Source organism: Pseudomonas tensinigenes (assembly GCF_014268445.2).
Classification (GTDB): domain Bacteria; phylum Pseudomonadota; class Gammaproteobacteria; order Pseudomonadales; family Pseudomonadaceae; genus Aquipseudomonas; species Aquipseudomonas tensinigenes.
Genome location: NZ_CP077089.1, coordinates 3,511,712 through 3,627,054 on the forward strand (window position 1 = coordinate 3,511,712; position 115,343 = coordinate 3,627,054).

Annotated in this window: 96 protein-coding genes (1 of these 96 cut by a window edge); 53 read left to right on the plus strand and 43 right to left on the minus strand. The window is 59.1% G+C overall.

Annotation, left to right across the window (positions count from 1 at the left end):
• Nucleotides 1–407: the final stretch of a ZIP family metal transporter gene (locus HU718_RS15425; protein ID WP_186615117.1), read on the plus strand. Its footprint begins 523 nt before the window's first position; only the last 407 of its 930 coding nucleotides appear in the window; its start codon lies off the left edge, out of view; its stop codon occupies nucleotides 405–407.
• A gap of 29 nt (nucleotides 408–436) precedes the next feature.
• On the opposite strand, the gene HU718_RS15430 is transcribed toward HU718_RS15425, so the two are convergent.
• From HU718_RS15430 to HU718_RS15450, 5 genes are all read right to left on the minus strand, one after another.
• Nucleotides 437–1,396 (minus strand): EamA family transporter, encoded by a 960-nt coding sequence (locus HU718_RS15430; RefSeq protein ID WP_186615115.1) that lies wholly within the window; start codon nucleotides 1,394–1,396, stop codon nucleotides 437–439.
• 227 nt (nucleotides 1,397–1,623) lie between these two features.
• The gene (locus HU718_RS15435; RefSeq protein WP_186615113.1) at nucleotides 1,624–2,736 is read right to left on the minus strand and encodes an alkene reductase; all 1,113 of its coding nucleotides are present in this window, start codon (nucleotides 2,734–2,736) and stop codon (nucleotides 1,624–1,626) included.
• Between the two features lie 170 nt (nucleotides 2,737–2,906).
• A complete protein-coding gene (locus HU718_RS15440; RefSeq protein ID WP_186615112.1) occupies nucleotides 2,907–5,141 on the minus strand; it encodes a xanthine dehydrogenase family protein molybdopterin-binding subunit in 2,235 nt (744 codons plus the stop codon).
• Nucleotides 5,138–5,611, minus strand: coding sequence for a (2Fe-2S)-binding protein (locus HU718_RS15445; protein ID WP_186615111.1), 474 nt, complete (start codon nucleotides 5,609–5,611; stop codon nucleotides 5,138–5,140). The genes HU718_RS15440 and HU718_RS15445 overlap by 4 nt, the downstream gene beginning before the upstream one ends.
• Complete coding sequence (locus HU718_RS15450; protein ID WP_437180881.1) at nucleotides 5,608–6,873, minus strand: c-type cytochrome; 1,266 nt, start codon at nucleotides 6,871–6,873, stop codon at nucleotides 5,608–5,610. The genes HU718_RS15445 and HU718_RS15450 overlap by 4 nt, the downstream gene beginning before the upstream one ends.
• 310 nt (nucleotides 6,874–7,183) lie before the next feature.
• On the opposite strand from HU718_RS15450, the gene HU718_RS15455 reads away from it, so the two are divergent.
• Entirely contained in the window at nucleotides 7,184–8,383 is a 1,200-nt protein-coding gene (locus HU718_RS15455) for an MFS transporter (protein WP_186615109.1), read from the plus strand.
• Between the two features lie 94 nt (nucleotides 8,384–8,477).
• Nucleotides 8,478–9,401 carry a LysR family transcriptional regulator gene (locus HU718_RS15460; RefSeq protein WP_150706709.1) on the plus strand — a complete coding sequence of 308 codons (924 nt, stop codon included), beginning with the start codon at nucleotides 8,478–8,480 and terminating at the stop codon, nucleotides 9,399–9,401.
• A gap of 10 nt (nucleotides 9,402–9,411) precedes the next feature.
• On the opposite strand, the gene HU718_RS15465 is transcribed toward HU718_RS15460, so the two are convergent.
• The 4 genes from HU718_RS15465 to xylA form a co-directional block, all read right to left on the minus strand.
• Nucleotides 9,412–10,548, minus strand: a complete 1,137-nt coding sequence (locus tag HU718_RS15465) for a sugar ABC transporter permease (protein ID WP_110718360.1) — start codon at nucleotides 10,546–10,548, stop codon at nucleotides 9,412–9,414.
• Nucleotides 10,549–12,105, minus strand: a complete 1,557-nt coding sequence (gene xylG / locus HU718_RS15470; protein ID WP_186615107.1) for a D-xylose ABC transporter ATP-binding protein — start codon at nucleotides 12,103–12,105, stop codon at nucleotides 10,549–10,551. It abuts the gene before it with no gap.
• Between the two features lie 166 nt (nucleotides 12,106–12,271).
• Nucleotides 12,272–13,273 carry a D-xylose ABC transporter substrate-binding protein gene (gene xylF, locus HU718_RS15475; protein ID WP_102899781.1) on the minus strand — a complete coding sequence of 334 codons (1,002 nt, stop codon included), beginning with the start codon at nucleotides 13,271–13,273 and terminating at the stop codon, nucleotides 12,272–12,274.
• A gap of 149 nt (nucleotides 13,274–13,422) precedes the next feature.
• Nucleotides 13,423–14,739, minus strand: a complete 1,317-nt coding sequence (xylA, locus tag HU718_RS15480; protein WP_186615105.1) for a xylose isomerase — start codon at nucleotides 14,737–14,739, stop codon at nucleotides 13,423–13,425.
• 175 nt (nucleotides 14,740–14,914) lie between these two features.
• Between xylA and HU718_RS15485 the strand changes: the two genes are divergently transcribed.
• Nucleotides 14,915–16,096 (plus strand): XylR family transcriptional regulator, encoded by a 1,182-nt coding sequence (locus HU718_RS15485; RefSeq protein WP_186615103.1) that lies wholly within the window; start codon nucleotides 14,915–14,917, stop codon nucleotides 16,094–16,096.
• A gap of 57 nt (nucleotides 16,097–16,153) precedes the next feature.
• On the plus strand, nucleotides 16,154–16,810 hold the full coding sequence (locus HU718_RS15490) for a dTMP kinase (RefSeq protein ID WP_186615101.1): 657 nt from the start codon (nucleotides 16,154–16,156) through the stop codon (nucleotides 16,808–16,810).
• Nucleotides 16,811–16,978: 168 nt separating this feature from the next.
• Here the strand turns inward: HU718_RS15490 and HU718_RS15495 are convergent, their stop codons facing one another.
• Entirely contained in the window at nucleotides 16,979–17,905 is a 927-nt protein-coding gene (locus tag HU718_RS15495; protein ID WP_186615099.1) for an alpha/beta hydrolase, read from the minus strand.
• Between the two features lie 121 nt (nucleotides 17,906–18,026).
• On the opposite strand from HU718_RS15495, the gene HU718_RS15500 reads away from it, so the two are divergent.
• Both HU718_RS15500 and HU718_RS15505 read left to right on the plus strand, forming a co-directional pair.
• The gene (locus HU718_RS15500) at nucleotides 18,027–18,965 is read left to right on the plus strand and encodes a LysR family transcriptional regulator (RefSeq protein ID WP_095048962.1); all 939 of its coding nucleotides are present in this window, start codon (nucleotides 18,027–18,029) and stop codon (nucleotides 18,963–18,965) included.
• Between the two features lie 254 nt (nucleotides 18,966–19,219).
• Nucleotides 19,220–19,996 (plus strand): SDR family NAD(P)-dependent oxidoreductase, encoded by a 777-nt coding sequence (locus tag HU718_RS15505; protein ID WP_186615257.1) that lies wholly within the window; start codon nucleotides 19,220–19,222, stop codon nucleotides 19,994–19,996.
• A 187-nt stretch (nucleotides 19,997–20,183) separates the two neighbouring features.
• Here the strand turns inward: HU718_RS15505 and HU718_RS15510 are convergent, their stop codons facing one another.
• The 7 genes from HU718_RS15510 to HU718_RS15540 form a co-directional block, all read right to left on the minus strand.
• On the minus strand, nucleotides 20,184–21,242 hold the full coding sequence (locus tag HU718_RS15510; protein ID WP_186615097.1) for an ArsO family NAD(P)H-dependent flavin-containing monooxygenase: 1,059 nt from the start codon (nucleotides 21,240–21,242) through the stop codon (nucleotides 20,184–20,186).
• A 227-nt stretch (nucleotides 21,243–21,469) separates the two neighbouring features.
• Complete coding sequence (locus HU718_RS15515) at nucleotides 21,470–21,955, minus strand: cupin domain-containing protein (protein ID WP_186615095.1); 486 nt, start codon at nucleotides 21,953–21,955, stop codon at nucleotides 21,470–21,472.
• A gap of 150 nt (nucleotides 21,956–22,105) precedes the next feature.
• On the minus strand, nucleotides 22,106–25,303 hold the full coding sequence (locus tag HU718_RS15520) for a hypothetical protein (protein WP_186615093.1): 3,198 nt from the start codon (nucleotides 25,301–25,303) through the stop codon (nucleotides 22,106–22,108).
• Nucleotides 25,300–27,387 (minus strand): trypsin-like serine peptidase, encoded by a 2,088-nt coding sequence (locus HU718_RS15525; RefSeq protein WP_186615091.1) that lies wholly within the window; start codon nucleotides 27,385–27,387, stop codon nucleotides 25,300–25,302. Before HU718_RS15525 ends, HU718_RS15520 begins: the two co-directional genes overlap by 4 nt.
• A gap of 5 nt (nucleotides 27,388–27,392) precedes the next feature.
• A complete protein-coding gene (locus HU718_RS15530; RefSeq protein ID WP_038361353.1) occupies nucleotides 27,393–28,496 on the minus strand; it encodes a trypsin-like serine peptidase in 1,104 nt (367 codons plus the stop codon).
• On the minus strand, nucleotides 28,486–31,395 hold the full coding sequence (locus HU718_RS15535) for a S8 family serine peptidase (protein WP_186615089.1): 2,910 nt from the start codon (nucleotides 31,393–31,395) through the stop codon (nucleotides 28,486–28,488). The genes HU718_RS15530 and HU718_RS15535 overlap by 11 nt, the downstream gene beginning before the upstream one ends.
• Nucleotides 31,396–31,597: 202 nt before the next feature.
• The gene (locus tag HU718_RS15540) at nucleotides 31,598–32,527 is read right to left on the minus strand and encodes a hypothetical protein (protein WP_186615087.1); all 930 of its coding nucleotides are present in this window, start codon (nucleotides 32,525–32,527) and stop codon (nucleotides 31,598–31,600) included.
• Nucleotides 32,528–32,886: 359 nt separating this feature from the next.
• Here HU718_RS15540 and HU718_RS15545 point away from each other — a divergent pair, with 359 nt between their 5' ends.
• The gene (locus HU718_RS15545) at nucleotides 32,887–33,924 is read left to right on the plus strand and encodes a hypothetical protein (protein ID WP_186615085.1); all 1,038 of its coding nucleotides are present in this window, start codon (nucleotides 32,887–32,889) and stop codon (nucleotides 33,922–33,924) included.
• Between the two features lie 145 nt (nucleotides 33,925–34,069).
• Here HU718_RS15545 and HU718_RS15550 read toward each other — a convergent pair whose 3' ends face one another.
• The 4 genes from HU718_RS15550 to HU718_RS15565 all read right to left on the minus strand — a co-directional run bounded on the left by HU718_RS15550 (nucleotide 34,070) and on the right by HU718_RS15565 (nucleotide 38,986).
• Nucleotides 34,070–36,472: a TonB-dependent receptor gene (locus HU718_RS15550; protein WP_186615083.1), complete on the minus strand. Its 2,403-nt coding sequence runs from the start codon at nucleotides 36,470–36,472 to the stop codon at nucleotides 34,070–34,072.
• Nucleotides 36,473–36,539: 67 nt separating this feature from the next.
• Nucleotides 36,540–37,487: a FecR domain-containing protein gene (locus tag HU718_RS15555; protein WP_186615081.1), complete on the minus strand. Its 948-nt coding sequence runs from the start codon at nucleotides 37,485–37,487 to the stop codon at nucleotides 36,540–36,542.
• Nucleotides 37,487–37,996, minus strand: a complete 510-nt coding sequence (locus tag HU718_RS15560; protein ID WP_038361341.1) for a sigma-70 family RNA polymerase sigma factor — start codon at nucleotides 37,994–37,996, stop codon at nucleotides 37,487–37,489. The genes HU718_RS15555 and HU718_RS15560 overlap by 1 nt, the downstream gene beginning before the upstream one ends.
• Before the next feature lie 90 nt (nucleotides 37,997–38,086).
• Nucleotides 38,087–38,986, minus strand: a complete 900-nt coding sequence (locus tag HU718_RS15565; RefSeq protein ID WP_186615079.1) for a helix-turn-helix domain-containing protein — start codon at nucleotides 38,984–38,986, stop codon at nucleotides 38,087–38,089.
• 162 nt (nucleotides 38,987–39,148) lie between these two features.
• Between HU718_RS15565 and HU718_RS15570 the strand changes: the two genes are divergently transcribed.
• The 5 genes from HU718_RS15570 to HU718_RS15590 all read left to right on the plus strand — a co-directional run bounded on the left by HU718_RS15570 (nucleotide 39,149) and on the right by HU718_RS15590 (nucleotide 45,621).
• Entirely contained in the window at nucleotides 39,149–40,507 is a 1,359-nt protein-coding gene (locus tag HU718_RS15570) for a glutamine synthetase family protein (RefSeq protein WP_186615077.1), read from the plus strand.
• A 277-nt stretch (nucleotides 40,508–40,784) separates the two neighbouring features.
• Nucleotides 40,785–41,873 (plus strand): polyamine ABC transporter substrate-binding protein, encoded by a 1,089-nt coding sequence (locus HU718_RS15575; RefSeq protein ID WP_186615075.1) that lies wholly within the window; start codon nucleotides 40,785–40,787, stop codon nucleotides 41,871–41,873.
• A complete protein-coding gene (locus HU718_RS15580) occupies nucleotides 41,870–43,171 on the plus strand; it encodes an NAD(P)/FAD-dependent oxidoreductase (RefSeq protein WP_186615072.1) in 1,302 nt (433 codons plus the stop codon). Before HU718_RS15575 ends, HU718_RS15580 begins: the two co-directional genes overlap by 4 nt.
• Nucleotides 43,172–43,394: 223 nt before the next feature.
• Entirely contained in the window at nucleotides 43,395–45,050 is a 1,656-nt protein-coding gene (locus tag HU718_RS15585) for a PqiB family protein (protein WP_150729156.1), read from the plus strand.
• Between the two features lie 16 nt (nucleotides 45,051–45,066).
• Nucleotides 45,067–45,621 carry a PqiC family protein gene (locus HU718_RS15590; protein WP_186615070.1) on the plus strand — a complete coding sequence of 185 codons (555 nt, stop codon included), beginning with the start codon at nucleotides 45,067–45,069 and terminating at the stop codon, nucleotides 45,619–45,621.
• A gap of 6 nt (nucleotides 45,622–45,627) precedes the next feature.
• On the opposite strand, the gene HU718_RS15595 is transcribed toward HU718_RS15590, so the two are convergent.
• On the minus strand, nucleotides 45,628–46,473 hold the full coding sequence (locus HU718_RS15595; RefSeq protein WP_224793216.1) for a site-specific integrase: 846 nt from the start codon (nucleotides 46,471–46,473) through the stop codon (nucleotides 45,628–45,630).
• 446 nt (nucleotides 46,474–46,919) lie between these two features.
• Here HU718_RS15595 and arnB point away from each other — a divergent pair, with 446 nt between their 5' ends.
• The 11 genes from arnB (at nucleotide 46,920) to HU718_RS15650 (ending at nucleotide 58,574) form a co-directional block, all read left to right on the plus strand.
• Entirely contained in the window at nucleotides 46,920–48,068 is a 1,149-nt protein-coding gene (arnB, locus tag HU718_RS15600; RefSeq protein ID WP_186615068.1) for a UDP-4-amino-4-deoxy-L-arabinose aminotransferase, read from the plus strand.
• A complete protein-coding gene (arnC, locus tag HU718_RS15605) occupies nucleotides 48,065–49,081 on the plus strand; it encodes an undecaprenyl-phosphate 4-deoxy-4-formamido-L-arabinose transferase (protein ID WP_186615066.1) in 1,017 nt (338 codons plus the stop codon). Before arnB ends, arnC begins: the two co-directional genes overlap by 4 nt.
• Nucleotides 49,078–51,069: a bifunctional UDP-4-amino-4-deoxy-L-arabinose formyltransferase/UDP-glucuronic acid oxidase ArnA gene (gene arnA, locus HU718_RS15610; protein ID WP_186615064.1), complete on the plus strand. Its 1,992-nt coding sequence runs from the start codon at nucleotides 49,078–49,080 to the stop codon at nucleotides 51,067–51,069. The genes arnC and arnA overlap by 4 nt, the downstream gene beginning before the upstream one ends.
• Nucleotides 51,069–51,953, plus strand: coding sequence for a 4-deoxy-4-formamido-L-arabinose-phosphoundecaprenol deformylase (arnD, locus tag HU718_RS15615; RefSeq protein WP_186615062.1), 885 nt, complete (start codon nucleotides 51,069–51,071; stop codon nucleotides 51,951–51,953). Before arnA ends, arnD begins: the two co-directional genes overlap by 1 nt.
• A complete protein-coding gene (gene arnT, locus HU718_RS15620) occupies nucleotides 51,950–53,602 on the plus strand; it encodes a lipid IV(A) 4-amino-4-deoxy-L-arabinosyltransferase (protein ID WP_186615060.1) in 1,653 nt (550 codons plus the stop codon). Before arnD ends, arnT begins: the two co-directional genes overlap by 4 nt.
• Complete coding sequence (arnE, locus tag HU718_RS15625; protein WP_186615058.1) at nucleotides 53,599–53,943, plus strand: 4-amino-4-deoxy-L-arabinose-phosphoundecaprenol flippase subunit ArnE; 345 nt, start codon at nucleotides 53,599–53,601, stop codon at nucleotides 53,941–53,943. Before arnT ends, arnE begins: the two co-directional genes overlap by 4 nt.
• A complete protein-coding gene (gene arnF / locus HU718_RS15630; protein ID WP_186615056.1) occupies nucleotides 53,940–54,344 on the plus strand; it encodes a 4-amino-4-deoxy-L-arabinose-phosphoundecaprenol flippase subunit ArnF in 405 nt (134 codons plus the stop codon). The genes arnE and arnF overlap by 4 nt, the downstream gene beginning before the upstream one ends.
• Complete coding sequence (locus HU718_RS15635; RefSeq protein WP_186615054.1) at nucleotides 54,341–55,720, plus strand: UDP-glucose dehydrogenase family protein; 1,380 nt, start codon at nucleotides 54,341–54,343, stop codon at nucleotides 55,718–55,720. The genes arnF and HU718_RS15635 overlap by 4 nt, the downstream gene beginning before the upstream one ends.
• A 114-nt stretch (nucleotides 55,721–55,834) precedes the next feature.
• Entirely contained in the window at nucleotides 55,835–56,347 is a 513-nt protein-coding gene (locus HU718_RS15640) for a GNAT family N-acetyltransferase (protein ID WP_186615052.1), read from the plus strand.
• Nucleotides 56,348–56,545: 198 nt separating this feature from the next.
• Nucleotides 56,546–57,724 carry an MFS transporter gene (locus HU718_RS15645; protein WP_186615050.1) on the plus strand — a complete coding sequence of 393 codons (1,179 nt, stop codon included), beginning with the start codon at nucleotides 56,546–56,548 and terminating at the stop codon, nucleotides 57,722–57,724.
• 157 nt (nucleotides 57,725–57,881) lie between these two features.
• Nucleotides 57,882–58,574, plus strand: coding sequence for an HPP family protein (locus HU718_RS15650; protein ID WP_186615048.1), 693 nt, complete (start codon nucleotides 57,882–57,884; stop codon nucleotides 58,572–58,574).
• 24 nt (nucleotides 58,575–58,598) lie between these two features.
• Here the strand turns inward: HU718_RS15650 and HU718_RS15655 are convergent, their stop codons facing one another.
• Nucleotides 58,599–59,624, minus strand: a complete 1,026-nt coding sequence (locus HU718_RS15655; RefSeq protein ID WP_186615046.1) for a hypothetical protein — start codon at nucleotides 59,622–59,624, stop codon at nucleotides 58,599–58,601.
• 255 nt (nucleotides 59,625–59,879) lie between these two features.
• Here HU718_RS15655 and HU718_RS15660 point away from each other — a divergent pair, with 255 nt between their 5' ends.
• Together HU718_RS15660 and HU718_RS15665 are read left to right on the plus strand one after the other, a co-directional pair.
• A complete protein-coding gene (locus HU718_RS15660; protein ID WP_186615044.1) occupies nucleotides 59,880–60,986 on the plus strand; it encodes an enoyl-CoA hydratase/isomerase family protein in 1,107 nt (368 codons plus the stop codon).
• Nucleotides 60,987–60,989: 3 nt separating this feature from the next.
• Entirely contained in the window at nucleotides 60,990–62,141 is a 1,152-nt protein-coding gene (locus HU718_RS15665) for an acyl-CoA dehydrogenase family protein (protein ID WP_064390160.1), read from the plus strand.
• Between the two features lie 382 nt (nucleotides 62,142–62,523).
• Here the strand turns inward: HU718_RS15665 and HU718_RS15670 are convergent, their stop codons facing one another.
• The 5 genes from HU718_RS15670 to HU718_RS15690 all read right to left on the minus strand — a co-directional run bounded on the left by HU718_RS15670 (nucleotide 62,524) and on the right by HU718_RS15690 (nucleotide 68,233).
• Nucleotides 62,524–63,297: an enoyl-CoA hydratase gene (locus HU718_RS15670; RefSeq protein ID WP_110718550.1), complete on the minus strand. Its 774-nt coding sequence runs from the start codon at nucleotides 63,295–63,297 to the stop codon at nucleotides 62,524–62,526.
• Nucleotides 63,298–63,313: 16 nt separating this feature from the next.
• Complete coding sequence (locus tag HU718_RS15675; RefSeq protein WP_186615042.1) at nucleotides 63,314–64,441, minus strand: acyl-CoA dehydrogenase; 1,128 nt, start codon at nucleotides 64,439–64,441, stop codon at nucleotides 63,314–63,316.
• 141 nt (nucleotides 64,442–64,582) lie between these two features.
• Entirely contained in the window at nucleotides 64,583–65,776 is a 1,194-nt protein-coding gene (locus HU718_RS15680; protein ID WP_186615040.1) for an acetyl-CoA C-acyltransferase, read from the minus strand.
• 12 nt (nucleotides 65,777–65,788) lie between these two features.
• Nucleotides 65,789–66,550, minus strand: coding sequence for an SDR family NAD(P)-dependent oxidoreductase (locus tag HU718_RS15685; RefSeq protein WP_102899817.1), 762 nt, complete (start codon nucleotides 66,548–66,550; stop codon nucleotides 65,789–65,791).
• Nucleotides 66,551–66,568: 18 nt separating this feature from the next.
• Nucleotides 66,569–68,233, minus strand: a complete 1,665-nt coding sequence (locus HU718_RS15690) for an AMP-binding protein (RefSeq protein WP_186615038.1) — start codon at nucleotides 68,231–68,233, stop codon at nucleotides 66,569–66,571.
• A gap of 245 nt (nucleotides 68,234–68,478) precedes the next feature.
• Between HU718_RS15690 and HU718_RS15695 the strand changes: the two genes are divergently transcribed.
• On the plus strand, nucleotides 68,479–71,676 hold the full coding sequence (locus tag HU718_RS15695) for a dermonecrotic toxin domain-containing protein (protein ID WP_186615036.1): 3,198 nt from the start codon (nucleotides 68,479–68,481) through the stop codon (nucleotides 71,674–71,676).
• Here HU718_RS15695 and HU718_RS15700 read toward each other — a convergent pair.
• Nucleotides 71,657–72,715: an AraC family transcriptional regulator gene (locus HU718_RS15700; protein WP_186615034.1), complete on the minus strand. Its 1,059-nt coding sequence runs from the start codon at nucleotides 72,713–72,715 to the stop codon at nucleotides 71,657–71,659. The genes HU718_RS15695 and HU718_RS15700 overlap by 20 nt on opposite strands.
• A gap of 286 nt (nucleotides 72,716–73,001) precedes the next feature.
• Between HU718_RS15700 and efeU the strand changes: the two genes are divergently transcribed.
• Genes efeU through efeO (HU718_RS15720) form a run of 4 tightly spaced genes read left to right on the plus strand, consistent with a single transcriptional unit; the run spans nucleotide 73,002 to nucleotide 77,220 of the window.
• Entirely contained in the window at nucleotides 73,002–73,841 is an 840-nt protein-coding gene (gene efeU, locus HU718_RS15705) for an iron uptake transporter permease EfeU (RefSeq protein WP_150708560.1), read from the plus strand.
• A gap of 8 nt (nucleotides 73,842–73,849) precedes the next feature.
• On the plus strand, nucleotides 73,850–75,049 hold the full coding sequence (efeO, locus tag HU718_RS15710) for an iron uptake system protein EfeO (protein ID WP_186615032.1): 1,200 nt from the start codon (nucleotides 73,850–73,852) through the stop codon (nucleotides 75,047–75,049).
• 18 nt (nucleotides 75,050–75,067) lie between these two features.
• Complete coding sequence (efeB, locus tag HU718_RS15715) at nucleotides 75,068–76,366, plus strand: iron uptake transporter deferrochelatase/peroxidase subunit (RefSeq protein ID WP_150708562.1); 1,299 nt, start codon at nucleotides 75,068–75,070, stop codon at nucleotides 76,364–76,366.
• A 29-nt stretch (nucleotides 76,367–76,395) separates the two neighbouring features.
• A complete protein-coding gene (gene efeO / locus HU718_RS15720; protein ID WP_150708563.1) occupies nucleotides 76,396–77,220 on the plus strand; it encodes an iron uptake system protein EfeO in 825 nt (274 codons plus the stop codon).
• 168 nt (nucleotides 77,221–77,388) lie between these two features.
• Here efeO (HU718_RS15720) and pssA read toward each other — a convergent pair whose 3' ends face one another.
• Entirely contained in the window at nucleotides 77,389–78,732 is a 1,344-nt protein-coding gene (pssA, locus tag HU718_RS15725) for a CDP-diacylglycerol--serine O-phosphatidyltransferase (protein WP_186615030.1), read from the minus strand.
• Nucleotides 78,733–78,948: 216 nt separating this feature from the next.
• Here pssA and HU718_RS15730 point away from each other — a divergent pair, with 216 nt between their 5' ends.
• Both HU718_RS15730 and HU718_RS15735 read left to right on the plus strand, forming a co-directional pair.
• Nucleotides 78,949–79,512 carry a TetR/AcrR family transcriptional regulator gene (locus tag HU718_RS15730; RefSeq protein WP_150730869.1) on the plus strand — a complete coding sequence of 188 codons (564 nt, stop codon included), beginning with the start codon at nucleotides 78,949–78,951 and terminating at the stop codon, nucleotides 79,510–79,512.
• Nucleotides 79,513–79,567: 55 nt separating this feature from the next.
• Complete coding sequence (locus HU718_RS15735) at nucleotides 79,568–80,047, plus strand: nuclear transport factor 2 family protein (RefSeq protein ID WP_186615028.1); 480 nt, start codon at nucleotides 79,568–79,570, stop codon at nucleotides 80,045–80,047.
• A 122-nt stretch (nucleotides 80,048–80,169) separates the two neighbouring features.
• On the opposite strand, the gene sfnG is transcribed toward HU718_RS15735, so the two are convergent.
• A complete protein-coding gene (gene sfnG, locus HU718_RS15740) occupies nucleotides 80,170–81,252 on the minus strand; it encodes a dimethylsulfone monooxygenase SfnG (RefSeq protein WP_186615026.1) in 1,083 nt (360 codons plus the stop codon).
• Nucleotides 81,253–81,589: 337 nt separating this feature from the next.
• Between sfnG and HU718_RS15745 the strand changes: the two genes are divergently transcribed.
• The gene (locus HU718_RS15745; protein ID WP_095118808.1) at nucleotides 81,590–82,369 is read left to right on the plus strand and encodes a TSUP family transporter; all 780 of its coding nucleotides are present in this window, start codon (nucleotides 81,590–81,592) and stop codon (nucleotides 82,367–82,369) included.
• Here HU718_RS15745 and nudC read toward each other — a convergent pair.
• The 4 genes from nudC to HU718_RS15765 form a co-directional block, all read right to left on the minus strand.
• A complete protein-coding gene (nudC, locus tag HU718_RS15750) occupies nucleotides 82,337–83,167 on the minus strand; it encodes an NAD(+) diphosphatase (protein WP_150708569.1) in 831 nt (276 codons plus the stop codon). The genes HU718_RS15745 and nudC overlap by 33 nt on opposite strands.
• Nucleotides 83,168–83,173: 6 nt before the next feature.
• Nucleotides 83,174–83,986, minus strand: a complete 813-nt coding sequence (locus HU718_RS15755) for a crotonase/enoyl-CoA hydratase family protein (RefSeq protein ID WP_150730871.1) — start codon at nucleotides 83,984–83,986, stop codon at nucleotides 83,174–83,176.
• Nucleotides 83,987–84,192: 206 nt separating this feature from the next.
• Nucleotides 84,193–85,116 (minus strand): magnesium transporter CorA family protein, encoded by a 924-nt coding sequence (locus HU718_RS15760; protein ID WP_150730872.1) that lies wholly within the window; start codon nucleotides 85,114–85,116, stop codon nucleotides 84,193–84,195.
• A 7-nt stretch (nucleotides 85,117–85,123) separates the two neighbouring features.
• Nucleotides 85,124–86,698 (minus strand): RimK family ATP-grasp domain-containing protein, encoded by a 1,575-nt coding sequence (locus HU718_RS15765; protein ID WP_225936798.1) that lies wholly within the window; start codon nucleotides 86,696–86,698, stop codon nucleotides 85,124–85,126.
• A 92-nt stretch (nucleotides 86,699–86,790) separates the two neighbouring features.
• On the opposite strand from HU718_RS15765, the gene HU718_RS15770 reads away from it, so the two are divergent.
• Entirely contained in the window at nucleotides 86,791–87,891 is a 1,101-nt protein-coding gene (locus tag HU718_RS15770) for a peptidase C39 family protein (protein ID WP_186615024.1), read from the plus strand.
• A gap of 108 nt (nucleotides 87,892–87,999) precedes the next feature.
• Here the strand turns inward: HU718_RS15770 and HU718_RS15775 are convergent, their stop codons facing one another.
• Entirely contained in the window at nucleotides 88,000–89,154 is a 1,155-nt protein-coding gene (locus tag HU718_RS15775) for a PQQ-dependent sugar dehydrogenase (RefSeq protein WP_186615022.1), read from the minus strand.
• A 52-nt stretch (nucleotides 89,155–89,206) separates the two neighbouring features.
• Nucleotides 89,207–89,527 carry a hypothetical protein gene (locus tag HU718_RS15780; RefSeq protein ID WP_186615020.1) on the minus strand — a complete coding sequence of 107 codons (321 nt, stop codon included), beginning with the start codon at nucleotides 89,525–89,527 and terminating at the stop codon, nucleotides 89,207–89,209.
• Between the two features lie 190 nt (nucleotides 89,528–89,717).
• Here HU718_RS15780 and ku point away from each other — a divergent pair, with 190 nt between their 5' ends.
• On the plus strand, nucleotides 89,718–90,584 hold the full coding sequence (gene ku / locus HU718_RS15785; protein ID WP_186615018.1) for a non-homologous end joining protein Ku: 867 nt from the start codon (nucleotides 89,718–89,720) through the stop codon (nucleotides 90,582–90,584).
• A 164-nt stretch (nucleotides 90,585–90,748) separates the two neighbouring features.
• Here ku and lpxO read toward each other — a convergent pair whose 3' ends face one another.
• Nucleotides 90,749–91,648: a lipid A hydroxylase LpxO gene (lpxO, locus tag HU718_RS15790; protein ID WP_110718571.1), complete on the minus strand. Its 900-nt coding sequence runs from the start codon at nucleotides 91,646–91,648 to the stop codon at nucleotides 90,749–90,751.
• A gap of 377 nt (nucleotides 91,649–92,025) precedes the next feature.
• On the opposite strand from lpxO, the gene HU718_RS15795 reads away from it, so the two are divergent.
• Nucleotides 92,026–93,612 carry an ABC-F family ATPase gene (locus HU718_RS15795; protein WP_077572769.1) on the plus strand — a complete coding sequence of 529 codons (1,587 nt, stop codon included), beginning with the start codon at nucleotides 92,026–92,028 and terminating at the stop codon, nucleotides 93,610–93,612.
• Between the two features lie 288 nt (nucleotides 93,613–93,900).
• The gene (locus HU718_RS15800; protein WP_150730875.1) at nucleotides 93,901–95,088 is read left to right on the plus strand and encodes an MFS transporter; all 1,188 of its coding nucleotides are present in this window, start codon (nucleotides 93,901–93,903) and stop codon (nucleotides 95,086–95,088) included.
• A gap of 120 nt (nucleotides 95,089–95,208) precedes the next feature.
• On the opposite strand, the gene HU718_RS15805 is transcribed toward HU718_RS15800, so the two are convergent.
• Together HU718_RS15805 and HU718_RS15810 are read right to left on the minus strand one after the other, a co-directional pair.
• Nucleotides 95,209–96,246 (minus strand): alpha/beta hydrolase family protein, encoded by a 1,038-nt coding sequence (locus HU718_RS15805; RefSeq protein ID WP_186615015.1) that lies wholly within the window; start codon nucleotides 96,244–96,246, stop codon nucleotides 95,209–95,211.
• 236 nt (nucleotides 96,247–96,482) lie between these two features.
• The gene (locus HU718_RS15810) at nucleotides 96,483–97,094 is read right to left on the minus strand and encodes an FMN-dependent NADH-azoreductase (RefSeq protein ID WP_186615014.1); all 612 of its coding nucleotides are present in this window, start codon (nucleotides 97,092–97,094) and stop codon (nucleotides 96,483–96,485) included.
• A gap of 126 nt (nucleotides 97,095–97,220) precedes the next feature.
• Between HU718_RS15810 and HU718_RS15815 the strand changes: the two genes are divergently transcribed.
• Together HU718_RS15815 and HU718_RS15820 are read left to right on the plus strand one after the other, a co-directional pair.
• A complete protein-coding gene (locus tag HU718_RS15815) occupies nucleotides 97,221–98,129 on the plus strand; it encodes a LysR substrate-binding domain-containing protein (RefSeq protein WP_150792665.1) in 909 nt (302 codons plus the stop codon).
• Nucleotides 98,126–98,485: an MmcQ/YjbR family DNA-binding protein gene (locus HU718_RS15820; RefSeq protein ID WP_093432792.1), complete on the plus strand. Its 360-nt coding sequence runs from the start codon at nucleotides 98,126–98,128 to the stop codon at nucleotides 98,483–98,485. Before HU718_RS15815 ends, HU718_RS15820 begins: the two co-directional genes overlap by 4 nt.
• A gap of 118 nt (nucleotides 98,486–98,603) precedes the next feature.
• Here the strand turns inward: HU718_RS15820 and HU718_RS15825 are convergent, their stop codons facing one another.
• Nucleotides 98,604–99,035 (minus strand): DUF1294 domain-containing protein, encoded by a 432-nt coding sequence (locus HU718_RS15825; RefSeq protein WP_186615012.1) that lies wholly within the window; start codon nucleotides 99,033–99,035, stop codon nucleotides 98,604–98,606.
• On the minus strand, nucleotides 99,032–99,862 hold the full coding sequence (locus HU718_RS15830; protein ID WP_095118793.1) for an undecaprenyl-diphosphate phosphatase: 831 nt from the start codon (nucleotides 99,860–99,862) through the stop codon (nucleotides 99,032–99,034). The genes HU718_RS15825 and HU718_RS15830 overlap by 4 nt, the downstream gene beginning before the upstream one ends.
• Nucleotides 99,863–100,166: 304 nt before the next feature.
• On the opposite strand from HU718_RS15830, the gene HU718_RS15835 reads away from it, so the two are divergent.
• From HU718_RS15835 to fapF, 9 genes are all read left to right on the plus strand, one after another.
• Nucleotides 100,167–101,801, plus strand: coding sequence for a methyl-accepting chemotaxis protein (locus HU718_RS15835; protein ID WP_186615010.1), 1,635 nt, complete (start codon nucleotides 100,167–100,169; stop codon nucleotides 101,799–101,801).
• Nucleotides 101,802–102,071: 270 nt separating this feature from the next.
• Complete coding sequence (pnuC, locus tag HU718_RS15840; protein ID WP_186615008.1) at nucleotides 102,072–102,635, plus strand: nicotinamide riboside transporter PnuC; 564 nt, start codon at nucleotides 102,072–102,074, stop codon at nucleotides 102,633–102,635.
• Nucleotides 102,632–103,156 (plus strand): AAA family ATPase, encoded by a 525-nt coding sequence (locus HU718_RS15845; RefSeq protein ID WP_186615006.1) that lies wholly within the window; start codon nucleotides 102,632–102,634, stop codon nucleotides 103,154–103,156. The genes pnuC and HU718_RS15845 overlap by 4 nt, the downstream gene beginning before the upstream one ends.
• Before the next feature lie 357 nt (nucleotides 103,157–103,513).
• The gene (gene fapA / locus HU718_RS15850; protein ID WP_102900996.1) at nucleotides 103,514–103,966 is read left to right on the plus strand and encodes a functional amyloid chaperone FapA; all 453 of its coding nucleotides are present in this window, start codon (nucleotides 103,514–103,516) and stop codon (nucleotides 103,964–103,966) included.
• 1 nt (nucleotide 103,967) lies between these two features.
• Nucleotides 103,968–104,543, plus strand: a complete 576-nt coding sequence (fapB, locus tag HU718_RS15855; protein ID WP_102900995.1) for a fibril amyloid subunit FapB — start codon at nucleotides 103,968–103,970, stop codon at nucleotides 104,541–104,543.
• A 73-nt stretch (nucleotides 104,544–104,616) separates the two neighbouring features.
• A complete protein-coding gene (fapC, locus tag HU718_RS15860) occupies nucleotides 104,617–105,621 on the plus strand; it encodes an amyloid-like fimbrin subunit FapC (protein WP_102900993.1) in 1,005 nt (334 codons plus the stop codon).
• A gap of 63 nt (nucleotides 105,622–105,684) precedes the next feature.
• The gene (gene fapD, locus HU718_RS15865) at nucleotides 105,685–106,365 is read left to right on the plus strand and encodes a fibril amyloid maturation endopeptidase FapD (protein ID WP_102900992.1); all 681 of its coding nucleotides are present in this window, start codon (nucleotides 105,685–105,687) and stop codon (nucleotides 106,363–106,365) included.
• A gap of 44 nt (nucleotides 106,366–106,409) precedes the next feature.
• On the plus strand, nucleotides 106,410–107,159 hold the full coding sequence (fapE, locus tag HU718_RS15870; RefSeq protein ID WP_102900991.1) for a fibril amyloid subunit FapE: 750 nt from the start codon (nucleotides 106,410–106,412) through the stop codon (nucleotides 107,157–107,159).
• 45 nt (nucleotides 107,160–107,204) lie between these two features.
• Nucleotides 107,205–108,509 (plus strand): fibril amyloid transporter FapF, encoded by a 1,305-nt coding sequence (gene fapF, locus HU718_RS15875; protein ID WP_150708582.1) that lies wholly within the window; start codon nucleotides 107,205–107,207, stop codon nucleotides 108,507–108,509.
• A gap of 99 nt (nucleotides 108,510–108,608) precedes the next feature.
• Here fapF and HU718_RS15880 read toward each other — a convergent pair whose 3' ends face one another.
• Nucleotides 108,609–109,934, minus strand: a complete 1,326-nt coding sequence (locus tag HU718_RS15880) for a sigma-54 dependent transcriptional regulator (RefSeq protein ID WP_016983762.1) — start codon at nucleotides 109,932–109,934, stop codon at nucleotides 108,609–108,611.
• Nucleotides 109,935–110,288: 354 nt separating this feature from the next.
• Here HU718_RS15880 and HU718_RS15885 point away from each other — a divergent pair, with 354 nt between their 5' ends.
• The 4 genes from HU718_RS15885 to nhaB all read left to right on the plus strand — a co-directional run bounded on the left by HU718_RS15885 (nucleotide 110,289) and on the right by nhaB (nucleotide 114,896).
• Nucleotides 110,289–110,555, plus strand: a complete 267-nt coding sequence (locus HU718_RS15885; protein WP_150730879.1) for a hypothetical protein — start codon at nucleotides 110,289–110,291, stop codon at nucleotides 110,553–110,555.
• A gap of 278 nt (nucleotides 110,556–110,833) precedes the next feature.
• Nucleotides 110,834–112,135 (plus strand): NHL repeat-containing protein, encoded by a 1,302-nt coding sequence (locus tag HU718_RS15890; RefSeq protein WP_186615003.1) that lies wholly within the window; start codon nucleotides 110,834–110,836, stop codon nucleotides 112,133–112,135.
• A gap of 143 nt (nucleotides 112,136–112,278) precedes the next feature.
• A complete protein-coding gene (locus tag HU718_RS15895; protein ID WP_095118781.1) occupies nucleotides 112,279–113,214 on the plus strand; it encodes a hypothetical protein in 936 nt (311 codons plus the stop codon).
• Between the two features lie 179 nt (nucleotides 113,215–113,393).
• The gene (nhaB, locus tag HU718_RS15900) at nucleotides 113,394–114,896 is read left to right on the plus strand and encodes a sodium/proton antiporter NhaB (RefSeq protein WP_150708585.1); all 1,503 of its coding nucleotides are present in this window, start codon (nucleotides 113,394–113,396) and stop codon (nucleotides 114,894–114,896) included.
• Nucleotides 114,897–115,343 lie beyond the last annotated feature (447 nt).

The following is a 115,343-nucleotide window of genomic DNA, read 5'->3' on the forward strand; positions in this document are numbered from 1 at the left end:
CACTGCATAACCTGCCGGAAGGCATGGCGATTGGCGTGAGCTTTGCCAACGGCGATATGAAGGTGGGACTGCCGCTGACGACTGCCATCGCCATTCAGGACATTCCCGAAGGTCTGGCAGTCGCCCTGGCATTACGCGTAACCGGTATCTCCGCACTGCGCGCAGCACTGATTGCGGTGGGTTCTGGGTTGATGGAACCGATTGGCGCCATTGTCGGACTGGGTATTTCCAGCAGCTTTGCGTTGGGATATCCCATTGCGCTCGGTCTAGCAGCCGGTGCGATGATTTTTGTGGTGTCCCACGAGGTCATTCCCGAAACCCATCGTAACGGGCATGAGACCCCGGCGACCTTGGGACTGATGCTCGGCTTCGGAGTGATGATGTTCCTCGATACTGCTTTGGGTTAATCGCGAACCTGACCAATGGCGAGAACCCCTCACGCGCTGGCTTTAACCTCAGCCTTGACCACTGATTTACGATAAGTCAGCAGAACGATGCCCGTGACCACGATCACCCCGCCGAGAATCTGTCCTTTACTGAGCATCTGGTCCAGCACAATCCAGCCCATCAGCAGCGTTGCCAATGGCTCGATGTTCATGACCGGCGCGTTGCGCGGCATGTCGAGGCGAGGCACCGAAATGAACAGGACGATAAAACCTGTGCCGTACAGCACCACCAGAGTGGCGAGGGCCAGCCATCCGGTCGAGGTCGCGGGCAGGTTCAATCCGCCGGGAAGGGCGCCCGTCAGCCCTGCCAGGTTGACGCTGCTGAACACGATGAAAATGGTCAGCAGACTGCGTACCGAGCCACGTACCTGAGACAACTTGTGGTCGGTGATCCACAGCGCGCAGGCGAACACGCTGGCGGCGCAGAATGCGAGCGCGACACCGGTCAGCCATTGCGCACTGACGTCTGTCGTGGTCGAGAGGCGCCCGGGGACATCCAGCACAAACACCAGACCCAATAGAATCAAACCCATCAATATCGCGGTGCGTGCGCTCGGTCGCGGGCCACCCAGCGCCCAGGTGAGCAATGCCAGCAGAATGGGGAATACATTCGCCACCAGCAGGGCCAGCGCCACCGGCACCCGCGCGACAGCGGAATACAGACACAGACTCTGCGCAGTGATCAGCAACCCCAGCAACAGTTGCCAGCGCCAGGCACCCGCCGGCAAGCGCAGGCTTTGTCTCTGCCACAGCACCAGGATGGCGAGCACCAGCAAAGTCCCGCCGGAACGCATCAAGATCGCCAGCAGCACACCCGCACCATCATCAAAGGCGACTCGCGCCGCCACATGATTGCCGGCAAACGCACAGCCCATGCACAACAGAATGATCACGGCGAGAGAGCGAGGGAAGGGTGGCGGTACGGTTTGCGCAGCGGTAGGGCGAGGCATGGCAGATCTCAGGATTGTTAGCCGTTCGAACGACTTGGTTTTTATTCGTTGTCGTACAACTAGCCCGTTTTATCGCATTCGGCGACGTCGGGCAATAGACCTGAAAGCTCACAGCTACGCATATGCTTGACGTTACGGTGGATTTCCCACGCCTTTGATTAGGCACAGAGATCGTATGACCTAATAAAAAAGGGGCGAGTCCGCCCCTCCCATAGGTCTGCATTTGTTCAGGCATGAAATGGATAATCGATGTACCCACGCTGATCCCCGCCGAAAAAGCTGCTCGGATCCGGCGTGTTGAGCGTCAGACCATCGTGCAGCCGACGCGGCAAGTCCGGGTTGGCCAGGAACGGGCGGCCAAACGCGATGATGTCGGCACGATCGGCAATCAGCGCCTGTTCGGCAGATTGCGCATCGTAGCCGCCCGCCAGAATCAGCACGCCGTTCCAGGTTTTGCGCAACTGGGCAATGATCACGTCCCAGCGCGGGTCGAAGTTCTCGTCTTTGACTGTGCCGACCATCGCCGGCTCGACCAGGTGCAGGTAGGCCAGATTCCATTGGTTGAGCGCTTCGACGAGGTGGCCGAAGGTGGCCTCCGGGGTGTCATCGCCCATGCCCATGAAGCGCCCCATCGGCGTCAGGCGTACGCCGACCCGTTCGGCACCGACTTCTTCAGCGACGGCCGCAACCACTTCCAGCAGAAACCGCGCGCGATTTTCCACGCTGCCGCCATAGGCATCGTCACGCTGGTTGCTGTTGCTGTTTAGAAACTGGTCGAGCAGGTAACCGTTGCCGGCATGGATTTCCACTCCGTCCATGCCGGCCTGCAATGCGTTGCGCGCGGCCACGCGGTAGTCCTCGACGATGCCGGCGATTTCCGCGGTTTCCAGCGCGCGCGGCACCGGCACATCACCCCAGACACCGTTACCGTTTTCGTCGACGATAAACGTCTTGCCCGGCACCGGCAGCGCGCTGGGCGCAACGGGCAGGCCGGCATCAGGTTGAAAGCTGGGGTGGGACACCCGACCGACGTGCCACAGCTGCATGAAGATCAGGCCGCCGGCTTCATGCACCGCGGCGCTGACGTCACGCCACGCCTCAACTTGCTCAGGACTGTAGATGCCCGGCGTCCAGGCGTAACCCTGAGCCTGCCGGGAGATTTGCGTGGCTTCGGTGATGATCAGCGCGGCACTGGCCCGTTGGCGGTAGTACTCGGCGTTCATCGGCGTCGGCACATCGCCCGGTTGGCCGGCACGTGAGCGCGTCAACGGCGCCATCGCCACGCGATGGGCGAGGGTGTAAGGACCGAGTGCAAGGGGTTGGAACAGACGACGGGTCATGGGTAGCTCCAGATTTCAATAATGGGAATTCAAGCGCGGCAGCGGCGCCGCGAACCAGTGCCCCTAACTTAACCGCGCTCAGCGGGGCTGATAATCGGTGACCGGCGCTACGCTGTTTTGCGCGCAACGCAACGGCGCCCGTGCTTATCAGCGATGAACACGGGCGTGGTTCAGGCGGGTTGGTTTGAGCGCGTCAGCGGCAGGTTCAGCCAGCGCCGGCCCGTAGCGTTGGCGACGGCGTTGCCAAGAGCGGCGGCCATTGGCCCTTGAACGATTTCAGCGGCACCGAGGAAAGGTTGTCCCGGCTGGTCGAGCAAATGCACATCGACTTTTTTCGGCAGTTGTGTGAAACGCAGAATCGGATAACCGCTCCAGTCGTAACTGCGAATGCCCCCGGCGTCGTAGGCGACTTTTTCGTACAGGGTCCAGCTCGCGGATTGCACGATGCCGCCCTCGACCTGATTGCGCAGGCCGTCGGGGCTGACGATCTGGCCGACATCCACCGCCGTCACCACGTGATCGATGCGGATCTCGCCGGTCTGCGGATGCACGCGAAGTTTCACCGCGATGGCGCAGTAACCCATGATGTTTTTGTAGCGGGCAAAGGCGAAACCGATACCGGCGCCGGGCTCGTTGCTTTTTTGCGGCCAACCGATCTCATCACGCACACGCTCTACCACCGCGCGAGCACGCGGGTCGCTGAGATGGTCCAGACGCAAGGCGACCGCGTCGATGCCGGCCCGGATCGCCAGCTCGTCGATACTCGCCTCGATGGCGAAGATGTTGATGTGCGCACCCAGCGAACGCATGGCCGAGGTACGAAAGGGCATTTCGGTGATGAAGGTCATGTTGATGCGCGTTGAGTTCAACTCGTACAGCGGCACCGCGTTGCGATCACCATCGCCTTCGGGCTGGGCGATCGGCACGGAGGGCGCCGAGGCGAAGGGCCGCGCGAGCAAGCGTGTCGGCAACAGGCGCCCGGCGTTGACGATGCGTTCGTTGTGCGGCGTGGTCCATAGTTCGTAGGCCCAGTCCTGCAGGCGGCCCTGGCTGAGGCCGGCGTCGACCTCGGTGACCATCGCCGAGCTATACGGCTCCCAAAGATTTTCCTGTTCGCGCATCCACTGCACGCGCACCGGCATACCGGGCACGCGCAGCGCGATCAATGCCGCATCGGCGGCGGCATCATCGGCGCCGTTATGCCCGTAGCACCCTGAGCCTTCGGTATGAATACAGCGCACCCGCTCAGGTGGCAGGCCGAGCATTTCGGCAATGCCGGCGCGCAGCGGGTAAACACCTTGGGTGTGAGTCCAGACGGTGAGATTGCCGTCCTTGAACCAGGCCACCGCGCAAGACGGGCCGATCGAGCCGTGCATCAAATACTGCTTGGTGACCCGCGCCTGAAAACGCGTGTCAGCCGCGCCGCTCGGCGTGCCGTCGTGGCGGATCGGATAGCGCCGTGAGGGCAGGCGTTTGAGCAGGCCATGAATCTCGGCCGCCTCGGGAATCGCTTCGCCCTCGCTCCATTGCGTCACCTCGCTGGCACGGCGCATGGCTTTGATCGCTTGCCACTCGTCACGGGCGAGCACCGCCAGGTAGTTGCCGTCGCGGATCACCTTGACCACGCCATCCAACGCCTCGATGGACGCCGCATCGAATGCCTGCAACGTGCAGCCCGGACGGGGCGGGCGGATCACCCGCGCATGCAGCATCCCCGGCAGGCGCATGTCCTGGACGAATGCTGCGCCACCGCTGACCTTCGCCGGGATGTCGAGGCGCGGCAACGAATGGCCGATCAGTTTGAAATAAGCGGCGGCCATCGCCGGTGACTCAGCCTTGGCATATTGATGCACATCGACATGTTTGACCGCGTCGGCGTAACTCATCCGCTGACCAGCCGGGCCTTCGATCACACCGTCGCGGGTGCTCAGCAACGCTGCATCAACCTGCCAACTGCGCGCGGCGGCTTCAACGAGCATTTCGCGCACCTGCGCGGCGGCGTTATACAACGCGGTACCGCTGTCGAAAATGCTGTGGCTGCCGGCGGTGTAGCCTTCGTTGGGCGTCAGCGCGGTGTCGGCGGTGAGCAGGTCGATGGAAGTAGCCGGCACCTGCAAACGCTCGGCGGCGATTTGCAGCAGCGCGGTTTTCACTCCGGTGCCCAGTTCGACCTTGCCGGTGTAGACGGTAATGCCGTCGGCGCCGATGCGGATCCAGGCGTCGAGAAACGGATTGGTGCGCAGGCTTCCGGGCAGGTCAGGCGCGAGGACCACGGTGCCGAGCGTATCGACTTCCGTATCCGCCAACACACGCCGCGCGACCGGCAGCAGGGTGAATGCCATCAGCAACGCACCACCGCGCAGAAAGGCGCGTCGGCTCGGCTGCAAACCATTCGACTCACTCATGTCAGGCTCCCATTGTCCCCGGCCACCTGTTTGATCGCCTCGATGATCCGCAAGTGCGTACCGCAGCGGCACAGGTTGCCGGCCATGTGCTCGCGAATGGTCGCCTCATCCGGGTGGCGATTACGCTCAAGCAACGCCTGCGCGCGCATCAGCATCCCGGCAATGCAGTAGCCGCATTGCGCAGCCTGTTTCTCGATGAACGCAGCTTGCAGAGCGCCGGGTTTTTCCGCGCTGCCGAGGCTTTCCACGGTGCGGATTTTTTTGCCTTCGAGACCGGCGCAGGGCGTCAGGCAGGCGAACACCGGTCGATCATCGACGATCACCGTGCAGGAGCCGCATTGACCGAGACCGCAACCGTATTTGGCGCCGTTGAGGTTCAAGTGATTGCGCAGCGCATACAACAGCGGCATGTCCGGCTCCAGCTCAAGCGGTTGTGCGGCTCCGTTGACGTTGAGGGTGATCTGGCTCATTTCGTCTCCTGACGTAATGCTTCAATAGTGGAAGAGAGGTCGGCCCACGGCTGATCGGGGCTGGCTTGCTGACGCAGATACGCGGCCAGTGCGCCGAGTTGCGCGTTGTCGAGGCTGGCGGCGAACGCCGGCATCAGCGGGCCGGGTGATCCGGGGGTGGCGGGCAGCCCTTCAAGCACGGTTTTGAGGAAGTTGCGCGAGCTGGCCGCTTGTAGCGCCGAGGTGTTTTGCAGGCCCGGGCGACCATCGATGGTGCGCATTGGCGCCGCCGGGCCATGGCAGCCGGCGCAGGCGCTGCTGAAGAGCAGGGCGCCGGTCGAGTGGTCTGCCGTTTCACTGGCAGGCGTCTTTGGCGGCGGTTGCGTCAGTGGGTGCGGGTTTTCCAGGCTGAGCAAATACTCGGCAATCGCCTCGGCTTCACTGGCGGGCAAGCGGGCCAGACTCAAGCTGACCGGACGCATCGGCCCGGCGGGTGTGCCGTGTCCATCGACGATCTCGGCGCGCAGATAGCCGACAAGTTGCGCGCGACTCCACGGGTTGGCGCGCTGGCCCATACCGACCAACGCGGACGCTTGCCAGCCATCGACGCTGCCGCCCTGCAAATATTCCGAGGATTTTTCCGCGCCGATCAGGTTCAGCGGCGAATGGCAGCCAGCGCAATGGCCCGGACCGTCGACCAGATAACGCCCTCGATTCCATGCCTCGGTACGTCCCGCCAGCGGCGTCAGTGGCTCACCGTGCAGGAACAGCAGGTTCCAGAACGCCACCAGCGGGCGAATGTTCATCGGGAAATTCATCCGGTTCTGCGCGGCCGGCGCGTGTACGGCAGGGCCGCTCATCAAGTAGGCATAAGCGTCGGCGATGTCTGCTGCGCTCATGCGCCGGTAGTGCACGTAGGGGAACGCCGGATAGAGCAAGTGACCATCGCGAGCAATGCCCTGACGCATCGCCCGCTCGAAGGCCGGCAGCGACCATTGGCCGATACCGGTCTCTACGTCCGGGGTGATGTTGGTGCTGTACAGCGTGCCGAACGGTGTCACCAGCGGCAGCCCGCCGGCCAGATATTCACCGCCGGGACGGGTATGGCAGACCGCGCAATCGCCAGCCTCGACCACCCGCGCCCCGCGTTGCAACTGCGCAGTATCGAACAGCGTTGGGCGCTCGATCGGTGTAATTGCCGGGCGCCACATCAGCCAAATGGCGCCGATCAGGCCGAGCACGGCGACGACGGCGACGCTGATCCAAAGCGTTCTGGACTTCAGAAAAGAGCTGTTCATGGGACGGAGAAAAACGCGGCAGGCGATGACAGGACGGATGGGCTGCGGGTCATGGAAACGCTCCTTGTGATAGCCGGGGAAGGGCGCCGATGGGGACGACAGCGCCAGAGGCCAAAGCGTAGAGAAACCACCAGCGCCGGAGAATCAGCGGCTCACGCAACAGCGCGTTGCGCGAGAAGCAACGCCTGCGCCGTTGCGCCGGACGCATCACTGCGTTGCCCGCCGTGTGGATTCTGTGCATCGCCACAGGGCCGTAGCCTTGGCAGCACTTTCCTGAACTCAATGAGGTGTCATCATGCTCACGGGCAATCCGGCCGTTGCGGCGAATGCCGAACAGTCAACTTCACTTTCCGGCCTGATGGTCGCGTTCCTGGCATTCTGCTGTGGCGCGGTTGTGGCCAATCTTTATTACGCACAGCCGATCGTCGAGCTGATTGCACCGCAGATCGGTCTGTCCAGCGCCAATGCCAGCCTGATCGTTTCGCTGACGCAGTTTGGTTACGCGCTGGGCCTGTTGCTGCTGGTGCCACTGGCCGACCTGATGGAAAACCGCCGGCTGGTGGTCGGTTTCACCCTGGCGGCGAGCGTCACGCTGTTGTGCGCCGGCCTGACCCATTCGCCGTCAATGTTCCTGGTGTTGTCTTTGCTCATCGGCCTGACGTCGGTGGCCGTGCAGATCCTGGTGCCGCTGGCGGCGCACCTGGCGCCCGAGGCCAGCCGTGGCCGCGTTGTCGGCAATATCATGAGCGGTCTGCTGCTAGGCATTCTGTTATCGCGGCCACTGTCGAGCCTGCTGGTTGAAGTGTTCGGCTGGCGAGGGGTGTTTTACAGCGCATCAGCCCTGATGGCCGTCATCGCTCTGATTACCGCTGTAGCACTGCCGCGTCGGCTGCCGACACATAAAGCCACCTATGCGGCGCTGATCGGTTCGGTGTTTGCCTTGGCCCGGCGCTATCCGCTGTTGCGTCAGCGCTCGCTGTATCAAGGGCTGCTGTTTGCCAGTTTCAGCCTGTTCTGGACCCTCGCACCCATTGAACTGATGCGTCACCACGGCTTTACTCAGACGCAAGTCGCGATCTTTGCACTGGTCGGTGCGGTGGGTGCCATTGCCGCACCGATTGCCGGACGTCTGGCCGATGCCGGGCATGGTCGTCGCGGCACGCTGGTCGCATTGTTGCTGGCGCCGGTTTCGCTGTTGATCGCCGCACTCCCAGGCAGCGGCTATGTCTGGCTGGTGGTGTGCGCGGTGCTGCTGGATTTCGCCGTGCAATTGAACATGGTGCTCGGTCAGCGTGAGGTGTACGCCCTCGATCCCCACAGCCGTGCGCGCCTGAATGCGGTGTACATGACCAGCATTTTCGTCGGCGGCGCCGTGGGTTCGCTGGTCGCCAGTCCGCTGTACGAGCACTTCGGCTGGTACCTGTCCGCCGTCGCGGTGGCGCTGCTGCCAGCGCTGGCGCTCGGGTTGTTCCTGAGCCGCAAGGCCGATGTCTGAACAGCCAACAGGTGCGGGCGAGCACGGCGGCACAAGACGAAGGGCGAACAGTGATGCACAATCATCCGCGTTCCCTCTCGACCGGACCCCGCTTATGGACAAGTTGCTGGCACTGAAGATGTTTGTGGAAACCGTGCGCTGCGGGGGCTATTCCTCGGCAGCGCGCAAACTCGGGATATCCACGTCGTCAGTGACACGGCAAGTGGCCGGGCTGGAACACGAGTTGGGCGCGAGCCTGCTCAATCGCACCACGCGCAACACCAGCGTGACCGTTGCCGGCCAGACTTATTTCGAAAAAGCCGTGGCGATTCTCGACGCGATCGACGAAGCCGATGCTGTCGTCGCCGATCGTGGCGCCGAAGCGCAAGGCCGTCTGCGCATCAGCGTGCCGGTGGAGTTCGGCCGACGCCTGATCGCGCCGCACCTGAGCCGTTTGCTTGAACGGCATCCGGGCCTGGAGATCAGTCTGTCGCTGAGCGATCAGGTCAGCGACCTGCTCAGCGAGCAGATCGACGTTTCGGTACGGCTGGGATCGTCGGTGGTCAGTGACGATATCGTCAGCAAACGCGTGGGGCAGTTTGAACGCTGGGTGGTGGCCAGTCCGGCGTATCTGGCGCGTAGCGCGGCGCTTGGTCATCCACGGGATTTGCTGGAGCATCAGTGCCTGCGTTTCGATTACGGCGGCACCCACCAGCACTGGACCTTTCAGAATGAAGACGCGCCCATTCAGCTCAACGTCCACGGGCGCCTGCAAAGCAACAACGCCGACATTCTGCGCGAAGCCGCCATCGGCGGCGGCGGGGTGACGCTGTTGGCTGACTGGCTGGTCCGCGACGACGTCGCAGCCGGCCGGCTGACCCGCTTGCTTGAACAGTACGAGGTAAATCCCGGCAGTGCCAGCACCTGCATCAACGCGTTGTATTTACCCAATCACCGTGGCTCCAGCCGGATCAATGTGTTTATCGATTTCCTGATGGAAATTCTCGGCCCGGCGCCCGCGACCACGCCCGCAGCGTAATCCCTGCGGCTCAACGGCGCCCGGTTCGCGTACTCACGTCCACCCAAACCGCCAACACCAGAATGCTGCCCTTGACGATCATCTGCCAGTAACTGTCGACGTCGAGCATGGACATGCCGTTGTCCAGGCTGGTGATGACCAGCGCGCCGAGGAGGGCGCCGTACACCGTGCCGGAACCGCCGCGCATGGAGGTGCCGCCGATAAAGCACGCGGCGATGGCGTCGAGTTCGCCCATGCTGCCGGCCGAAGGCGAACCGGCGGCGAGGCGCGCGGTATTGACCACACCGGCGAGGGCGCACATCACGCCCATGATCCCGAAGATCCACAGCTTCACCGCCTGCACATTGATCCCGGACAGGCGCGTCGCTTCCATGTTGCTTCCGACGGCATAAACGCGCCGGCCGAACACAGTCTGACTGGTCACGTAGCTGAACACGCCGAGCAGAATCAGCAGCAACAAGACCGGCACGGGAATGCCGTCGTAACTGTTCAGCGTCTGCACGAAGCCGGCGAGCACGGCGCCGATCACCAACACGCGGATGACATCACGCACCAACGAATGCGCCGCGAGGCCGTGAAGAGCGCGATTACGCCGTTGTTTCCAAGTCAGAAACACTGTCAGCGCAAACAGCAAAACGCCGAGGCCAGTGCCGATCGCGTGGGGCAGGTAACCCTGGCCGATGTAGACCAGCTCCGGCGATACCGGCGCGATGGTCGTGCCGCCGGTAATCCCCAGCAGAATCCCGCGAAAAGCCAGCATGCCGCCCAGACCGACAATGAATGATGGGATGCGCAGGTAAGCCGTCATGTAGCCGTTGGCGAGGCCGATCATCAGGCCGCATAAGGCGACCAGACTCAGGTTCGCCAGCAGCGGAATGTGGTAGACCACATCGAGAATCGCCGCGAGGCCACCGAGCAGGCCGAGCAATGAACCGACCGATAAATCGATCTCGCCGCTGATGATCACCAGCACCATGCCGCAGGCAAGAATCCCGGTAATCGACATCTGCCGCAGCAGATTGGACAGGTTGCGCGGGGTCAGAAAACCGCCCTCGGTCTGCCAGCTGAAGAACAGCCAGATCAGCACCACGGCAAACACCAGCGCGAGCATTTTGTAGCGAGTGAACAGTTGTTTGACCTGATTCATTTACGCGGATTTCCGATCATTATTGTTATGGCTGCCAGGCTGGCTGAGTGCGGCGGCGAGCACTTGTTCCTGCGTCAATTCATGGTTGACGAAGTCGCCGCGTAACTGACCTTCGCCGATCACCAGCACGCGGTCGGAAACGCCGAGCACTTCGGCCAGTTCCGACGAGACCATGATGATCGACACACCTGCTGCGGCCAGCGCACCCATCAACTTGTAGATTTCGTATTTGGCGCCGACGTCCACGCCTCGGGTCGGCTCATCGAGAATCAGCACCCGGGGTTTGGCCAGCAGCATCTTCGCCAGCACGGCTTTTTGTTGATTGCCGCCCGACAGGCTGGTGATCGGCAGAAGAGGGCTGGCGGTCTTGAGGTGCAGGCGCGAGATTTCCCGATCGATGGAGCCCAGTTCAGCTTCGGCATCGATGCGGGTCAGTTTCGAGTAGTTGTCCAGCACGGCGAGGGTGATGTTCTGGCCGACGCCCAGGTCTGGAATGATGCCTTGGCGCTTGCGGTCTTCCGGCACCAGGCACAAGCCGGCGCGGATGGATTTGAGCGGCGTGCGGGTGTCGATGGCTTGCCCGTCGAGCCACACTTCGCCTTCGTAGCGGCCGGGGTAAGCGCCAAACAGCGCGGTCACCAGTTCGGTACGGCCAGCACCGACCAGCCCGGCAATGCCAAGGATTTCCCCGCGCTTGAGGACGAAGGAAATATCGTCGACCCGTTTGCGCTTGGGATTGTCGACGTCGTAGCAGGTGATGTGCCGGGCCTCGAAAATCACTTCGCCGACGTCGTGCGGCTCGGTGGGATAGAGGTTGCTCATCTCCCGCCCGACCATCTGCGTGATGATCTGCGCAATGTCCATGTCGGCCATGGCGGTGGTGGCGATGTGTTTGCCGTCGCGGATCACCGAAATGGTGTCGCACACGGCGGCCACTTCATCGAGTTTGTGCGAGATGTAGACGCAGGCCACGCCTTTGGCTTTGAGGTCGCGGATGATGTCCAGCAACACCTCGATTTCCGAACGGCTCAAGGCCGAGGAGGGCTCGTCGAGGATCAGCAGCCGGGCTTTCTTGTTCAGGGCTTTGGCGATTTCCACCAGTTGCTGATAGCCGCCGCCGTACTGCGAAACCGGCAGCGAAACGTTCATGTCGGGGACTTTCAATTCGCGCATCAGGGCTTCGGCGCGGTGGATCATCGCCGGATAATTCATGCGTCCGCCGGGCAGCGTCAATTCATGGCCCATGAAAATGTTTTCGGCCACCGACAGGTCAGGCACCAGCGTCAGTTCCTGGTGAATGATGACGATGCCGGCGGCTTCCGTTTCGCTGATCGACTGCGCCCTGAGCGGTTGCCCGTCCCAGAGGATTTCACCGTCCCAGGTGCCGTGGGGGTAGACCGCCGAAAGGATTTTCATCAGCGTGGATTTGCCGGCGCCATTCTCGCCGCACAGGCCAACGCACTCGCCGGGTCTGACCTTGATGTCGATGCCGTTGAGCGCTTTGACACCGCCGAAGGTTTTGACGATGCCGTTCATTTGCAGCAGATAGTCGGACATGGACAGGGCTCGTATATCAAAGACTCACACACCACTGAACCTGTGTGGGAGCGAGCCTGCTCGCGAAAGCGTCAGTTCAGACAATGCTTCGTTGACTGACACAGCGCATTCGCGAGCAAGCTCGCTCCCACAAGGGTTTTCGTATCACCGGAGATTTGTGATGTGATCACTTCCCGGCAATTTGCGCCTTGGTGTAGAAGCCGTCCTGTTCGAGCAGGTCGATGTTGTCCTTGGTCAGCGGGGTTGGCGTGAGCAGGATGGTGTCGACCTTTTTGCTGCCGTTGTCGTACTGCGAGCTGAAGGCGGGTTTTTCGTTGCGCGCCAGTTGTACCGAGAGCTTGGCGGCTTCGCTGGCGATGAGTTTCAGCGGTTTGTACACGGTCATGGTTTGCGTGCCAGCGATCACGCGTTTGACCGCGGCAAGGTCAGCGTCCTGCCCGGAAATCGGCACTTTTCCGGCCAGTTGCTGTGCCGCCAGTGCCTGAATCGCTCCGCCTGCCGTGGCGTCGTTGGAGGCGACGATGCCGTCGATTTTGTTGTCGTTACGGGTCAGGGCGTTTTCAACAATGCTCAGCGCTTCGGTCGGGTTCCATTCCTTCACCCACTGTTGGCCGACGATCTTGATATCGCCCTTGTCGATGGCCGGTTGCAGCACTTTCATCTGGCCTTCGCGGAGGATTTTGGCGTTGTTGTCGGTGGGCGCACCACCGAGCAAAAAGTAATTACCCTTGGGCGCCGCTTTCAGCACACCGCTGGCCTGCATTTCGCCGACTTTTTCGTTATCGAAGGAAATGTAGGCGTCGACATCGGCGTTGAGGATCAGCCGATCGTAGGAGACGACTTTGATCCCGGCTTTCTTCGCTTCGGCCACCGCGTTGGTCAGCACCGTGGCGTTGAACGGGACGATGACGATGACATCGACGCCCCGGGAGATGAGGTTTTCGATCTGGGAAATCTGCTTCTGTTCGTTGGCATCGGCCGACTGCACGAAGACCTTGGCGTCCATTTTTTCGGCCGCCGCGACGAAGTAGTCACGGTCACGCGACCAGCGTTCCAGGCGCAGGTCATCAATGGAGAAACCGATTTTCGGGTGGGCAGCATCAGCCATCACCGGCAGTGACAGCAGCGCCAGGGCAGTGGCCAATAGCGTGCGTTTTACGTTCTTCATAGTGGGGCGTCCTTTTATTGTTGTTGGAAAGACACGGCCTGACGATGAGTATCGGGCTGGTAAAACTGTAGAGAATCCGCAGACGCCGCAGGCACAGATTTGTCGTAGAAATGTCACCGCGTGGATGCGCCCGCAGACTCCCAGTGTGATCAGCGATAGATAAAGCGGTTGACGATGTTCTCGAGCATTTCTTGGCGGCCGCTGACGGCTTGCGGGTTCAACTCGTTGGTGAAGGCGTGCTCGGCCAACGATTCAAGGTTGAAGTCGCCGGCCATCACCGCTTGCCCGAACGGCTGCTGCCAGCCGGCGTAGCGTTGATCCTTGAGCCGTTGCAGTTCGTCGTTCTGCACCATGGCCGCTGCGCGCTCCAGCGACAGGGCAAGAACATCCATCGCGCCGACGTGGCCATGGAACAGATCAATCTGATCAAGGCTTTGCCGGCGCACCTTGGAATCGAAGTTGAAGCCGCCATTCTTGAAGCCGCCGGCCTTGAGAATTTCATAGGTGGCCAGGGTCATTTCTTCGACGCTGTTGGGGAACTGATCGGTGTCCCAGCCGTTTTGCGGATCGCCACGGTTGGCGTCGATGCTGCCGAAAATCCCCAGCGAGACGGCCGTGGCAATCTCGTGATGGAAGCTGTGCCCAGCCAGCGTCGCGTGGTTGGCCTCGATGTTGACTTTGATTTCGTGTTCCAGCCCGAACTGCTGGAGAAAGCCGAATACGGTGGCGCTGTCGTAATCGTATTGGTGCTTGGTCGGCTCCTGCGGTTTCGGTTCGATAAGCAGGTCACCGGTAAAACCGATCTTGTGCTTGTGCTCGACCACCATGCGCATGAAGCGGCCGAGCTGTTCGCGCTCACGTTTCAAGTCCGTGTTGAGCAGGGTTTCGTAGCCTTCGCGACCGCCCCATAACACGTAGTTGGCGCCTTTCAGGCGATGGGTCGCGTTCATGGCGCTGAACACCTGGGCAGCGGCGCAGGCGAACACTTCGGGATCGGGATTGCTCGCGGCGCCGGCAGCGAAACGCGGGTTGCTGAAGCAATTGGCGGTGCCCCACAGCAGCTTGATGCCGCTGGCTTCCTGGTGTTGCTCGAGGTGATCAACCATTTGTGCGAAGTGGTTGCGGTACTCCTTCAGAGAGCTGCCTTCGGGGGCGACATCGGTGTCATGGAAGCAGTAATAGTCGATGCCCAGTTTGGAGAAGAATTCGAAAGCGGCGGCGGCTTTGCCGATGGCCATTTCCATCGGGTCGCCGGCGTGTTGCCAAGGGCGCTTGAACGTCCCCGCACCGAACACATCGGAACCCGGCCAGACGAACGTGTGCCAGTAACAGGCGGCCATGCGCAGGTGTTCGCGCATGGGTTTGCCGAGGATGAGTTTGTCGGCGTCGTAGTGACGAAAGGAGAGGGGAGAATCGCTGTCTGGGCCTTCGTAGCGAATCGCATCGACATCGGGGAAATACTGCATGGACCTTGTCCTTGTTGTTCTTGGCGGTGTCTCGATACTAGCAACGGCCCTGTGCCCGCTGATTATGAAAAACATCAACACGGGGTGCGATTTTGCGTATTGAGCTTCTTCGGCCAGGCGCCTAGTCTGTGCCAATCGCCTCCGTGACAAGAGGCCCCGGACAAGCATAAAAACAATGAAAACCGTACCGCCTGTTCACCGCATCGCCCTGTTGTTCAACGGCAGCAAGATCTACGACCGCGGCATCATCAGCGGCATCGGCAACTACCTGAGCAGCACCCGCGCCTCCTGGGACTTGTTCCTGGAAGAGGATTTTCTCTGTCGCTTGAAAGGCATCGAGCGCTGGCAGGGTGACGGGATCATTGCCGACTTCGACGATCCGCTGATTGGCGAGGCGCTGGCCGATATCCAGATGCCAGTGGTAGCGGTAGGGGGCTCGTACGAGGACAAGCGGGCATATCCGAAAGCGATTCCCTACGTCGCCACCGATAACAACGCGCTGATGACGCTGGCCTATACGCACTTGATCGAGGCGGGACTGCAGCGCTTTGCCTGCTTCAGCCTGCCGGAAGCGCAAGCCAATCGTTGGGCACAGGAGCGGGAAAAAGCCTTTCGCAAACTAATGAAACGCGACGGCCTGCACGGCGAAATCTATCGCGGCATGGGCACCAGCGCGCCGCTCTGGGACAGCGCCGTCGAACAACTGATCGCCTGGCTGCAAAGCCTGCCCAAACCCATCGGCATCATCGCCGTCAGCGACGCCCGCGCGCGCCAGTTACTGCAAGCCTGCCTGACCGCCGGCATTGCCGTGCCGGAGCAGGTGGCACTGATTGGCATCGACAACGACCCGCTGACCCGCAGCCTGACTCGAGTGCCGCTGAGCTCGGTTATTCAGGGCACGGAAACCATGGGCCGTACCGCCGCGCAATTACTCCACCAGATGCTGCACGGCATGCCGTCGACCGGCACGCAGATTCTGATTCCTCCTGATGCGGTCAACGTGCAGGTGTCGAGTTTGCACCAGCCATTGGGCAATCCTTACGTCATGCAAGCGCTGCTGTTCATCCGCCAATACGCTTGCCAAGGCATTAAAACGGCGCAGGTGGCAGCTTATGTCGGTGTGTCGCGTTCATCACTTGAAGCGCATTTTCGTGCTGAGCGTGGTTGTAGCGTGCATGACGAGATTCTGCGTTTCAAACTGGCAGCGGCGACCAAGGGCCTGACAATTACCGACTCGGTGATTGCTGACGTTGCGCGCAGTTGTGGCTTTAAATCTGCGCAGTATCTGCACACGGTGTTTCGCCGGGAGTTTGGTTGTACGCCGCGGGAGTATCAGCAAGGGGCAGGGATGCGCTGATGGAATGGCGGAAATGAGGTTAGAGTGGGCATCAATGTCTTGATTGTTGCGTGAACAATGAATCGTCCGCTGTTCGTTTCTCTGGATGGGCCCAAAGGTACCGGCAAAACCACACTGTTGGAGGCCGTTACGCAAGTACTGAGGGCGGGCAACCAGAAAGTCATCCGGCTTTGCAAGAGAAAAAGCGATCCGTTCAGGGGGGAAACCATGGCCTTGGTCAACACTCTGGCGAGAAATCCTTGCCGGGATCTGGATTGGGCTGTGTGTCAGCGCCTTGCGGATAGCCGTCGCTGGATCTCCCAGAACGTTCTGACGAAACAGCCGCTGGACAGCATCATCTTGATCGAGCGCTGGTATCCATCGGATGCCGCGTTTCGCCAAACCATCCCGTTTGCCGAGATTCTTCAATTGAATATCGAGCGAGACGTGCAGGTGCCAGATCTGCATGTCGGCGTCGTCACAGATCCGGATATTTCATGGGCCAGAGCTGCCAACCGATCACGAGGACTGGGCGGCACTGTGATCCAGAAGCACGCAGAGCATGTGGCGTGTACGGAAATGTTCGAGCAAGCGGTCAAGGATCACGGTTGGATGTTGTGCCGTAATGAAGGAACGGTTGAGGAGGCGACGATGCTGGTGGCTTCTCGGATCCATGAGGTGCTTGGGTTGAACGTCGAAGTGGATGCCAGTCTTGGCGCTCAGGGTATCGCGTAGACCTTGAAGTTCAGTGGACACGGCCCTGCCAGGAAGGCCGTTTGGTTAGATTTTCTGGGGTTGGGCAGGGCGTTTGCTCAGGCTCTCTGAATAGCCTGATGAAGGTTTTATAGAAACAGGATGAGCAAAACCGCGACAGCCACAAAGCCATCGCGGTTGTTCTGCGTTTTAGCGGTTAGCGTTGGCCAAGCCAGCCTCGATGAAGCGAACGGAACTTTCCATAGCCTGCTGACCTTCTGGCAGCATGGTGGCGTAGAAGTGCCAGGCGTGGAACATCGCAGGCCATACTTCCAGGTTCACGCGAACTCGGTTATCAGCCAGGTGAGTTGCAAGGCGCATTGCATCACTCAACATCAGCTCGTTCTCGCCGATCTGCACCAAGATTGGTGGAAGACCGGTGACGTCCGCGAACACAGGTGAGGCCAGAGGATGATTAGCCAATGTGTCGCCTAGGAATGCTCTGGCGAGGATGTCCAAGACAGGCTTGGAGTTCAGAGGATCCAGACCTTCGCGGTTGCTCATGGAAGCACCGGTGTGTTCAAGGTTCGCCCATGGTGAGATGGAGGAGCCAACCGCAGGCAATGGAAGCCCCTTCGATTTAGCCGCGACCATGACGCTGACAACCATTGCGCCGCCAGCCGACTCGCCAGAGATCGCAATTTTGTTAGCCGGGATTTTCTGCTCAAGCAACCATTCGTAAGCGCGCAATGTGTCGTCAATAGATGCTGGGAACTTGTGCTCAGGGGCAAGGCGATAGTCCGGCATGTACACACGAGCACCGAGCATCTTCGCGTAGTTGCCGCCGATACCGTGGTAGCCGTCTGGACGTCCTACAATGTAGGCGCCGCCGTGGATGTACATCACGACCGCGTCGGTTTTGATCTCGTCCGGAGTAACCAGTGTGCCGGGTACGCCACCCATGTCGACTGCTTCGAATTTAACGCCAGCTGGCGCTGGATTTTGCGCGAGCATTTTTGCGTAAGAGTCGCGGATGTCGCTCATTTTTGTGGTGGTATCGATTCCCTTAAGAACGGGTACCAGATCGCTAAGGCTATTGGCCCAGGTTTGGACGGCTGCTTGGACTTTAGTGTTCATAATGACCTCAATTGATCGTTGGGAGTGGATTAGCTAATTGAGATACTATGCTTAGTATTGGGGAATAGGGTTCCCCATAACAGGTGCTAAGCCGCCCGAACGTTGAGACCACCGAGGCCGTATGGAACTCCATAACCTGAATGACATTGCCGCGTTTGTGAGCTCGGTAAACGCTGGAAGCTTCACTGCGGCGGCAAAACAGCTTGGCCTTACGCGCTCTGCAGTGGGGAAGTCGATAGTCAGGCTTGAGGCTCGTTTACAGGTACGTTTACTGAATCGCACTACGCGAAGTTTAAGCATGACGGATGACGGCCAGGTTCTGTATGAGCGCTGTGTGGGCGTTCTTCAGGATCTGGACGACGTGGAGGATGCCCTTGCGTTTCGTCGTTCGACACCCAGTGGGCGACTGCGGATGAGTCTGCCGGTTGCGCTGGGCAGACTTCATGTCCTTCAGCACATTGAGTGCTGTCTTAAAGATTGGCCCTCCCTGAGCGTGGATATCACCTTTTCTGACAGGCTGGTCGATCTGATCGATGAGGGATTTGATTTGGCCATGCGCATCGGGCCACCGAAGGAAGATTCTCGGTTGTTAACGCGCACTGTGGCCTACCAACAAATGATTACCTGCGCTTCCCCCAAATATTTGGCTGAGCATGCCGAGCCTAAAACGCCGGAGGATTTATCCGAGCACCAGTGCCTGCATTTCGTGAGCGGTGGGAGATTGCTTCCTTGGAATTTTCGCGTGAATGGTAGCTCTGTGTCCGTTACTCATGGTGGAAGGCTACAGATGGACAGTGCTGAGTCATTACACCAGTCAGCTGTAGCTGGCCTGGGCATCGCGACTCTTCCTTCCTACGTGGTGAACGACGATTTGAGGAGCGGCAAGCTTGTTCAATTGCTCGCTGGGTATGCAGAGGCCGCAGAGCCTATTCGGGTGATCTACCCTAGCAAGCGGCACCTCTCTCCAAAAATTCGACTCTTCATCGATAAGCTCGTGGAGGCTTGGTCACCATGCCCACCATGGGAGCATCACCTAGGGGAAGGCGCTCATTCAGGTTGATCAGTGAGCGAGGTGCGTAATTGCAATTTACAAGTCGACTTCGTGCTAAGCGACTCACGCGCCGATTTGATGACTGATCGCATCGATATAGCGTTTCCGGCAACACCTACCGCTAGCTGTATCTGCTTTCATTGGTCTGGTTATGGAGAAATTAGAGGGGCAAGAATTCCCTGCGACGACTCTTTCCTGATCCATGCATTGTCGAAATATCGACGATTCGGTCGCGCTGCAAACCTTCAACAGAGGCAACGATGATGAATTCAACTTGGGCAGATCAAGTGGCACTTGTGAGTGGCGCGGGCAGTGAGCTTGGAATCGGTATGGCCATTGCCCGTCGCCTTGGCGCTCAAGGAGCCAAGTTGATCGTCACGGCAAGCAGCGCCCGCATCAATGAGCGGGTTGCGGAGTTACGTGGCGCCGGCTTCGAAGCAGTGGGTCGACCGGTCGACTTGACTCAGGAAACTCAGGTGAGTGAATTCGTCGCTTGGGCTGAGGCCGTCTGGGGCCGCATCGATATTCTTGTAAATAATGCCGGTATGGCGATGCAAGGGAGTCCAGAACAGTTCTCCGAATTCACGAGTACGAGCCTCGAAAGCTGGAATCTTTCCATCGCTAGAAATCTGACAACTGCGTTTCTGTTAACCCAAGGGGTGTTGCCCGGGATGCGAGCGAGAGGCTATGGCCGCATAGTGAACATCAGCTCAACTACCGGCACACGGGCGAGTAATCCAGGGGAGGCTGCTTACAGTGCTGCAAAGGCGGGAATGGTTGGAATGAACATGAGTCTAGCCCTTGAGGTTGCTCATCAAGGTATCACTGTGAATTCAGTTGCCCCTGGTTGGATCGCTACAGGGTCGAGCACGCCTGATGAAGTCAAAGCCGCACGTTCTACGCCTCTCGGGAGAGCGGGGCGACCAGACGAAGTGGCCGCAGCCGTTGTATTCCTGGCTTCACCTGAAGCGAGTTACATCACAGGGGAATTGCTCGTGGTGGATGGAGGCAATTGCCTTGTTGAGAACAAAGCGGGTTAAGACATTTTAATTCCTGAGAGGGACCTCTACGAGCTTGAGGGATTGCGCTTGCGTCACTCGCTTTCAGGGATATCGCCCGATCAGGTCGTGCGTCGACGCTCATTTTGCGTCTCCTGCATAGAAGTGCTGATAAAGGGCGTTGATTTTTTGATGTCAATCAGCGTTGCCTTAGCTGCGGTGCGCCGACTCACTGGTCCAGCAAAAAACGCTCAATTTCCTCAACGGTACTGCGCGCCGTTCGGGTCACGCCGATCAGTGTCGCGGAAGCGGCGCCTGTCCAGTCGCCATAACCCACCAACCACAAACGCGGTTCCTGAATCGAATGCGTACCTTTGACGGCCACGCGCCCGTCGGCGGAGCACACGCCCAGTGATTCCAGATAGCCGAGGGCAGGGCGGAAGCCGGTGCACCAGATCACCGCGTCGACCGGCGTTTGTGAGCCATCAGCCCAAGTCACGCCGGTCTCGGTGAAGCGCAGGAACGGCCGAACCGCGTGCAACACGCCGCGCTCCCGTGCCTCAACGACTGGCGGCACCATCACGATATCGCCCAGGCCGCCAACCGGCTGTTCAATGACGATACCGGCCAGTTGCGCTTTCCAGCGCTCGGTGGCGCGTTCGAAGAGCACGCGTCCATCAACGTCATCGGCAAGAAACTCTGGCGGCTGCGGAGTGACCCAGGTGGCATCGGCCACTTGCGAGACTTCAGCGAGGATCTGTGCACCGGAATTGCCACCACCTACCACCAGGACTTTTTTTCCGGCAAACGGTTTGGCGTTAACGTAGTGGGCCGAATGCAATTTCTGGCCGGTAAAGGTTTCGCTGCCGGGGTAATGCGGCAGGTAAGGATGGCGCCAGGTGCCGGTCGCGCTGACCACGGTGCGGGCCAGCCAACTGCGACCTTGGGCTTTTACGTTGAGGTGATTGCCCCGACGTTCAATAGCGTTGACCCAGTAGGGCCGTTCGACAGGAAATTGGTAGCGTTGCTCATACTGACGCAGGTAATCGACTACGTTGTCGCGACTGGGGTAACCGTCAGTGACCGGAGGCATCATCCAACCGGCGATGGAGCTCCAGGTCGACGGTGAAAACAGTCGCAGGGAATCCCAGCCATGTCGCCACGCGCCACCCGGTGCTGCTTCGGCATCAATAATCACAAAGGAACGCCCGGTACGGCGCAGGAAGTAAGCCACGGCGAGTGCGGACTGGCCACCGCCAATAATCGCGACATCCACTTCGGCAGGCATGAGGAATCCTTGGGTCAGCGAGGTTCAGGTTAAGTTAATCCATTTGAAGCGGACGTTTGTTGATGTTGCTCAATCGGCGGCGTTGTAATGGATGTGATTTAACATAATATACATTACACGTAACAAGATGTTTCGAGATTAGCCTCGTTGCCCACGGGATTTCATTCTCCTGCACAGCGCCAAAAAGGCTTTCTCTTGAATTTGATAAACCTTTGAATCTGCATCGCTCAATCCTCACCCCGCGTCAGCTTTTCAATTAGCGCTCGATGCTGTGGATAAGCAGCGATTAGTTTCTTGCGATTCCCCATCTCCATGTCCGCAAAATCAAATCCTGGAGAAACGGCTTCGCTGATCAATCCGAATCCGTACTCGCCGTCGAGTAACCGTGAAGCTTTCCAGACTCCACCCGGTACGTGTAATTGCAAAAGGTGTCCTGAAAGAATGTCGCTGCCCATTACCAGTGTGTGCAGCGAACCGTTCGCGTGAATCAAGCTGTATTCGATGGCGTCACCCAGATGGAAATAATGCAGGATGTCCGATCGATTGAAATGAAACTGGCCCACAGGTGATTGCTGATCCAGCAGGTAGTAAATCGAGGTCATCAGATACCGTGGACCGCTGAGGGTTTCGAGCAGCTCGCGGTGATCGGCCTGATAGGTTCTACGGAAATAACCACCTTCAAAATGAGGCTCCAGACCCAGTGTTCCAATCACGTCCTGCGTGCTGGCTTTAAGCTAAATCATGGTGCCTTCTCCGTCGAACAGGCAGCTAATTTCGTGTTAACTCAACTAAACGGTCATTTAGTGTAGTTATATCTTTTTTGCTCGAGCAGCACCTGCGCCCTGCTTTATCCGAGTCAATTTCTACGGTAACTGGTCGCGATTAAAGTGTTCGCTCAAGCCGAAGTGCCAGCCGTCACACACGGTTTCCATTAGTTCAAGATTATCCCTGAGCAACGGTTCTGCGATTCCATGTTGTGCACCGTAGAGTAAGCCGTGCAGTTCTCGCTCTTGTTCTGCGTTTCTACATAGTTGAATAAAATCAAGGGATGTCTTTCGTGCATTCAGCTTCGGCATATGCTTTAGCAGTTCCTTGGGAGGACGCGTCGAAAGCGACAGCAAGTACCCCGCCGGACCTGCCAGATCGGCAAAGCCTGCGAGAGCGAAACTTCGAATATCCTGTCTCGCCTCATTCGCGTACCCACTGCCATGTTCAATGGCAGTCACAGCCCTCTCAAGAACATTAAGTGCTGCGTTGTTCGACTCACGATCAGCATCCTTGCCAAGAAGCAGCCCTCCCAGCAGACTGCCCCTGAGCTTGATCCTGTGCCCTTCGAGTGCGCGACTGCGCTGCAGAATTTCCAGTTCAGCATTTGAGAACAACGGCCCCATCGAACTGCGGTCGTCCTGATATCTCGAAAGCAACTCGACGGTCCGCCTTAACGACTTGGTGCTGAATGCCAACGCAACGCGCAAACCTGGCAACCATCGATGCCTGAGTACTCCCTTGCGCGGCATCGTCACGGCAAGTTGAGCATCTATTTGATGATACAAATCGCGAGACATTACGTAGGAAGGCAGCAACATATAAACAAGTGTCAACCAGTCCAGCCCTTCAGGATTAACAGAGGCAAGGAATCTGGCATATCCAGTATTCCAGCGGCTATCCATCCAGGAAACCGAATAAAAGAAGTTGCCCAGGAATACCACGGCTCGCAGATCTTCAAGATCCTGAGGCGGAACAAAGTCGCGCTCCCTGACCTCTGCCCAGCGCCCGGTCTTGATCAGTATGCTTTGCTCAGCCGCATTGCATTTGCGCTCGGAGGAAGCTTCGAACGTGCGGCTCAGCATGACTACCCGAGGATCGACGCGTCGGTCGCCCATGGCCTTCAGTGCTTTTCCGGATTGGTTGAAGTGGCTCCAGGCCAGACTCTTGGAAAGCGTCTGGAACTCTGTCCAAGGCAATAATTGGCTGGCCTGTCGTACGCTTAACTCCTGAGCAACCATGGAGTTGCTGGTGAAATCCTCCAGTCGTGTCAGCAGGAGCTGGCGCAGACGCCCGCTGTCATCCGCGTCGAGTATCCGGGCAGCCTCACGATCATCCGCGAGCAGATGGTAATAAGTCGCCTCCAATGGTTCAGCGGGCTTTTTATCAAGATGGTGAGCGCTCATCAGCGCGCAGATTTTGTTGAACAACGCGCCGTTATGCCGTCGCATCAACGGCAGTGTGCGGGCGCGCAGGTCCGGTCGATGACGCAGCACGCCACCCTCCTCCGTAACGATCCACACTTCCCGCCGCAGGCGCTCGAATGCGATGTCCGCCTGTTCCGCGCTCAGGCCACATTCGGGAGCGAGTACGTCCCGGGCCAATTCCCGCGAGATGCTCCGCGCGACCAGCCCCGGCCACGCCAACTGACGCGCATAGGGATCGCCGATATGTTCGAGGATGCGCTTCTGATAAAGACGTCCGACGAAATCCACGCTCTGCGGGTCGCAGTCCTCCCCCATGCTAGCGATTTCGTCAACCAGGTCGTCACGCTTGCCTGGCTCGGCATTGCGCACTGCTTCGACGGCGATACGCAGGGAGAGTGGCTCACGGGCAGCGCTACTGTGAGCGCCGCCAATCATCCTGCCGGACCAGTCCGGCTGCCAGTGCTGCGGCAACAATTGTTCGCCCAGGCGCTGGACCATTCGCTGGGCATCGGCTTGGTTGAACGCTTCCAGCTCCATTTCGCTGAGGTTCCAGTTGCGCTCCTGATGATCCCAGAGCTCCGGCACTTCTGCGCGACCGGAAGCCACTACGATCAGTTCGGGAAAATCGTCGTCGGTCAATCCGCGGAGGAACTGCTGGAGGCCGTCGATTGCCCGTGGATCGCTTTGTACCAGTTCAAGCGTGTCCAGGATCAGCAAGAAGGCCTTGGTCTTGCGCTCAGCGATGAAGGTGCGCAGCCATGCACGGAATCCCAGGAAATACGCGGCATTGTCTCCGAGTCCGATCCCCTCGCTTTTAGTGACCACCTGTTCCTGGCCGGATATGCGGACTTCCTTGTGCAGTTCCTGGATAAAGTTCTCGAGATACTCGCTATAAGGGAAAAACAACGAAATCTGCCGGATTACTTCAGCCAGCAGCAGCAACGGGTTTTGCGGTTGCAACACGGCGCTGTCGAAATCCAGATAAGCGAAAGGCATGGTTCGGCCCACGGCATGGTCGTAGGCGAACTTGCTGATCAATGTGGATTTGCCCAGTCCGCCACGTGCGCTGATCATCATCAGCCGGGGCTTGTTCGAGAACATTCGGCCTGTCCGCGAAACCAGGCGCCCGAATGATTCCATTGCGCCTTGTGAATCGAGCTCATCGACGAACGACCGCAATTCACGAAGTTCCTTCCCTCGTCCGGCAAATCGGTCTTTTTCCAGAGTGATGCCTGGCCGGCGCAGCGGTGCGCCGATCATCAGGCGCATTGGCTCCAACAGTTCGAGCCACTGCATCTGCCGTCGGATCTCTGTCAGAGACGGTTGGCTTTGCAACAAAGCCTCGCATTCGCACAGCGCCAGGCGTGAACGATAGGCTGCGCTGATCTGCGCTTGCGAATAACGCTCAAGATCTACCGGCTCGCTGCGTAGCAGACGACGCAGCCAGGCTGACTCCGGGTCGATCGCGTTCGTTGCAGGCTGTGCCAGCACCAGCCGATCCTGCTTTTCGGTCATTTGCAGCGCTGGCTCCAGGTCGCCACGCTGTTGTGCATGGAGCAGCACCTTGCCGCGAAACCCGTCGTTTAGCCGCAAGCAGGACAGACCATTGCTGATCTGCACGCTGGCCTCGTTCAGCACCACCTCGATCTGCTCGGGCGTGCCGTCGATGTCGTCGAGGCTGAAGGTGATGCACAGGGCTGCCTGCAACGTGACAGGGTTTGAGACATCAGGCAGCGCCTGCTCGACCTCGGCCTGGACCGCGAGGCTATCGAGCAGTTGCTCTTCGCCTAGCTCGCGCAGGCGTCGAACGAAGTGCTCATCGGATCTGAGCAGGTCCAGCAGGCCCTGGTTCGACTTCTCGGATTTCATGTATTCGTCCAGATCGGCATTTTCTTGGTGAGCGTGACGCTGACCACGTTTTGTAGCAGCGCAAGGCGCTTGGCCGGACTGTCGGTCGCCCCTGCGGATAGCCTCATCATGTCCTTGATGGTGTCGATCACCGACTCGATAACTACAGCCTGAGCATAAGGCGCCGCCGACATGATGTCGTGCTTCAGCTTCTCTATGCCGTCCAGATAAGTCTGCTCGCCGATACTTTCCACGCACATCAGCGCGGGGTCGAGGAAAGCCGGGCAGTTGCCCAGAAACACCCAGCGCAGACGGCGAAGCACTTCGAAGGTGCCGTTATCGCTGTTTCCCATCTGCGCGATAGCAGCGACGAAGTCCTGGATCTCCTGGCTCAAGGTCAGGATGTGTAGGTCATCGAAAACCAGCCATGCGCGGGTCCAGCGCTCCACGGTCCAGAAATCCGGCTCGGTCTGGTTGGCTAGCGCCTGTATATCAGGGTCTGTTGCCCGCCCCATCACCCGATTGTCCTCAACCATCCGCTGGGCCCGTGCGCGGCGGTCTTCAGTGTATGCCCGCGTCGCTTCCAATTGTGCACAGAACCACTGTGGTACCAACTGCGAAGCCCAACGTCTTAGCTTGTCGTTGTCGTCTTCGGTACGGGCCGGCATCGGAGTACCTTCGCCGGGGGGTATCATGAACTCGTCTGTCAGTGTCGCTACGAAGTCTTCAAGGGTCGCAGGCATTATGTTGCGGTCCTTGTCGAAAAGCATCGTCAAGTGTTGGTGATCACTCTTGACGCAATGCTCCAGCACCTCCCAACTGAACGATTTCCCGCCCTGCCCCGCCTCCGGCACCATTGCGAAGTAACGCTCACGGGGATTGGCATCGGCGTGCTTGGAGTCTTCGATCCATTTCAACAGCACACTCCGGCCGATCACCGGTCGGCAGTGCATACGGTCCTTGTCGAGATTCCACAGGCGTGCTGGCGCCGGTAGCTCGATATGCTTGATATGAGGTGCGATAAAGGCCTGAATGCTGTCGAAGCGGATCGCCTGGTTGGACTTGGCGACTGGATGGCCGGCAGGCTGAAACTTGGCGTTATGCATCCCGACCAGCTCGAACTGCTGGTTGAAGCAGGGTGCCCCAGAGGAGCCAGGAGCAGTAGAGGCGCTGTAGAAAATCCGTGTATTGGACGGGCACACCCGCTCGAAACGCCCGAAATCCAGGCACTGTGGCGCCCCTCCCGGGTGCTGGGTGATGACCAGCCGTTCATCCCGGGCCAGCTTGCCGGGCAGATGAATATCCGGCAAACGGACCCACGATCGTATCCGTCCGCCCGAGGGGCTTACGGGCTGCAAGCCAACCTCGTCATTCAGGCGAACCAGCACGAAGTCCAATTGCTTGCGCATCGCTTCCTGCTGCTGCGGGTCCGGCAGGTCGATCTTGCCATCCTGCTCGAACGATTGTGCGCCGGTGACCCGCCAGTCCTGCGCCAGCCGCACGCAACGCACTGGTGCCGGCACCGGCCCGTTCAGGCTAAGGGGAGCGCTGGCATGGTGGTCGAAGAATACCTTGAAGCTCTCCGGCACGCGCGCAGGCTCTCGATCCAGCGGCTCGAATACATGCATGGCCGTCAGCAGCAGATCCGGCCCGACCAGGAAACCCGTACCCTGCGTATCGTGCTGCTTGCCTCCTAATTCGTAGCTGCCGACTATGCAACAGACCTTCGGCTCGAACTCCGCCAGATTGCTGTGTAAGTTCCGGGACAGGAAGAAATTGTCGCGCTTGGCGAGCATCGCCTCGCGCCGATCCCCGTCGGGCATCCCGGGCTCCAGCAGGCGGCGCAACTCGTCGCTGGCGGGGATGCCGTGGCTGAGTTCGTAGAGCCCTTCGCATAGCAGTGTCAGCGACCGCTGCAAGCTGTACTGTTCGAGGACCCGCTCGACCACAGCCAACGCACGCGTCTCTATGGGGCCCGCGTAGGTCTTGACCAAGTGGTCAAACTGCGCCACCACAGGATGCTGTTCGACGAGCCCGCGCAGGGATCCCAACGGAACCACCTCAGCGATGCAACGCCCTAGCGCTGCAAGCTGTTCTGACGTCATTGCACTCAACCCCGTTCCGCCTGTCTCAACAACTTGCCAAGGTACTCATGCCGCTGTAACGCCGTCGCACTGATCGCCCGGTTCCCTACCCGCGGATCCCCCCAATAATGCAGGGCCTTGACCCGTAGTTCATCGAAACCGAACACCGGCCCACCCGAGTAGCCGCCGTAGGTCGAAGCGTCATGTACCAGCTCCGGCGGGTCGAAGCCGTCAAGTGCGAACTTGCGTCCGAAACTCAGGCGCTTGCAATCATCCAGCGTGCCGAAGACGGCGTTGACCTTGTCGTCAACCGCCAGTACGCGGCCGGGATGGCCAATTACATAGAGGTAGTCCAGTTGCTCGACCGAGTCCCGGGAGATCACCAGTGGCGTACTGTCCGCAACCGCTTCGATGCGCAACAACGCGGCGTCGACCGGGTCGTCCGGCGCGGCGAGAAACGGCACATCGAGCACCCGGTAACAGCGCTGCCCCTGCCGTGTGCGCTCGAAGGCGAAGTCGATGGTCAGGTTGAATCCGTCCTTCAACTGCGCTTTGGTGGTTCCGGGCAGCCGCTGCACCAGAGGCTGGCCGTTCCCTGGTGGAATCAGCACATGACGATTGGTCAGCACCAGGTCCGGCCCAACCAGGAACGCGGTGCCCTGCCCCCAGGCGTTGCCCCAGGCATCACGCACCCGAATCGCGCCTGTCGCACCGTTGGCCTGCTTCAGATGTTTGCGGTGCAAATCAACATGGGTGGCCCAAAACTCTGATCCGGGGTGCCCGTCCAGATCCTCCAGATCGTCCTGTTCCACTCTCAGCGCCGGCCGCCCGCGAACCTGGATAACCGCTTCAAAGGCACTGAGTTCCTGGTCGCTCAGTTGCCAGTCCAACGCCCCTCCGTCCAGGCGTTTCATGCCGGTATTGGCAATGGCGACTAGGTCTTCAGCCAACGCCCGGGCTTCTAGCTCGGAGATTTGCGGGTGCTGGCTCAGACGTCGCGTGATGGCGTCCGCATCGGCCGCACCTGGCAGACCTACGGTAGGGAAACTGGCCTCATGAAAGGTGTTTTCACGGGTGTCACCGAGCAGCATCCGCATGCGCGGCGCAGTCTTTTCCAGCTCAAGAGGCATCACTAACTCCCACCTGGGCGATCTTAAAGGCGCCCTGCCCCAGCGTCCGGCGCAAGCCCGCAGACAGCGCCAGTGGCGGCAGGCTTTCCAGTTGCACGCGCTGGCTACGCCGGGTACGTAACTGGTCCAGGGCAACGCAGGACAACTCGAGCAGGCTTTGCGGGTCGCCGGTCGCCGGCGCCGCAGCCTCCAGCCCCGATGCGCCCAGCGCTTCGTTCAGTAGCGCGACTACCTGGCTGCGCAGATGGGTGGCCGGGGTGCGGAACAGCGTTTCCTGGCTGAAGGCGTGACGCGGGTCAAGCTTGAGCAGCGCCTCGGCATCAATGATCCCAGCGCCGTAATCGTCCTTCTCGGATTTCTCGAAATCCCCGGGTTGGGCGCTGGCAGCCAGCAGCGTGCGAAACAGTTGCTGCAGCGCAACGCCTTGCGGCAACCCGCGAATCAGTTCGTCGCGTCCGTGGTGGGCCAGCCACAAGGCCGCAACACCGGCCAGATGGGCGGTGGCGAACGAGGTACCCTGCCCGCCGGCTACCTGGGACGGCGCGTTGCGGTCACTGGCACTTGCGCGCAACACGAACTCCGCTGGACCACTGATAGCGACCGACGAACCGTTGCACGAGCCGCGCCAGGGCTTGAACTTCTCGTTGACCCCGGCAACCGCGATGGCCTCGTCGTAACGCGCAGGCCAGACCACGGTGCTGGCGCAGTTGCCCGCCGCCGAGACAACAATAATGTTCGCCTCCACCGCCTTGCGCAGGGCAGTGTGCAAGGCATCGCTGAACAGTCCGCCGAGACTCATGCTGATCACATGGGCGCCATTGCGCCGGGCATGGTCGATGGCCTGGGCCACCCGGCTCTGGTTGAACACCACTACACTCTCCAGGCAACGGATCGGCACCAGGGTCGCCTTCGGCGCTGAACCGCGCATCTTGCCGTCCTCCGGGCTGACCACTACCGACGAGGTCCCGGTGCCGTGCCCGGGATTGCTGCCGCCGCTCATCTGGTCGATGGGTGGGCGTCCGGGTTCCACCAGGTTGAAGGCACCGGGGTTGTTGTACAAACCTTCGGGCAGTTCGGTGTGCCAAGCGACCACCCCGGTATCGGGCTGGAACACCCGAATGCCCTCGCCGCGGCTTGGCCGGCCCTGCTTCTCAGAGAACGCCCAGGCCTGTGGGGTGCGGGTCTTTACGATGGCCCAGTCGGGATCCTTGGGCAGCTCGTCATCGCCGGCCCAGCACCAGAAGGTCAGGTTGAAAGCTTCGGTTCCCGGATCCGGGAGCGTTGGCTGGTCGTGGAAGTAGTCGCTGCCCAGATCCGGATCCACCGTTTCGGCCCCGGTCACTTCGCGCAACAAGCGCGCCAAGTCGAACAGTTCATCGCGCGGCAAGGTGGTCAGCCCCGGCAATTCCAGCAGGCGGTGGGCGTCGAGTTCGGGATCGGCCGGGAACAACTGGCCGAGCTGCCCATACAGGCCGGTCGCCGTGGTGATGGCCTGGCTCAGCGAGGCGTCGTCGCGACCAGGCTGGCCTGTGAAGTTCAGCACGAAACGCTGCGCCTGGGTGTCGCTCCCACGCTGGTGAGCTTGGTAGAGCAGCAGTAACTGCTGATAGTCGCTAGTCACCTGAGCCGCAACGGGCGCCGTGGTAATGGCCGGCGTCGGTTTGGCAGCGAATACCGGCTGCGCGCTGACGTTCACCTGGGCCTCGCCCAGGCGAATGCTGATCTGTAGAGGTATGGTAATGGTCTGCTCGCAGGCCTGGGTCACCGGTACGCTGACCGCCGATGCAGGAGCCGGGGAAACCACCGGTGCAGGCGCCGCCACTACCGCAGCCGGCGTTGGTGCCGGGACCGGAACCTCGAGCCCTTTCCATACCCCGTCCAGCCCCGACCAGGCGGGCGGTACCGGCCTGGCGAAACTTACCCCGGCATCCACCACGCGGCTATCGCGTGCCAGTTCGAAGGCCGGTACGGCATAGTTGCTTTGCAGATAGCGCCCGCCGAAATGCAGGCCGAGAATCCGCCCGCCAAAGGGATCGAATACCGCTGAGCCGGAGGCGCCGCCCAGGGTCGAGCTGTCATGGCCAACGGCGCTGACCATCCCGCCGAAGCTCTCCACCTCCAGGCGCGGCCCGAGCAACCCCGGCATCAACCGCTTGACCCCGTAAACGCCATCGAAGAGCTGATTCTGCACGGCGGCGTCATTGCGCGGATCGAAGGCTGGATAGCCGATAACTGCCACTTCCTTGCCCAGGTGCTCGGCCGGGTCGACGGTATCGAGCAGCAACGGCCGTTGATTGTCGCGCAGACCTTCGACCTGCAGCAGGGCCATGTCCCAGTAAGGGTGGATCATCACAGTCTTCACCACTCGCAGGAACTGCGAGGCCGTCCTGTCGCGTTCGCGCAGGAAGTCCACCCCGGCGCTCACCCCCGGAATGAACACCAGGCCGCGCAAGCCGAGACCGCTGCAGAACAGTTGGGCAACGTGACGGTTGGTCATGAGCAGCCCGTCACCGACCACGAAGCCGGTGCCGCCATAGGGATACGACGGATGCCCAGGCAGCTCGATGCGGCCCACGGACGGCAGCGCGGCGCGCAAGGGCGCCCGGAAGCGTTCTTCATTCCAGGCAAGCCAGCGATGATGAGTGATCGTCACGTAATCGCCGTCGACGATGTCGATGGCGGGCCGCTCCTGGGGGATGATCAGGGCTTCGATGTAGAACTGTTCCTTGGGCGCCAGTGGCTTGCCGAGGGTCAGTTTCTCCAGGGTCCGCGTCAGCTTCGCCTCGGGCAGCGGGCCGATATTCAGCGGCCTGGAAGACTCCACAAAGCCTTCCAGACCGCTGTCCGGCGTCAGTCGCGCCAGATAGTTGCGCAGCAGATCATCCTTGATTGAGCTCATCGTCCTGCACTCGCTTGGTTGAGATGGCGTTCACTATAGATCAGGATGCCACTATGGCTGAGCGAAAAATGGCAATTCGGCATCATTGGGTGATTTCGTGATTGCGCCGCAGTCGCCCGGCAATGCCGGTCGCGCGCCCCCCCCCGTCAAGAATCGCCGCCAACCCTTCCAAAAAGCACTCCACGGCAAACTGAGCGGTGAATCAGTTGCCGGCCTCTTTATCTAATTTTTTCTTCCAGGCGTCTAATGCAACCGGCCCCATCGCATCTGTCCATGCCTTGAGTTCAGATTTGGCTTTAGTGTTCAAGCCTGCCATCGAACCGCTCTCGACGACTGCGAACTTCAGATAGATGCTCGAGTTATCGTCTTTTGAGAAAAACTGCAGGGGGTCCGAATATTGATCATCGCCCACCAACTTACTGTTAAGCGGAACGTTTTCTCCGGGCGAAGAAACAGTAATGCCGCTTACGCTGACAGGATCAGTCGCTCTGACCGTGAACTCACCATCCTTGAAGGATTTCGCCGCCACCGACAGCGACAGGCCAATGGTCCCCTCGGTACCTTCTTTCCTGGTAAGCGCCAAACTGGTCCGCGAACCCACCAGTAATGGTGCCCACTGGAGCGCTGGGGCCTCTGGTTTACCGGTAATGGCAACTTTTGTGTGGAACAAGATCGCCATCTGCGTTTGCGGAACCTTATCGCCACTGAGTCGTACTACAGCGAAGCATTGAGCGCGCTGAATACTGTTCTTGTTCCCTGACCATGTTGCCGTCCACGACTTAACCGATCGTTCCTGAATTTCGTCAATTTTTGAGTTTGCCGCATCAACTGCCAGATTCCACACGACACCGCCAGCCGCTGTTAATGCAGCGGCGGCCAACTGGGGCACTTCCTCGGTTTGTGCGTCTAATAGAACATTGCATCTTTTCGCCCATTGACCTTGATTGGTTGCACCAAATAGCTGTTCCCACTGCGAACCAGTTCCTTCGAATGTACTTTTTGCAATAGGAATAACCTGGGTTTTCTCTCCATCCCCTGTGGCAGGTTCAAGGGTACTTGTCGTGAGAATTTTTATTGACTGACAGCCACCTAGCGCCAACAACGAAATAACGATCAACAGTTGGTTTCGCATCTAAACGCTCCATGCTTGGGCCTGATCCGGTTATGGCATTGCGCCACGCCGCCTTGAGGTATAGTCGATTCGCCAATCCGCTGCTGGCTTTCGAGTGATCTGGCCACAACCGCTCCAACGAAAGATCGGACATGCCCCAGTCTCTCCAACCTTCTCGCCTGAAGTTTTCTCCTCGGGTTGTTCTCAGGGCCGTTCCTCGCTGCGCGATACCGGATCACGCGCGCAAGGTCAGACGCCAATGAAAGTTTCAGACGGGTCGCCCCACCTAAACGATCTTTAACTACACTGCTGTTCTGATCGCCCCCCAACGACGATCCAGACCAGTGGGACGCAGCGGACCTTTATCGGAGACGGACCTCATGGCACTTTATCAATGTCTACCTTGTGTAAAAGTATTCGAAGAAGAAGCTGCGTCCGTTTCACTTTGCCCGTTTTGTCGCGGCCAGGTCATACCCTATCCAGGCCCTAAACCGTCCACCCTTTGCGCCACACCGTTGACCACACCACTGGCACCTATTCTGCCATTGCCGGAAGTCTCGCCGATCTCATTCAACTTCATCAGTCTTACTGCCGAGAATATGAATTTCTGGAGAAAATACGCAAAACTCATGCGATTCATCGCCTCCAACCTTTTCTCTGGTGCCACTTTGTATGGTTACCAACAGGCCATAAAAGGCTTTATGGATGCGTTGGATTGTTGCGAAAAAACACCTGACAGCCAGGTATGGGTGGCCATCGCCACGTTCGGATCAATCAAGAGCACCCCCACTGCCAAGTCCTTTGCCAACATTGAGATGTGCATGACTGTTACAACACATCCGGACATCCCGATAACCACACACATGGGGATTTTTCGCTCTCCCTTACGCTTGGTGCAAACTCCCGGGCTGGAAAAGGTTCGCGGCTTGCATGCCGGAGGCGTCAGCGTGGGTGACATCATTGCCGTTCTGGAAAAGAAGCGAACCCTGGCACACCCCGTCCGCCGACTTTCAACCCAACTTCATGCCTTTGCTGCCAAGCGTTGTCTTCAAGAAAGTCGTGGGCTTGCAAAGATCCTCATGATTACCGCGCCGCTGGCGAAAATGCTGGAGATCCTGAATAAAGATTGCGCCGCCTATTCGACTGAAAAAATCAAATCAGAGAAAACAGGCAGCAGACTGCTCACTCAGGTGGGCGATGCTCAAGCACTTAAAAGTCACCAGCTTGTAATCACTAACATTCAAAACTACCCGTGGCTCACTGAACTGGCCGACCTGGATGGATCTCGCCCAAAGATCGCCATCGAGCTGCAGCCCTTGGCGAGTGCCATGGATGAGAGCACGCGTGTCGAATCAGTTCTGGACTGGCTTGATAGTCGGCACAGGGTGTATCTCGCCGCGTCCTCAAGTTCAATGTGAATCAAGTGCCGTCAGCTGTTCAATCTGGCTCCGATGCGTAGGCAACTCTTCGCTACCCATCAACAGCGTCTGCAAGGACCCGTCAGCCAGGATCAGGCTCTACTCGATAGCGCGGCCCAAATGGAAATAATGCAGGATGAGAATTTCAGAAATCTACAGTGGCTGAAAGCAGATAGGTTCTCGGTGTCGACAGCGTCAACCCAGGCTCGCTGTCATCCGAAGCTCCAGCCGAACTCCAGTAGCGTTTATCCAATACGTTTTCCACATTGGCGCGCAGCGTGATGGTCTTCTCGTCGACTTTAAACGCGTACCGCGTGCCGACATCGAAGCGCTCCCAGGAATCGATTTCCTTCTCATTGGACTGATCCAGGTACTGCGAACTCGAATAAATACCCCGCGTTGTCAGCGTCAACCCCTGCACAGTCGGCACGTCCCACTCGGCGCCCAGATTGACGTTGTATTTCGGCGTCGCCGGCGCCCGGTTGCCATCGAAAGTGCCATTGGTGGTCTTGGTCAATTCGCTGTCGATGTACATCACGCCGCCAAGCAAACGGAAGCCTTTGAGCGGTTCGCCGAACACGCTCAGCTCCACGCCATTGTTATCGCGCTTGCCATTGGGCCCGAAGACTCGCGTGGTGGCGTTGGTTTCGTACGCCGGTTGCTTGATGCGAAACACCGCAGCGGTCAACGCGTAGGCGCCGGCGTCGTACTTGGCACCGACCTCGACCTGACGGCTGATAAACGGTGGGAAGATTTCATCTTCGTTCACCGAGGTCGACGGCGCGATCTTGCCCTGGCTCAGGCCTTCCATGTAGTTGGCGTACAACGACAGTTTGTCGGTCGCCTTGAACAGAATGCCGCCCGAGGGCGAAACCTTTTCTTCGTCGTAAGCGGTGTCGCCTTTGATGTCATCGCTCCAGTCATCAACTTTCACCCGCTGCCAGCGAGCGCCGAGGGTCAGCAGCAATCGATCGTCGAAAAAGCCCAGGGTGTCGGACAGCGCTACGCCGCTGAAGCGGTTTTCCGTGTAGACCTTGGCGTCATTACGTGTCGGCGTACCGGGTTTGGCGGTCTCCACCGGGTCATACAGGTTGCTGCGCCCTGCCGCGTAACGCGCGCCGCCGTTCTCGAAATCCATGTAGAAGTAGCTGGCCGCGAGGTTGACCTCATGGCTCACCGGCCCGGTATGGAACCAGTTGCGCACGCCGGCCGTGGCCGTGCGCACGTTTTCGTCTCGGGTGAAGTCGCGCGGCAGTACGCTGAAATCACCGGCATCGTTGGTGACGGAAACGGCGTGGCGCAAGAAGTCATGATTACTTTTGCGCGCGCCGACGCCGCCGTACAGCATCACCGAATCATTGACGTCGAACTCAGCGTTGAGCGTGCCGAAGGTGTCCTCGGTTTTCGCCTGAGTCCACGGTTGCGCGTAGTTGCGATGTACCTTGTTCGCGCTCGGAACCTTGGCATTGGCCGCGACCTGCACGCGCTCCTGTGGCGCATCGGTGTCGCGTTCGGTGTGGCCGATATCGGTCGAAAGCCGTAGTCGCTCACCGCGAAAATCCAGGCCGAGCACGGCCATGTCACGGTCGACACTTTGATGATCCCACTCGGTATCACCGGCCTGTTTGACGCCGTTGAAGCGCAGGCCGAACTGATTGTCCTCACCGAACCGCCGGCCGACATCCACCGCGCCGCCGACCTGATTGTTCGACGCATAATTGGCCGTCAGCGAGGTGATCGGTTTGTCGGTGGCTCGCTTGGGCACCACGTTGATCCCCCCGCCTACGCTACCCCGCGGCGAAATGCCGTTGATGAGCTGGCTCGGGCCTTTGATGATATCCACACGATCGGCCATTTCCATATCAATGGTGTACGTCGGCAACACACCATAGAGCCCGTTGTACGCCACGTCGCTGTTGAACAGGCTGAAACCACGGATGGTGAACTGCTCGTAGCGACCACCGGCCGGGTTGGTCGCGCGAACCGACGGGTCGCTGGAAATCAGATCGCCCAAGGTGCGCGCCTGCTGATTCTTCACCGCCTCGCTGGTGTAGGTGGTCATGCTGAACGGGGTTTCCATGAAGTCTTTCGACCCCAGCAAACCCTGCGAGCCACGCCGCGCGACTTGGCCGCCGGCAAACACATCGGCATCGCTGGAACCGGTGGCACCGAGAATCGACGTCGGCGCCAGTTGCAGGCTGCTGCCCTCGGCGGCTGGAATCAGTGTGTAGGCCTGCTCGCCCAGCGGTTGCAGTTGCAGGCCGGAACCCAGCAACAAGCGAGCGAACCCCTCCTCCACAGCGAATTCGCCGGACAAACCGTTGCTGTTGCGGCCACTCACCAGTGCCGGATCGACCGACAGATTGACCCCGGCCAAACCGGCAAATCTTGTCAACGCGGCACTGAGGCTGCCGGCCGGCACCTGATAACTGCGCCGAGCGGCGTCTTCGGCCCAACTGGACTGGATCAACACAGGGCTGGCACTCAGGCTCAGCAGGAGGCTCAACTGCAACAACGGACGCAAACGACTTGGGAATACTGCGGGCATTGGAAGAAGCTCTCGATTTTGTTCACTTACCTGCAATGACCGGTGAGGCGAAAAAAAGGGACAGGCTTCAGACGATATTTTTTCGCGGCGTCAGCGTTACCCAGAAACGCGTGCGCGAATGCACCTCCAACGGCAGGCTCGCCGCCAGCAGGGCCAGGACTTTATCGGTGTCGTCGAGACGGAAACTGCCGGTGACACGCAGACCTTCCAGTGCCGGCTCCCAGCGCAAAAGGCCCGAGCGATAACGGCTCAACTCGCGCAGGAAATCCCCCAACGGCTGGTTTTGCGCCACCAACACACCGTCACGCCAGCCAGGCATGTTTGCGTCGAACTGCGCGATCGGTCCGGCGCCGGAGGCCTGCAAACTGAGCTGTTGTCCGGCGTTCAACTGCAGCGCCGGCCCGTGCAACGGCTGCAATTGCACCGAGCCGCTGACCACCGACACGTTGCAGTCACGCTCGTTGAGGCGCACGCAGACTTCGCTGCGGCTGACAATGATCCGACCGTACGGTGCGTTGACCGTCAATGCCGTGCTACCCGGAACGTTGAGCGCCATTTCGCCGCGCACCAACGTCAACTGACGGCTGGCCAGATCGACGTTCACCGCACTGGCGGTGTTCAGTTGCAAGGTGCTGCCGTCGGCCAGCCGTGTACGCGTGTGCTCTCCGGTGGAAGTCTGCAAATCTGCGCGCCAGACGTCGAGCGGCAACTGGCGACTGATCAGCCACGCCGTCGGCACCAAGGCCGCCAGCCCCAGCGCCCTTTTCAATGCTGCCCGCCGCGCCAGATCCGGACGATCGAGTGTGGCCATGGCCAACTCTGTCGGCAGACTGGCAAAGCGCTGACGCAGCAATTGAATCTTCTGCCAAGCGTTTTCATGGCGGCTATCGCTGTCGCGCCAGTGCTTCAGTCGCACGTGATCGGCTTCACTGGCCTCGCCGGATTCGAGCAATGCCAACCACTGTGCGGCGGCACGCGCCACTTCACGCGCTTCCGTGTTGGGTGCGACGCGCATCATAGATCCAGCATCAAACAATGCTCGTAAGCCATTGCCATGTAACGTTTTATACTGCGCTCGGAAACCTGCAAACGTTCGGCAATTTCACGGTAACCGAGGCCTTCGAGCTGACTCAGGAGAAAGGCCCGACGCACCGCTCGCGGCAAACCATCGAGCAGCTCATCCAGCGCTTGCAGGGTTTCCAGCAGCAGCCAACGTTGCTCGGGCGACGGCACGCATTCTTCGGGCAATTGCGCGAGGGCTTCGAGATAGGCCTTTTCCAGACTGCGGCGGGTGTAGAAATTGCTCAGCAGGCGTTTGCCGACTGTCAGCAAATACGCCCGCGGCTCACGCATATCGGCAATCGGCTGAGCGCTGCACAGCACGCGCAAGAAGGTATCCTGGCTCAGGTCCGCCGCGTCCCAGGCATTGCCCATGCGCCGCCGCAACCAGGTTTCCAGCCATCCTCGGTGATCGCGATACAGTTCGTGCAGGTGCTGCGGCGATGGCGTCGCTGCTTCAGTCATCTCAAGAGTCCTGCGCGAAGTCAGTTTCAAATGAGAGTGATTCTATTTAACTTCAGCGCCGAGACAAAGCCTTTTTAACCGCCGAGGCTTTCATGAGCGCTTCAAGGTCTCGCTCGGCAATTCCTTGAACAACGCCCGGTAACTGCTGGAAAACCTTCCCAAATGCCAGAACGACCACTGCATCGCCACCTCGGCCACAGTGGTTTCCGTGGGCCGGCGCTTAATCAATTCACGGTGTGCGCTGTTCAACCGGCGCAGGCGCAGCCAGTGACTCGGGGTCATCCCGGTGTAGGCCTTGAACGCCTGTTGCAATTGCCGCAACGGCACCCCGGCCACTTGGGAAAGCTCCAGCAGATTGACCGTGTCTTCCGGCGAATCCGCCGCCCACTCTCCAACCCGTTTCATGATCATTCGTTCTTCGGTACGACGCTGTAGGCCACCGCGATCGAGGCTGGTATGGGCGTTGTCGAGGATGAACAGACAGTCTTCCAGCAGCTGCTGGGTCAGCGCATTTTTATCAAGTGGATCAACAGCTTGCGACAACTTGGTGAGAATCGAGCTTAACCAGCGACTAAACAAGGCGTTCTGCCCGCAATTGAGTTGCGTCATGAACAAGCCTTCAAGTTTCGCCACATTCAGACCGTGCTGACGGACAAACTCCGGACCGAACACCACGGCGATTTCCTGGTAGTTCTCCGGGGTGATCCAGATGTTGCAGCTCTCTTCATTGAGCAGGTACAGCGCGTTGTCGCTGCGATCAAAACAGAACGCCAAGGCACCCGACGGCGCGCTGAAATTCTGCTCGACCCGGGTGTTCATCTGCTCTTCATAGACCTCGACACCCTGCAGATCCAGATAGCGGATCTGCCCGGCGAAATGGCCCGGCGACATCTGTTGGTAATGCTGGACCCAGCCTGGTGTCGCGCGGACTTGTTCGGCGACATCGGCGGTGTTGAACGCTTGGACTTGTAGCGGATTGCACGTCGTCATAGGGTGACCTTGCGCACTCTTTTGGTGCGCTTTGGTGCTGCTTAAAGTGGATAGATGGAACTGCAAGGCTCGCCCAAGATAGTCGTCAACGCGCCACAGGGGAAGGGGCGGAAGATGAAACCCGCCCTCCCCGGCGTCTATAAAACCAATAACGAGGTCTTTATGAATGCCCCTTTCGATCAGCTGTTCACGTGGCTGAAAGATCACAAGATTACCGAAGTCGAATGTGTGGTCAGCGACCTGACCGGCATTGCCCGCGGCAAGATCGCACCGACCAACAAGTTCCTGCATGAGCGAGGCATGCGCCTGCCGGAAAGTGTGCTGCTGCAAACGGTAACCGGGGATTTTGTCGACGACGACGTCTACTACGACCTGCTCGATCCTGCCGACATCGACATGGTCTGCAAGCCCGTGGCTGACGCGGTCTACGTGATTCCGTGGGCGATCGAACCGACCGCCATCGTTATCCACGACACCTTCGACAAGTTCGGCAACCCGATCGAACTGTCGCCGCGCAACGTACTGAAGAAAGTCTTGCAGCTGTACACCGACAAGGGCTGGAAGCCGATTGTGGCGCCGGAAATGGAGTTCTACCTGACCCAACGCTGCGAAGACCCGGACTTGCCGCTGAAGGCACCACTGGGCCGCTCGGGCCGTGCTGAAAGCGGTCGGCAGTCGTTCTCCATCGATGCCGCCAACGAATTCGACCCGTTGTTCGAAGACGTTTATGACTGGTGCGAACTGCAAGGCCTGGACCTCGACACGCTGATCCACGAAGACGGCCCGGCGCAGATGGAAATCAACTTCCGTCACGGCGACGCCCTCGATCTGGCCGACCAGATCACCGTGTTCAAACGCACCATGCGTGAGGCAGCGCTCAAGCACAACGTTGCGGCGACGTTCATGGCCAAGCCGATCGGTGATGAGCCGGGCAGCGCCATGCACATCCACCAGAGCGTGGTCGACATCGCCACCGGCAAGCCGGTCTTCGCCAATGAAGACGGGCAGATGAGCGAGCTGTTCCTGCATTACATCGGCGGTTTGCAGAAGTACATTCCGAAAGTGCTGCCGATGTTTGCGCCCAACGTGAACTCGTTCCGCCGCTTCCTGCCGGACACCTCAGCACCGGTCAACGTCGAATGGGGCGAAGAAAACCGCACCGTCGGCCTGCGTGTACCGACCTCAAGCCCGGAAGCCATGCGCGTCGAGAACCGTCTGCCGGGCGCCGACGCCAACCCGTATCTGGCGATTGCCGCCAGTTTGCTCTGCGGTTACATCGGCATGGTTGAAGGTATCGAGCCAAGTGCCGGGGTACAGGGCCGCGCCTACGAACGCCGCAACCTGCGCCTGCCGATCACCATCGAAGAAGCGCTGACGCAGATGGAAGAATGCGAAACCGTGGCGCAATACCTCGGCGACAAGTTCGTCCGTGGCTATGTCGCGGTGAAGCGCGCCGAGCATGAAAATTTCAAACGCGTGATCAGCTCGTGGGAGCGTGAGTTCCTGATGCTGAGCGTTTAACCCAAACCTGCACAAATCCCTGTGGGAGCGAGCCTGCTCGCGAATGTGTCAGCACAGTCACCATTGATGTTGCCTGACCCACCGCTTTCGCGAGCAGGCTCGCTCCCACAAGGGATTAGCGAACCACCTGAGAAATCCAACAATCGATCGTTCCCACGCTCTGCGTGGGAATGCAGCCCGGGACGCTCCGCGTCCCATCCAAAGCCGAACGCGGAGCGTCCGTTGAGGCATTCCCACGCAGAGCGTGGGAACGATCATTATAAGAAGAGGTGTCGAAATGCGTCTGTTGAAATCCGTACTCCCGGTCGCCCTGAGCGTGCTGTTCAGCGCCGTAGCGCACGCCCAACCCCAGGTCAGCGTCTACAACTGGACCGACTACATCGGTGAAACCACCCTCGCCGATTTCCAGAGCCAAAGCGGGATCAAGGTGATCTACGACGTTTTCGATTCCAACGAAACCCTGGAAGGCAAGCTCCTCGCCGGCCGGACCGGTTACGACGTGGTGGTGCCGTCCAACCACTTCCTCGCGCGTCAAGTAAAGGCCGGCGCGTTCCTCAAACTTGATCGCTCGCAGTTGCCGAACTTCAAGAACCTCGACCCGAAACTGCTCGAACTGCTGGAGAAAAACGACCCGGGCAACGAGCACTCGGTGCCGTACCTGTGGGGCACTAACGGCATCGGTTACAACGTCGACAAGGTCAAGCAAGTGCTGGGCATCGATCACATCGATTCCTGGGCCGTGCTGTTCGAGCCTGAGAACCTGAAAAAACTCACACAGTGCGGCGTGTCGATGATGGACTCCGCCGACGAAGTCTTCCCTGCCGTGCTCAACTACATGGGCATGGATCCGCGCAGCGAAAACCCGGAAGACTACAAAAAGGCTGAAGCCAAACTGCTGAGCATCCGCCCGTACATCACCTATTTCCATTCCTCGAAATACGTCTCGGATCTGGCCAACGGCGATATCTGCGTAGCCTTCGGTTATTCCGGCGACGTGTTCCAGGCCGCCAACCGCGCCAAGGAAGCCAAGAACGGCGTGAACATCGCCTACGCGATTCCAAAGGAAGGCGCCAACCTCTGGTTCGACCTGCTGGCCATCCCTGCAGACGCCAGCAACACCAAAGAAGCCCTTGCCTTCATCAATTACCTGCTCGATCCGCAAGTGATCGCCAAAGTCAGCGCCTCGGTCGGTTACGCCAACCCGAACCCGGCCGCCAAGCAATACATGGATCCGGAGCTGGTCAACAATCCTGAGGTCTATCCGCCTCAAGAAGTCCTCGACAAGCTCTACATCTCTACCACCCCGCCCCAGGCGATCATGCGTCTGATGACCCGGTCCTGGAGCAAAGTGAAGTCGAACAAATGAATCAGTACACCCAGGAACACGCCCGCTCTTACTACGCCGCTTCGGCCCGGGCGAGCACACCTTATCCGCTTTTGGACGGTGACTTGACCGCTGATGTCTGCGTGATCGGCGGCGGGTTCACCGGGGTCAACACCGCCATCGAACTGGCCCAGCGCGGGTTGTCGGTGGTGTTGATCGAGGCCCGGCGTATCGGCTGGGGCGCCAGCGGGCGCAATGGCGGTCAGTTGATTCGCGGCATCGGTCATGAAGTTGAAGGCTTCGCCAAATATGTCGGTCAGGAAGGCGTGCGTTATTTGCAGCGCGCCGGCATCGATTCGGTGGATCTGGTTCGGCAGCGCATTGCTGACAACGGTATCGAGTGCGACGTGCGCTGGGGCTTCTGCGATCTGGCCAATACCCCCGCGCAATTCGCTGCCTTCAAGGATGAATTGGTCGACCTCGCCGAACTCGGTTACGCCCACGAAACCCGACTGATCGGCCCGGAGCAGATCCGCCAGCAAGTGGTCAACTCCGACATCTATGCCGGTGGGCTGGTGGATATGGGTTCCGGTCATCTGCACCCGCTGGATCTGGTGCAAGGCGAAGCGCGATTGGCAGCGTCGTTGGGCGTGCGGATTTTCGAGCAGAGTGAAGTGCTGGAAATCATCCATGGCCCGACCGTGCAGGTGCGCTGCGCAAACGGCACGGTGCGCGCCGGCAGTCTGGTGCTCGGTTGCAATGCGCATCTGGACGAGCTCGAACAACAACTCAGTGGCAAAGTGCTGCCGGCCGGCAGTTACATCATCGCCACTGAGCCGTTGTCGGAGGCACGCGCCGCGCAACTGATTCCGCAGAATCTGGCGGTTTGCGACCAGAAAGTCGGCCTCGATTACTACCGGCTCTCGGCGGACCGACGCTTGCTGTTCGGCGGTGCCTGCCACTATTCCGGCCGTGATCCGGCGGACATCGCCGCTTATATGCGGCCGAAGATGCTCAAAGTGTTCCCGCAACTGGCCGACGTGCGCATCGACTACCAATGGGGCGGCAAGATTGGCATCACCGCCAACCGCTTTCCGCAGGTCGGCCGGCTTAAGCAACACCCGAACGTGTTCTATGCGCAGGGCTATTCCGGCCATGGCCTGAACGTCACGCACTGGTGCGCGAAACTGCTCGGCGAGGCGATTCATGCCGGTCACAGTCAGGGCATGGACGTGTTCAGCGGCGTGCCGCACATGACCTTCCCCGGCGGCCCGGCCCTGCGTTCGCCACTGCTGGCACTGGGCATGTTCTGGTATCGCCTGCGGGAAATGCTCTGCTGACAGCGCGGTTTGATCGTTCCCACGCTCTGCGTGGGAATGTAGCCCGTGACGCTCCGCGTCACTGGACGCAGAGCGTCCCATGAGGCATTCCCACGCAGAGCGTGGGAACGATCATCAAGCACAGGCGAGCTATACACATTTGCTCTATCGCCAAGCACTTCTATATTGATGAGGTGCTTTTGCGTTCCTGACGCTCAGTGCCCATTCAATCGAGGAGACATGGATGAAGTCGTCAGCCACCGACGAGCCGCGAGCGCCAGGCCAAGCCCCCGTCAAAACCCACCGTTTCGGCATTTCACTCGTCTGGATCGTACCGATCGTGGCGGTGCTGGTGGGCATTTCGCTGGTGGTGCACAACGTGATGCAGGAAGGGCCGACGATCATTGTCAACTTCAAGACAGGCAGCGGCCTGACGGCGAACAAGACCGAGGTCAAATACCGCAACGTGGTCATCGGTCAGGTCACGGACGTCGAGTTGAGTGGCGACCAGAAAAGCGTCGACGCCACCATCAAGCTGTCCAAACAGGCGGAAACCTTCACGCGCGAAGATTCACAGTTCTGGGTGGTGCGCCCGCGCATTGGCGCCGGCGGCGTTTCGGGCATCGACACCCTGCTTTCCGGAGACTACATCGGCGCCGACGTCGGCCAGTCCGATAGCCGCGCAAAGAACTTCAAGGGTCTGGAGAATCCGCCGCCGATCACCTATGGCGAACCCGGCAAGCGTTTCATGCTGCACGCGCCGGACCTCGGTTCACTGGACATCGGTTCACCTGTCTATTACCGCAAGATTCCGGTCGGCCAGGTCGTCACTTACGCCCTCAACCCGGAAGGTAAAGGAGTGGATATCGAAGTGTTCATTCACGCGCCGAACGACGCGTTCGTCACCGAAAACACCCGTTTCTGGAATGCCAGCGGCATCGACATCAATGTCGGTGCCAACGGCTTTGCCGTGAAGACCGAATCGCTATCGACCATGCTGGTGGGCGGTATTGCGTTCCGTGCTCCGGATTACAGTCCCAATGATGTGGCCGCCGCCGACGACAAGGATTTCGAACTGTTCGCCGACCAGCAGAGCGCCCTCGCCCCGCCGAATGGCAAGGCGCAATACATGGTGCTGCGTTTCGAACAGTCACTGCGCGGACTCAAGGTCGATGCGCCGGTCGAGTTCCTCGGTATGGAGATCGGCCGGGTCGTGGGCATCAACCTGGATTTCGACGCAAAAAAACGCACCTTCCCGCTTAACGTCGGCATCGTCATTTACCCGCAGCGTCTCGGTCAGGCCTACAAAAAGATGCTCACCGAATTCAAGCACGACCCCAACGACGAAGCCGCTGGCATCCGCCTGCTGGGTACCTTCGTCGATAATGGCCTGCGTGCTCAGGCGCGCAGTGGCAACCTGCTGACCGGCCAGTTGTACGTGGCGCTGGACTTCTTCCCGAAAGCGGAGAAAGTCGCGTTCGACCCGACTGCTCGCCCGGTCGTTCTACCGACCGTTCCCGGCAGCCTCGAACAGTTGCAGGAAAAACTCGAAGCCGTGGTCGACAAACTCAACAAGCTGCCGGTTGATCGCATCGCCAACAACCTCGACAGCAATCTGATCGAGCTGCGCAAAGGCCTGACGCAGTTTAACGCCAAGACCCTGCCGGGCGTGCAGAGCACCCTCGCTGATGTCAGCAAGACCTTGCAGTCGGCCAGCTCGACCCTGGCCGAAGATTCGCCGCAACGCGAAAAACTCACGGAAACCCTCGACGAACTCGGGCGCATGTCGCGTTCGCTGCGTGAGCTGTCGGATTACCTCGGCCGGCATCCGGAATCGCTGATTCGTGGTCGCCCCGATAACGCCGCGCCTATCGACCTGAAAGGTCCGCCACGCAACTGAGCACAGGAGCTGAACCATGGCTGTACCGCTGAAAATCACCGTGCTCGCTGCGTTCATGCTGCTGGGCGCCTGTCGCAGCGACCCGATCAGTTTTCACACCCTGACCCCGGTGCAGGTTGCCAATACACGGAGCGGCGCGCAGATTCCGATTGAAGCGCTGAGCGTGCCGCCGCAGGTCGACCGGGCGCAAATCGTTATCCGCCAGGGCAACAGCGGCCTGGCGATTCTGGAAACCGATTGGTGGGGGGCGACATTGGCGGATGAGTTGCGCGGTGCGTTGGCCGATCAATTGAGCAATACCAGTGGCCAAGGCAACGTTTCGGTGCGCATCGAAGTGCAACGCTTCGACTCGATCCCCGGTCAGTACGGCCTGATCGACGCCAAATGGCGCTTGCGTCCCGACGGCGCCACTGACAATGGTTTGCTGACGTGCCGTTCGACCCTGCAAACACCGGCCGGCCCGACCATCGATGATCTGGTGGGCGCCCAGCAGCACAACGTCAAACGTCTGGCCGAGCAGATCAGTCGGGCGGCAACCGGCAATGCGCGCACCTGCCCTTCCCCGTCCTGACGAGGCCTACAGATCGAAGCGATCCACCGCGCGCCGACGCTCGTTGTCATCCCGCACATCGTAGTTGGCGGTGGTCTGGATGTTGCTGTGGTGCGCCAGTTTCTGCGCGATCGACAGATCGTGTTCCTCGATCACCCGCGTGATGAACGAGCGGCGGAAGTCGTGAGGCATGATCTTCACACCGACCTGCGTGCCTCGCTGACGGGCGATGTAGTAAATCGCGTGTTTGGTGATGCGTTCGCGAGTGATATGGCTGCCGCGACGGATACGGTTGAACAGAAAGGCATCGTCGCTCTCACCCTCCTTCAGCTCTGAACGGCGCAGCTCCAGCCAGGCATCGAGTTTGGCGAACGCCCATGCCGGCGCGTACTTGATCAGTTGTTTGTTGCCTTTGCCGGTGACGGTCAGGCTGCGTTCAGTGAAGTCGACCTGATTCAAATCCAGGTCCACCGACTCCGATTTACGCATGCCGGTGCCGTACAACAGCGCAATCACCGCCGCATCGCGCAGCCCTTGAGGGCGCGGATCGGCGGCGCAGACTTCCATCAATTCGTGGATCAAGGTGCGCTTCAAGTTGCGCCCCTGAGATAACCGCGTGCCGGCAATGCCCTTTACCGAGCGCATCTTCAGCAAATGGTCCTGACTGATCAGGCTCATGCGCCACGCTTCATTCATCACCCCGCGTACGGCATTCACATACAGCGACGAGGTATTCGGCGCATAACCGTCGGCGCGCAAAGCGGCGACCAGCGCCACGACGTCTTCGGGTTGCAACCCGTGCCAGGGGATTTCTTCGATATCCACGTCTTCGAAACCGAGGCGGTCCGCAGCATCCTGCAAGACATAGCGCATGGTCAGTTGGCTGGAGGGCGCCAGTCGCGCCAGATAAATCGTCAGCGGATTAGTGTTGGACGGGGTGGATTCAGTACTCGACAAGTCAATCAAACGAAACGGCCTTGAATAGAAAACAGTTCAACAAAACAACTTAAAAGTGCAAACAAACTTATATAAATAGCGACTCTTTCGTAAGACTTTTCGACTAAAACAGCCGATGAACGGAAGAAGTCTGAACGGTGGCTGTATGGCTTACAGATAGACGAATCGCCGACCGTTTTTTCATGTCCTTTGACAAAAACACGCATAACCTTAGTTACAACAGGTTGCCCCGAAAGGCCTGCAACCCTGCCGGCCGCGGACTGGAAAGTCAATCAGGTATTCCCCGACCGGTAACTCAACCCTTTGAAATTCCGTGTTTTTCAAACAATCGGCTGAAGGATGGCTGTCGCCCCGAGGTTCTTATGAGTCAAGCGTTTCTGCCGTTTTCCCGGCCGAGTATCGGCGATGAAGAAATAGCCGCGGTTGAACAAGTATTGCGTTCGGGCTGGATTACTACCGGCCCTAAAAGCCAGGCACTGGAAGAACAGTTTGCCGACTATGTCGGCTGCAAGCATGCAGTGGCACTTTCCTCGGCAACCGGTGGTATGCACATCACGTTACTGGCCTTGGGCATCGGCCCCGGTGATGAGGTGATTACGCCCTCGCAGACCTGGGTCTCAACCGCCAACATGATCTCGCTGCTCGGCGCCAAACCGGTGTTCGTCGATGTTGACCGCGACACCTTGATGACCGACGCCGCGCGCATCGAAGCCGCCATCACCCCACGCACCAAAGCAATCATTCCCGTGCATTACGCCGGCGCCGCGTTTGATCTCGATCCGCTGTATGCGCTGGCCGACAAGCACGGCATCGCGGTGATCGAAGACGCCGCGCACGCTGCCGGCACCCGCTACAAGGGGCGTCACGTCGGCGCGCAGGGCACGGCGATTTTCTCCTTCCATGCGATCAAGAACATGACCTGTGCCGAAGGCGCGATGTTCGTCACCGACGACGAAGCCTTGGCCAGCCGCGTGCGCATGCTCAAGTTCCATGGTCTGGGCGTCGACGCCTACGATCGCCTGACCGGTGGCCGCAAGCCGCAGGCTCAAGTGATGGAGCCGGGGTTCAAATACAACCTCGCCGACATCAACGCCGCAATTGCCCTGGTGCAACTGGAGCGTCTGGACGCGATCAACGCCCGTCGCACTGAATTGGCCGCCGCCTACCGGCAAAAACTCGAAGGCCTGCCGGTGCAACCGCTGGCCCTGCCCGCCTACGCCCAGACCCACGCCTGGCACCTGTTCATCCTGCGTATCGACCGCGAGCGCTGCGGCATGGATCGCGATGCCTTTATGAAAGGTTTGCAGGAACAGGGCATCGGCACCGGTATCCATTTCATCGCCACCCACCTGCACGCCTGGTATCGCCAGCGTGACCCCGACCTGTACCTGCCCAACACCGAATGGAACTCGGCGCGGCTGTGCTCGATTCCGTTGTTTCCCGACATGACCGATCAGGACCTTGATCGCGTGGTCGGCGCCATCGCCTCCCTAATGGACAAACGCCCGTGAAACCTTATCCGATCCGCTGTGTGTCGATCGTTATTCCGGTCTACAACGAACAGTACAGCCTGCCGCAACTGCTACGCCGCACTGAAGCCGCCTGCCGGATGTTGCGTCACGACTATGAAATCGTCCTTGTGGACGACGGCAGCCGTGACGATTCCGCCCATCTTCTGGAGGAAGCCGCGACCCGCGAAGACAGCCCGTTCGTGGCGGTCATCCTCAACCGCAACTACGGCCAGCACGCAGCAATCATGGCCGGGTTCGAACAATGCAAAGGCGATGTCGTCATCACCCTCGATGCCGACTTGCAGAACCCGCCGGAGGAGATTCCGCGCTTGGTTGCCGAAGCCGAGAAAGGTTACGACGTCGTCGGCACCGTACGCGGCAACCGTCAGGATTCGGCCCTGCGCCGCTATCCGTCGAAGCTGATCAACCTTGCCGTGCAGCGCTCCACCGGCGTCGCCATGAGCGACTACGGCTGCATGCTGCGCGCTTACCGCCGAACGATCATCGACGCCATGCTCGCCTGCCGCGAGCGCAGCACGTTCATTCCGATTCTGGCCAACAGCTTCGCTCGCCACACCACCGAAATCGTCGTCGCCCACGCCGAGCGTGAACACGGCGATTCGAAGTACAGCCCGATGCGTTTGATCAACCTGATGTTCGACTTGATCACCTGCATGACCACCACGCCGTTGCGCCTGCTGAGCATCGTCGGTTTCGCCATGGCTGGCCTCGGCGTGTTGTTTGCCGCCGCACTGATCGTGTTGCGTCTGGTGTTCGGTGCCGGCTGGGCCGGTGACGGCATGTTCGTGCTGTTCGCGGTGTTGTTCGTGTTCACCGGTGGCCAGTTCATCGGCATGGGTCTGCTTGGCGAATATCTGGGGCGCATGTACAGCGACGTCCGCGCCCGCCCGCGTTTCTTCGTGGAAAAAGTCTTGCGCGGCCAACCCGCCATGCCGCCGCGCGCCATCACCGTCGACGGTCTCTCCTCCTCCAATGATCAGGTTCTCTCATGAGCGCAAAAACGGTTGTCTTCGCTTATCACGATATCGGCTGCGCCGGCATTCAAACCCTGCTCGACAGCGGCTATGAGATTGCGGCGGTATTCACTCACGCCGATGATCCGAAAGAGAACGCGTTCTACGGATCGGTTGCGCGACTGTGCGCCGCCAAGGGCATCCCGGTGCACGCCCCGGAAGACGTCAATCACCCACTGTGGATCGAGCGGATTGCCAAGCTCAATCCGGACTACCTGTTTTCGTTCTACTACCGCCACCTGCTGAGCGAATCGTTGCTGGCCACCGCAAAAAAAGGCGCGTTCAACCTGCACGGATCTCTGTTGCCGAGCTACCGTGGCCGTGCCCCGGCCAACTGGGTGCTGGTTAACGGTGAGACCGAAACCGGCGTGACCCTGCACCGCATGGTCAAACGTGCCGATGCCGGCGCCATCGTTGCCCAGCAGCGCGTAGCCATAGAGCGCAGCGACACCGCGCTGAGCCTGCACGGCAAATTGCGCGTGGCAGCCGTTGACCTGCTGCGCGACACCTTGCCAGCGATGCTGCAAGGCAAGATCAGCGAAACCGCGCAGGACGAATCGAAAGCTACGGTATTCGGTCGTCGCACCCCCGCGGACGGCAAACTGCTCTGGGCCAAACCCGCCGAGCAACTGTTCAATCTGGTGCGCGCCGTGACCCAACCGTATCCGGGCGCTTTCTGCGCCGTGGGCGACCACAAACTCATCGTCTGGAGCGCCGAAGTCGTCAAAGGCAACGACGGTCAGGCGCCGGGCCGGGTGATCAGCGTCGATCCGTTGCGCATTGCCTGCGGCGAAGATTCGCTGGTGATCCTCTCCGGTCAACGCAACGACAACGGTCTGTTCCTCAGCGGCCCGCAACTGGCCAGTGAACTCGGTCTGGTCGACGGCTCGCTGCTGCGCGGCGCTGAATCCGGCCGTGCACCGCGCCGCACTCGCGTGCTGATCCTCGGCGTCAACGGTTTTATCGGCAATCACCTGTCCGAGCGTCTGCTGCGTGACGACCGCTACGAAGTCTATGGCCTGGACATCGGCTCCGACGCCATCGAGCGTCTGCGCAGCCATCCGCACTTCCACTACGTCGAAGGCGACATCAGCATTCACTCCGAGTGGATCGAGTACCACATCAAGAAGTGCGACGTGGTCCTGCCGCTGGTGGCCATCGCCACGCCGATCGAATACACCCGCAACCCGCTGCGTGTGTTCGAACTCGACTTCGAAGAAAACCTGAAACTGGTGCGCTACTGCGTCAAGTACAACAAGCGCGTGATCTTCCCGTCGACCTCGGAAGTCTATGGCATGTGCCAGGACAAGCACTTCGACGAAGACACCTCGAACCTGGTGGTCGGCCCGATCAACAAGCAGCGCTGGATCTACTCAGTGTCCAAACAACTGCTGGACCGGGTGATCTGGGCGTACGGCGCCAAGGGTTTGAATTTCACCCTGTTCCGCCCGTTCAACTGGATGGGGCCGCGCCTTGACCGTCTGGATTCGGCGCGCATCGGCAGTTCGCGCGCCATCACTCAACTGATCCTCAATCTGGTCGAAGGCACGCCGATTCGCCTGTTCGACGGCGGCGAGCAGAAACGTTGCTTCACCGACATCGCTGACGGCGTTGAGGCCTTGGCGCGGATCATCGATAACGACAACGACGTCTGCAACGGCCAGATCATCAACATCGGCAACCCGGACAACGAAGCCAGTATTCGTCAGTTGGGCGAAGAGCTGCTGCGTCAGTTCGAAGCGCATCCGCTGCGCGACAACTTCCCGCCGTTCGCCGGTTTTCGCGACGTGGAAAGCAAGGCGTTCTACGGTGCGGGTTACCAGGACGTCGAACACCGCAAACCAAGCATCGCCAACGCCAAGCGCCTGCTCGACTGGACGCCGACCGTGGAGATGCGCGAGACCATTGGCAACACACTGGATTTCTTCTTGCGTGAAGCCATGCTCGAACAAGCGGACAAGCGCTAATGCAGGCAGGCCTTCGTATCGACGTCGATACCTATCGCGGCACCCGTGAAGGTGTGCCGCGCTTGCTGGAAATGCTCGATGAAGCGCAGATCAAGGCGACGTTCTTCTTCAGTGTCGGCCCCGACAACATGGGCCGGCATCTGTGGCGCCTGATCCGCCCGCAGTTCCTCTGGAAAATGCTCCGTTCCAATGCTGCCGGCCTGTACGGCTGGGACATTCTGCTGGCCGGCACCGCGTGGCCGGGCAAACCGATTGGCCGCGATCTCGGGCACCTGATGCGTCAGGCCCGCGATGCCGGTCATGAAGTGGGTTTGCATGCCTGGGATCACCATGGCTGGCAGGCCAACGCCGGGCGCTGGAGCAACGCGCAACTGATCGAGCAGATTCGTCAGGGCGTCGACACCTTGAGCGACATTCTCGGTGAGAAAGTCGAGTGTTCCGCCGCTGCCGGTTGGCGTGCGGACGAGCGCGTGATCGAGGCCAAGCAAGCCTTCGGCTTTCGCTACAACAGCGATTGCCGAGGCAACCGCCTGTTTCGTCCGCTGCTGGCCGATGGCACGCCGGGTACGCCGCAGATTCCGGTGGACCTGCCGACCTTCGACGAAGTCGTCGGCCCGATCGTTGCCGCGCGGGACTACAACGCGTTCCTCCTCGATCACTTTCGCCCGCAACAGCTCAACGTCTACACCATTCACGCCGAAGTAGAAGGGATTCTCATGGCCGAGGACTTTCGCCAACTGCTCGCCGACGCGCGACAGCGCAACATTGACTTCACACCGCTGGGTGACTTGCTGCCCGAGTTCTTCAACACCTTGCCCGTGGGTCGCGTGCAGCGCGGCGCCCTCGACGGCCGTGAAGGCTGGCTGGGAGTGCAAGGCGCATGATCAAACGCTGGACGCTGCCACTGCTGTTGCTGGGCATTTGTCTGCTGGCCTATCTGCTGCCGCTGGGCACGCACGGTTTGTGGATTCCTGATGAGACCCGTTACGCGCAGATCAGCCAGGACATGCTGCTGAGCGGCAACTGGGTGTCGCCGCGCTTCATGAGCCTGCGTTATTTCGAGAAGCCGATTGCCGGTTACTGGATGATCGCGCTGGGTCAGCAACTGTTCGGGCAGAACCTGTTCGGTGTGCGCTTTGTGTCGGCGCTGAGCACCGGCCTGAGCGTGCTGCTGTGCTATCTGCTCGCCCGACGTTTATGGAACGAGCCGCGCAAAAGCTTCGTCTGCGCCCTGCTCTACATGAGTTTCACCATCGTCGCCGGTCAGGCGGGCTACGCCAACCTCGATCCGCAGTTCACTTTTTGGGTCAACCTGAGTCTGCTGGCGCTGTGGTTTGCCTTCGACAGCCACACCAGCGGCAAGCGCATGGCCGCGTGGGCCGTGTTGGGCCTGGCCTGTGGCATGGGCTTCATGACCAAGGGATTTCTCGCCTGGCTGCTGCCGGTGTTGATCGCCCTGCCGTGGCTGCTCTGGCAAAAACGCTGGCGTGAACTGCTGATGTTCGGCCCGGTGGCGATTGCCGTGGCGATCCTCATCAGCCTGCCGTGGGTGCTGTCGGTGCATGCGCAGGAGCCGGACTACTGGCGGTTCTTCTTCTGGCACGAGCACATTCGCCGCTTTGCCGGGGATGACGCGCAACACGATGCGCCGTGGTGGTTCTATCTGCCATTGCTGGTGGCGTTCAGTTTGCCGTGGGCGGGATTGTTGCCGACGGCGTTCAAGCAAGCCTGGCAAAGCCGCGCTCAGCCCAAAATCGTGTTCCTGCTGCTGTGGCTGCTGCTGCCGTTGCTGTTCTTCAGCCTGAGCAACGGCAAATTGCCGACTTACATCCTGCCGTGCCTGCTGCCGCTGGCGTTGTTGCTGGGTAATGCGCTGGCTGACCGCTTGCGTCTTGAGCAAGGTCGCGCGCTGAGCATCAATGGTCTGCTCAATCTGTTGCTGGGCGTCGTCACGCTGATCGCGCTGGTGTATCTGCAACTGACCAAACCGGTGTACGACCACGAACTGCACAGTCTGGTGCTGGTGTTTATCGCGCTGATCGGCTGGATCATCGCCAACCTGCTGCAAGCCTTTCTGCCGCTGCAATGCTGGGCGGCTCCGGCGCTGGGCAGCCTGTTGCTGATCGCCGTGTTGCCGGCGGCGCTGCCGAAGTCGGTGGTCGCCAACAAGATGCCGGACCAGTTCATCAAGCATCACGTCACCGAACTTTCGCAAACCACCCACCTGCTGAGCAACGATCTGGGCGCAGCTTCGGCACTGGCCTGGCGCCTGAAAACGCCACAAGTGGCGTTGTACAACACGATAGGCGAATTGAAATATGGCCTTGCCTATCCTGACGGCATTCAACAGCGGGTCGATCCCGAACACGTACAACAATGGATGCGCGAGGCGCGCCGCAGCGGTTCAGTCGGCGTGGTGATGCGCGTCAAGGGGCAGGACGAACTGGACGAAATCGACAGATTGCCGAAGGACGGCGTCCGTTATGAGCAGGGCAACCTGGTGATCATGATTCTGCCCAAGGAGGCGTCATGAGCCTTTTGTTGCTGTTGGCCGCGTGCCTGCTGACCTGCCTCGGCCAGATCGCGCAGAAGTACGCCGTGGAGAGCTGGCGCGAGAGCGATTCTTCGCTGACCGGCAAACTGCGCTCGCCGTGGTTATGGCTGGCCCTGTTCGCCCTCGGTTCCGGTCTGTTGGTCTGGTTGCTGGTGTTGCAGCGTCTGGAAGTCGGCATCGCCTACCCGATGCTCAGCCTCAATTTCGTGCTGATCACCCTGATCGCGCGCTTCGTCTTCCGTGAACCCATCGACAGCCGGCATTGGATTGGCGTGGCGTTGGTGATCGGCGGCGTGGTTTTGCTGGGGCAACAGTCATGAATCAACGTCGCGGCATCACCTTCGCACTGGGCAGCGTATTCCTCGTCAGCGCTGCGCAACTGGGCATGCGCTGGAGCATGATCCGCCTGCCCGTGCCGGAACAATGGCTGCACATCGACAGCCTTGATTGGCGCGCCTTGGCCGTGGTCATCGCGGCGATTTTTGCCTACGCGCTGTCGATGCTCTGCTGGCTCGCCGCCCTGCGCGATCTGCCGCTGGGCCGCGCTTACTCGCTGCTGAGCATCAGCTATGCGCTGGTTTATCTGCTGGCGGCCAGTCTGCCGCTGTTCAACGAATCCTTCAGTTTCACTCAATCACTGGGCGTGGCGCTGGTCATGCTCGGGGTCATCACCATCAACACTCGTCCGGCTCGTGCGCCCGAATTCAGGAGTGCTCCATGAAAATCACAGTATTTGGCAGCGGTTACGTCGGTCTGGTGCAAGCGGCTGTGTTGGCCGAAGTCGGCCATGATGTCGTGTGCATGGACGTCGACCAGAAGAAGGTCGACCTGTTGCGCCAGGGTCACGTGAGCATTTTCGAACCGGGGCTGGCCAGCCTGGTACGTGAAGGTCTGGATTCGAAACGCCTGCAATTCACCACCGATGAAAAACTCGCTGTGCAGCACGCGCGGGTGGCGTTTATTGCCGTGGGTACGCCGTCGCGTGAGGACGGTTCGGCAGATCTGCGTTACGTGCTATCGGTCGGCGATGCGATTGCCCGGCATCGTGAGCAACCGTTGATCATCGTCGAGAAATCCACGGTGCCGGTGGGCACGGGCGACACCCTGCGCACGCACATTGAAAAAGCCTTGATCAAGGTGGGCCGCCTGCTGCAATTCGATATCGTCTCCAACCCGGAATTTCTCAAGGAAGGCTCGGCGGTTGCCGACTGCCGCCGCCCGGATCGCATCGTCATCGGCTGTGAAGGCGATGAGGTACGCGACGTGATGCGTGATCTGTACTCGCCGTTCAACCGCAACCATGACCGCATCATGTTCATGGACCTGCGCAGCGCCGAGCTGACCAAGTACGCCGCCAACTGCATGCTGGCGACCAAGATCAGCTTCATCAACCAGATCGCCGAGCTAGCCGAGCACTTGGGCGCCGATATTGAATCGGTGCGTCAGGGCATCGGTGCCGACACGCGCATCGGTTACCACTTTATCTACCCGGGCTGCGGTTATGGCGGCTCGTGCTTTCCGAAAGACATGCGCGCGCTCATCCACAGCGCCGAAGAGGCGCACTGCTCCAGTGATTTGCTGCAAGCGGTCGAGGCGATCAACCAGCGGCAGAAACACAAGTTGTTCGAGCGCATCAACGCGTTTTATCGCGGAGACCTGCGTGGCAAGACATTCGCCTTGTGGGGCTTGGCGTTCAAACCGAATACCGACGACATGCGTGACGCGCCGAGCCGCGTGCTGCTGGAAGAATTGTGGGCCGCCGGTGCCAGTGTGCGCGCCTTCGACCCGGAAGCCATGCAGGAAACCCAGAACCTCTACCCGGACGAACCGAAACTGATGCTGATGGGCACGCCGGAATCGGTGCTGCCCGGCGCCGATGCGTTGATCATCTGCACCGAATGGCAGCAATTCAAGGCACCGGATTTCGACCTGATCAAGCAGCGCCTCAACACGCCGGTGATCTTCGACGGGCGCAACCTGTACGACGCCGAGCGTCTGGCGCGCAACGGTTTCCATTACTTCCCGATGGGTCGTGGCGAGTCGCGCAAACTGCCGATCCCGCTGCAACAGTGGCCGAACGCGTCCGACGTCGCTTGATGACGCCGTCGCTCTGTACGCCGCCGCCCTTGTAGGAGCTGCCGAAGGCTGCGATCTTCTGATCTTGTTTTTTACAATCCAGATCAAAAGATCGCAGCCTGCGGCAGCTCCTACATGAACATGATCATTCGCCTTGCAAGGCCCGCTGACGCGGTGACCCTCCCTGCCATCGAACGCTCGGCGGCCGAGCTGTTTCGTCTTGACCCGCAATTGGCCTGGCTGGCGGATGCCGAGGTGGCGGAGGTTGCGCAACATGTGCGAGCTATCGAGGAGGCGTATGTATGGGTCGCTGAAAGTACCGAACTGGCAGGATTTCTCCGCGCAGTCGAAATCGACCAGCACCTGCACATCGAAGAGTTGTCCGTCAGTCAGGCCTTTCAGGGCCAGGGCATCGGTCGACGGCTGGTTTCGGCGGCGATTGAACACGCGCGCGCATTGCGGTTGAAAGCAGTGACATTGACCACGTTTCGCGACCTGCCGTGGAATGCGCCGTTCTATCAGCGCATGGGGTTTATCGAGTTGACGTCCGCACCTACCGCTGGCTATTTGCACGACGCCGTACAGGCCGAAATCGCACTGGGTTTTCCCGCGAACCGCCGCTGCGCCATGCACCTGCCCCTGATTTGAAAGCAACGGAAGTCCCCTGTGGGAGCGAGCCTGCTCGCGAAGGCGGAGTGTCAGTCAACACTGATGTATCTGACAGAACGCTTTCGCGAGCAGGCTCGCTCCCACAGGGATGGTGTTATGGCGGCTTGACCGGTGATGATTGCCCGGTGAGGATGACCCACGCCTGCCAAGCATTTGAAATAAGGACATTGCCCCTCCGTGGCCACCTACTCGCGCCTCATCCGCCGGTTGATGATCAGCTCGCTGACCGTCGTCATCAGCCGCGCCCTGATCAGCCCGCTGCTGACGCTGTTCCTCAGCAACAAGCTCGGCCTCAATCCGCAAGACGTCGGTCTGCTGTTGGGCATCGCGGTGTTCAGCGCCACGTTATTGTCGTTGTACGGCGGCTACATCATCGATCGGCTCGACAAGCGCCGGTTGCTGATCCTGACGATGCTCTCCAGTGGTATCGGTCTGATCCTGCTGACCTTCGCGCAGAATCTTTATCTGGTCACGCTGGTGCTGATCATCAGCGAAACGGCGTCGGCGCTGTTCCTGATCTGCTCCAAAGCCATCCTCAGTGAAAACCTGCCAATCGGCCAACGGGTCAAGGCGTTTTCCCTCAACTACACATTGACCAACATCGGCTATGCCGTCGGCCCGATGATCGGCGTGGTGATTGCCGGGGTGCAGCCCTCTGCGCCCTTTATCGTGGCCGGTGCGATTGCCATCGGCAGCATCTTTCTGCTGCTCGGCGCCGGCCGGGAAGCCAGCCCGATTGCTCCAGTCGCCGCACCGCCGAGTTTTCTGAAAACCCTGATCATCCTGAAAAACGACCGCACGATGATCCTGTTTACCCTGGGTTGCCTGCTCAGCACGCTGGTGCACGGGCGTTTCACCCTGTACCTGTCGCAATACCTGCTGGTGACCCACACCCAGCAACAGACGTTGGACACCATGGCCGCCCTGCTCGCCTGCAACGCGATCACGGTGATTGTGCTGCAGTACCAGATCGGCCGTTTACTCACCCGCGAACACCTGCGCCACTGGATTGCCGGCGGCACCGCATTGTTCATCGTCGGGCTGATCGGCTTCAGTCTGGCCGACAGCCTGGTCGGCTGGTGCGTGGCGATGTTCATCTTCACCTTGGGCGAGATGATCATTTACCCGGCCGACTTTCTGTTCGTCGACACATTGGCCCCGGAAGACCTGCGCGGCAGTTACTACGGCGCGCAGAATCTGGCGGCGCTGGGTGGTGCGGCCAGTCCGGTCATGTGCGGATTTCTGCTGATGCACACACCGGCGCCCAGCATGTTCTATGCCTTGAGCGCATTGGCCGCTGTGGGTGGCTATTTGTGTTTCATGAGTGGCCGCCGTGTCGCTTCAATTCAAAATTAATGCACTAAATCTTCATTAATATGAATTTGTCAGCATCGAGTTTGATCGGCAAACTGTGCACGTTCCTCCCCCAATGTTGGAACGCTTCGAGGGCTTTCCGGATATGCCGGACAAGTCCTTTTTTTTGCCTCGAATTTGCTGCAAGGATTGGATTTACATGCTCGCTCGCTGGTTGCCCGCCGCCATCAACACCCGCCCGACCGAATGGAGCCGCGCCGCCATCGGCATGGCGCTGGGCACATTATTCAGCGTGTGGTTGTGCGCGCAGGTGTTCGGCCATGAAGTCGCCTATCACTTGATCGGGCCGCTGGGCGCATCGGCGGTGTTGCTGTTCGCCGTGTCCTCCGGCGCCCTCGCCCAGCCGTGGTCGATTCTCGGTGGGTATTTGTGTGCCGGCGTCGTCGCACTGCTGGTCGCCCATGTGCTCGGCCGGACTTTGGGCAGCGCCTGTCTGGCGGCGGGCATGGCGTTGATTCTGATGTGCTGGCTGCGCTGTCTGCATCCGCCGGCCGGGGCGTTGGCACTGACGCTGGTGCTGGCCGATCCGGCGACCATCGCCATGGACTGGAAAGCCATGGAACCGGTGATGCTCGGTGCGGCGTGCATGCTGCTCAGTGCACTCGCCTACAACAACCTGACACGCATTCGTTATCCGAAACGTCCGGCTGAACCGGCGCCGATCGTTGCGCCCGTCGACAGTCAGGCCATCACCGCCGAGGACCTCAAACTGGCGTTGGCCGACATGGAAGCCTTCATCGACATCACCCCCGAGGATCTTGAACAGCTGATCCACGCCAGCGAATTGCATGCCAAGCGGCGCAGCATCAGCGAAGTGCTTGCGCGATCATAGACGCGGGCTGTCCACTGACGGCCATCATTCACTCCAGGTTTGATCATCTTCATTGGCTTTTTGTGCGTCCCGAAACTTTTGGATCTGTTCCTGGAGTTCGGGCGATCGCGGTTTAGCCGCGGAGGAGCCTTCACCGATGTAATCGCCGTATTCGATCATCTTGATCCCCGATGGCAATACCCCATTGAGCTCATCAATCTGGATCTCCACGTTTGGCCGCAGTTCGTTGTAAAAATGCGCTTTCACATACGAATAACCCGGCTGGTATAACTTCGCCATTTCGTAGAGGAGCGCCTCCGGCTTTTTCTTCTCATCAGCGGTGAAACTACCCTCGATTGCTGTGGTGGCGGTATTGATGTAATGACCAATTTGACTGTCAGACACTAGTTGGCCGGTGTTGAAACCCGGGTTGAAAAATAGATCGCGCGCCACCTGACGGTGAACCTCGTCAATGATGACATCGGGCTTCAGGTTGATATGCTGCGGCAACAGCCGCGTATCCGAACAAAACGTCAGGCAACGATCCTTGAGTTTTTGAAGTGCAGCCTTCAAATCCCCGTCCGAGTTTCCGATGGCGATATCGAAGCCTGACAGAAAGTCCTGGGTGAGCCCCAGGTTATTGAAGTGCGCTGCGTCCATACTGGAAACGCCCGTACCCAGTTGATCCCCCATATTGTCAGCGCTTTTATTAAAATCGGCGTGTATCCCCTTGGTTCTGTAGCCGACTCCGGTTTGATGAGTCGCATGACGAAGTTCTATTGCATCCAGAGGCTTCTTGTTAAACGTGTGTGAAATCTTGCCAAGCACATCACAACTCATCTTGACGTTGATACAAAACCAAAAAAAATGATTGGCCCGCATCCTCGCATGCAGCGGCAAGGCCGAATCAAGGCTGCCACTGAGGATCGGTGCGTTCTGGTTGCCGGGCAGAAAAATGCGTTTTTGCTTTCCCGGGGGAGTTGGGTTAACAAACGTTGCAGGAACGTGTTTGGGCGCCTTCGTTGAAAACTCCCTCACCAGTTGCGTAATTAACCCGTGTTTCGGAGCCATTTTTCTTTCCCTGACAGATTGACGAATGTCCTTTCGCACCGCTTGTTAGGGTGTAGCACAATTATTGAATATCACTATCCACTCCAAAGTAATCTGTATTCCCGCAGGCGCTGCCGACAGGCACCCTTGCCATGCAAAAATGCAGATGTCGCCTGCAGTTATCTCCGTTGTACACGGCAAATTTGCACTGTTACGATCCGGTAACGCTCGCGCGCGAGCTTCTCGAATAAAGACAATAAAAGCAGGGAGTTACTGATGACAGCTCAGGCTTCATCCCCGCGGACCCAGTCCATGGATGCCACGCAAAACGAAGTGCTGGCCGAGGTTCGCAATCACATCGGTCACCTGACCCTCAACCGCCCCGCCGGTCTCAACGCCATTACCCTCGACATGGTGCGTTTGCTGCAACAGCAACTCGACGCCTGGGCGACTGACGCCAATGTTCACGCCGTAGTCCTGCGCGGTGCCGGTGAAAAAGCCTTCTGCGCCGGTGGCGACATTCGTTCGCTGTACGACAGTTTCAAAAGCGGCGACACGCTGCACGAAGATTTCTTTGTCGAGGAATACGCCCTCGACCTGACGATTCATCACTACCGCAAACCCGTGCTGGCGCTGATGGACGGTTTCGTCCTCGGCGGCGGCATGGGCCTGGTGCAAGGCGCCGATCTGCGCGTGGTCACCGAGAAGAGCCGTCTGGCGATGCCGGAAGTGGCCATCGGTTATTTCCCGGATGTCGGTGGCAGTTATTTCCTGCCGCGCATTCCCGGTGAGCTGGGGATTTATCTGGGGGTCAGCGGCGTGCAGATTCGTGCGGCCGATGCGCTGTATTGCGGCCTCGCCGACTGGTACCTGGACAGCAGCAAACTGGCGCTGCTCGACGAAAAGCTCGATCAGATGGAATGGCAGGACACGCCGCTCAAGGCGCTGCAAAACCTGCTGGCCAAGCACGCCGTGCAAACCTTGCCCGATGCGCCGCTAGAAGCCTTGCGCCCGGCCATCGATCACTTTTTTGCTCTACCGGATGTGCCGAGCATGGTTGAGCAATTGCGCGCGGTAACCGTCGCCGACAGCCACGAATGGGCAACGGCCACGGCCAATCTGCTGGAGACTCGTTCGCCGCTGGCCATGGCCGTGACCCTCGAAATGCTTCGTCGCGGCCGCCACCTGAGCCTGGAAAACTGCTTCGCACTTGAGCTGCATCTGGATCGCCAGTGGTTCGCCCGCGGCGACCTGATCGAAGGCGTACGCGCCCTGCTGATCGATAAAGACAAGACACCTCGCTGGAACCCGCCGACCCTCGCTGCACTGGACGCTGCGCATGTCGCGAGTTTCTTCCATGGTTTTGATGAGCGCCGGAGCTGAGCCATGCACGATCTCGAACTGACTGAAGAACAAGTGATGATCCGCGACATGGCCCGGGACTTTGCCCGTGGCGAAATCGCACCGCACGCGCAGGCCTGGGAAAAGGCTGGCTGGATCGACGACGCGCTCGTCGCGAAGATGGGTGAGCTGGGGCTGTTAGGCATGGTAGTGCCTGAGGAATGGGGCGGCACTTACGTCGATTACGTCGCCTACGCCTTGGCCGTGGAAGAGATTTCCGCCGGTGACGGCGCGACCGGGGCGTTCATGAGCATTCACAACTCGGTCGGCTGCGGGCCGGTACTCAACTACGGCAGCGAAGCACAGAAACAGACCTGGCTGGCGGATCTGGCCAGCGGGAAAACCATTGGCTGCTTCTGCCTGACCGAACCTCAGGCCGGTTCCGAAGCGCACAACCTGCGCACCCGTGCCGAACTGCGTGACGGCCAATGGGTGATCAACGGCGCCAAGCAATTTGTCAGCAACGGCAAACGGGCGAAACTGGCAATTGTGTTTGCGGTGACTGATCCGGATCTGGGCAAGAAAGGGATTTCGGCGTTTCTGGTGCCGACCGACACAGCGGGTTTCATCGTTGATCGGACTGAACACAAGATGGGCATCCGCGCTTCCGATACTTGTGCGGTGACGCTGAACAACTGCAGCATTCCCGAGGCCAATCTGCTCGGCGAGCGCGGCAAAGGCCTGGCGATTGCCCTGTCCAACCTTGAAGGCGGACGTATCGGCATCGCCGCGCAAGCACTGGGCATTGCCCGTGCGGCGTTTGAAGCGGCGCTGGTGTATTCGCGTGATCGTATCCAGTTCGGCAAACCGATCAATGAACACCAGAGCATCGCCAACCTGCTGGCGGACATGCACATGCAGATCAACGCGGCGCGGCTGATGATCCTGCATGCGGCGCGTCTGCGTACAGCGGGCAAACCTTGCTTGTCCGAGGCTTCGCAGGCCAAGTTGTTTGCGTCGGAAATGGCCGAGAAGGTTTGCTCGTCGGCGATTCAGATTCATGGCGGGTATGGGTATCTGGAGGATTATCCGGTCGAGAAGTATTACCGCGATGCGCGGATTACCCAGATCTATGAAGGCTCGAGCGAGATTCAGCGGATGGTGATTGCGCGGGAGCTGAAGAACTATCAGTTGTGATGGTGTTGGCCCCTTTCCCTCACCCCAGCCCTCTCCCAGAGGGAGAGGGGGCCGACCGAGGTGTCTGGCGTTATACGCCAGACCTGAAAGACCGGGTCGATTATCGATTGGATTAACCAGGCCGATCAGGGATTCAGTAAAGTTCTTTCAGGTCGGCGCAGATCATCAATATCCCCCAATCAGTCCCCTCTCCCTCCGGGCGGTCCGACGTTTCGGGAGGGTTAGGGTGAGGGGCTTTTGATTTTGATGTACATCAAGCCGTAAAAGCTTCGCGAGCAGGCTCGCTCCCACAGAGATCTCCAGCGAACACAGATTGTGTGAACGCCGAGAACCTCATGTGGGAGCGAGCCTGCTCGCGAAGGCGCCAGCTCAGGCACTACATTTATTTGCCTTGGAATGCAGCCTCACGCTTGGCAATAAACGCCGCCATCCCTTCCTTCTGATCCTGCGTGGCAAACGCCGCATGGAACACCCGACGCTCGAAACGCACGCCCTCAGTCAGGTTCACTTCAAAGGCACGATTCACGCTCTCCTTGATCATCATCGCAATCGGCAGCGACTTGCTGGCAATCACGGCAGCAACCTTCAACGCTTCATCGAGCAACTCATCACTCGGCACGATCCGCGCAACGATGCCGCAACGCTCGGCCTCAACCGCATCGATCAAGCGCCCGCTCAGGCACATCTCCATGGCTTTCGCTTTGCCGACGGCACGCGTCAGACGCTGGGTGCCGCCCATGCCCGGCAACACGCCAAGGTTGATTTCCGGTTGGCCAAACTTCGCGTTATCACCGGCCAGAATAAAGTCGCACATCAACGCCAGCTCACAACCACCGCCGAGGGCGAAACCGTTGACGGCGGCAATGATCGGTTTACGCCGGTTGGCCACGCGATCGCTGTCACTGAACAAGTCGTCCATGTAGATCTGCGGGTAAGTCAGCTCGGCCATTTCCTTGATGTCGGCACCGGCGGCAAAAGCCTTTTTCGAACCGGTGAGCACGATGCAACCAATGTTCGCATCCGCCTCCAACGCATCAAGAGCCTGGTTCACTTCGCTGACCAGTTGCGCGTTCAGGGCATTCAGCGCCTGCGGGCGGTTGAGGGTGATCAGGCCAACGCGGCCGTGGGTTTCGAGCAGAATGGTTTCGTACGTCATGAATAAAAATTCCTTGTTAAAGATTGCGCGAAATGACCATGCGCTGAATATCGCTGGTGCCTTCGTAGATCTGGCAGACGCGCACGTCGCGGTAGATGCGCTCCAGCGGGAAGTCGTTCAGGTAACCGTAACCACCGAGCGTTTGCAATGCCATCGAACAGACCTTCTCGGCCATCACCGAGGCGAACAGCTTGGCCATTGATGCCTCGACCAATGCCGGTTGGCCGCTGTCACGCAGGGCTGCAGCGTAATGCACCATCTGCCGGGCGACGGCGATCTGCGTGGCCATGTCGGCGAGGCGGAAAGCTACGGCCTGATGTTCGATGATCGGCTTGCCGAAGGTGTCGCGTTCACGGGCGTAATCACGTGCCGCTTCAAACGCCGCGCGGGCCATGCCCACCGCTTGCGAAGCGATGCCAACGCGGCCACCTTCAAGGTTGGCCAGGGCGATCTTGTAGCCCTCGCCCTCTTCGCCCAAGCGATTGGCCACCGGTACTTTGACGTCTTCGAAGAGGATCTGGCAGGTGTCGGAAGCGTGTTGGCCGAGCTTGTCTTCGACGCGAGCGACTTTGTAGCCCGGCGAATCGGTCGGCACGATAAACGCCGTGATGCCGCGCTTGCCGGCGCTCGGATCAGTCACCGCAAACACAATCACGATCCCGGCGTTTTGCCCGGAGGTGATGAACTGTTTGCAGCCGTTCAGCACGTAGTGATCGCCGTCCAGCCGTGCACGGGTTTTCAGGCTGCTGGCGTCGGAACCGGCCTGCGGTTCGGTCAATGCAAAAGCACCGAGCATCTCGCCGCTGGCCAATGGCTTGAGAAAACGTTCACGTTGATCATCGTTGCCGAACTTGAGGATCGGCACGCAGCCGACCGAGTTGTGCACGCTCATGATCGTCGAGCAGGCGCCGTCGCCGGCGGCGATTTCTTCCAGGGCCATGGCGTAGGCCAGATAACCGGTGTCGCAGCCGCCCCACTGCTCCGGCACAAGCATGCCGAAGAAGCCCAGCTCGGCCATCTCGCCGATGGCTTCCTTGGGGAAACGGTGCTCGCGATCCCACTCGGCGGCGAACGGTTTCAAGCGTTCCTCGGCGAACTGCCGGGCCATGTCGCGGATCTGGGTTTGGTCTTCGTTGGGAATCATGGTGAATCCTTAAATCCGGGTTACCACACAGACCCCCTGTGGGAGCGAGCCTGCTCGCGAAAGCGGTGTGTCAGCAAAGCAAACATTGACTGACATGACGCCTTCGCGAGCAGGCTCGCTCCCACATGGGCTATTTAGCGATCAATAAACGCATTCCACAGCCATGGCCGTGGCTTCGCCGCCGCCGATGCAGATCGCCGCGATACCGCGTTTCTGCTTTCTCTGGCGCAACGCCGACAGCAACGTCACCAGAATCCGCGCCCCCGACGCGCCGATCGGATGCCCCAGCGCACAGGCACCGCCATGCACATTCAACTTGTCATGAGGGATTTCCAGGTGCGTCATCGCCGCCATGCCAACCACGGCAAACGCCTCGTTGACCTCAAACAGATCGACATCACCCAGCGACCAACCGGTTTTCTTGATCAGTTTCTTGATCGCACCAATCGGCGCCACCGGGAACAGGCCCGGGGTATCAGCAAACGCGGCGTGGCCATGGATCACGGCCAGTGGTTTCAGACCGAGTTTCTGTGCCTGCGACTGACGCATCAGCACCAATGCCGCCGCACCGTCAGAGATCGAACTGGAGTTCGCCGCCGTCACCGTGCCGCCTTCGCGGAACGCCGGTTTCAGCGAAGCAATCTTGTCCAGTTTGGCTTTCGGTGGCTGTTCGTCATTGCAGATCAGCACCTGTTCTTTGCCGACGGTCACGGTCAGCGGGACGATTTCGTCCTTGAAGCTGCCGTCCTTGATCGCCTGCTGCGCGCGGGTGGTCGAGGCGATGGCAAAGGCGTCCTGCGCTTCGCGGCTGAAGTGGTTGGTCTCGGCGCAGTCTTCGGCGAAGGTGCCCATCAGGCGGCCCTTGTCGTAGGCGTCTTCGAGGCCGTCGAGGAACATCGAATCGAGCACACGGCCATGGCCCATGCGATAACCGGCGCGGGCACGATCCAGCAAGTACGGCGAGTTGGACATGCTCTCCATGCCGCCCGCGATGACCACATCGGCGCTGCCAGCGATCAGCATGTCGTGGGCCAGAATGGTGGTTTCCATGCCCGAGCCGCACATCTTGTTGACCGTCGTGCAACGGGTCGATTTATCCAGCCCGGCGCCCAAAGCGGCCTGACGCGCGGGCGCCTGACCGAGGCCCGCAGGCAATACGCAACCGAACAACACTTCATCGACTGCATCGCTGGCGACACCGGCGCGCTCAACCGCTGCCTTGATCGCTGCAGCACCGAGCTGCGGTGCGGTGAGGCTTTTCAGTTCGCCCTGAAAACCGCCCATTGGCGTGCGCACGGCGCTGACGATAACAATCGGATCGTTGGAAATGGTCATGACAAATCCTCCTTACTTGGCGGCCATGCGCAAGGCACCGTCGAGACGGATCACCTCGCCGTTGAGCATGCTGTTTTCGATGATATGCCGAACCAGCGCGGCGTACTCGGCAGGCTTGCCCAGACGTGGCGGGAACGGTACGCCGGCGGCCAGTGAATCGCGGACTTCCGGGGTCATGCCGGCCATCATCGGCGTTTCGAAAATGCCTGGGGCGATGGTCATTACGCGAATGCCGAAGCGCGCCAGTTCACGGGCAGCCGGCAGGGTCAGGCTGGCGATCGCGCCTTTCGAAGCAGAGTACGCCGCTTGGCCGATCTGGCCGTCGAACGCCGCGACAGATGCAGTGTTGATGATCACACCGCGTTCGCCATCAGCGTTTGCCTCGGATTCAGCGATGGCCGCAGCGGCCAGACGCAGCATGTTGAAGCTGCCGATCAGGTTGACATTGATCACTTGGGCAAAACTGCTCAGCGCATGCGGGCCGTTCTTGCCGAGGATCTTCTCGCCACGGACGATACCGGCGCAGTTGACCAGGCCGTTAAGGCTGCCGAAGGCTTTGACCGTCGCCTGCACAGCAGCTTCGGCGGCGGCTTCGTTGCTGATGTCGGCGACCACACTTTGCGCGCCCAAACGCTGAGCCTGAGCGGCCACGGCTTCGGCGTTCATGTCCACCAGCATCACTTTCGCGCCGGCACTGACCAGCAATTCAGCGCTGGCAGCACCCAGGCCGGATGCGCCGCCGGTAACGATAAAAACCTTGTTTTCGATCTGCATGACTGTAGTTCCTGATCTTCAAGCTGAAACGTTATGCGCCGCGGCCTCTTGAGCCTTGGCGATTTCCTGGTTGCGCAAGATAAAGCGCTGCAATTTGCCACTTGGGGTCTTGGGCAATTCGCTGACAAATTCGATTTCACGCGGGTATGAGTGCGCGGCCAGACGCTTGCGCACATGTTGACGCAGCTCTTCCGCAAGCTCCGGCGCGGCACGGTATTGCGCACTCAGCACCACGAAGGCTTTGACCAGTTCGGTGCGCTCCGGATCGGGTTTGCCGACCACCGCCGCTTCGACCACCGCCGGGTGTTCGATCAGCGCACTTTCCACATCGAACGGGCCTACGCGGTAGCCGGACGTGGTGATCACGTCATCGCTGCGGCCGACGAAGCTGATGCTGCCGTCCGGGTTCCATTCCACGGTGTCGCCGCTCAGGTAGTAATCACCGACGAACGCTTTGGTCGGCGCGCCTTCGTAACCGCCGAACCAGCACATCGGCGATTGTGGGCGGTCGATGGCTAGGATGCCCGGCTGGCCGACGCCAAGTTCGTTGTACTGGTCGTCCAGCACGACGATGCGGTGCCCCGGCGAGGCAAAACCGGCGGCGCCGACGTGTACCGGATGGTCGAGGCCGTGGTGATTGCACAGGACCATGCCCAGTTCGGTCTGGCCGTAATGGTCGTGGATGACCACGTCGAGGTTGTCGGCAAACCAGCGGATCACTTCCGGATTCAGTGGCTCGCCAGCGCTGCTGACGATGCGCAGCTTGCCTTTGATCGACTTGGCGAACACGTCCCCGCCGGCAATCAGCAAACGATAAGCCGTCGGTGAACCGGTGAGGTTGGTGATGCCGTACTTGTTGATCACCCGGCAGGTGCTTTCGAGGGTGAACGGGCCATCGTAGAAGGTGATCGGGTGGCCCATCGACAACGGCCCGGTGACGCCGAAGTAGATGCCGTAGGCCCAGCCCGGATCGGCGACGTTCCAGAACGCATCTTCCGGACGCAGATCGACGGCATCGCGGGTATAGCTCTGGAAGGCGACGATGGCTTTTAGCGGTACTGACAGGGCTTTCGACGGGCCGGTGGTGCCGGACGTGAACATCAACAGGAACGGGTCTTCGCCGGTCAGCATGACCGGCTCGCAGACGTTGGAATAGTTGGCCAGTTCGGCCCAGAAGCTGAAATCACCTCGGACAATGCCCTGGCCTTTGGCGCCGCCGACGGTAACTAGCGTCGGGCAATCGGCGACTTCAGCGAGTTTCGGCCGATTGACCGCGTCGGTGACTACGACTTTGGCGCTGGAGCTGTTCAGACGATGTTCGAGGGCTTTGGGGCCGAATGCGGTGAACAACGGCTGATACACCGCGCCGATGCGCCAGGTGGCCAATACGGTGATGAGTAATTCGATGTTGCGCGGCAGCAGGCCGGCGACTTTGTCACCCTTCTGCACGCCTTGAGCGAGAAGGAAATTGGCGAAACGCGCGGCTTTATCCTGTAGCTCGCTGAAGGTGTACGTCGCACTGGCGCCATCACGGCCCTCCCAGAACAGCGCGATGCGCCCCGGCAAGGCGTGGCGGTCGCAGCATTCGACACAGGCGTTGAGCGCCTCAAGCGTACCGCTCAGCGCGGCATCCACGGTGTGCTGATAGTTGAACTGTGCGGTGGCAGACAGGTAATCGCGCATTGCCAGAATCCCTCTGTTTTTTATTAGGTTGGGAACCGTAAACAACAGAAAGATAGTCGCGCTGTGGGGCGGCGGCGGCAATGGTCAAAGCCATCAATGTGGCTGACTGGTTTGGCCAACCCTGGCAGGTACACAACCGTTTTCTTACAAGCTGATAATTATATGTAGTGGTCGCAAACAAACTGGCCTGATAGCTTCAAACAACAAACACCCCCTATCTTTCTTTATCAAACAAGGAACACACCGTGTCGCCTGAGCAAAGCTTATTTAATGACAAAGATTTTATTTTCAAACAATCGGTACATGCTCAATTCAACGACCACCCTACATTGCGAAGTGTTGCCAGATCGCAACTGGAAGATTATTTACATTACTGTTTGCAACCAGGCTCACTGTCCCTTGATACGTTGTTCTATCGTGATACCCGATTTGACCCGGAAGCCGAGCCCGTGCCTTATCTCGATGCATTCATTCGGGCCTTCACCGAAGGGCGCAGTATTGTTTTAACCGAAGAAAACCTGATTATTCCGGTGCAAGCCGAAGGCCGCGCGGGAATCGATCTTGTTGAATTCCAATCGGCTCAGAAAGAAATATGCCAAACACTGGTCGCCACGTTACAGCAACAGTTGCTGGATTACTGGCAGCAACCAGCAGATAACGGCATGAGTCGTTGGCAGTGGCTGTCGGAGGTAATAAAAGATGCCTGCGCATTGAACATCAATGAATCGCTTCACCAGACAGATCCAGACTTGCATTTCGCTTTCACTGGATTGGTCGTCACATCAGAAAAACAACATCGACAACTATTTAACGAGCATTTAAGGCCGCCGGTTTATCTTTTGCACCTCACCTTGAATAACGGGACGGATAATCTCTCGCTGATCTATCCTGCCTTGCTCGTCACTGACAAGTCAGGAACAGTATTGATTCAACCCTCGGGGGCCTGGGAACGATTCAGCTCCGAAGCAGACTGCCTGCAGAATGTTGCGCGGCAATTGCAGCATCAATGGGAGTTTACCGAGCTGAGCGTTGATCGCTATGAACCTGATGCGGACATCTTTGACGAACTGGTGCGGGTCCTGATTGATCAGCAGTTGGTGGAACTTGAAAGCATCCGGATTCCGGCCGACGGAGTGTTCGAGGACGCTGAGCAGTTGTTCGATCAGAGCTGCGATCCGCTTCGACTGTTGGCCGGCCAACAGCCGCATGTTTACCAAGCGGAACATGTCGACAAGCATTTGCCGCAATGGCTCAAGGACGCCGACCCTGACGATCGCCTTACTTATCGGCGTTATGTCTCGGCCATGGCCGTCACTCATTTACAGTATGACGGCGCGACGTTTTTCACCCATCTCGATTCCATTCGCGATTTTGCCTATCAAGCCCTCGTCGCTCAGATGAGCCGTGACGGACATGAGCCGGTAAATCCTGATGACATGGAACTCCACATCAAGGTTGCGCGAGGCGTACCGGGTGGATGGGGAACCGTGGAAACCACTCGCTTGGGCATCATCGATTTTGCCCTGGAAAATCTCGCCGGCCTGCCATGGGGCACGATGACCGTCAAAGGCCTGCATCAGCGCACTGTACCCGCGTGGATGACCCCCGATTACGTCAAGGGTCTGATCCAGTCGGTGGACATTGGCCGTACCTACCCGGCGTATCTGAAACAGCATCTGCTTGAAAATCGCCCCGAGGCGTCGTCCCGACAAAATCTGTTTACGGTTCACCTGCGCAATCAATTGCCGCTCCAGGCACTTGAGGCCAAACTGACCGGCGCCCATGGTTTTGACGATGACGGTGTACGTCTGATCGTTGCGCTGGCGGATGGCAGCGAGACCTCTCAAGACATCGTCGTCAGCCCTTTGCAGCTGCGGCTCGGGCCGGTTTTGAATATGTTCGTCATTGCTGCCGGCACCCGCAGTGATGCCCCCGTCGTCCTCTATCGCCCCTTCTATTCCCCTTCGTTGACCCAATACCGTTCGCGCAGCCATCTGGAACAGGCGATTCAGTCCGACGCCGCGCTGCAGAAGAGCATCCATGAATGGTACAAAACCGTGGTCAGGCACACCGGACTGCTGGGCGCTAACGAAATACGCCTGCGTTGGGAACTGAAAAACGTGTCCCCACTGCAGGGCGATGTATTTCAGCACTTGTATGAGGCGAACAGCCGGGCGCTTGTTGAGTTGGCAGACCGGCAATCAGTGTCCAACGCAGAGAGTCGCTGGGCCCATTTCAAGACGTTGAGCTGGTTGATTTTCGAGTCGTTGTTGCCGCTGGTGACCGGGCCGGCAGCCACCGCCGGATGGTTAGTGCAATTGGCGGTAAGTCTCAAAGGCGACCTGGAGGCACTGTCGCAATCGGACGGTCAGGACAAGTCATTTGCCGTGGCCGACCTGCTGCTGAATCTGGCGGCAGTCCTCATGCACGCCGGGCGCATTTCGACAGGGGCAAAAAACGCCGAAAATCTCCCGCACCTGTCGATCGAACCGGAAGTATTCGATTATTCCGTTGAAAGTCCCGCCCCCGCTACGCCTGATGTGCCGGTTGTCGAAAACCGTAGTTTGCCGAGTGAGCGGCACCCGCAGGTGGACCTGTCGCTCACTGAAAACGCTTTGGCTACACCACGTTCGTCCTATTCCGGAGCGCAGAAAGCGATACTCGACAGTTTCGCGCTGGAGAAGCCGGCAGATCTGGGAGAACCCGTGGCGCAAGGACGCAACAAAGGGCTATATCGATACAACGACAAATGGCACGCGCTGGTTGAAGATCAGTTTTTTCGGGTTTCGATTGAAGAAGGGCCGGTGCTTATCATTGATCCGGCGGATAACCTGCGACCCGGTCCCTTCCTGATCTCCGACGGTCAGGGGCGATGGACAGTCGATAACAAGCTGTATCTCAAGGGTGGCACGCCGAACAAGCGCGGCCATGACGACTCCAACACCGAGGCGCCGGGTCCGTCACGACGGGCAGTCGCTGACAGTAGCGGTTTTCCGACGGTTGTCGAAACTGAAATCACGCCATTGCCCAAGCGCCTGTACCACTACGTGAACAGGGATAAACTGGCGACGATCAAAGCCACGAAAAGCGCGTTTATCGCCAATTCGTCCAACGATGCTTACGGCAGGCCGCAGCGCGATATCGTCGGACTGTACGTGACCGATCTCGCGCCGGACTCAATGCCGCTGCAGCAGCTTTCGGAAACCCTGTTTGGTAAAAACCGGTACAACGTCTCATCCCGTGCCAACAAGATCCACGCGGTACTGGAACTTGATCCCACGCTTTATCCAGAGGGCAGCGTAAAGCTGTTCAAGCTCGAGAGCCCGAAGCTGAAGGATCATATCTATGTCCTGCGCGGCTCGAAGAACGATTTGCAGTTGCGCATCAAGGCTTCGGCGTTCGGTACCGGCACAACCACGTTGGTCAGCGTGAAGGAACTGTAAGTGACGCCTCGGTCGAGCCAGCTTCGGCTGGCTGGCTGAGGATCAGGTTACGGTAGTGCCCAGGGTTGGAGCCTGCCCATTTGCGGAACGCTTTATAAAATGAGCTGACATCGGCAAACCCCAAGCGGCTGGCGATCTCGACAAAACTGATCGAAGGTTCCGCCAGCCAGACAATGGCCAACTCCTTGCGCACGCTGTCCTTGAGGCCTTGATAGGTCTGCCCTTCCTCGGCCAGACGTCGACGCAGTGTCGAGGCCGACATGCACAACTGTTGGGCCAGGGCTTCGGTTTCCGGCCATTGCTCGGCAGGCAGCTGCCGCAGATCCTGCTTGATCCGACTGGCCAGGCTCTGCGGGTCGCGGTACTTGACCAGAATGTTGGCCGGGGCGTGGGCGAGAAAGCGCTTCAGTTCTTCGGCACTGCGCTTGATCGGCAGGTCGAGGCAATCGGCGGAGAAGATCATCCGTGTCCGTGGCCGCTCGAAACGCAGGTTTTCCGAAAACATTACCCGGTAGTCATCGGTGAAGTCCGGCGCCGCACAGCGCAATTCAATCGCCAGAATCGGTATCCGCCGCCCGGCCAGCCAGCAGGCCACACCGTGGACGATCATCCAGTAGGTGAAATAGCTGAAGGCGCGGCGTGGTTCGGGTTCATCTTCCATCAACACGATTTCCGCGAGACTTTGCTGGTGCAGCAGTTGCGCCGGCATGCGCTCAAGCATCAGCGACAGAAAGCTCAAACCTGTGCTCAACCCCGCTGCCAGCGTCGGTTGCGCCATCGCGCTGCGGCACAAGAACTCAAGGCTGCCGGACTTGAGCTTGCGCGGATCCATGCCGAAAAACTCGTCATCACCGCGTCGGGCCAATAACCGCCAGAGTTTCGCGTACTGCGAGGCCGGTACCCGGCCGTGCTCGGTTTGCAGCAACGCCGGATCAATCCCGACCTTGTTCAAGACTTCTGCCGTGGCCACGCCCGGGGCACAACTTTGCAGCAGCGCTTCACGCACCAGTTGAACGGCGATGGTGTCTTTTTCCGACATGGAGCGCGATAAACCTTGTTGTTTTTGGGTGGTGGGCATCTTACCGCAACCAACGCAAATCCCGTGTAGGAGCTGCCGAAGGCTGCGATCTTTTGATTCTAAAAACCAGGATCAAGAGATCGCAGCCTTCGGCAGCTCCTACAGAGTTCCGATGTCACGCGCATGAGAATGGTTGTTCTTCAACTTGTTCAGCTTGTGTTCAGGTTTATGTCAATCAATGTCATGTGAGAATGACTTTCATTATGTTACAACTTGTAACCTCTAGAAATGACCTCTTGGACACCAAATGCTTGTTCCCTTCCTGATCATGCTGCGCGAAGGCATTGAAGCCGCGCTGATCGTTGGCATTATCGCCAGCTACCTGCAACAGACCGGCCGTGGCCAATGGATGCCTGCCGTATGGATCGGGGTTTTCCTCGCTGCGGCCCTCGCCCTGCTGGTCGGTGGAGGCCTGGAATTGGTCAGTGCCGAATTCCCGCAGAAGCAACAGGAACTGTTTGAAGGCATCGTCGGGCTGGTCGCCGTGGGCATTCTCAGTTCGATGGTGTTCTGGATGCGCAAAGTGGCGCGTTCGATCAAGCATTCGCTGCAAGCCTCGCTGGATGAGGCGCTGACTTCTTCAAAGCATCAGGTCATTGCGCTGATCGCCATGGTGTTCTTCGCAGTCGCCCGTGAAGGCCTGGAGACGGTGTTCTTCCTGCTCGCGGTGTTCCAGCAAAGCGAAGGCCCAGGCGCGCCGATCGGTGCCCTGCTCGGTTTGATTCTGGCGATCATCGTCGGCTTCCTGATCTACAGCGGCAGCATGCGCCTCAATCTTTCCGCGTTCTTCAAGTGGACCGGCCTGTTCATTCTGGTGGTCGCCGCCGGGATTCTTGCCAACTCGGTGCAGGCCCTGCATGAAGCCGGGCTGTGGAATCACCTGCAAACCGTATTGTTCGACTTCAGCGCGACGCTGCCGATGGACGGCCCGCTGGGTTCGGTGCTGGCCGGCATGTTCGGCTACCAGGATGCGCCGACCGTCAGCACCCTTGGTGCCTATCTGATTTATCTGCTGGTAGCACTGGTGATGTTCTTCCTGCCGGCGGCCAAACCCACTGCGCAATCGTCTTCCGTTTCCAGCCAATAAGGGCATTCATGTCAAAGCCTAACTCTCCTCAGGCCTCCCCTCCCCGCGCCTTGCGCTGGGCGGTGGCCGGCTCGGTGGTGGTGATGATCGCCGCCGGTGGTCTGTTTTATTACGCCTCGAAAATGGCTGCGGCCAAGCGTCAGCACAACCACGATGAAGTGGTGGTGAATATCCATCCGGGCAATTGCGAGCCGAACGCGCTGACTGTGCCGGCTGGCCGCGCCAGTTTCCGCATCGTCAACCGCTCCGACCGGGCCGTGGAATGGGAAATCCTCGATGGCGTACTGGTCGTCGAAGAGCGCGAAAACATTGCGCCGGGCCTGAGTCAGGTGATCAACGCCAATCTGCAACCGGGCGATTACGCGATCACTTGCGGCTTGCTGAGCAATCCGCGCGGCACCCTGCATGTGACACCTACTGCCGCTTCTGATGCTGCCGCCAAGGCCAAACCGTCGATGGTCGCCTTCGTCGGGCCGCTGTCGGAATTCCGCGTGTATCTGGCCAGCCAGAGCAGCGCGCTGATCAAAGCCGTCACGGCGCTCAATCAAGCGATTGAAAGCGGTGATCTCAGCCAAGCCCAGGCGCTATACCTGCCCGCGCGTGCGGCTTATCAACATCTGGCGCCGGCCGCTCAGCGCCTGGCCGAACTGGACAACAGCATCAACGCCCGCGCCGACTATTTCGAAAAACGCGAACAGGATCCGGCCTTCGTTGGTTTCCATCGCCTCGAATTCGGCCTGTTCCAACAGCGCAAACTCGACGATCTGACGCCGGTCGCCCAGCGTTTGCTCAGCGATGTCACCACGCTCAAACAGCAATTGCTCGCGCAATCGTTGCCACCGGAGCAACTGGTCAACATCATCGTGCGCAACCTCAACACCTTGGCTGACGTCCGCGCCGCCAGCGGTGAAGAAGAACGCTATAGCCACAGCGACCTCAACGGTTTCTCCGCCAATGCGCAAACCGCGCGCAAAGTCGTTGACCTGCTGCGGCCGATGCTGAGCAAGTCAGCCGCCGACCTGCTGCCGAAAATCGACCGGGCACTGGCGGATTTCGACAGCGAACTCGACACCTACAAGATCAAGGACGGCTACGCCAGCTACGACACCGTCAGCGGCGCACAACGCAAGCAGATCGCCGACAAGGCCCAGGCTCTGGCCGACGCACTGGATGGCATCGATCCCGCCCTCGGCCTCTCCGGCCTGTAAGCAGAAGACCCATTCCCGATGAAAGATCTAGAAACGCTCAACCTGCAACGTCGCCGTGTCCTGATGGGCATGGGCGCCGCCGGTGTCGCCCTCGCCGGGTCCGCCCTGAGCTGCCCGGCCATGGCTGCCGCGCCAGCACAGGTCACTGAAGCACCGAGCAGCGACAAGACCGAAGACCGCCACGATTTCCACGGTGTGCATCAAACCGGCATCGTCACTCCGCGTCCGGCCTCGGGCATGCTGGTTTCATTCGACGTATTGGCCAGTGATCGCGAAGACCTCGAGCGGCTGTTCCGCACGCTCAACGAGCGCATTGCCTTCCTGATGAAGGGCGGCCCGGTCGCGCAGATCGACCCGAAACTGCCGCCACCGGATTCCGGCATCCTCGGCCCGAACGTCACGCCGGACAACCTGACCATTACCGTTTCCGTCGGCGAGTCGCTGTTCGATGAGCGCTTCGGTCTGGCCGACGCCAAACCCAAGCGCCTGATCCGCATGGTCGGTTTCCCCAACGATGCACTGGAAGCCGATTGCTGCCACGGCGACCTGAGCCTGCAGTTCTGCTCGAACACCGCCGACACCAACATTCACGCCCTGCGCGACATCGTCAAAAACCTGCCTGACCTGCTGCTGGTGCGCTGGAAGCAGGAAGGCAGCGTGCCGCCGCAAGCCCCGGCGAAACCCGGTGTGCCAGCACAATCGGCGCGCAATTTTCTCGGCTTTCGCGATGGCTCGGCCAACCCCGATTCCAACGACAGCAAAGCCATGGATCGCCTGGTGTGGGTGCAACCGGGCAGTGATGAACCGGCCTGGGCGGCGCACGGCAGCTATCAAGCAGTGCGGATCATCCGCAATTTTGTCGAGCGCTGGGACCGCACGCCGCTGCAGGAACAGGAGAGCATCATAGGTCGGGTGAAAACCACCGGCGCACCGATGGGCGCGCAGCGTGAAAGCGAAGTTCCGGATTACAGCAAAGACCCGGCCGGCAAGCTGACCAAACTCGACGCGCACATTCGTCTGGCTAATCCGCGTACGGCTGCAACCCAGGCCAACCTGATCCTGCGCCGGCCATTCAACTATTCGAATGGCGTAAACAAGAACGGCCAGCTCGACATGGGCCTGCTGTTCATCTGTTACCAGGCCGATCTGGAAAAAGGCTTCATCACCGTGCAGACCCGCCTCAACGGCGAACCGCTTGAGGAATACCTCAAACCGGTCGGCGGCGGGTACTTCTTCACCCTGCCCGGTGTTACGGGCGACAAGGACTTCATCGGTCGCTCGCTGCTCAACGCCACACAACCGAAAACCGCTGCATAAAACAACATCCCAACACTGGAGCCGCCCCCATGAAAAAGACGCCACTCGCGTTATTGCTGACCCTTGGTTTGCTCAACACCCCGCTGTCAGCGTTCGCCGCGACAGCGCCGCTGGATCTGGTCGGGCCGGTGTCGGACTACAAGATTTACGTCACCGAACAATTGGATGAACTGGGCAGCCACACTCAACAATTCACCGATGCGGTGAAGAAAGGCGACCTCGCCACTGCGCAAAAGCTCTACGCACCGACCCGCGTTTTCTACGAGTCGATCGAGCCGATTGCCGAGCTGTTCAGTGACCTCGATGCGTCCATCGACTCCCGTGTCGACGATCACGAGAAAGGCGTGAAGGCTGAAGACTTCACCGGTTTCCACCGCATCGAGTACACGCTGTTCTCGGAAAAAAGCACCCAAGGCCTGAACGAACTGGCGGACAAGCTCAACAGCGACGTCAAAGACCTGCAGACCCGCGTCGCCGGGCTGACCTTCCCGCCGGAGAAAGTCGTCGGCGGTGCTGCTGCGCTGCTGGAAGAAGTCGCCGCGACCAAGATCTCCGGCGAAGAAGATCGCTACAGCCACACCGACCTGTATGACTTCCAGGGCAACATCGACGGCGCGAAGAAAATCGTCGACCTGTTCCGTCCGCAGATCGAGCAGCAGGACAAGGCGTTTGCAGCGAAGGTCGACAAGAACTTTGCCACCGTCGACAAGATTCTGGCCAAGTACAAGACCAAGGATGGTGGTTTCGAGACTTATGACAAGGTGAAGGATAACGACCGCAAGGCGCTGGTCGGGCCGGTTAATACGCTGGCGGAAGATCTGTCCACGTTGCGTGGCAAGCTTGGTCTCAACTGAGTTCTTGTAGCGTCTGAGCGGGCCCCTTCGCGAGCAGGCTCGCTCCCACATTTTGAACTGCATTTCCCTGTGGGAGCGAGCTTGCTCCCACATCTGGAATGCATTCCAACTGTGGGAGCGAGCCTGCTCGCGAAGGCATTTTCAGCCGCACTGAATAACTTTGATTTTTTAGAGAATCCGATAGAGCAACCGCTCAATCCGCACCCGACTCACGCGCTTGAGGAACTTGGCCACCCCGGCCGGGTATTCCGGCAGCGTCTCCAGACTCTGAAAGCTGTCGATCCGATTGGTATGGCGGAAAATCTCTTCCAGCTCCTTCGCCCGCGGTTCCAGCCATTCCCCTTTCGGATCATCGATCAACAAGGCGTTCTCAAGATCCAGGCGGAACGCCCGAGGATTGAGGTTGTTGCCGGTCAGCAGCGTATAGCGCTGGTCGACCCACATGCCCTTGAGGTGATAGGTGTTGTCGCCATCACGCCACAAATGCAGGTTCAACTGACCGCTGTCGATGTTGCGCTGATGGCGTTTGGCGAAGCGGCGCAGGCTGATCTCGTACAGATACGGCAGCGCCGCGATCACCTTGAACGGCTCGCTCGGCGGGATATAGAAGTCGTTGGCGGTCTTGTCGCCGACGACGATGTCGATCTTCACACCGCGGGCCAGCGCGCGGTTGATCTCGCGGATCACACCCAGCGGCAGATTGAAGTATGGCGTGCAAATGGTCAGCTGTTTTTGCGCGCTGGCGATCAACTCGAGAATCGCCCGGTTCAACGGGTTGTTCTTGCCGACGCCCAGCAACGGAGTGACTGAGAGGCCTTCTCTTGCCGTACTGCCGGTGGCCGTGTCGTACGTTGCATATTTGAGGCGACTACGCAGATCGCCGATATCGTTGCGCAGGCTGCGCGTGGTCGGCAGGTTGGGCAGATCGAGGCGATGCACTGCTTTCGATTCGATCAGACCGTGTTTGACCAGATGATGCATCGAGTCCGCCAGTTCGTGGCTTTGCAGCACGTGATAGCGGTCGAAGCGGTACTTGTCGAATTTGTGCAGGTAAACGTTGTTCAGGCTCGCGCCGCTGTAGACCACGCAGTCGTCGATCACGAAGCCCTTCAAATGCAGCACACCAAACAGCTCGCGGGTCTGCACCGGCACGCCGTACACCGGCACTTCGCTCTGGTGCGTGCGGGTCATTTCCTGGTACCACGCCGAGTTGCCCGGCTGCTTGCCGGCACCGATCAGTCCACGCTGGGCGCGCAGCCAATCGACGACCACGGCAATTTCCAGCTCGGGACGCTTGAGTTTGGCGGCGTGCAAGGCATCAAGGATTTCCTGACCGGCTTCGTCTTGCTGCAGATACAGCGCAACGATGTAGATACGCTGGGTCGCTGCGGCGATTTTCTCGAGCAGGCAACGACGAAATTCAGCGGCGCCGGACAGAATGGTCACGGCCTCGGCGGTCAGCGGGAAGCTGCGCAATTTGGGCAGCAAGGAGCGTTTGAAAAGCAACGGCATAGGGCTCGCAATGGGTCGAATCCGAAGAACCCGAGAGCTTACACCATCGCATCCTTCGGGTCTTGTTAGTGTCTGTCATAACCCCTTCGCGAGCAGGCTCGCTCCCACAGGGGAATGCATTTCAACTGTGGGACCGAGCCTGCTCTCGAAGACGATTTCACAGTCGACAAAAATCCCCGCTTGACCAAGGAGAACAATCGTTCTACTGTTCGTCACATGAACGAAATCACTAGCAATGACACACGCGACATCATTCTGGATGTCACCGAAAAGTTGATCTACAAAAGTGGCATCGCTGCCACCAGCATGGATCTTCTGGTGAAAACCGCCGGCGTCTCCAGAAAAAGCATCTACCGTTACTTTGCCGACAAGGACGCCCTGACCGTCGCCGCTCTGCAACGCCGTGACGTACGCTGGATGCATTGGTACAGGAACGCTGTCGATCAGGCCGAAACCCCGGCCGATCGCCTGCTCAACCTGTTCACCGTGCTCAAGAGCTGGTTTGCCTCGGAAGGCTTTCGTGGCTGCGCCTTCATCAACACCAGCGGCGAGACCGGCGATCCGCAGGACCCGGTGCGCCTGGTCGCCAAAGAACACAAACAGAAGCTGCTCGACTACGTGTGCGAGCTGTGTGCCGAACATGGTGCCGAGGATCCGCAACTGCTGGCCAGACAGCTGCTGATCCTGATTGACGGTGCCATTACCGTAGCGCTTGTGATGGGTGATCACAGTGCCGCCGATAATGCGCAATGCATGGCGCGAAAGTTATTGGACCTGTAACGCCTTAATAAGCCGGACTTGTTGTTCAATTATTAATTAGATCGGGAGACTGAACATGTCTACTGCAGCCCAGGTACGTCCGCCATTACCGCCCTTCAACCGTGAATCGGCGATCGAGAAAGTTCGTTTGGCCGAGGATGGCTGGAACTCCCGCGACCCGGAACGGGTATCGCTGGCTTACACCCTCGACACCAAGTGGCGTAACCGCGCCGAGTTCGCCAACAACCGCGAAGAAGCCAAGGCCTTTCTGACCCGTAAATGGGCGAAAGAGCTGGATTATCGTTTGATCAAGGAGCTGTGGGCTTACTCGGATACCCGCATCGCCGTGCGCTACGCCTACGAATGGCACGATGACTCGGGTAACTGGTTCCGCTCTTATGGCAATGAAAACTGGGAGTTCGACGAGCAAGGCCTGATGTTCCAGCGCTATGCGTGCATCAACGACATGCCGATCAAGGAAAGCGAACGCAAGTTCCACTGGCCACTGGGCCGTCGTCCGGATGATCATCCGGGCCTGACCGAACTCGGCCTGTAAGCCAACACAGCTCCAACTGTAGGAGTGAGCCTGCTCGCGATAGCGGTGTGTCAGTCAACATACAAGTTGAATGTTCAGACGCTATCGCGAGCAGGCTCACTCCTACAGGGGATGTGTGGGGTTCAAGCGACGGCGGCAGTCTTCTCGGCCTCCAGTTCACGCACCAGCGGCAACACCCGCCACCCGAAATATTCGACCTCTTCCTGAAAATGCAGAAACCCCGCCAACACCAGATCCACACCCACCGCTTTCAACGCGACAATCCGCTCGGCAATCTGCAACGGCGTGCCAATCAGATTGGTCTTGAAACCATCGTTGTACTGCACCAGATCCTCAAACGTTGATTTCGCCCAGTTACCCTCGCCCTCCGGTGAAGCCCGGCCCGCCTGCTTCGCCGCATCGCCAAAAGCGTTTACCGCTTCCGGATCAGCCTGATCGATGATCTGCGCAAGTACCGCCCGCGCTTCTTCTTCGGTATCACGGGCGATGACAAAGGCGTTGACGCCAACTTTCACAGAATGGTTATTCGCCGCTGCTTTGGCACGAATATCGTCGACCTGCGCCTTGATCCCTTCAACGCTGTTGCCATTGGTGAAATACCAGTCCGAGACCCGTGCGGCCATGTCCCGTGCCGCACGCGAACTGCCACCCTGAAAGATCTCCGGACGGCCCAAGGGTTTCGGTTTCAGGCTGTAATTGTCGAAACGGTAGAAGTCGCCGCGAAAGGTAAAGTTGTCCTGACTCCACACGCCGCGCAATGAACGAATGAACTCTTCGGAACGACGATAACGCTCGTCGTGCTCCAGCCAATGTTCGCCGATGGCCTGGAACTCGCCTTTGAACCAGCCACTGACGATGTTCACCGCGATGCGGCCGTTGGTGAGTTGATCGATGGTCGCCAGCTGTTTTGCAGCCAACGCTGGTTGCCACGGGCCGGGCAGGATCGCTGCGATCACCTTGAGTTTGCTGGTGGCCGCGAGTAACGCGTGGCTGAACGCGACTGACTCATGCTGGAACTCCGCACCGTAACCGGCGGTGAAGCGGATCTGCGTCAGTGCATATTCGAACCCGGCGGCTTCGGCGATCTGCGCCAGTTTGCGGTTGTAATCGATGCTCCAATCGGTGCGCTGTTCGATCTTGCTGACCACCAGCCCACCACTGACGTTCGGCACCCAGTAGGCAAATTTTACGGCTTGCTGACTCATTGGCGTGTCCTCGGGAGGTTTGCGGAGATGGGAGTGGTAGAGCAGCAAGCGTGCCAGCCTGGAAATGCCCGGTTTTGTTGGGTATCGGGGTGAAGTTGATGTTTTGTGGAAGGCGGATTTGTTGGCAGGTTGTTGTGTGGGCAACAGTTGGATTGGGGGCGGCATGAAGAATGCCTTCGCGAGCAGGCTCGCTCCCACAGGGTGGAATGCATTTCAAAATGTGGGAGCGAGCCTGCTCGCGAAGGCGTCAGACGGGTCGCCGCAACAGTTGGATACAGGTAACATGACCGCCCTCCCCGCAGCTCACGTTCTGCGCCCTGCCGAATAAGCCGATTCCATGCCTTTCGAACTCAGCGTTGACCTCACCACCCTCGCCATCCTGGCCGTTGTCGCTTTCATTGCCGGTTTCATCGATGCCATCGCCGGCGGTGGCGGTCTGTTGACCACGCCTGCACTGCTGACGGCCGGCCTGCCACCGCATCTGGTACTCGGCACCAACAAGTTGAGCTCGACCTTCGGTTCGGCCACCGCCAGTTTCACCTTCTACAAACGCAAGCTGTTCCACCCTCGACAGTGGACGCATGCGATTGTCGGCACTTTGATCGGCGCACTGACGGGTGCCGTCGTCGCCCATTACCTGCCGGCCGAATGGCTGAACAAGATGCTCCCGGTCATCGTCTTCGCCTGCGGCCTGTATCTATTGTTCGGCGGCACGCCAAAAGCGCCGCTGGACAGCGATGCGCCGATCAAAAAGAAATGGCAGTCGACCCAAGGCTTCAGCCTCGGTTTCTATGATGGCGTGGCCGGTCCCGGCACTGGCGCATTCTGGACGGTGAGCAGCCTGTTGCTCTACCCGATCGATTTGGTCAAGGCCAGCGGTGTGGCGCGCAGCATGAACTTCGTCAGCAACATTGCGGCGCTGTCGGTGTTCGTGTTTTCCGGGCAGGTGGACTGGATCATCGGCCTGAGCATGGGCCTGTCGGTGATGGTCGGCGCGTTCTTTGGCGCGCGCACCGCGATCAGCGGCGGCGCCAAGTTCATTCGCCCGGTGTTCATCACCGTGGTACTGGGATTGACCGTGCGCCTAGCCTGGCAGCACTGGTTCAGCGTGGCCTAAGCGCCGCGCCACGTAGACGTCGATCAGGTAACGGGCAATCGACTTGGACGCCGGCAACGGCGGCAGGTCGTGCACGTTGAACCACTGGGCGTCTTCGATCTCGTCTTCCTGACAGACAATCTCGCCACCGGCGTACTCGGCATGGAAGCCGAGCATCATCGAATGCGGGAACGGCCAGCACTGGCTGCCCAGATACTGAATGTTCTGCACCTCGATCTGCACTTCTTCGCGCACTTCACGAATCAGGCAATCCTCGGCCGACTCGCCCGGCTCGGCGAACCCGGCCAGCGTGCTGTAGACGCCAGTGACGAAACGCGGTGAGCGCGCCAGCAGGATCTCGTCGCCACGGGTAATCAGCACGATCATGCTCGGCGAAATGCGCGGATAACTGCGCAGATCGCACGGCTGGCAATACATCGCCCGTTCACGCGGCACCTGGGTCATCGCCTGCCCGCAGTTGCCGCAGAAGCGATGTTCGCGGGCCCACGTGCCGATCTGCGCGGCGTAACCGAGCACTTTGTAGATGGTGTGATCGCCATCAAGCATGAACGCCCGCAGGCCTTTCCAGTTACAACCCGACACTTCGCTGGCACTGCGCAGTTCCAGCAAGTACACCGGCTCGCCATCGAGATGGCCGATGCCGTGCTCGGCGAGGACCGACAGGTCCTGACGCTTGAGCCATTCCCGGGGGAACAGCGCGCCGTTGTCGTCGAACAAAAAGCCTTCCGGGCTGCGCGCCACGGCCCAGCCGCCGGGTTGATCGGTGTCCAGTACTGCAGTGGTCCAGCGAGATGTCATGGTTTCTCAGTCCAGAAATTCGGGTTTCTGTTTGCTCATATGGGCGGCCATGGCCACGCGCAAGTCGGTGGATTGCAACATGGCGGCGTTCCAGGTGGCAACGTATTCGAGACCGTCGTCGATGCGATGGTCGCGCATGTAGCTGATCATTTCCTTGGTGCCGGTGACCGCGATCGGCGACTTCGAAGCGATCTCGCGAGCGATGTCCTGCACACCTTCGAGCAGCGCGTCCTTGTCGCTGTAGACGCGATTGACCAGGCCGATGCTGCGCGCCTCATCAGCGCCGAAAGTGCGACCGGTGTAAGCCAGCTCACGCAGCATGCCGTCACCGATGATCCGTGGCAACCGTTGCAAAGTGCCAACATCGGCGGCCATGCCGATATCGATTTCCTTGATCGAGAATTGCGCGTCTTCGGCGGCGTAACGCATATCGCACGCGGCGATCAGATCGATGGCACCACCCAGGCAGTAACCTTGAATGGCCGCCAACACGGGTTTGCGGCAGTTGTCGACGGCGTTGAACGAGGCTTGCAGGGTGAGGATCTTGCGGCGCAGCAGGCGCGCGTTGCGACCGACGTCCTTGCCCAGCTCATTGGCGACGCCGGCGAGCATCATCAGGTCGATGCCCGAGGAAAAGTGTTTACCGTTACCGCTGAGCACCACCACGCGCACTTCGTCGGTGTCGTCGATCCACTGGAAGATCTCGACGATCTCGCTCCAGAACGCCGCGTTCATCGAGTTGATCTTTTCCGGACGATTGATCTGCACATGGGCGATGTTGTCGGCCAGTTCGACGCTGAAGGCGGAGTATTGAGTCATGGCAGTGATCCTTTACCGGGCTGAAAATGAGGCCCGAACTATAACAAGGCATCACAGTGGCGGTTCGGCCAAATGCGGGACTGTCTTGAGTTTTACTTTGCCTGTGCCGGCCTCTTCGCGAGCAGGCTCGCTCCCACCCTGTTGAAATGCATTTTCCCCTGTGGGAGCGAGCCTGCTCGCGAAAGCGTCCGATCAGTCACTACAAATCATCGAGCCAAACGCCGCAACCCAAACAACATCCCCCCCGCCCCCAGCAACATCGCCGCCAGAAACAGCGGATAGGAAATCCACCAAGGCGTACCCGCCGTCATCATGCTGAACTCCGACATCCCGCCAATGCTCGCGATCAGGTTCAACGGCAGAAACACCACGTTGATCAACGTCAGTTTGCGCAGCAGGTTGTTCATGCTGTTGTTCATCAGATTGCCGCGCGCATCGATCAACCCGGAAAACACCGTCGAGTAGATTTCCGCCTGCTTGTAGCACTGGTTGTTTTCGATGATCAGGTCGTCGATCAGGCCGATCGCTTCACTGCCGAAGTGCTGTTTTTCCGCATGATTGCGCAGCCGCGTCAGCACTGCGCCGTTGCTGTGCAGGGCATTGATGTAATAGATCAGGCTTTCGCTGAGGTTGAACATCTGCACCAAGTGCTGGTTCTGCATCGATGCATTGAATTTCTGCTGCAGCTCGCGGGCGACCAGTTTGATCACCTTCAGGTGCCCGAGGTAGTGATGGATGTTGTTGAACAGCAAGTCGAGCAAGACATCCAGCGGCGTGTTCAACGGCTGACGGGTGCCGAGGCCGTGCAGCGGCGTGTCATCGGTGGCGATCACCAGCAGTTGCCCGGGTGCGAACAGCAATCCGCAGGACGACACTTCAAATGCCAGACTGCCACCGCCGGAATAGTTTTCCGGACGTTTCCAGATCAGGAACAGATGGTCGGGATGGAACTCAATGCGCGACACCTCGTCCGGGTCCAGCGCTGACGCCAGTGCATGCTCGTCGACTTTGAAATGACTGTGCAGCAAGTCGCGCTCGGCGGCATCGGGGTTGCTGAACAGCATCACCTCGGCGTCCAGTCGCTCGACCCGCTGCAGGGCGCCGTGGCTCAGTGCGAAGCTGTTGATCATCGGCGCCTCACCACGCCTGGCCGCGACGCTTGAGTTCCAGGCGGCGCACGAACTCTTCCAGCACCAGTGAGTACAGATCGTCGTGCAAATAGGCGTCTTCAATGCCGGCGTCGAGGTTGGGGTTGTCGTTGACTTCGATCACCACCACTTTGTCGCCGGCCTGCTTCAGATCGACACCGTAGAGGCCATCGCCGATCAGGTTGGCAGTTTTCACCGCCAGTTCCACCACCGCCCGCGGTGCCTCGTGGATTGCCATCGTTCGGCATTCGCCGTTGACGTCCTGACCTTTGGCCTTGTGGTTGTAGATTTGCCAGTGGCCCTTGGACATGAAGTATTGGCAGGCGAAGATCGGTTTGCGATTGAGCACGCCAATGCGCCAGTCGTATTCGGTGTAGAAAAACTCTTGAGCCAGCAGCAACACCGAGTGTTCGAACAGTTCGGCGGTCGCTTCGAGCAGCGCCTGCTGGCTTTCGACCTTGATGACACCGCGCGAGAAGCAACCGTCTGGAATCTTCAGCACCAACGGAAAGCCGAGGCGTTCGCCGACCCGTTCGAAGTCCTCGGGTCGCTCCTTGTAGAGAATTTCGGTGGCGGGCATACCCAGTTGATGGCTGTTGAGCAGATCGGTCAGGTACACCTTGTTGGTGCAGCGCAGTATCGACGTCGGGTCATCCATCACCACCAGCCCTTCGCTCTCAGCCTTCTTGGCGAATCGGTAAGTGTGATTGTCGACGCTGGTGGTTTCACGGATCAGCAAACCGTCGTACTCGGCGAGACGTGCGTAATCCTTGCGTTCAATCAGCTCGACATCGATGCCCATGCCCTTGCCGACCCGGACAAAATTCGCCAGCGCCTTGCTATTGGACGGCGGCAAGGCTTCCTGCGGATCATGCAGAATCGCCAGGTCGTAGCGCGCTACTTGCGGCGAGCGCGGTACACGCCAGACTTTACGACTGAAACCGTCCAGCGCATTGGCGAACTGATCTTCCTGATCATCGCGCAACTTGTGCAAAGCGCCAGACTTTATCCCTTCGATGTGCCAACCGTTAGTTCGGCGGAACTCAACTAACAGGATCGGGCAGGGAAACACTTCAAACAACTGCCGCGCCAGATCCTGTAATGGTTCGATATGGGTCCGACCGAAATACAGGGTCAGGGTAAAACCTTCGGTATCACTGTAGAGATGATGACTGAGGGCTTTCTCGAGGGTTTTATCGAGGTCATCCAGCGCCAGGCCATACAGTGATTTTTTCGTCAGTTCGCTGATGGTGCGCACCGAGGGAATCACCTTGTGCCCCCGTGCTTCGGCGAGCAGCGAGCAGTAGTAGCCATGGCCCAAGTACTTGTAGCTGCGGCATAGATTGATCACCTGAACGCGCTTGCCCGGCTCGCTGCCGCAGCTGTGTTCGAGGTATTCCTGGGCGGTCAGGATGTCTTCGCTGGGGAAGTATGAAGCCCAGTCCTCCTTGCGTTCGACAATAATCAACACTTGACTGGAGGCTTTAATCGCTGAACTTAAAAGAGTTGCCGCCGGCAAACTTTGCTCGGATACTTCGCGCCAATGACCCTGTACCGCTGACATAGAGATTGATCCGTTGGAGAACAAGACCTTTTCTATTAAGCACGAAGTTTTTTGAAAGTCTCGTTTCGTTACGCAACTTTTACGGTGGTCATATGAAGGCTGTTTTTCGTTTGGCGGTAGTTGAAGACTTGCCGGCGCTGCTGGCACTGGAAATGCAATGTTTCACCACGGACCGGCTTACCAGTCGCAGCTTTCAGTGGATGATCACCCGCGCTCACGGGCAGTTGCTGGTGGCGGAGTGCGATGGCCAACTGCTGGGTTACGCACTGGTGTTGTTCCATCGCGGCACTTCACTCGCGCGGCTGTATTCCATTGCGCTCGCCGTCGAGGCGCGCGGCACCGGCCTGAGCAAACAGCTGCTGCAACGCATTGAAGCAATGGCGCTGGAGCACGACTGCGCGTACCTGCGTCTGGAGGTGCGCATCGACAACCCTGCGGCGATCGCGTTGTACGAACGCAATGGCTACCGGCGTTTTGCGCTGATTCACGATTACTACGAAGATCATGCCGACGCGCTACGCCTGGAGAAACGCATTCTCCAGCACCGCGACTCGCGCAGCATCAAGGTGCCCTACTACCGGCAAACCACTGATTTCACCTGTGGCCCGGCATGTCTGCTGATGGCCATGGGCGCACTGCAATCTGAGCGTTTGCTGGAGCGGCGCGAAGAATTGCAGATCTGGCGTGAGGCGACCACGGTGTTCATGACCTCCGGCCACGGCGGATGCAGTCCGCAGGGATTGGCGTTGGCGGCGTGGCGTCGGGGTTACAGGGTGGGTTTGCAACTGAGCCTGGCCGGGCCATTGTTCCTCGACGGTGTGCGGGATGCGCATAAAAAAGACGTCATGCGTTTGGTGCATGATGAGTTCACCGCGCAATTGCAGGACACCGACGTCGAGTGTGTGATCGGTGCGTCTCTGGATCTACCACGCTTGCTCGATGCCGGAGGACAACCACTGGTGTTGATCAGCAGCTATCGACTGACGCGCTCCAAATCACCGCACTGGGTGGTCGTGACCGATTGCGACGAGGATTTCGTTTACCTGCATGACCCGGATGTCGATCATAGCCAGCATCGACAGCCCATGGATTGCCAGCATGTGCCGGTCAGCCATGGCGAATTCGAGAAAATGTGCCGGTTTGGCCGGGGGAAGCTGCGCGCGGCGGTGGTGCTGTATTCCCGCGAAACGTGAGAACTCACCTGTAGGAGCTGCCGAAGGCTGCGATCTTTTGATTTTGAAAAACAAGATCAAAAGATCGCAGCCTCGTTGCACTCGACAGCTCCTACAGGGGGATCGTCTTTAAAGCGCGGGCTTCAGGCCGATTTTGTACAGTGAACCTTTCTCTTCATCGGTCAGCACATACAGATAACCATCCGGTCCTTGCCGCACATCACGAATCCGCTGCTTGAGTTCGCCCAACAAGCGCTCTTCATGCACGACCTTGTCGCCATCGAACTGCAAGCGAATCAGTTCCTGAGTCACCAGGGCACCGACAAACGCATTGTGTTGCCACGGTTTAAAGCGATCGGCATCGTAAAACGCCATGCCGGTGACGCCCGGCGACTTCTCCCAGACATGGTGCGGCGCGACGGTGCCTTCTGCGGTTTTACCCTGGGCTTCCGGGATCGGCTGCATCGAATAATTGATGCCGTGGGTCGCCAGCGGCCAGCCGTAATTCTTGCCGCGTTCGATGATGTTCACCTCATCGCCACCGCGCGGGCCGTGTTCGTTCTCCCACAGCGTGCCGGTCCACGGGTTGAGCGCTGCGCCCTGTGGGTTACGCAGGCCGTAGGCCCAGATCTCTGGCCGTACGCCGGACTGACCGACAAAGGGATTGTCATCCGGCACCTTGCCGTCCGGGTAGATGCGCACGACTTTGCCTTGCAGCTTGTCGAGATCCTGTGCGGTCGGCCGGTCGTTGTTCTCGCCCAAAGTAATGAACAAATAACCGTCGCGATCAAACACCAGCCGCGAGCCGAAATGGTTGCCAACCGAAAGCTTCGGTTCCTGGCGGAAGATCACTTTGAAATCCTTCAGTGTCTTCAAGTCATCCGAGAGCCGCCCTCGTCCCACGGCGGTGCCAGCCTTGTCGCCGGCTCCGCCACCTTCGGCATAGGACAGGTAGACCAGACGATCCTGTTTGAAGTCCGGCGACAGCACGACATCCAGCAACCCGCCCTGCCCCTTGGCCCAGACCTGCGGCACACCTGAAATCGGCGCGGACAGTTTGCCGTCAGCGTCCACCACGCGCAGATTGCCGGGACGCTCGGTGACCAGCATGCCTTGGCGGTCCGGCAGAAACGCCAGCGCCCATGGATGTTCAAGGCCTGCGGTGATGGTCGTGACTTCGAGGGTGCCCTGTTCGCTTGGCAGCTCTTTGGGCGCGGCGGCAAATGCTGGAGCGCTGATCAGCGCGCCGGCACACAGTGTGGCTAGAAGGGTTTTACGCAACATGCACGATTCCTTTTGTTCGCTTGAAGGGTCGACAGAAGCTCAGTCCTGCCGCTCAACGGTTGCTGCCTCCGCTGCGCGAAGGTGGATTGGGAATGAACGTGGGTGGTGTGCTCGGCACGGAGCGGATCGGCTGGCCATTGCCGATGCCACGGTTCTCGACCGTAGGCTGGCGTGGTGTCGGTACCGTGTTCGGGCCGCGAATGGGTGGAGCGCTGGGCTGAGTGCCCTGCATGCTGTTGGGGTTGGCCTGGCGGATCGGGCTGTTGTAGGGATTGTTGCTGTTGCCGGTCGGGCTTTGCGCCAGCAAGACGTCGGCATGAACCAGACCGCCACTGAGGGTCAGGACGACGATGCCAAGCAGAATTCGGTTCATGACGCTGCCTCTCGATGGGGCCGGGGATAGAGCCTTCGAGTCCACGCTACGCCGAGGGTTCGGATTTGTTAACCCACAAGCCTTAAACAACATGTAACACGACTTGACCGAGTTCCCGAAACCCCGTGCATTCCGGGGAAACTTTCAGTCACAGCCGCAGGTCATCCGATCATCACTCGGAGAACTCACCATGGCTCGAGCAATCTGGAAAGGCGCGATCAGTTTCGGACTGGTGCACATCCCTGTCGCACTGGTCTCGGCGACCTCGTCGCAGGGCGTCGATTTCGATTGGCTCGACAGCCGCAGCATGGACCCGGTGGGTTATAAACGGGTCAACAAGGTCACCGGCAAGGAAGTCACCAAGGAGAATATCGTCAAAGGCGTGGCCTATGAAAAGGGCCGCTATGTGGTGCTCAGCGAAGAGGAAATCCGCTCGGCGCACCCGGTTTCAACGCAGACCATCGACATTTTTTCTTTCGTCGACGCAGAACAGATTCCCCTGCAAAACATCGACACGCCCTACTACCTGGCACCCGACAAACGCGGTGGCAAGGTCTACGCGCTACTGCGCGAAACCCTGAGCAAAACCAATAAAGTCGCCCTCGCCCGCGTGGTGCTGCATACGCGCCAGTACCTGGCGGCGTTGATGCCGCTCGAGTCTGCGCTGGTGCTGGTGAAACTGCGTTGGCCGCAGGAGGTACGAGGCCTCGACGAGCTGGAACTGGGCAGCGAAGTGACCAAGCCGCAGCTGGCCAAGGGTGAACTGGACATGGCCAAACGGCTGGTGCAGGACATGAGCGCGGATTGGAAGCCCGAAGACTACAAGGATGAATTTGAAGACAAGATCATGGCCCTGGTCGAGAAAAAGGCCCATGAAGGCAAGATCGAGGATGTTGAGTCGGTGGGTGGCGAGGAAGAGCGCAAGACGGCCGATGTTATCGACCTGACCGAGTTGCTGAAGCGCAGTCTGGGCGGGAAAGCGGCGGCCAAGCCGAAGGCGAAAGCCGCCAGCAAAGCAGCGCCAGCCAAGAGGACAAAGAAGGCCTCCGGTGAATGACAATCCAAGAATCGTCAGCTAACTGACAGGTTGTATTTGAGAGAGTCTTCGCTAGCGGGCTAGCTCCCACAGGGTTCTGAGTCGAATGCAAAAATTGCTTTCACTCGAGACTAAGGTGGGAGCGAGCCTGCTCGCGAAGGGGCCAGCCAAACCAATGCAAAAATTCAGATCAGAATGAAGATCGCCAGCAAACCGCCGAAGATCGCCCACTTTTCCATGTAGTAGCGCTTACGATTACGTTTTTTCAGCTCTTTACCACGCAGACGAATCTTGTAGATTCGGGTAAACAAGCGGTTGATGCCACCGGTCCGATCACCGGCATCGTTCGGCGCGCCCGCCGCTGACATGACGGTACGGCTGAACCAGCTGTTGAACGCCGCCGCCCAGCGGTACTTCATCGGTCGTTCAATGTCGCAGAACAGGATGATGCGGTTCTTGTCGGTGGTGTTTTCGGCGTAATGGATAAACGTCTCGTCGAACATCACCGCTTCGCCGTCACGCCAGTGGTAGCTCTCACCATCGACGTTGATATAGCAGCCAGCGTCGTTCGGTGTGTCCAGACCCAGGTGATAGCGGTAGGAACCGGCATACGGGTCACGGTGACGCACCAGTTTCGAACCCGGTGGCAGCTCGGCAAACATCGCGGCCTTGATCGAACCGATGCTCTGCACCAGTTCGGTGGTGCGCGGGCACAGCTTCATCGCCGACGGATGGCTCTCGCCATACCACTTCAGATAGAAACGCTTCCAGCCACTCTTGAAGAAGGAGTTGAAACCGACATCGTCGTACTGGTTGGAGCGTTTGATCTCACCGGCACGCAGCAGATTCTGCCCTTCTTCGCGGATTTCCTCCCAGTGCGCCTGTAGCGGGCTCAAGTCGGGAAAATCAGCCGGGTCGAGGTAAGGCTTGTTCGGCTTTTTCGAGAACAGATACAAGAAGCAGTTGATCGGCGCGAGAAACGTCGAATGGTCACTCAGTTGTCGACCGAGCTTGTGGCGCACACGCCCACGCAAATGAACGTATGCAATGGAAATGACATAAATAGCAGCAATGATGAGTTTCACGGAAATCGTCACACGTCAGAAGTGAACAAACTGCGCGCCAGCGGCCTGAAGCCCCGCGTCTTATGCAGTGGTCTGAATACACATGGCACGTCCTTGGCCCGCGCCGTAACCGGACGCTCGGTGAAAGGTGGCATTTTAGCCACAGTTTGTAACCGATAGTGAACCTTCATCTGTGAAAAACTGTCCCGCGATCATGCCAATCGGCGATCGTGGCGTGATCGCCCTATCGTTTAAAGAGCCAGACCAGTACAATCGCCGCCAAACTTTACGCGCCCCCCTTGGTTGATGACGGGACTCTCCCGCTTCAGCGCACTTTGACTCGGGCCAAGCGCCGCAGCCGCACCCTCGCTACTCAGAATGCTTCGCAGGAATAACTCTTGATCTCTACAGCTAACATCACGATGCAGTTCGGCGCCAAGCCGCTCTTCGAAAACGTTTCGGTCAAATTCGGCGCGGGCAACCGCTACGGCCTGATCGGCGCCAACGGTTGCGGCAAGTCGACCTTCATGAAAATCCTCGGCGGCGACCTCGATCCGTCCGGCGGTCAGGTCATGCTCGAGCCGAACGTGCGTCTGGGTAAATTGCGCCAGGACCAGTTCGCCTACGAAGAATTCACCGTGATCGACACCGTGATCATGGGTCACGAAGAGCTGTGGAAGGTCAAGGCCGAGCGCGACCGCATCTACTCGCTGCCGGAAATGAGCGAAGAAGACGGCATGGCCGTGGCCGAGTTGGAAACCGAATTCGCCGAAATGGACGGCTACACCGCCGAATCCCGTGCCGGTGAACTGTTGCTGGGCCTGGGTATCGGCATCGAGCAGCACTTCGGCCCGATGAGCGAAGTTTCGCCGGGCTGGAAACTGCGCGTATTGCTGGCGCAGGCGCTGTTCTCCGATCCGGAAGTGCTGTTGCTCGACGAACCGACCAACCACTTGGACATCAACACCATTCGCTGGCTGGAAAACGTGCTGACCCAGCGCAACAGCCTGATGATCATCATCTCCCACGACCGTCACTTCCTGAACAGCGTGTGCACGCACATGGCTGACCTGGATTACGGCGAGCTGCGTCTGTTCCCGGGCAACTACGACGAGTACATGACCGTGGCGACCCAGTCGCGCGAGCAACTGCTGTCGGACAACGCCAAGAAGAAAGCACAGATTTCCGAGCTGCAATCGTTCGTCAGCCGCTTCTCGGCCAACGCCTCGAAAGCCAAGCAGGCTACTTCCCGCGCCAAGGCGATCGACAAGATCCAGCTGGCCGAGGTCAAGCCTTCGAGCCGCGTGAGCCCGTTCATTCGCTTCGATCAGAACAAGAAGCTGCACCGCCAGGCGGTCATCGTCGAAAAAATGGCCAAAGGCTTCGACGGCAAACCCCTGTTCAAAGACTTCAGCTTCCAGGTTGAAGCCGGCGAGCGCGTGGCAATCATCGGCCCGAACGGTATCGGTAAAACCACCCTGCTGCGCACCCTGGTCAACGAACTGACCCCGGACGCCGGCGCCATCAAGTGGACCGACGCCGCGGAACTGGGCTACTACGCTCAGGACCACGCGCACGACTTCGAAGACGACGTTACGCTGTTCGACTGGATGGGTCAGTGGACTCAGGGCGAGCAGATGATTCGCGGTACTCTGGGCCGCATGCTGTTCTCCAACGACGAGATCCTCAAGTCGGTCAAAGTGATTTCCGGTGGTGAGCAAGGTCGCATGCTGTTCGGCAAGCTGATTCTGCAAAAGCCGAACGTGCTGATCATGGACGAACCGACCAACCACCTGGACATGGAATCGATCGAGGCGCTGAACCTGGCGCTGGAAAACTACCCGGGCACGCTGATCTTCGTCAGCCACGACCGTGAGTTCGTATCGTCCCTGGCCACGCGCATCATCGAGCTGAGCCCGGATGGCGTGACTGACTTCAGCGGCACTTATGATGACTACCTGCGTAGTCAGGGTGTGGTGTTCTAAACAGCAGCTTTTAGTGTTGAGCTGTTAGCTTCAAGCTAAAGCCCTGTCCATGTGACGGGGCTTTTTGCATTTCAGGGTGAGGGATTTGCTGGTGCGGCTACCTTCGCGAGCAGGCTCGCTCCCACAGGGGAATGCATTTCAAAGGTGGGAGCGAGCCTGCTCGCGAAGGGGCCATCAGCAGCTACATCAATCCTGAGGGCCTCAGGGAAAGTAGTTAGCCTGCTTTCTTTTATCTCAAGCCCAAGCCATGATGCGAACTCTCCCACCGCCGCCCGCGAACGAGTCCTCATGTCTGCGCAGCAACTGCCACCGCAAAGCTCCATGGCGATCACCCTGCAGATCGTTTCCATCGTGTTCTACACCTTTATTGCGTTCCTCTGCATCGGTCTGCCGATCGCGGTGTTGCCCGGTTATGTACATGAGCAATTGGGTTTCAGCGCGGTGGTTGCCGGGCTGGTGATCGGTTCACAATACTTGGCCACCCTGCTCAGCCGGCCGATGGCCGGGCGCATGTCGGATACGATCGGGACTAAACGGGCGATCATTTATGGCTTGTGGGGGATTGTCCTCAGCGGTTTGCTGACGCTGGTTTCCACGCTCCTGCAAGACTTCCCGCTGGCCAGCCTGATCATTCTTATTATCGGGCGCTTGCTGCTCGGCGTCGCTCAGGGGCTGATTGGTGTCGGCACCATCAGTTGGTGCATGGGCCAGGTCGGCGTCGAACACACGGCGAAATCGATTGGCTGGAACGGCATCGCTTCCTATGGCGCGATTGCCATTGGTGCGCCATTGGGTGTGGTGATGGTCGCCGATTACGGTTTTACCAGCCTCGGCATCGCCCTGGCCGTACTAGCGGCCGGCGCACTGCTGCTGATCCGCAATAAGCCTTCGGTGCCGGTGATCCGTGGCGAGCGCCTTCCGTTCTGGGCGGTGTTCGGGCGAATCGCCCCGTATGGCGCCAGTCTGACCCTGGCTTCAATAGGCTACGGCACGCTAACGACGTTCATCACCCTCTATTACCTCAACCGTGGCTGGACCGGCGCGGCGTATTGCCTGACGGTGTTTGGGGTGTGCTTCATCCTGTCGCGGCTGATGTTTATCTCGGCGATCAGTCGCTTCGGCGGGTTCAGGTCCGCTATCGCGTGTATGACCATCGAAACCTTGGGGCTGGTGATGCTGTGGCTGGCGCCCTCCACCGCATTCGCTTTGATCGGCGCAGGACTGGCGGGGTTTGGTTTGTCGTTGGTGTATCCGGCGCTGGGCGTTGAGGCGATCAAACAGGTGCCGAGTTCCAGTCGCGGTTCAGGTCTCGGCGCCTACGCGGTGTTCTTCGATCTGGCGCTGGCGATTGCCGGGCCGTTGATGGGCGCGGTGGCGTTGAATCTGGGGTATTCGTGGATATTCTTCAGTGCGGCGCTGTTGTCGGTGATTGGGCTGGGGCTGACCCTGCTGCTCCAGCGCCGGGCAACGACCTGAAGTCCGACGCGGCCCCCTGTAGGAGTGAGCCTGCTCGCGATAGCGGTTTATCAGAAAAGAAAATGTCGACTGATATACCGCTATCGCGAGCAGGCTCACTCCTACAGGGGATTTGCGGGGTTATTGATCCGCGGTCTGCATCCCGGCCCGGGTTGGTCTGCCCAGTGTATGCGAGAAGAACCGCCCGGCCTCTGAAATGAGGTTGCGATGAATATCCTCGCGATCCACCCCATCAGCATCGGTACACAACGCCGGCATGGCGCGAATCTGCTCTTCATTGCACGGCGCCATAAAGACGAAGTGCCCTGCCCCGGCCAGTAATTTGAAATCCGGCGCCGTCGGCAGTTTGCGCGCCAGAGCGGCCGCGTTCTTGTCGAAAGCCACCAGTTTGTCGCCATCACCGCTGTAAAGCAGCACCGGCACATGCACATCGGCCAAAGTATGCCGACCAAACTTCAGGCTCAACGGCGCCATCAACAGCAACGCGTGAACACGTGGATCGGCCACCGGTTGCAGATCATCCCGATCAACAATCAATTCCCCCTGCGTGTTGCAGGCGTCACGATCATCCGGACGTTCCTGGCAATAACGCCGCAGGCGATCCAGATCCGGTTGCGCCCCGGACAGGATCAGCGCGGTCTCGCCACCCGCCGAATAACCGATCACCCCGACCTGATCGGCATTGACGTACGGCGCGAGCATGCGGTCGCCAAGGGTTGCGGTGATGGCTTCGGAAATCTGGATCGGCCGGCCATAGAGATTGCTCAGGGTGCCCAATCGGCTGTGGTCTTTGGAGTTGTCGCCGGGGTGAATCACCGCCACCACCACAAAGCCTTTGCGCGCCAGCGATGTCGCGAGATCGTGCAACGCCAGCGGCGTGCCGGTGTTGCCGTGGGAGAGCATCAGCATCGGAAAGCGGCCGATGGCGACCTTGGTGTCTGCGCCGGCCTCTACGGAGTAACCCTCGAGCAGACTCATGTGTTCACGGTCGCTGGAAGGATAGAAGGCAATCGCGCGCATCGGCTGCAGATCCAGCGGATCGAGGAACGTCATCTCGTGATAACCAACGCTCCACACCGGGTGTCGCCCAGGCGCAGCCTGCACTGAATTCAGGCTGCCAAGCAGGCAAATCAGTAACGCTGCACAAAGACGCATCATGGGATGCCCCACCCTGTTGTTACTCAATCGAAAGTTCCGTGGCGTTGCGGGCCAGAAACGCCGGGGATTCGGTGTTCCGGTACGACAATGCACTCAGACGCTGATTGTGTGACTGCATAACCTGGGCCAGATTATGTAACAACCAGAAACAAAAAACTCCGTATTCGCCCCTTGCGGAACCAGAATACAGAGTTTTTTGGGTGTTACCTGAACATCAGCTGTTCTTTACGCAAGCCTTACGCAGCGGCGAACAATTGCTCGCTGATCTTCGCTTGCGCAGCGGTCATGGCGTTGTTGCGCACTTCTTCGCCATAAGCGAGGCCTTCGGCGCGAACGATTTCGATGTCGGTGATGCCCAGGAAGCCCAGTACCAGCTTTAGATATTCTTCGTGAGCGATGCCGCTGGCCTGACCGGCATGAATGCCACCGGAAGTCGAAACGATCACGACTTTCTTGCCACCGCACAGGCCTTCAGGGCCGGCTTCGGTGTAACGGACGGTCTGACCGGCAACAGCAACGCGGTCGATCCACGCCTTGAGCTGGGTCGGCACGGTGAAGTTGTACATCGGTGCGGCGATCACCACGGCGTCGGCAGCGATGAACTCGGCCAGGGTCGAAGCGCTCAGTTCGGCTTCGTGCTGTTGTGCGGCGTTACGCAGCTCAGCGGTGGTGCCGGCGGCAACCAGGGTGGTCGACGAGAAGTGGCTGATGGCGTCGGCGGCCAGATCGCGGTAAGTCACCACGGCGCTTGGCTCGGCGACTTGCCAGGCTTTGACGACTTCGCCGCTCAACTGACGGGAAGCCGAGTTGTCGCCCAGAATGCTCGAATCGATATGCAGCAGTTTCATGTGGAATGTCCTGGAAGGAATCGCCGGTGGCGACGGAATGGAGACAATCCTACGCAAGAAACCAATGGGTGATTAGCCGCCTGAAATGCGATAGTTTGTCCCATTGATAGAACAGTGGATTTCCCTATGCAAGACCTCAACGATCTCTACTATTTCGCCAAAGTCGTCGAAGCCGGCGGTTTTGCCGCGGCCGGGCGCTTGCTGGGGATTCCCAAGTCACGGCTGTCGCGGCGCATTGCCGAACTGGAAGAACGCCTCGGCGCGCGTTTGCTGCAACGCACCACCCGGCAGCTCAATCTCACCGCCGTTGGCGAACGTTATCTGCGTCACTGCCAGGCGATGTTGCTGGAAGCGGAGATGGCCGATGAAGCGGTGGCGAGCATGTCCAGCGAGCCGCGTGGACGTTTGCGGGTGTCATGCCCGACCGGTTTGGCGCATGAGATGCTGCCGTGGGTGATCAGCGAATTTCTCGGTAAATTCCCGCAGGTGCAACTTGAAGTCGTCTTGCTCAATCGCCGCGTCGATCTGGTCGGCGAAGGCTTTGATGTGGCGCTGCGCGTGCGTGAACATGGTGATGAGGACCCGTTGCTGGTTACCCGGCGTCTGCGTCAGGCGCAAATGGTCGTGGTGGCCAGTCCGGCGTTTTTGCAGGGCCACACGGTCAACCACCCGCAAGACCTGAAGAATCTGCCGGTGCTGGGTGCGCTGGAGGCGGATCGCATGGTGCATGTGCGTTTGCTCGATCAGCAGGGCCACAGTTTCGAACTGAACATGGAAGCCCGCCTGGGCATCGATGATTTTGTCGTACGCAAGGCCTGCGTTCTGGCCGGTCAGGGCTTTACCCTGTTGCCGATGATGTATTGCGAGGCGGAGCTGGAAAACGGCACGCTGGTGCAGATGCTGCCGGAGTGGTCGCTGCCCGGCGGCTGGCTGCAAGCGGTGTATCCGCATCGACGCGGGGTGATGCCGGCGGTGCGCGCGTGGATCGATCATCTGGTCGAGTCGTTCAATGCCTGTGGGGAGCGGTTGTTATGAGCAAAGGAAAGATGAACGAAGCCGACGTTGCGGCGTTCTGCCTGGCATTGCCGGGCGCTCGGGAAGATTACAAATGGGGTGGCGTGCGGGTGTTCTCGATTGCCGGCAACAAGATGTTTGCCTTGCAGGGACTGCGCGGGGATTCACTGGCATTCAAGGTTGATAAGGACCTGTTTCTCGGCCATTGCGACCGCCCGGGGATTCATCCGGCGCCGTATCTGGCGCGGGCGCAGTGGATCATCATGCACCCGCCCTACCCGTTGGGTGCCGAGGAATTGCGCGGGTTGTTGCAGCGCTCGCACCAGTTGGTGGTGAGCAAGTTGCCGAAGAAAACCCAAATCGGCTTATTGCTGTAACCCCAATCCCCCTGTGTAGGAGCTGCCGAAGGCTGCGATCTTTTGACTTTGATCTTTTAAAAGCAAGATCAAAAGATCGCAGCCTTCGGCAGCTCCTACATAGGGAATTGCGGTGTATTCAGAACAGCGTCAGCAGATTCGAGCCGAGAAACAGCTGGTCGATCCAGAACACCTGATGCAACACGACAATCACCCAGAACAGAATCTGAAACGACACCTTGCGCGTCTTGTGCCGGAACACCTGCTGGGCGATCAACGCGCCCGGCCAGCCGCCAGCCAGTTCCACGGCATGCAGGATGTTCTCCGGGGTGCGCCAGGCATCGGTGCGCGCCTTGCGCTTGTCGGCCCAGTACATGAAGAACGCCAGCACGCTGACAACCCCATAGGCTGCCAGCGGCACCAGCGAAATCCCGCGCAGCCACATCGAAACGGAGCCGAACAGCGGCAACGCGCAGACGATCAGCAGAACCAGCAGTTTCAGCTTCAGATGCTGGATGTTGTTGCCGCCCGAAGGTCGTCCTTCGGGGCGGCGTGCGCGGGAATCACTCATGGTTTGGCCGCCGCCCAATCGATCCAGCCAAACTGCCACGTCGCCAGAATCACCAGACCAAACACGATCCGATACCAGGCGAACGCCGCATAACTGTGGCTGGCAATAAACTTGAGCAAACCGCGCACGGCGATCATGGCGAAGATGAATGCGGTGACGAAACCGATGGCGAACACCGGGAAGTCCGCTGGCACAAACAGGTCGCGGTACTTGTAGCCCGAGTAGACCGCCGCACCGACCATGGTCGGCATGGCCAGAAAAAACGAGAACTCGGTAGCGGTCTTGCGCGACAGGCCGAACAGCAAACCGCCAATGATCGTCGAGCCGGAACGCGAGGTGCCGGGGATCATCGCCAGACACTGGGCGAAGCCGACCTTCAATGCGTCCTTCCAGGTGATCTCGTCGACCGTTTCGGCATGCACTTCATGCTGACGCTTTTCCGCCCACAACATGATGATGCCGCCCACCACCAGCGCGGCCGCGACGGTAATCGGGTTGAACAGGTATTCGTGGATCAGGTCGGCAAAGATCACGCCCAGCACCACCGCGGGCAGAAACGCGATCAGCAGGTTAGCGGTAAAACGCCGTGCGCTCGGCTGCGTCGGCAAACCGATGACCACATCGAAGATCTTGCGTCGAAACTCCCAGACCACCGCGAGGATCGCGCCGAGCTGGATGATGATATTGAACGCCATGGCTCGTTCGCCGCCGAATTCGAGCAAGTCGGCAACAATGATTTGGTGTCCGGTACTGGAAATGGGCAAAAACTCCGTCAGCCCTTCTACAACTCCTAGTATCAGTGCCTGCAAGGCCGTCCAAAGATCCATCAATCCCCCAAAGAGCGATGCGCGCCGGCATGCCCCGATAGTATTTTTTTACGTTCACTGCGATCAGCGTAGCTGGTTGTGGCTGTACCGATTCCGCGCGCACAGGATCCACACGAAACGGTCAAAATTCCGTGAAATATCAATTTGGATTCAGGTTTTCACGCGCGGGGCCGAAATCCTAACAGACAAGCCTTAATAGCGCTGCCGCGTTATACGACTTGGGTCGCGTATGCCCGCTCACAAAATCGTGGTTGGATGCTGGCGGTCGTTTATTACAAGAAAAAGAATCCGGAGTGACAGCGTTATGAACAGCTTGCGCAGCGTGTCGATCAGCCGACGCTTGTGGCTCATCTTGATTGTGGCGGTGGTCATGTTGCTGACCTTGGGCGTGTTGATGCTCAAGCAGATCCACGACGATCTCTACCATGCCAAAGCCCAGAAAACCCAACACGTGGTGCAGACCGCCAGCGGCCTGCTGACCTATTACCACGACCTCGAAACCGCCGGCACACTGACTAAAGAGGCCGCGCAGAAACAGGCGCTGACGGCGATTCGTGGCTTGCGCTACGACCAGAGCGATTATTTCTGGATCAACGACCTCACGCCCGTGATGGTCATGCACCCGACCAATCCGAAACTCGAAGGCCAGAACCTTTCGGCGATCCGCGATCCGGACGGTTTTGCGGTGTTCAACGAAATGGTTGCCATCGCCAAGGCCAAAGGCGCCGGCATGGTCGACTATCGTTGGCCAAAACCGGGCGCCAGTGAGCCGGTAGCCAAGACCTCCTACGTCAAACTGTTCGAACCGTGGGGCTGGGTACTCGGCTCCGGGGTTTATGTCGATGATGTGCAGGCGGAATTCCAGGGCCAAATGATCAAGGCTTCGGTTATCGGCCTGGCGATTGCGCTGATCATGGCGCTGCTGGTGATCCTGATCGCACGCAGCATCGTCCGTCCGCTGCAGGAAACCGTAAACGCCATGGCCAACATCGCCAGCGGTGAAAGCGACCTGACCCGCAGCCTCGATACTCACGGCAAGGATGAAGTCACCGAGCTCGCGCATCACTTCAACGCCTTTACCGCCAAGCTGCGGCGGGTGATCGGTGATCTGCAGGTGTCGGCCAGTGCGCTCGGCCAGTCGTCCAGCGAACTGGGCAACGATGCCTCGCAGGCCCAGCAACGCAGCCAGCAGCAATCGCAGCAAATGGAACTGGTGGCCACGGCGATCAACGAAGTGACCTATGGCGTGCAGGACGTGGCGAAGAACGCCGAGCACGCCGCCGCCGAAATGCGCGATGCCGAAGCGCAGGCGCAACAGGGCCAGATCAACATCGATGGCAGCTTGCAGCAGATCGACAAGCTGTCCGGGACCATTGATCAAGCGGTTGAAGTGATTCGCACCCTCGCGGCCGAAAGCACGCAGATCGGCAGCGTATTGGAAGTGATCCGCTCGATTGCCGAGCAGACCAACCTGCTCGCGCTCAACGCCGCGATCGAAGCAGCCCGGGCCGGTGAGCAAGGTCGCGGCTTTGCCGTGGTGGCGGACGAAGTGCGCTTGCTGGCGCAGCGCACGCAGAAATCGACTGCGGAAATTCAGTCGATGATCGAACGCTTGCAGAACCATTCCGAAGCCGCCGTGAAGGTGATCGGCGACAGCAGCAAGGCGTCGCAATTGACCATCGAGCAAGCGGGACTGGCCGGGGCGAGTCTGAATGCCATTGGCCAGGCGTTGCGCAATCTCAACGGCCTGAATGCGTCGATTGCCAGCGCGACGTTGCAACAGGCGCATGTGGTCGAGGACATCAATCAGAACGTCACTCAAGCGGCCGGCCTCTCGCACAGCACGGCAATTGCGGCCGAGCAGTCGAGTGCGGCCAGCCTGCGCCTCGGCCAATTGAGCGAACAACTCAACGCCCTCCTGCGCCAGTTTCGCGTCTGATCCGTGTAACTCTGGTGAACCCACCCCTCACCCCAGCCCTCTTTCCGAGGAGAGGGGGCCGACCGAGGTGTCTCAAGCTATACGTCGACCTGAAAAATCGAGTCGATTATGGATTCAACGCAGAAAGATCAGGTCGGCGTATCTCGAACATCCAACTCGGTCAGTCCCCTCTCCCTACGGGCGGTCCGACGTTTCGGGAGGGTTAGGGTGAGGGGTTTGGCCCAATGCAGTACAATCCGCCCCCTCCTCAATTTCCCCCAAGGAACCGCCATGTCCGGGCTTGAACTGTTTGCCGCCGCCCTTGGCGTGATCGCCGTGTGGCTGACGGTCAAACAGAATCCGTGGTGCTGGCCGATCGGCCTGGTCATGGTGCTGCTCTATAGCTGGATCTTCTTTGAAGTGAAGCTGTACTCGGACATGTTGCTGCAAGTGATCTACGCCGCGTTGCAAGTCTATGGCTGGTGGCAATGGACCCGCGCCGGGACGATGCATGACGGCCGGGAGGTCACTCGCCTCGATCAACGCTCTATCCTGATCGGCCTCGGTGCTGGCGCGGTCGGCAGCCTGCTGCTCGGCGCGGCCATGGCCCACTGGACCGACGCCGCGCAACCGTGGCTCGATGCCGCGCTGACCGGTTTCAGCCTGGTTGCGCAACTGTGGATGGCGCAGAAGCGGCTGCAATGCTGGGCGCTGTGGTTCGTGCTCGATGTGATTTTTGTCGGGTTGTTCATCTATAAGGGGCTGTACCTCACCGCCGCGCTGTACGGGCTGTTCACCTTGCTGGCGATTCAAGGCTTTCGCGAATGGCGTGCTGACCCGGCGTTGCGCCCATGAAGGTTGTGGTCCTGACCGGGCCCGAATCCACCGGCAAGAGCTGGCTGGCAGCGGGCCTGCAACAACGCTTTGGCGGCTTGCGCGTGGATGAATACGTGCGTCGGTTTATCGAACTCAATCCCCGCGATACGTGCCTTGCCGACATCCCTGATATCGCTCGGGGCCAACTGCAATGGGAAGATGAAGCGCGGGCGCAACAGCCTGCGCTGCTGATCCTCGACACCCATTTGCTGAGCAACATGCTGTGGAGCCATACCCTGTTTGCCGACTGTCCGGGCTGGCTGGAAACCGAGCTGTTGGCACGGCATTACGACCTGCACCTTCTTTTGTCCCCGGAACAGGTCGACTGGACCGATGACGGTCAGCGCTGCCAGCCGGATCTGGACGAGCGTCTGGCGTTTTACCAGTCCACGCAAAACTGGCTGGAAAACCACCATCAGCGCTTTCTGATCATTCAAGGCAATTGGGCCGAACGCCAACTGCAGGCCTTTGCCGCTGTCGAGCAATTACTGACCGAGTGACCCGATCATTGGGTCACCTTCCCCGGCACTTTCCCCTGTTTCGGGGACAAAGTGTCCGATTCTGAAACACTCGTTGACGTGCAGAGTGCCCGTTTCAACACTGTTCACGACTTTGTCATCCGAGTTGTTACGCGCTTGAAACACATCGTCGCAAACCCTTGTTCCAGAGCTTTGTTCAGCCAATAGACAACTCAGCGCGCCGGTGGGTGTTTCAACGCTGAAACAGCTTGTGTTTCAGCTGCGCGTGTTTATTTGCCAACTCATTGAAATTCAAAAACATTAAAAAAGCGGCACAGCTTTCGCTCTCTCCTTCACAACGCTGACTAGGGCCAGCCCACTGAAGAAGGAATTGCAGCCGTGGGGAATATCCAAAAAGGTTTGACCTGCCTTCTGCTGATCGGATCAGCAGCCAGTACGCTGATCAGCTTCAACGTGCAGGCGGAAGGCAACGGTGTGATCGTCCTCAACCGCGATGTTCAGCCTATTCCGATCGGTCGCAACGGTGGCAAAGACCCCTACCCGACCACTGTCAACGCCAACCCGTCCGCACGCATCAACTCCACCATGAACAGCACCGAATTGAGCGACGGCGACTTCGCCGGTGTCGCCAGCGGCAGCGCGTTCCGCACCGTCAACAATGTCCAGGCCGGCGCCAATCTGCCGGGCCTCAATACCGTCACCAATCCCAACGGCATGCCCGGCATGAGCGCAGGACACGGCGGCGGCTCCGGCGGTGCGATTTCCGGCACGATCAACCGCGCCATGAGTTCCGGCCTTGCCCCTCTGACCCGCATGGCCGGAGGCCAATGAAATGAATCGTTCACTCCTTCTGCTTGCCCTGCTCGGTTGCACCACTGCCATGGCTGCTGATCCTGGTTCAGTGAACAAGGCCAACATTCAAGATTCCGGGGTGCAGTACCGCGGCAACTTCAACGTCAACCAGGCGGCTGGCGATCAAATGCAACAGACCAACGTCAAGGCAGTGGCAATCGGCACCGAATCCCACGCCAGTACCAGCGTCATGCAGAAAATCGACACACCGGCCTCGCGCTCCATCGACGCCAGCGCATCCATTGGCGGCACCTCTTTCAGTAATGGCAACGGCATCCTCGGTGTGAACCAGGGCGCCGGGGCCAACAACCAGATGGCCAACGTCACGCGCGTCAGCATCAGTGCTGCCCCGCAGAGCGTTGACGACAGTGCCCTTTCGCAACAGAACGTGGCGCTTTTACCGAGCTCAGGAGCAACTGGTACCTCACCCGGCAGTCGCCAGGTCACGACAAGTGATCAGGCCTTCACCGGCAGCCGCGGGGTAATCCAGGTGAACCAGAGTGCCGGGGTGGGGAACCGAATGGCTAACACCCTGAGCATCCGGGTCGCTGACTGACCCAAACAACAAAAGCAGTGCAATTAGAAAGTACCAACACTTAACCAACTAATAAGCACGATGGAGAAACACCATGAAACCTACAATGGCTCTCAAACCACTGGTTTTCGCACTTGCAGCAGTGATGGCAATCGCAGCACAGGCAGGCGGTCGTGATGACGATCATGGTAATGGCCACGGCAACGGGCACGGTAACGGCCATGGTAATAACCAGCCTAAAGGCCCTTCCCTGGAACAACTTCTGCAAATCACCGCCGGCGCCGGGGCTGCAGTACTCGACGAACAAAACAGTGACGGCAACGTGGTGAAAAACCAGGGCACCCTCAACAACGCCAACGCCAGCGACTCGCTCAATGGCTCCAACGGCAACATGGGCGCCAACGTAGCAGCCGGCGACGGCAACCAACAAGACAACGCCGCCGCCCTGGCGACTGCCGACGAAAGCTTCATCTTCGGCACAGCTGTTGCTGCCTCGAGTGCAACTCAGGTCAACAACAACAACTACGTGAAAAACTCGTCCACCTTCAATAACGCTACGCTCAACAATGCAGGCAACAATGGTTCCGGCAACATCGGCATCAACGTCACTGCCGGCAACTTCAACCAGCAGAAAAACAACCTGGCGATCGCCGTATCCGGTGGCCGTGTAGCCACTGCCGCCGCAGCCGCCAATCAGTCCTCCACCGGCCTGGTTGTAGACAACAAAGGCGTGCAGACCTACAAAACCGACACCCTCACCGGCACCTACGCGGCCGCTGGCGTGTTCAAAGCCAAAGGCACTGCAACCATCGAAGATGATGACCACCACGGCGGTTATGGCAATCGTGGCGGCGGCCACGGTGGCAACGATGACCAGAAAGCCAAATTCGAAGCCGTCGGTACTTTTGGCCTCGCTGGCGTAACCACCCAACAAGTGATGACCAAAGATGGCTGGAAAGCCCCTGTCGTCAACAATGCCAACATGACCAACTCGATGAACAACTTCTCCGGCAACGGCGGAGCCAACGTCTCGTCTGGTGTGGGCAACCAACAAAGCAACTCGCTGTCCATCGCTGCTGGCTGCAGAGCCTGCCTGTAATCGCGATCGAAACGAAAGCCCCGGAAACGGGGCTTTTCCTCAGTCCGCAAAGGCGTATCGATCATGCGTAAGACTGCCCTCTTCACTCTGCTTTTCGTCTGTGGCCTGACTCAGGCCGGTCAGATGCCCGTCGCTGCCCTGCCGGGTGGCACGCTCGTCTATAAAAACGTGCAGAGCATCCGTGAGCGCAAGTTTGCCGACATCGTCGAACAGAAAACCGATTTCAGCTGCGGCGCTGCTGCACTGGCAACGGTATTACGCCAGGCCTATTGGCTCGACGTCGATGAGGAGCACATCATCAAAGGCATGCTGGTCAACGCTGACCAGGACCTTGTTCGTACTCAAGGTTTTTCCATGCTGGACATGAAGCGCTACATAGAAAGCATCGGCATGCGCGCCAGGGGTTACAAGATTCCACCGGAAAAGCTCGAAGCGGTAACCATCCCGGTGGTGGTACTGATGGAAATTCGCGGCTACAAGCATTTCGTCGTGTTGCAGCGTTCGGACAAGGATTGGGTTTACATCGGAGACCCGGTTCTCGGCCATAAACGCTACAAACATGATGACTTTGTCAAAGGTTGGAACGGCATTGTCTTCGCGATCGTCGGTCCTGGATATGACAAGGCCAACGCCTTGCGCAGCCCTCCGGTGCCCTTGACGGCCAAGAACACACTCGACGGTTTCAACCCGGTCAAAGATGCTGAATTGATGGATTTCGGGTTCATTCAGAGCGACTTCTTTTAATCGCCGATTATAGAAAATGGGACTGGATGTCCCGGGAGCAGCAGATGAAAACCTCATACTGGCTGGCCGCCGCCTGCCTGGCAGCGAGTGCGTCAGGCTATGCCAATGCAGGATTCAAACCCATAGAAATCAAGGACCAGGAGCTCGCCGAGCTGCGTGGTCGGTATGTCATGCCGGGGCGAATTATCAGCTTCGGCATTGTCATGAGCAGTACCTGGCGCAACGCCAGCGGAGACCTGATCGGAGCGTCTGCCTCGATGCAGGTGCAACAGGCCACAATCAAACCAGAATTCTACGTTTCGACCATCAAGGAGATGGGCAACGGCAATACGCCGGAACTGGGCACCGGATCGATTATCGGCGGTGCCGGCCTTAACTCATCGTCGGGCGTGACCCAGAGCGTACGCGCGGCGGGTGACGGCAACACGGCGAACAACAACGTCGCCATCAACGTCAAGGAAGCCAATCAGGCGCCAGCACTCGCCCCCGTACAGGGCCAGGCCCTGATGGCCGGCCAGACCATTTCCGGCAGCAATGCCGCCGGCAATGTCGCGGTGTCGGCAACCGGTACGGGTGGCGTGCAAATGGCGATTCAAGCCAGTGGCAATCAAGGTACGGCGCTGCAACAGGTCGCCTCCAGCGGCTTACTGCAGAACACCCGCCTGCTCGGCAGTGCCAATGTGGTCAACAACCTGACTCAACTTAACGTCGTACTCAATAATAACGGCAGAAGCGCCGGCGCACTGGATTGCAACCTGACTCAACTCGGGGCCCTACGCAGTATTGGATATTGAACTACGCTGAGTCTCGATCATTGGGCTTAAAGGGACGGCTTATTCATGTATCGATCAGTATCACTGCGTGCCGCAGTGTGTTTGAGCACTCTTCTCCCTGCGGCGATGCTGCAAGCAGCACCGGATGCAGATGTAGCGGCCCTGAAACAGGAACTTCTGGAGCTGAAACAACGATACGAAGTGCAACAAAAGGCCCTGGCGGTTCTCGAACAACGAGTTCGCCAGGTTGAAGAACAACCCGCCGCCCCACAACCAAAACGGCTGGCAAAATCGCCGTCGGACATGAAAGGCAACCGCGTCGCCACCGGCACCGGAGCGGCAGCAGCATCAGGAGGCGCCGCCGGGGGCAGTGGCGCTTCTTACGGGCAATCGCTGGCTGACGATTCACAACCGGCGCAGAGCGTTTCCAACCTGTACGACGAGGCCAGCGGCTTCTTCGGCGGCGGCAAGTTCAGCGTCGAAACCGGCATCACCTATTCGCGCTATGACACCCGTCAGCTGATTCTCAATGGCTTCCTGGCGCTCGACTCGATCTTTCTCGGCAACATCAACCTCGACCGGATCAAGGCCGACACCTGGACCCTCGACCTGACGGGCCGCTACAACTTCGACAACCGCTGGCAGTTCGACCTGAACGTGCCCGTGGTGTATCGCGAATCGACTTATCAGTCGGGCGGCGGCAATGAGGGCGCGGCGGGTGTCACTACAGAAGAAACCGTCACCAAGGATCCCACCATTGGCGACGTCAACTTCGGCATCGCTTACAAGTTCCTGGACGAGTCGGTCAATACACCGGATGCGGTCGTCACCCTGCGGGTCAAGGCGCCAACCGGCAAGGATCCGTTCGGGATCAAACTGCGCCAGACCGATGCCAACTCCAATCTGTTTGTGCCTGACACCCTGCCCACCGGCAACGGCGTCTGGTCGATCACGCCGGGCATTTCGCTGGTCAAGACGTTCGACCCGGCGGTGCTGTTCGGCAGCTTGTCCTACACCCACAACCTGGAGGAGTCGTTCGACGACATCAGCTCGACGGTCAACCAGAAAAACCCGGGCAAGGTAAAGATCGGCGACAGCTTCCAGATCGGCGCCGGTATTGCGTTTGCGCTGAACGAGAAGATGAGTATGTCGTTCTCGGTGTCTGACCTGGTGCAACGCAAGAGCAAGTTGAAACAGGATGGCGGCGATTGGGAATCGGTGGTCTCCAGCGACGCCAACGCCGGTTACTTCAACGTCGGCATGACCATTGCGGCCACCGACAACCTGACCATTGTGCCCAACCTGTCCATCGGCATGACGGATGATGCCCCGGACTTTTCCTTCAGCCTGAAATTCCCGTACTACTTCTAAGCAAAAGCAAAAGATCGCAGCCTGCGGCAGCTCCTACATTGGGAATGTGTAATCCCTGTAGGAGCTGCCGCAGGCTGCGATCTTTTGATCTTCAGGTATCTAGCGGATCTGGTGCTTGTGCAGCAAACGGTAAAACGTCGGCCGCGACACGCCGAGCACTTTAGCCGCCACACTGAGATTATCGCTGTGCCGATTCAACACATCGCACAACGCCTGGCGTTCGGCGCGGGTCTTGTAATCTTCCAGCGTGCCCATCGGCGTGGCGATCGAGTGCTGGCTGATCAGCCCGAGATCACGGGCCTCGATCTGCCGACCTTCGGCCAGCACCAGTCCGCGCCTTACACGGTTGGCCAGTTCCCGGACGTTGCCTGGCCAGTCATGTTTGCCCATGGCAATCAGCGCGTCCTCACTGAAACTGCGTGGACGGCGACCGGTTTCATGACTGTAGAAATGAGAAAAGTGGTTGGCCAACATCGATAGATCACCGTGCCGTTCACGCAATGGCGCAGTGACCACCTGCAGCACGTTGAGCCGGTAATACAGGTCTTCGCGAAAACGCTTCTTCTCGATGGCCGCCTCAAGGTCGACGTGGGTCGCCGCCAGCACACGCACATCCACCGGAATCGGCTGACTGCCGCCGACGCGCTCGATGTGTTTTTCCTGCAGAAAGCGCAACAGATTGGCTTGCAGTTCCAGCGGCAGATCACCGATTTCATCGAGGAACAACGTGCCGCCATTGGCCGCCTCAATGCGCCCGACCTTGCGCTGATGCGCGCCGGTAAACGCGCCCTTTTCGTGACCGAACAGCTCGGATTGGATCAAGTGCTCGGGAATCGCCCCGCAGTTGATTGCCACAAACGGTTTGCTGTGGCGCTGGGATTGCCGGTGCAGCGTGCGCGCAACGAGTTCTTTACCGGTACCGCTTTCGCCGCGGATCAACACTGGAGATTCGGTCGGTGCCAGTTTGCTGAGTAGTTTGCGCAGTTCACGGATCGGTTTGCTGTCGCCGAGCAGTTCATGTTCCGGCTGATCGACGTGAATCGTGCCCTGCCCGCGCAAACGCGCCATGCCGAACGCCCGCCCGAGGGTGACCTGCACTCGCGAAACGTCGAACGGTAGGGTATGGAAATCGAAAAACCATTCACAAACGAAGTCACCGACGTTTTGTAAACGCAGGACTTCCTGATTGAGTACGGCGATCCATTCGGTGCCGCTACGGCTGATCAGTTCCTTGACGGCTTCGGGACGCTCGAGGTGAAACGGCTGTAATCGCAGCAGGCCGACATCACAACTTCGATCGGCGGCATTTTCCAGGGTACAGCTATCAACATCCCAACCTACGGCGCGTAATCCGGGCAATAAGCGGTGGCAGTCGTCGCACGGATCGACCACCAATAAACGTCGTAACGCAGGCGCTTCGCTCATGACTGTTCCTTGGCGCCAAATTATTAGAAATGATTGTAAAAACAGTCATTTGGCAGACCCGACTGTAACATTAGCAAGATTTTGACAGGGCCTTGTATCGATTGCTTATAGGCGTACAAGCAAACACGTTATAAGAAACCAGGTTGTTAGTTAGCTATCGACTAAATTGCTGTTTCAAGCTTTCAGTGAGCTTTCAAACCCTGCCTGCAAAGCAACTTCATGAAAGAAAGTTGAAATTTCTTTGTTTCCTGTGTGACCTGCCTACGGGTTCGGTGCATCAGTACAAGTACCAGCCGAACGGTAAGCCCAACCGACGGCACATCACTTGATTGGGCACGACAGAGAGAAAACCCCATGATCGCCCCGCTCCGTATCAACGAAGCTGTTTTGATTGCCAACCATGCGTTCAAACCGTTCCAGTGCGTGGCCTGGGCGCCACAAGACGGCAATGGCGAGCTCAGCCTGACCGTAATCGACCGGACCAATTCGCACATCGGTCGCAAACAGATCCCGAGCAGCGCCTACTCCGATCCAGCGCAACTCGAGCAACTGCTGCAGCAGGCTCGCGCTGAACTCAGCGAAGAAGGCTACAGCCTGCAATCCTGGTCGATGCCACACTAACAGCCGGGCGATGCGGATGACATTCAGGTCATCCGCCCTACTCTGTTAGTTCTAATCTTTTAATTCTCCGTACTTTTGTACAACTATTTGCAACTTGTTCAGGCTTAACTGCTTGGGCGGCTTGCTATTGGTTCAAAAAGACACTGTTCTGGCACAGTGCGACCCTCCACCTGTTAGTTCTTACAGTTGTACTTCTCCCGGTTCAGGGATTGAATGTTTCGCTCATGCAGTTACCCCTCCGGTTTCCGGTAAAGGTCAACTCGCAAGGAGATGCGTGCATGTCCACCCTGAACACTTTTGCGCTGCCGGCATTACCGACGACGTTGTCGAATCAGGCCGGTCAACTCGACAGAACGTTTGCCGCCACCGGCGTCGCCCAAGTGTATTTCGCGGGCAGCGTGTCCAGCCTGACGGAAGATATCGCGCTCGATGCTCAGGGGCGGATCCTTGTTGCCGCCAAAGTCGGCACCGCCGCTGGCAGCCGTTTCGGCCTGGCCCGCATGCTCGCCGATGGCTCGGCCGACCTGGCCTTTGGCGATCAAGGCAGCGTGATCGATACCTTTGCTCCAGGCTTCGAAGCCACCGCCGGCAAAGTCCAGGTACTGCGCGACGGGCGCATCCTGCTCGCCGGCCTGCATTATGAAAACACGCATCGCACCTTGCCGGCGCTGGCCTTGTTCGATGCACAGGGCAAGCCGGACCTGAGCTTCGGTGACAACGGCCGTCAAGTGGTGCGCCTGCCCGGCGACTTGTCCATGGGCAGCCGAGATGCCTGGCTGCCGCCGGGCGTACCCGGCGCCGAAGCCTGCGACTTTGTCGTCCAGGACGACGGCCATATCCTGCTCATCGCCAATCACCACTTCGAACTCGCCGACCATGCCGGCATGCTGATTCGCCTCAAGCCTGACGGCAGCCTCGATGAAACCTTCAACGGCCGCGGCTTCGTGATGATTCGCCACTTGTTGCTTAACACCTGGCTCAGCAGCCTGCTGTTGCAGAAGGATGGGCGGATTGTGGTGGCTGGCTCCATCGATTTTCCGCAGGAAGGTCTGTTGGCGCGCTACCTGCCCGACGGCCATCTCGACGAGCGTTTCGCCGTGGATGGATTCATGGCCTTCAAGGCGCACGGCAAAAGCGCTCTGGTCAGTCAGATCCTTGAGTCCGCCGACGCGCTGCACTGTTTCGGCAGCAGTCGCGACCCGATTCGTTGCATGGCCTACAGCGTGCACACCAATGGCCGCCCGAACCTGCACAACCATGGCGGGCAACCACAGCTGCTGGAAATCGGCCCCAGCGGCTGTCAATGGAGCGCCGCCCAACGCATGGCGGACGGCCGCATCATCGCAGTCGGTGCAACCATTGGCGGGATCGAAGCGGATTTTATTGTTGCCCGCTACCTGAGTGACGGCAGCCTGGATCACAGCTTCGGCGATGGCAAAGGCTGGCTGCGCACGCGCTTGGGTCGCAGCCTGGATACGGCCAACTCGCTGGCCGTGCAAGCGGATGGCGCCATCCTCGTTGGCGGTTATTCGCTCGATTGCAGCTACCGGGCAATGGTGGCGCGGTATTTCAATCACTAGTCAAGCGAAGAGCCGCAGCGCTGCCATTCATCGGATTTAGCCCTGCACCTGTAATTTCTGACAGTAGACGCTGCCATTGATCGGCGCTCAGATAGCGACACGCGCAGATGGCTGCGCGTTGAACCTGAAAAAGGAATTTTTGAATGACTGATCAACAGAAACTACCTGGACAACTGACGCAAGTTGAAGCCTCGAGCACGCGTGCTAGCAAGATCGAACCACGAATCCTCGAACTCACCGATCTGGATGGGAATTACATCGAACCCGACAGTGTTGTCACGGTTAGCGACTTTTTTATCAAAGGCGTGGCCACTCCCGCGAGACCGGCGGACATTCTGGATAGCCGAACCCCGATTGCCCCTGTTCTTGTAGACGCGACCGGCCACTTTACAACAGAACTTTTTAACCAGTCGCTGGGTACTCATGTATACACCGTGTTAGACGAGTCTGGACAAGAATCATCGCCTTGGGTGGTTACTATTGCTGCACTAGATCAGCTATTAATCGAATCTATAAAAGGGCCGGACGACCAGCCCATCGGAAACGGTTCAAGTACAGCTCATACCGACCTGAGGTTTATCGGCAAGGGCGTACCTGGCCAGGTGGTGGAACTTGTGGATAACGGTATTGTGCTTCGCTTGCTCAATGTCGATAACAGCGGGCACTGGAGCGCCCACCTCACAGGCCTTAAGCCAGGCAAGCATAAATTCGTCGCTCGAGAGTTAAACGGCAAAGAATCAGCCCCCTGGCATGTCGAGATCGAAAAACCGGCATTGTTGAGTATTCAATTTGGATACGGCCTGGGAAATTATCAGCCCATCAAAGATGGCGAAACCACAACGCAGACAGCAGTAGTTCTGATTGGCACGGCCAAGCCGAACGAATTTGGCCGGATACTCAGTGATGCCCATGAAGGGGTTGTCTTCGAAGCAAATGAATACGGGGTTTTCATTACCCCTATTAAGGACTTACTCCCCGGCGATAGTTATATGTTCATCTGCCGATCTGAATCCGAACCGGATCGCCACTCGGAACCTTGGATGATCCATGTAGCGTCTGAGAAACTGCCGCAACGGTAGTTCTGTTTCATCGTCAACATGACCCGTCGAGCGATAACTCGGCGGGTCTTGTTGTTTACCCCGCGAATCGTCTAAAAAAACCTGCTTCCACGGCAACGACGGGGATTAAATCGACGAGCGGCTTGATCTTCCTCGACACATCCGGCAACTTTCGCGCTTCTTAATAAAAGGAGCTGCCGATGTCCGGTTCAATGGCCCAAGCGTTCGCGCATAATTTTCTCGGGCACTCGCCACGCTGGTACAAGGCGACCATTGTCGGTTTCCTCATCCTCAATGCGCTGGTGCTGTTCACCGTTGGCCCGGTCGCGGCCGGCTGGTTGCTGGTGATCGAATTCATCTTCACTCTGGCCATGGCGCTCAAGTGTTATCCGCTGATGCCCGGCGGCTTGCTGTTGATCGAAGCCTTGCTGTTGAAGATGACCACCCCGCAAGCACTTTACGATGAACTGGTGCACAACTTCCCGGTGATCCTGTTGCTGATGTTCATGGTGGCGGGCATCTATTTCATGAAAGACCTGCTGCTATTTCTGTTCTCGCGCCTGTTGTTGGGCGTGCGCTCCAAAGCGGCGTTGGCCTTGATGTTCTGCTTCCTCTCGGCGTTTTTGTCGGCGTTTCTCGATGCGTTGACGGTGACCGCTGTGATCATCAGTGCAGCGGTCGGTTTCTATTCCGTTTATCACCGTGTCGCGTCCGGAAACGATCCGCGCCAGGACAGCGAGTTTGCTGACGACGAGAACCTGCCGAAACTGCATCACGAAGACCTGGAACAATTCCGCGCTTTCCTGCGCAGTCTGTTGATGCACGGCGCTGTCGGTACGGCGTTGGGCGGCGTGTGCACACTGGTCGGTGAGCCGCAGAACCTGTTGATCGGCCACGAAATGGGCTGGCACTTCGGCGAGTTCTTCCAGAAAGTCGCGCCGGTTTCGCTGCCGGTGCTGGCGGCAGGTCTGGTCACCTGCGTGCTGCTGGAAAAGCTGCGCTGGTTCGGCTACGGCACGCTGCTGCCGGACAATGTTCGCACCGTGTTGGCTAACTTCGCCGCTGAAGACAATGCTGAACGCACGGCGCGCCAACGCGCAGCACTGCTGGTGCAAGGCGCTGCGGCATTGATTCTGATTGGCTGCCTGGCTTTTCACATCGCCGAAGTCGGCCTGATCGGGTTGATGGTGATTGTGTTGATCACCGCGTTTACCGGCATCACCGACGAGCATCGTTTGGGCAGTGCATTCAAGGACGCCATGCCGTTCACGGCATTGCTGGTGGTGTTTTTTGCCGTTGTGGCGGTGATTCACGATCAACAGCTGTTTGCGCCGTTGATTCAATGGGTGCTCGCCCTGCCGGTCGAGCAACAACCGGGCATGTTGTTTATTGCCAACGGCCTGCTGTCGGCGATCAGTGACAATGTGTTTGTCGCGACGATTTACATCACCGAAGTGAAACAGGCGTTCCTTGCCGGGCACATGAGCCGCGAGCACTTCGAGACATTGGCGATCGCGATCAATACAGGTACGAATTTGCCGAGTGTCGCGACGCCGAATGGCCAGGCGGCGTTTCTGTTCCTGCTGACTTCAGCGATTGCACCGCTGGTGCGTCTGTCGTATGGGCGGATGGTGTGGATGGCGCTGCCGTACACCTTCGTCATGGGCCTGCTGGGCTGGTATGCCGTGAGCTACTGGCTCTGACAAGCACTGCATAAACCTGTGGGAGCGAGCCTGCTCGCGAAGAGGGAGTGTCAGACAACAGATCCGTTGAATGACACACCGCTTTCGCGAGCAGGCTCGCTCCCACATTGGTTTTTCGGTGGTGTCAGTGAGGCAGGATGTATTTCTCGATCGCTTGGGCTACCGGCTCTGACAAACACTGCATAAACCTGTGGGAGCGAGCCTGCTCGCGAAGAGGGTGTGTCAGACAACAGATTCGTTGAATGACACACCGCTTTCGCGAGCAGGCTCGCTCCCACCTTTGTTTTTGGGTGGTGTCAGTGAGGAAGGATGTATTTCTCGATCGCTTGGGCTACCGGCTCTGACAAGCACTGAATAAACCTGTGGGAACGAGCCTGCTCGCGAAGAGGCAGTGTCAGACAACAGATTCGTTGAATGACACACCGCTTTCGCGAGCAGGCTCGCTCC

Coding starts and splice junctions, on each gene's coding strand:
- HU718_RS15430 (WP_186615115.1), bottom strand. CDS start 1,396: ATGCCTCGCCCTACCGCTGCGCAAACCGTACCGCCACCCTTCCCTCGC.
- HU718_RS15435 (WP_186615113.1), bottom strand. CDS start 2,736: ATGACCCGTCGTCTGTTCCAACCCCTTGCACTCGGTCCTTACACCCTC.
- HU718_RS15440 (WP_186615112.1), bottom strand. CDS start 5,141: ATGAGTGAGTCGAATGGTTTGCAGCCGAGCCGACGCGCCTTTCTGCGC.
- HU718_RS15445 (WP_186615111.1), bottom strand. CDS start 5,611: ATGAGCCAGATCACCCTCAACGTCAACGGAGCCGCACAACCGCTTGAG.
- HU718_RS15455 (WP_186615109.1), top strand. CDS start 7,184: ATGCTCACGGGCAATCCGGCCGTTGCGGCGAATGCCGAACAGTCAACT.
- HU718_RS15460 (WP_150706709.1), top strand. CDS start 8,478: ATGGACAAGTTGCTGGCACTGAAGATGTTTGTGGAAACCGTGCGCTGC.
- HU718_RS15465 (WP_110718360.1), bottom strand. CDS start 10,548: ATGAATCAGGTCAAACAACTGTTCACTCGCTACAAAATGCTCGCGCTG.
- xylG (WP_186615107.1), bottom strand. CDS start 12,105: ATGTCCGACTATCTGCTGCAAATGAACGGCATCGTCAAAACCTTCGGC.
- xylF (WP_102899781.1), bottom strand. CDS start 13,273: ATGAAGAACGTAAAACGCACGCTATTGGCCACTGCCCTGGCGCTGCTG.
- xylA (WP_186615105.1), bottom strand. CDS start 14,739: ATGCAGTATTTCCCCGATGTCGATGCGATTCGCTACGAAGGCCCAGAC.
- HU718_RS15485 (WP_186615103.1), top strand. CDS start 14,915: ATGAAAACCGTACCGCCTGTTCACCGCATCGCCCTGTTGTTCAACGGC.
- HU718_RS15490 (WP_186615101.1), top strand. CDS start 16,154: ATGAATCGTCCGCTGTTCGTTTCTCTGGATGGGCCCAAAGGTACCGGC.
- HU718_RS15495 (WP_186615099.1), bottom strand. CDS start 17,905: ATGAACACTAAAGTCCAAGCAGCCGTCCAAACCTGGGCCAATAGCCTT.
- HU718_RS15500 (WP_095048962.1), top strand. CDS start 18,027: ATGGAACTCCATAACCTGAATGACATTGCCGCGTTTGTGAGCTCGGTA.
- HU718_RS15505 (WP_186615257.1), top strand. CDS start 19,220: ATGAATTCAACTTGGGCAGATCAAGTGGCACTTGTGAGTGGCGCGGGC.
- HU718_RS15510 (WP_186615097.1), bottom strand. CDS start 21,242: ATGCCTGCCGAAGTGGATGTCGCGATTATTGGCGGTGGCCAGTCCGCA.
- HU718_RS15520 (WP_186615093.1), bottom strand. CDS start 25,303: ATGAAATCCGAGAAGTCGAACCAGGGCCTGCTGGACCTGCTCAGATCC.
- HU718_RS15525 (WP_186615091.1), bottom strand. CDS start 27,387: ATGACGTCAGAACAGCTTGCAGCGCTAGGGCGTTGCATCGCTGAGGTG.
- HU718_RS15530 (WP_038361353.1), bottom strand. CDS start 28,496: ATGCCTCTTGAGCTGGAAAAGACTGCGCCGCGCATGCGGATGCTGCTC.
- HU718_RS15535 (WP_186615089.1), bottom strand. CDS start 31,395: ATGAGCTCAATCAAGGATGATCTGCTGCGCAACTATCTGGCGCGACTG.
- HU718_RS15540 (WP_186615087.1), bottom strand. CDS start 32,527: ATGCGAAACCAACTGTTGATCGTTATTTCGTTGTTGGCGCTAGGTGGC.
- HU718_RS15545 (WP_186615085.1), top strand. CDS start 32,887: ATGGCACTTTATCAATGTCTACCTTGTGTAAAAGTATTCGAAGAAGAA.
- HU718_RS15550 (WP_186615083.1), bottom strand. CDS start 36,472: ATGCCCGCAGTATTCCCAAGTCGTTTGCGTCCGTTGTTGCAGTTGAGC.
- HU718_RS15555 (WP_186615081.1), bottom strand. CDS start 37,487: ATGCGCGTCGCACCCAACACGGAAGCGCGTGAAGTGGCGCGTGCCGCC.
- HU718_RS15560 (WP_038361341.1), bottom strand. CDS start 37,996: ATGACTGAAGCAGCGACGCCATCGCCGCAGCACCTGCACGAACTGTAT.
- HU718_RS15565 (WP_186615079.1), bottom strand. CDS start 38,986: ATGACGACGTGCAATCCGCTACAAGTCCAAGCGTTCAACACCGCCGAT.
- HU718_RS15570 (WP_186615077.1), top strand. CDS start 39,149: ATGAATGCCCCTTTCGATCAGCTGTTCACGTGGCTGAAAGATCACAAG.
- HU718_RS15575 (WP_186615075.1), top strand. CDS start 40,785: ATGCGTCTGTTGAAATCCGTACTCCCGGTCGCCCTGAGCGTGCTGTTC.
- HU718_RS15580 (WP_186615072.1), top strand. CDS start 41,870: ATGAATCAGTACACCCAGGAACACGCCCGCTCTTACTACGCCGCTTCG.
- HU718_RS15585 (WP_150729156.1), top strand. CDS start 43,395: ATGAAGTCGTCAGCCACCGACGAGCCGCGAGCGCCAGGCCAAGCCCCC.
- HU718_RS15590 (WP_186615070.1), top strand. CDS start 45,067: ATGGCTGTACCGCTGAAAATCACCGTGCTCGCTGCGTTCATGCTGCTG.
- HU718_RS15595 (WP_224793216.1), bottom strand. CDS start 46,473: ATGCGCTATGTCTTGCAGGATGCTGCGGACCGCCTCGGTTTCGAAGAC.
- arnB (WP_186615068.1), top strand. CDS start 46,920: ATGAGTCAAGCGTTTCTGCCGTTTTCCCGGCCGAGTATCGGCGATGAA.
- arnA (WP_186615064.1), top strand. CDS start 49,078: ATGAGCGCAAAAACGGTTGTCTTCGCTTATCACGATATCGGCTGCGCC.
- arnD (WP_186615062.1), top strand. CDS start 51,069: ATGCAGGCAGGCCTTCGTATCGACGTCGATACCTATCGCGGCACCCGT.
- arnT (WP_186615060.1), top strand. CDS start 51,950: ATGATCAAACGCTGGACGCTGCCACTGCTGTTGCTGGGCATTTGTCTG.
- arnE (WP_186615058.1), top strand. CDS start 53,599: ATGAGCCTTTTGTTGCTGTTGGCCGCGTGCCTGCTGACCTGCCTCGGC.
- arnF (WP_186615056.1), top strand. CDS start 53,940: ATGAATCAACGTCGCGGCATCACCTTCGCACTGGGCAGCGTATTCCTC.
- HU718_RS15635 (WP_186615054.1), top strand. CDS start 54,341: ATGAAAATCACAGTATTTGGCAGCGGTTACGTCGGTCTGGTGCAAGCG.
- HU718_RS15640 (WP_186615052.1), top strand. CDS start 55,835: ATGAACATGATCATTCGCCTTGCAAGGCCCGCTGACGCGGTGACCCTC.
- HU718_RS15650 (WP_186615048.1), top strand. CDS start 57,882: ATGCTCGCTCGCTGGTTGCCCGCCGCCATCAACACCCGCCCGACCGAA.
- HU718_RS15655 (WP_186615046.1), bottom strand. CDS start 59,624: ATGGCTCCGAAACACGGGTTAATTACGCAACTGGTGAGGGAGTTTTCA.
- HU718_RS15660 (WP_186615044.1), top strand. CDS start 59,880: ATGACAGCTCAGGCTTCATCCCCGCGGACCCAGTCCATGGATGCCACG.
- HU718_RS15665 (WP_064390160.1), top strand. CDS start 60,990: ATGCACGATCTCGAACTGACTGAAGAACAAGTGATGATCCGCGACATG.
- HU718_RS15670 (WP_110718550.1), bottom strand. CDS start 63,297: ATGACGTACGAAACCATTCTGCTCGAAACCCACGGCCGCGTTGGCCTG.
- HU718_RS15675 (WP_186615042.1), bottom strand. CDS start 64,441: ATGATTCCCAACGAAGACCAAACCCAGATCCGCGACATGGCCCGGCAG.
- HU718_RS15680 (WP_186615040.1), bottom strand. CDS start 65,776: ATGACCATTTCCAACGATCCGATTGTTATCGTCAGCGCCGTGCGCACG.
- HU718_RS15685 (WP_102899817.1), bottom strand. CDS start 66,550: ATGCAGATCGAAAACAAGGTTTTTATCGTTACCGGCGGCGCATCCGGC.
- HU718_RS15690 (WP_186615038.1), bottom strand. CDS start 68,233: ATGCGCGATTACCTGTCTGCCACCGCACAGTTCAACTATCAGCACACC.
- HU718_RS15700 (WP_186615034.1), bottom strand. CDS start 72,715: ATGTCGGAAAAAGACACCATCGCCGTTCAACTGGTGCGTGAAGCGCTG.
- efeU (WP_150708560.1), top strand. CDS start 73,002: ATGCTTGTTCCCTTCCTGATCATGCTGCGCGAAGGCATTGAAGCCGCG.
- efeO (WP_186615032.1), top strand. CDS start 73,850: ATGTCAAAGCCTAACTCTCCTCAGGCCTCCCCTCCCCGCGCCTTGCGC.
- efeB (WP_150708562.1), top strand. CDS start 75,068: ATGAAAGATCTAGAAACGCTCAACCTGCAACGTCGCCGTGTCCTGATG.
- efeO (WP_150708563.1), top strand. CDS start 76,396: ATGAAAAAGACGCCACTCGCGTTATTGCTGACCCTTGGTTTGCTCAAC.
- pssA (WP_186615030.1), bottom strand. CDS start 78,732: ATGCCGTTGCTTTTCAAACGCTCCTTGCTGCCCAAATTGCGCAGCTTC.
- HU718_RS15730 (WP_150730869.1), top strand. CDS start 78,949: ATGAACGAAATCACTAGCAATGACACACGCGACATCATTCTGGATGTC.
- HU718_RS15735 (WP_186615028.1), top strand. CDS start 79,568: ATGTCTACTGCAGCCCAGGTACGTCCGCCATTACCGCCCTTCAACCGT.
- sfnG (WP_186615026.1), bottom strand. CDS start 81,252: ATGAGTCAGCAAGCCGTAAAATTTGCCTACTGGGTGCCGAACGTCAGT.
- HU718_RS15745 (WP_095118808.1), top strand. CDS start 81,590: ATGCCTTTCGAACTCAGCGTTGACCTCACCACCCTCGCCATCCTGGCC.
- nudC (WP_150708569.1), bottom strand. CDS start 83,167: ATGACATCTCGCTGGACCACTGCAGTACTGGACACCGATCAACCCGGC.
- HU718_RS15755 (WP_150730871.1), bottom strand. CDS start 83,986: ATGACTCAATACTCCGCCTTCAGCGTCGAACTGGCCGACAACATCGCC.
- HU718_RS15760 (WP_150730872.1), bottom strand. CDS start 85,116: ATGATCAACAGCTTCGCACTGAGCCACGGCGCCCTGCAGCGGGTCGAG.
- HU718_RS15765 (WP_225936798.1), bottom strand. CDS start 86,698: ATGTCAGCGGTACAGGGTCATTGGCGCGAAGTATCCGAGCAAAGTTTG.
- HU718_RS15770 (WP_186615024.1), top strand. CDS start 86,791: ATGAAGGCTGTTTTTCGTTTGGCGGTAGTTGAAGACTTGCCGGCGCTG.
- HU718_RS15775 (WP_186615022.1), bottom strand. CDS start 89,154: ATGTTGCGTAAAACCCTTCTAGCCACACTGTGTGCCGGCGCGCTGATC.
- HU718_RS15780 (WP_186615020.1), bottom strand. CDS start 89,527: ATGAACCGAATTCTGCTTGGCATCGTCGTCCTGACCCTCAGTGGCGGT.
- ku (WP_186615018.1), top strand. CDS start 89,718: ATGGCTCGAGCAATCTGGAAAGGCGCGATCAGTTTCGGACTGGTGCAC.
- HU718_RS15800 (WP_150730875.1), top strand. CDS start 93,901: ATGTCTGCGCAGCAACTGCCACCGCAAAGCTCCATGGCGATCACCCTG.
- HU718_RS15805 (WP_186615015.1), bottom strand. CDS start 96,246: ATGATGCGTCTTTGTGCAGCGTTACTGATTTGCCTGCTTGGCAGCCTG.
- HU718_RS15810 (WP_186615014.1), bottom strand. CDS start 97,094: ATGAAACTGCTGCATATCGATTCGAGCATTCTGGGCGACAACTCGGCT.
- HU718_RS15815 (WP_150792665.1), top strand. CDS start 97,221: ATGCAAGACCTCAACGATCTCTACTATTTCGCCAAAGTCGTCGAAGCC.
- HU718_RS15820 (WP_093432792.1), top strand. CDS start 98,126: ATGAGCAAAGGAAAGATGAACGAAGCCGACGTTGCGGCGTTCTGCCTG.
- HU718_RS15825 (WP_186615012.1), bottom strand. CDS start 99,035: ATGAGTGATTCCCGCGCACGCCGCCCCGAAGGACGACCTTCGGGCGGC.
- HU718_RS15830 (WP_095118793.1), bottom strand. CDS start 99,862: ATGGATCTTTGGACGGCCTTGCAGGCACTGATACTAGGAGTTGTAGAA.
- HU718_RS15835 (WP_186615010.1), top strand. CDS start 100,167: ATGAACAGCTTGCGCAGCGTGTCGATCAGCCGACGCTTGTGGCTCATC.
- pnuC (WP_186615008.1), top strand. CDS start 102,072: ATGTCCGGGCTTGAACTGTTTGCCGCCGCCCTTGGCGTGATCGCCGTG.
- HU718_RS15845 (WP_186615006.1), top strand. CDS start 102,632: ATGAAGGTTGTGGTCCTGACCGGGCCCGAATCCACCGGCAAGAGCTGG.
- fapB (WP_102900995.1), top strand. CDS start 103,968: ATGAATCGTTCACTCCTTCTGCTTGCCCTGCTCGGTTGCACCACTGCC.
- fapC (WP_102900993.1), top strand. CDS start 104,617: ATGAAACCTACAATGGCTCTCAAACCACTGGTTTTCGCACTTGCAGCA.
- fapD (WP_102900992.1), top strand. CDS start 105,685: ATGCGTAAGACTGCCCTCTTCACTCTGCTTTTCGTCTGTGGCCTGACT.
- fapE (WP_102900991.1), top strand. CDS start 106,410: ATGAAAACCTCATACTGGCTGGCCGCCGCCTGCCTGGCAGCGAGTGCG.
- fapF (WP_150708582.1), top strand. CDS start 107,205: ATGTATCGATCAGTATCACTGCGTGCCGCAGTGTGTTTGAGCACTCTT.
- HU718_RS15880 (WP_016983762.1), bottom strand. CDS start 109,934: ATGAGCGAAGCGCCTGCGTTACGACGTTTATTGGTGGTCGATCCGTGC.
- HU718_RS15885 (WP_150730879.1), top strand. CDS start 110,289: ATGATCGCCCCGCTCCGTATCAACGAAGCTGTTTTGATTGCCAACCAT.
- HU718_RS15890 (WP_186615003.1), top strand. CDS start 110,834: ATGTCCACCCTGAACACTTTTGCGCTGCCGGCATTACCGACGACGTTG.
- HU718_RS15895 (WP_095118781.1), top strand. CDS start 112,279: ATGACTGATCAACAGAAACTACCTGGACAACTGACGCAAGTTGAAGCC.
- nhaB (WP_150708585.1), top strand. CDS start 113,394: ATGTCCGGTTCAATGGCCCAAGCGTTCGCGCATAATTTTCTCGGGCAC.